Genomic DNA, 107,746 nt, shown 5'->3' with positions numbered 1-107,746 from the left:
CTGCCAGGACTTCATCCGGAATCGCCACAACAGCCCAACTACATGGCGCCACCGAGGTGTCGGCCGAAACCGGCACTAGTTGAATTACGGGTCCTGAACCGCTGCCAGTTCGTTGACGATCACCAGCGCCGGTTCGGCGTCACGCGGTTGTGCTCGGTGCTGGGGATCGCCCGCTCGAGCTTCTACTACTGGCGCCGTACTTCGGTCGCGCGGACAGCCCGGCAGGCAGCCGAGGCCGAACTCGCGGACCGGATACGCAAGGTCCACCAGGACTCCGACGGCACCTACGGTGCCCCGAGGATCACCGCGGAGCTCCGCGAGGACGGCGGCCTGGTGGTCAATCACAAGCGGGTCGCGAGGATCATGCGGACCATCGGCCTTGAAGGCGTCCGCCTGCGGCGCCGGCACCGCACCACCATCGCGGACCCGGCCGCTGCGAAAGCGCCGGATCTGATCGGACGCGACTTCACCGCGACCGCGGTGAACGCGAAGTACGTCGGCGACATCACGTACTTGCCGGTCAACGGCGCGAAGCCGCTCGGAGGCCCGCCCCAGCAGCTGCCGTGTGCCAGCGCTGTCTTTGTGCTCAACGGGCCCGTCTGCGCCGCCCCGCGCAGTGCATCTCGTGGAACCGGCCCGCGTCGGCGGCGGCGGGCGCCTGGTGCCACGTCTGGCTGGGGTTCGGTAGGAACAATGCGGGCGCCGGGCGTGGCGCGCTGGCTGCAGCCGCGGCGCCGTCAGCCTGGGCGGTCCCCAGTGCCATGTGAGCGTTCGTAGCAGCGCCAGCATTACACCAGCGGCAGCGAGAACAGCACACATCACCATCATGAGCAACTGCGTGCGTGGGCAAGGCATTCTTCGGCGAACGCCAGGGCCTTGAGGTGGTAGGCACGGGCAGCCCAGCCGAGGCTGATGTTATGGCCGGCCTGCGGCAGGCGGTCGATGACGATCCGCGGGGCAGCGGACAGCCGCGCGGTCAGGTCGGCGAGGTCGTCCTCGCCGTGGCTCCACCAGGCCTCGTGTTCGGCGAAGGTGAGCCGGACAGGGACGCGGATGCGCGGCAGGATGGCCGCCGACAGGCGTATCCAGCCGGCCATGGTGCTGACCTCACGTGCGGGCATGGGCGCCACGGCCTGATGGCTCGCCCAGAACGTCTGCGGCGGATACAGGCTCAGCGGCCCCCAGTTCAGCCGCCGCAGGCTTCCTCGACGGTCGCACCCGACGAGGCCGTTACTCACGGCCAGCCGGCGCCCGCACCCGGAGACGTCCATGCCCAGCAAATGCGGCGTGTCCCAGTCGGCGGCGGCCGCGATGGCCACCTTGGCCCCGAGCGAATGCGCCAGCAGGAACGTACCGGCACCGGGAGCATGGCGCGCCGTGAACGTCTGGACGGCGGAGCGCACGACGGCCGCTTGGACGGTCAGCCGTTGCCCTGCGGGCAGGCGCGCGGCCGAAGCCCCGTAACCGGGACGGTCCAGCGCCAGCACCGTGTACCCCAGGCGCGCACCAAGAGCCAGCAAGGACACGTCCGGATGCGCCTGTCCGTCGAAATACCCCGCGTTCATACCGCCACCATGCAAGGCGACGATCACCGCGCGCGGAGCCTCCTGGGTAGGCTCACTCAGCAGGCCGGACAGAGAGATGCCACCCGCGTCGACGGTGACCGGGCGGACGCCGGGTGAGCTCCGCCGGTGATACGGCTCCGGCGCAGCCGCCGATCTCACGGCAGCGGGCTGCACGGTGGTGACATCAACCATGAGGAACCGTCCTCCTCCACCACGGTCACGACGGGGAAGCCCCCAGCACTCCTCAGTCTGCACTCCAACAAAACGATAGTCCCGCGGGATCCGCCCAGGCGCGGACCGGACCACGTTTCCACCGCAGACCCAGTGCTCATCCTGCGTGCCGCGGCGGCTGTCAGCCACCCGAGCCGTCTGTCAACGGCCACTCAGTTCTCCCCGTCAGCCGTCCACAAGGGCCAACTAGCGCCTTTCAAGATCAGGGAGCTAGTGGAGTGACGGGCCTGCTGCCACCTCTTGCCGCTCTCGCGCCGCTGGGCACCGCCTGAGTAGGTCATTGGCAGCGAGTCGGCCGCGGGCAGGCCATGCGAGGGGCTCCCGCCGGACGGCCGGTGCCGCAGTCGAGAGACGCGGTTGCGATCTTTCCCGGGCCGTCTTTGGGCGGAGCGTACAGGCAGCTCCTGACGACGCCACGATCCGCCCCTGGCTCCCGCCGTTCAAGCCCAGATAAGCGCTCGCAACGGCAATGCCGGGGCTTGCAGCAGCGCCGAAGAGTCACCCGTTGCGATCTTGCCGTCGTTGATCTTCGCTTGAAGTATGCACCCGTTCTGAAACGAGCTGTCCTCACCGCGTTGTGGCCACGGCCTGTGGTTACGAGGCCAGCTCTCACGGTGCCTCACCTGGGAGGACTTATGGAGGAGGTGCGTCACAGCAAAGGGGCCGTTCGCAAGGACGCCTGGTGGTGGTTTCTGGCTGCCGGGGGGTTGGTGGTCGGCGCCTACCTCCTCGTCTCCGCCCCCGTGCGCCATCTGTTTTCCCCCGTGCTGGCGTCCTGGGCCACGGTTGCGATTCTCGTGGGTATCCGCTGGCATCGACCGTGCCCGGCCAGGCCCTGGTATCTGTTCACTGCCGGGATGGGGTTGTTCGCCGCGGCAGATTTTGTCTTCGGCTCTTTCCAGGTTGCCGGGACGCTGGTGCCCTTTCCCTCCGCTGCCGATGTGCTCTACCTGAGCGCGTATCCATGCTTTGCCGCAGGCCTGATCGGTCTGACATCGGCATCACGTGGCAGCAGGTACTGGGTGCCCCTTCTGGATGCGGGCGTGATCACGTTGGGGGCATCCACATTGGCGTGGGCATTCATCGTCGCTCCCTATCTGCGCAGCCACCTGTCCTCGCTGCCGTTGGCGGTCTCGCTGGCCTATCCGCTGGCCGATCTGGTGCTGCTGTGCATGGCCGCGACACTGGTGCTCACCACGGGAGTGCGCTCGTACTCCCTGGCGCTGTTCACACTCTGGGTCGGGGCCACTCTTGCCGCCGACGCTCTGTTCTACTCCACGCTGGCTGCCTCGGGTGAACCGATCGCCGCGGACGTGTCCTACGTCCTGTGGTCGGTCTCGTACCTGTTCTTGGGCGCAGCGGCGCTGCACCCGTCCATGGCCGGGACGACCCGGTTGGTAGCGCGGAACGAGGAGAGGCTGTCTCGCGCCCTCAAGGTGGTTCTCATCCTGCTGGCCCTGGCGGGGCCGGTGCTGGTGATGGCAGACGTCGGTGGTGTGCGTGACGCGCCCGAGCATGCCACCGTCATCGCCTGCATTGTCGCCGGCCTGACCCTCCTGCTGATGCTGCGCATCATGCTCCTTGCCGACCAGGCCTACGCGCGTGCCCAGCTGGCGGAAGAAGCCCTGCACGAGCGGACATCGCTGCAGCGACAGCTCACACACCAGGCTTTCCACGACCCCCTGACCGGCCTGGCCAACCGGGCGCAGTTCTCGAAGCGGCTGGAACACACCCTCGGCCGGACCTCGGCCACCGAAAACGCCGCAGTATTGGTGATCGATCTGGACTATTTCAAGGACATCAACGACAGTCTCGGTCATCCCGTCGGTGACGAGCTTCTCATCACTGTCGGGCATCGGCTTCTGGGAGCGGCGCGCCGGAACGACGCCGTCGCCCGCATCGGCGGGGACGAGTTCGCCATCCTCGCCGAAGACTTGCAAGGCATCCCGGCCGAGCGTTTCGCCCAGCGGTTCCTGGAGCGGTTCAAAGATCCCTTCGCGATCTCCGGCGATCGCAGTGTCTTCGTCGCCGCCAGTATCGGCATGGTCGCCATCAACGAACCGATCACGTTCAACGATGCGCTGCGCAACGCAGATATTGCCCTCTATGTGGCCAAGGAGCGTGGCCGCAACCGTGCGGTGCTGTTCGAGCCTTCCATGAGCCTGGCGCAGCAGAACCACGCACGTATCGCCCAGGACCTGCGCCGTGCCCTCACCCGCAACGAATTGGAGGTCTACTATCAGCCGGTCGTTGATCTCTCCAACGGGGAGGTCACCGGCGTCGAGGCCCTGCTGCGCTGGCGGCAGCCCGGCCGCGCTGCGACCCCGCCCGAACTGTTCATCCCCATCGCCGAGGAGACCGGCCTCATCATTCCCATCGGCGCCTGGGTACTGCGCGAGGCATGCAGCCAAGGACGGCGCTGGCACGACACCGTCCCTGGGCGCCCCGCCCTGAGCCTCGCCGTCAACGTCTCCGGCCGCCAGCTCAAGGACCACCGCTTCCCCGACACCGTCCGACAGGTCCTGTCCGAGACCGGATTTCCCCCGACCTCCCTCGTCCTGGAGATCACCGAGAGCACCCTCATCTCCGATGCCGAGACCGCTTCCACACGCATCCGCACCCTGCGCGACCTCGGGGTACGCATCTCCATCGACGACTTCGGCACCGGCTACTCCTCCCTGTCCTCTCTGCGCGACCTCCCGGTCGACATCGTCAAGATCGACCAGAGCTTCGTCCTCAGAGGCGCCGCCGACGTCAACAACAGGCTCATCCAGGCCATCCTCCACCTCGGGTACGCCCTCGGCCTGGACACCGTCGCGGAAGGCATCGAAACACCGGACCAGGCCGAACGCCTCCACGCTCTTGGCTGCCCACACGGCCAGGGCTTCTACTACGCCCGCCCCATGACCTCCAACGCCCTGGAGGCCTACCTCGCCACCCGGGCAACGCTCACACTCTCCGACTCAGACAAATGATCCATGAGACAGCATCAGGCTGAACCGCCGGAAACGGATCCCTGCCCGTTCCCGGGGCACGCACTGGCGGCGGTGAGGCGTGGACAACCGGCGCAACACCCTGCTGTCGCGGCCGCCGGCACGGGCACCGGTGGAGCGGGGCGTGGCCCGTCTGAAATCCTGGCGCATCTTCCGCAGAGCGCGGTGCAGCCCGAATTGAATGTCGTCAATCGCCGCGGCCATCCTCACCCTGGAGCGGCAACGCTGAAAGAGCTCACTGTCTGTAGTCCTCTGCTGGCATCCGGCCCTGGGGAACAGCGGAACAGTCATCGGCGCCCAGGGAATGATCACGAGGGGCTGAGGGCCCTCAGCTGGTCTCGAAGGCCGCCCGCCGTCGCACGCGTACGGTGGATGTAAGACCCGGACGGGTACGCCGGTGCAGGCACTGCTGGCAGTCGCTCCGGCGACCGTCCGCCGCGATGCGGTGTTCCGCTCCCACACAGGAGGGAAATGCAATGCCCGAGCACAGGGTCGGCACACAGAAGGAATTCGAGGCAGCCCGAGAGGAGCTGCTCGCGGAGGAGAAGGAGCTCACCCGACGCAGCGACGAGCTGGCGCGGAAGCGGAGGGAACTTCCCTGGGCGCTGGTCGAGAGGGATTACGGCTTCGAGACCGCGGACGGGACCAAGTCACTCGCGGACCTCTTCGACGAGCGCTCGCAGCTGCTCATCTACCACTTCATGTTCGGCCCGCCGTACGAGGCCGGATGCCCGGTCTGCTCCTCGATCGCGGACACCCTTGACCCCAACGCGGTCCACCTCAAGGCCCGTGACGTGACGCTGATCTGCTCCTCGCGGGCGCCGCTCGACAAGCTCCTTGCCTACAGGGAGCGGATGGGCTGGAGCTTCGACTGGGTCTCCACCGTCGGCAGCGACTTCCACCGCGACCTCGGCTTCCTGCACACCGAGGAGGAGCTGAGGCCGTTCCTCGAGGGCGGGATTCCGCCTACCGTGAGTCAGATGGCGGAGGCGTCCGGCACGGACGTGCTCGGGTACGTCACCGAGGGACCCGGGCTCAGTTCGTACATGCTCTCGGACGGCGCCGTCTACCGGACGTACGTCACCACTGCGCGAGGCCTTGAGCCTGCTATGGCCTACTACGGCCTCCTCGACCGGACGCCGATGGGCCGCCACGAGGAGGGCGAGCAGACCCACTGGCTGCGCCGCCACGACGAGTACGGGAAGACCTGAGAGGTCATTTTCTCGCGGTGTTTCATCCCGCACATAGTCGCGGCGGTGACCGGATCTCGGGGAAATCGCTGTGGAAGCGTCTGCGAATCGGAGCAGCCGGGCGCAGGATGCTGGTGGACGTGGTGCGGTCCGGCGACAGCAACCGGCTGACCGTTGGTTCTGGATGCGGGCAGACCTGGCAGTCGGTTCCTTTCTTTTCCTTGTCCGGTCCGGTCCAGTCGAAGGTGATGTGCTTGCTGGACTGCCCCCCGGCTCCACTGGAATCCGTAGGCGTCTGTTCTGTCGGCCGTCGACCGGCCCCGGTGGCGAGGGCCGGGACCGGTTTCTGCACCCGGCAGGTTGGTCGTCTGGACGGGTGCGCCTTCAGGCGTCGTGGGCCCGCTGAGCGCTTCGGCGCTCGCCTCGACCCGGCCGGGTACCCTCGCCCGCCAGGACCTGAGGTCGTCGTCGACCTCCACCTCAATGGGCGCGAACTCCATGCCTCGCATCTCCGGGCCGAACATCTCGGCGGGCCAGCTGCCCGCCTGACCCCCGAAGATCATCTGCAGGGCCTGCCGCTGCGCGTCATCGGCACGCTCGTCGACGAACACGGCCCCGTACGTCGGAGCGCTCGGCCCACACCTGCAGCGGCTACTCCTGTGCGCCGCCCGGCAAAGAGACCACTCCGAGCTGCTGAAGGAAGCCGAGGACGTCCTTGTCCGACCATTTCTCCACGAGCTTGCCGTCCGCGATGCGATGGATCACGGTCGCCGTCATCACGATCTCTTTCCCGGTGGCGGGCACGCCCGGCAGGTCTCCTGAATGAACGCCGCGGGCGGTCAGCCTGGTCACCACCTTGTCGCCTTCCGCCACCTGGTCCTCGATCCCATGCGTACCGGGCGTCGCTTCCCAGAAGAGCCGGAATGCCTCCTTCAGCCCCTCACGGCCGGGCGCGAGCCCGGGGAACGGCGGCGGCGAGTGGCCGACGTAGCCCTCGGCCACCAGTTCGTCCATGGCATCCAGATTGCCCTCGTCGATCTCCTGGTAGAAGCGGCGGACCAGCTTCTTGTTCTCCTCGGTGGACATGGCGGCCTCCTGGTTCGTGCTGCTTCGCGCGAGATTCCACGGGAGGCGTCGACGGCCGGATCCTCAGGTCGCTCCCGGCGCGCCAGAGCCGCCGGGCAGCTTCACCCGTACGCGTCCCTGGGCCGCACTCAACTGCGTACGGCCGATCCGGCTACTGCCAGGAGGCGGTGGCCGGGCGCATCGGAGCCGGCGCGCCCGCCCAAATCCCCGGGCAGCAGCAGGTGCCGTCAGTGCACGTGCGGGCAGCCGGTCAGAGGACTCACTCCACGCGCCGATCGCAGGTGGCGTCGACATGTTCCTCAGCGATACGGCCCACCGCGCACATCGGGGTGATAAGCCGTTTACATGCCTGCTTGACAGGATTAGCGTGGACGTACAGATGACGCTGACCGCCATCACCATCCGAGAAGCGGGAGCAGCTATGTCGTGGACCATTTCCGGCAATTACGTAGCCGGTTGTTCATGCGCGGTGATGTGCAGCTGCGCGTTCGACGGCAAGCCCAGGGACGCCGAAGGCGGTACCGAATGTCTGGGCACCGCCGTGTTCCACGTGGCGGACGGGAGTCTGGACGACCTGGACCTGTCCGGCGTGGACTTCGCGTTCTACAACCAGTTCCCCTCCAATCTGACCTCCGGCAACTGGAAGGTCGGCCTGGTGGTGGACAGCAATGCCAGCGGCGCTCAGGCAGACGCCCTCAAGCGCATCCTGGCCGGCCAGGAGGGCGGACCGTTCGAGCAACTCTCCCAGTTCTACGGCGAGTTCCTCGGTATGGAGCGGGCCGCCGTGTCCCTCGCGGACCCGGCAAAGCCCGGCCTCAAGGTCGAGGGACGGACGGAGCTGGCGTACGAGCCCCTGAGCGGGCCCGACGGGAGTCCGACCACGATCAAGAACGCCCTGTTCGGGTTCTCGCCCGAGTTCCAGGTCGGCACGACCACCGGGCATTCCAGCGCCTTCGGGCTGAATTATGAGGGGTCGTACGGCGAGGCGGCCGAGTACGCCTTCAGCAGTGAGGAGGCGCCGGGAGCGGCTCGGGGCCGCGTATGAAGCATCGTTCGGACGAGGCTGTGCCCACCGGTGGAGCACCGCGACGGTGCGGTGTTGAGGTGTACGCGATCACCGTATGCGTGGGCCTGCTCTCAAGCAGCCTGACGAACCGGTGGCAGGTGAGTCACATCCCGCCCATTGACGGCATCGAGCTGCTGAGGCCCGGGAGCAGCCAGTCCTGGAACGGCGCGAGCACCGCCAGGACGAGGAAGGTGACGCCCACCGCCTGGCCGAGCAGCGGGCCCCGGGGCCACAGTTTCTCCACGAAGATCACCACAGCCAGCCCGGCCATCGCGGCCACGTTCATCACGCCGAGCGGGATCAGGACGACCATCAGCCCGGCGCAGCAGCCGACGCAGTACGCGCCATGGTGGACGCCCACCCGCAGGTCGCGGGCCGGCGGGCGGAAGCCCGCGTAGCGCATCAACTGGCCCATGGGACTGCGGCAGTGCCGCAGGCAGACACTCTTGAGCGGACCGAGCTGATAGAGGCCCGCGAGGAGGAAAGCGGAGAAGCCGATCCAGCGCCCCGCGGTGGGATGGTCGTCCACCAGACCGCCGGTGAAGGCGAGGGCCGCGTAGGCGAGCAGCCCGAAGGCCGTCCACACGAGCAGATAACCGCCCACGAATCCCGTGGTGCGCGCCGCCCGGGTCCACCCGGAGGACTGTCGGCCGATCCCCCGCGCCCAGGTGATGGCCACCGGCGCCATGGACGGCAGCATCATGGCCGCCATCATCGTCACCCACAGCACCAGGAACAACGGCAGCGCCATCCCCATCGTGCCGGGCTCCACACCCATGTCCCGGGCCTGCCCGATCGTGAGCACCCACGCCAGAGCCGCGATCACCACCACCAGGGACCAGGCAACCGCCAGATCCCGCCTCGGCAACAACGCCCCGGCCGCTCCGGTCGACGGGACCGACCGGGAAGGCGCAAGGCCAGAGATCCGGGTGTGCCGCATCAGCATTCTCCTGGGGACACTTCCCATGGGACCACTCCAACGCCCTTGACGCGACCCCGGTAGTCGCCGGACCGACTCAGGTTCACACCCGCCGACTGCGACGGCAGGTCCCGGTGACCGAGAGCCACCGACAGATGTCCGCGATGCGTTTCCGGGAGCTGGTGTTTCGTGTGAGTCAGGTTCGCCGCGCACGGTGTGCCGTCTGTGTGAGCGCCGCAGCGCCTCGCCAGTCGGCCTGGCCCGCGGACGGTGACGGGTGCACGATGGAGAGGGAGAAGAGTGCGACCGAGCGCTTCCCGGCGATATCCGCAGGCTTTGCCACCGCACGAACGGCTTGCCACCCACCGCACGAGACCCGCCCGGCGCGGGGCTCGCGAGGAGGTTCGACGATGACCGGGACAACCGAGACATCAAAGACCATTCCGAGGTGGCACGTCGCCGGGGACTGGTTCGACACCTGCAAGTGCAACATCCCCTGCCCGTGCTCCTTCGCGCAGCCGCCCACCTACGGGGACTGCGACGGTGTCCTGGCCTGGCACATCCGTGAGGGCGGCTACGGCGACGTACCGCTGGACGGTCTCAATGTGCTGATGCTGGCCTCCTTCACCGGCAACGTCTGGGCTGAGCACTCCGAGGCGTATGGCGCCGTCTTCGTCGACGAGCGCGCCGACGACGCGCAGCGCGAAGCCCTGCAGATGATCTTCGGCGGTCAGGCGGGCAGCTGGCCCGCCGAGATGGTCTCGATGTTCGACCCCGAGATGCGGGGCATGGATTTCACCCCCATCGAGATCAAGGTCGACCAGGACCTCGCCTCCTGGAGTGCCACCATCCCCGGCCGCGTCGAGGCGCGCGCCGAGGCCCTGACCGGCCCTACGACGCCGGACGGCGCGCGCGTCCAGTCAACCAACCTGCCAGGCTCCGAGACGGGCCCGGGTCAGCTCGCGACCTGGGGCCGGGCGACTGCCGACCGGGCCGACGCGTTCGGATTTCAGTGGAGCCGGGAGGGGCAGTCCAGCAAACACATCACCTTCGACTGGGCCGGACCTGAATAGGGCCTGCCCGGCCTGTACCACCTCGCACAACGGTGGTGACCCCTAACGCAGTCCGCACACCAGAAGAAGCAGCTGGAGACGATCGAGGCCGCCCTGCAGGTCGACGATCCCGTGCGGACCGAGCAATTCGTCACCGGTCGTCACAGGCACCCGCGCACCCTGTGCGTGGCCCTGTGGGGTCCGGTCTGGGCGGTGTGGCCCGCGCTGCTGGTCACAGGCATCGCACTCGGCGTCGTACCGCTGGTCATCGTCACTGCGACGGTGCTCGCACTGGGCCCCCCGCGGCGGTGCTGCTGTGCCGGCGCCGGCTCCGCGCACGGCCCCATCGGAGACATAGCGGGTCACGCCCTCGGCCCTCGGGGTCTTAGGTCCTGGACGGATGAGCCATGGTCACTTCGTACGCATCGGCGATCCGTGGCCCCTGCAGCGGTCCGCGCCAGCCCGGCTGCCGCTGGAGCTGTCCCGGGGATCACCGTTGCTGTTCGTCAGCTCCTTGAAGTGCTCCAGGTCATCGCACACGAGTCGTTCAACGGCAATCGCCTGGGCGACCCTTCGGCCCGCCGACTGCCCGAGCCGGCCCTACGGGATCATCACCGCGCACGACATCGGCCGCCTCACCCAGCGGCGCACCATGGCGGAACATTGACGCTCACCCCGGGGCCACGGCAGCGGGGCGCGACGGCTTCACGCCCGTGAGGCCACACGCGGGGGAGTGGCGGCCTCACGGGCTGGATGCATCGTATGACCGTGGCGCAGTCTCCACGCCCCATCGGCCGAGGTGATCGTCATCCTGCCGGGCATCGACGCCCCCTCTTGCAGCAGGCGCGCCTGCGCGCAATCCCCACCCCACATGCCGGTTCTCCGTCCCCTTCAACAAGCAGCGGTCGATGGCGCTCACTGTATCTAGGCTGGGCCCGACGCCTGGTTATGGGCGGCGCGGCGGAGTACGGGAGTTGACCATGGGCGCTGATTTCCGTACATGGCCGATGCTCGGAGGCGGCAGCGATGCGCGAAGCCGGACTTCCGCGCCACGAGGAGCGGCGGAGATCGAAACCGTGTTGAGGAAGGACGAGGTGCTGACCGCACCCTGCGCCTGAGCACCCGGCATCGGGTCTGGGAGGAGATCCGCAGGCCACGCGACCGGGCTCGTGGCCGCATTGACCATAATGCCGATCTGCCTGCTCATCGCCGGGTGGGCGGCGTCGGCGGCCATCGTTGATCGCCAGAGAATGCCAGGATACCGGCAGCCACCCTGTCTGCGGCTCTCGCGGCAGGGAGGGTCGGCCATCGACCCGCAGCTATGTCCTGGCCAGAGCCCGCTTTGAGAGTCTTTCGAGCCGACCAGGAATCGGTGGCCCATCCGCGTGCCGCGCAGAGCGCCTTGCAATCCAGGACTGTTATTGCGCCGAGCGACGTGACCGGCACGGGCGACGTCCGCTGCATCGGCGGTCAGGACACGGACCAGCCGGCCAAGGCCACGCCCGCGCCCAGCAGGCCCCTACCAGTGCGCTGACCACGCCCCGGCGGGCGGCCACGCCCTTGGGCCGCCTGCGGGACTGGCTTTCGGGCCTGTTCGCCCAAGCGGCACAAGGCAGGCGACCCAACTGTTCGCCACCGACATGGTGTTGATCGGCGGGACCCGCGCGGTCGTCGACTGCCACATCGCCGACCTCATCGCCCAGCTCACCCGCATCGTCCAGGACGGCGTCACCCGGGGCACCTTCACCGCCCCCGACCCCCGACCACGGCCCGCGCCGTCTTCGACGCCACCAACCGCTTCCTCGACCCCTGCTACGCCCGCGACTGGCAACAGCCGGGCATCGACCAAGAGTTCGAGGCGGTTGTGGATCTGGTGGTACGGGGGTTGCGGGCCTGGCGGCCCTGGGTTTCATCGGACAATCCGGCGGAAGCGGCTCAGCCGGAATTCGGAGGCTGTCGCTGCGACAGTCGCCGATCTGGCGACCTTCCGCGTGGGACCGGCCGCAGTCTCGGTGGTAGGACTGCGGGGATGACACGGTCCTCGGGTCGGGCAGCAACGGGGGGCAGCAGGGCCTGGAGATGGTCCATCTGTTCTTCGGTGGCGCTCGCCGTGGCATCGACGCCGATCAGGTTGTCCAGGAGTTCCCGGTCCCACCGGTGCGGCTGATACCAACGGCGCCGGTCTCTGAGGACCTGACGCATCCGGCGAGGATCTTGCCCGGCCGCCAGTGCCCGAGCTTGACCGATCTCCGTGCAGATCTCCCCGCTGCTGACCAGATCGAGGAGCTGCTCGGCGAGCCACACAGCTCTGGTCAGTGGACCTCGTGACTCCACACGCAGCCGTGAGGGGGCGCGGTGGAGGTTGTCGCGAACTTTCCGTAGGGCCGTGTTCGGATCGCTGACGGATGCAAGGGTCAGGCTCTGCGAGGCATCGAAGCCACGGGACTGATAGGCGTCGACCTCGTCGATGATCACGAGGTGCGCGCGGCGCAACAGCAGCTCCCGAACGCTGACCTGTCGGCGCAGTTCGCCGTCGATCAGAAGCGGGAGCTTGACCATTCCGCGCTGAAAACAGGCATGCGTGGTTACGACGATCTGAGCGGAACACGCGGCGCGGACATGAGAAAACTTGTCACACCGGTTCACATAGGGGCACAGCGAGGCACCCTTCGGGCCGTCGGGATCCGTATGGTGCAGGGTTCTTGCCCGTCACCGAAGCCGTCCGGTCCGTCCATCTGCGCTGTGACCGCGCACCCGTAGCCGGACTCGGACAGCCGCTTCACGAGGTCCTCCGGCATCTGCGACAGGGCGGTCTCGTCGTCGACCGCCTTGTGCGCGGTCTGCAGGGTGAACTCATGCCGGCTCCCCGGCGCGATCAGGGGCGTAACCGCCACATCGAGCTTCAACGCCTTCAGCTCGCGGCGCAGCGTCTCCACCTCGCCGAAGACGTCGTTGTTGTCGCTGACGAGAAGAGCAACGGTCTTGCCCTCTCGTGCCAGTTGCTTTGCCTGGGCGCGGGCGAAGACGTTCTTGCCCACGCCGGTCGGCGCACTCAGATGTCTCATGGGGCCCGGATCCATCAGCACGGCGGAAGTGGGCAGCTGCGTTCCCGACCCCATCGTGCCGCTCAGTAGAAGGCCGACCTGGTGCTCGCGGAAGGCAGGTCCCTCCATGGCCTCGTCCGTCGTGCGTGTGAGCCAGCCCAAAAGGTTCGTGTCGACGGAAATGGGTCCCGTGACGTCCACCGTCGTCACCACGGGTGGTGCATATCCCACCTTGCGTTTGTCGAAGGCGAGCTGGACGGGCCCCCGGCGGCTCGCCGCGACCCAGCCGCCTCCGGTGGCCACTTCGACCCGCACCAGGCGTTCCTCCAGCTCCAAGAGCCGGTCCGCCGAGTCCAGAGGGTGCTGTCCGTGCCGCGGGTAGACCTCTACCATCCGCCAGCCGTCGCGGGCACCCGGTGCATAGCGGTGAACGACGGGGTCTTCCCACTGCTGGTCAAATCCCTTGCGGACACGTCGTTGCAGGGAGGACAGATCTGCCTCAGCGCGTGACCGTTGTGCCACGACGCGGCCGATACGTTGCTGCTCCTCGTACGGAAGGTGATCCCATTGCGGCCATACCTGCGCCACCTGCCCCGACAGCAAAACATGCGCGTCTTCGATCCGGACCACCGCCCGCCCTTCGGCGTCCTTTGCAGGGAAGTACTGCTCGGCCAGAGCCAGCGCAGCAGCCAGAACACGGCTCATGCCGCAATCACCTCGTTGATCAGCGCCACATCGGTGATCACCCGAGCGCCGAGCGGCCCCAGGACGCGGGCGAGTACTCCGGTGTATCCGCTGAGGTGCTCGGGGATGACCAGGATCAGCCCCGAGCAACCCTCTGGATCGGCACGCATCTGCTCAGCGATGCCCTGCGGATCCGCCCACGTCTTCACATCGACGCGCCAGGTGACACCGTTTTTGGTGATGTGCAGGTCGTAACTGTCGCCGTAAGGCCACAGCAGAACCTCCGCGCCAGCCGCTTCGGTGAGGTCTTTCAGCTCGATCTACAGCAGACCAGGGACGACGATCCACTGCCACAAGCCGTAGGACAGGGCGACGTGCCCTTCAACCGGCAGCAGCTCCGGGACATCGCGAATCTCCCCGCCGCATGGCTCGAGCCGCCACCGACCGTCCCGCGATGTCATCCTGAACCGGGCGCCACGCTCAACATGGCGCACGTCCTCACAGAGCAGCTCGGCTGTATGGCGGCCCTTGGGGATGGCACGCATAGTCCAACGACAGAGCGGACATGAAGCCCACCAACCCGCAAACTGACGCATCGGCGAGATGGCCGTGTACACCCCGAGATCCACCAGATGCGCATGCCGGGCCAGGGCCCGCCGCGCCATTGCGGGGCTGAGAATCAAGGTTTCGCGCCCCTGCGTGTAGGCGGCGAATCCGGCATCCAGCAGGGCGCGGAACACCGCGTGCTGCACCGCCTCAGCGGTGATGCGCGACAACCTGGTGCCCACCGGCAGTTTGCCCAACGCGCGTAGCACGCTGTGTACGTGCCGTAGGTCAGCACCCATCCCGGGTACGTCCTGGGCCTTCTCCGAGGCTTCCATCACCAGCCGGATCAAGACTGCGGTGGCCGTGCCGTCGTCCTCCAACAGACGCTCGTCGTAGATCTGTGACCACGAGCCCGGACCGGGCAGCAATTCTCCGACCGGGGCACGGCGTAGTCGATCCAGGAAGTTGGGGAACGACGCGGCCTCGCCGAAAATCCCACATGCACGCATATACCGGCCGTGGCACTCCATCAGTAGTCGAACGCGTGCACGCACGTCGCCTTCGGGGGTGCACCACGTCATGGCTGCGATGACACAGGCATCCAGGGCTTCACGTTGCTCCTGATCAAGTTCGTCGATCTCGCCAGAAACCACATCGGCGGCAGCAAACACAGGGGAAGTCCTCGTCATCCATGGGTCCGTCAAATCACTGTCAACGCACCTGAGTATCACGAGGAAGATCGCCCCGAATTGTGGTCGCGCGAGCGGCGCACTGAGTGGTCATGTCACGCTGAGCGCCTCGAACTCTTTTAGGCAGTTGGGTACTTACTGGGCATCGCTCTAACGCAGCCCGCGCGGCGCGACTGCGATAATCCACCCGCAGGGCCGAGGCTGCCAGCGCATTCCTTGTTGACGCGGTCCTATGGCATCCGAAGAGCGCACTGGTGCACCTGTGGCTTGGTACGTTCTGGCGTATGACGCTGCGTGCAGTGGATTTGCGCAAGGAGCCTGTAGAGGCGTACTGGATCGCGCCGAGCGAATGCTGGGGGTGCGACTCGATCGCGAGACTGTGGCGCGTAAGCGGCGGTCTGTGGGGGCTCGTACGGACCGCGGTACGTGGGTGCGCATCGAGCGGCGTGGGCTCGACCGGATCAGGGTTCAGGGCGGGGATGGCACCGCGTCCGCGGACGGCCTGCGCGGGATCGCCAAGCCGGCTTGGTTCGCCGGTGTCGCGTGGCGGCACGAGGTGGATCCGGTGATGTGGCGGACGGATGAGACCGGACTCCTGCCGGATACACCGGTGGGCAGCGCCGCCGTGGCGAAGGGCCCTCAGCTGTCCGAAGAGTGGTGGGCTTCGCTGAATGCTTCGTTGGATGCCCTCGCTGCGCAGCACACGAATCGGATCGCGACACCGGATGCCGAGACCGTGGGCGTTCCTCAGCCACGGACTCCTCAAGCCAGCCTGATCCTGAAAAACCCGCGGCGGGATCACACCCGCTGGCCGAACTTCTGAACCAGCGCACCATACCGACGCGCCCGTAGGATCTCACCCGGCGGCCGACCGTGTCCTTCCGCTACTGGGCACCGACCGGCCGCGGACCTATGCCTCGTAGCCGTCTTCGGCACGGTGGACATGCTCAGGTCCAGGGTGCGCTACGCCGGGAACCATGGGGCGGTTGTAGTCGAGGGGGATGGTGCTAAAGGTGTCGCTAGGGATGGGAGCGGTGTCGTTGTCAGCGATGATCAGCTGTACCCGGTCGCCGTAGGCGTCTGCGAGTGCCTTGAAGTGGTCGTAGATGCGGTTCCCGCGTTCCTGGTCATCTGGGTTGTTGCCCAGTGCCTTGCGCGGGGAGTCGATGATCAGCAGGGAGGGGACGAGGACGTCAGGGTGGGTGAGCCCGAATTCCAGTAGGGCGAGGCTGTAGGCGATGCTCACGCATGTCGTGATGCCGCCTCCGGAAGCCTGCAGGCTTTCGAAGGGGTTGCCGTCGATCACCGGTAGATAGGTCTTCGTGTCGATGACCGCCGTTCGTACCCAAGGCAGGTGCAGCTCGGCGAGCAGTGTGAAGAACTCCTGGCTCAGGTCGTCTACGAGTTGGCCGCGGGCTGCGAGGGCCAGGGTGCGACTCTTGACGTCGGCCTGGACGCGCGTGCGGGTCGCCTTGAGGTCCTTGACCTCTTGGTTGATGGACCGCGCGCGAGCCCAGGCATCACGCAGCTGGGTGACGGCGTCGATGCTCGCTCCGAGCGAGGCTACCCGGGCGCTGGAACCGGCGATCGCGTCGAACCGGGGCGCGACGATGTCCCGGGTCTGCACGTCCAGCTCCCTTCGCAGGGTGGTGGTGAGGAAGTCGGCTTGCTGGACGCGGTCGCGCGCAGCTGCAAGAACCTGCGCATCAGCTTCGCGAACAGCTTGTGCGTCCTGGAGCTGCCTCTCAAGGGCCTCCCGGGTCTGCTGGATGGCCGCAGGATCGACGGACTCGTCCGGGGGATCGTGTTGCAGGCAGACAATGCAGTGGTCCTCTTGGACCGGCCGTCCTTCCAGCCGCTGCATGCAGCGAGGGCAGACGACGAAGTCGAAGGGAGACAGCTTCTCGATCGCGGACGCGGAGCGCTCCAGGCGCAGGAGATCGAGTTCGACCTGAGCGACGACTGATTCACGGGCTTCGAGCAGCTCGCGTGCGGCTTCGACCTCTTGGCTGGCGTCCCTCGCGCCGGCGACGGCCCGACGAAGCTCCTGTCGGAGAACAGCATCGGCCGCGCTGCTCTCCTCCAGCTCCGAGCGCAGAGCGCCGAGGGCACGTTCGGCGAGGGACAGCATCTCGCGTAGCTGAACGAGTTCCGCACGGAGCGCGTCATCACTTCGCGAGTCCGACTCTCGGAGGAAGTTGCTGACGTTGTCGTGCTCATCGCCCTGACCCCGACTTGTCGAAGTGCTTCTTCAAAAGCGCCGTACGTTGCGAGACGAGCACCCAGTCACGCGTCCCGGACAGAGCCGCCGCGGCCTCAGCGCCACTGGCCGTGACGCGGAACTCAGTCCGGTCGCCACCCCCGTACGTGATGAGGTCACGGGCCGCCAGCGAGCCGAGGATGCTGTAGTAGCGCTGATCCCACGGCCCGTACTTGTAGCGGGTCATACGACTCTCGACGGCCCGTCGCTCGGCGGCAGTGGGCTCGGAGCCGCGGGGCCAGCTGTCGCCGTTCTCGTCGAGCAGCCGCTCCAGCATCGCCGGATAGCGAAGTAGGAAGTCGAGCTTGGCCAGTTTGGTGAGTCCCGAAAGGCCCGTGCGTGCCGTGGTGAAGCGTCCGATCAGCAGCAGGACTCTCGCCTCGTGGTAGTGAGCCTCACGGCGCTCCTCGCTACGAGCCTGTACCTTGATGCGCGTCTCGGAAGCCAGACGCTCGGAGGCGTTGCTCACGATGCCTGCTCGTCGGAGATCGTGAAGACGTCGGAGAAGTAGTAGTCGCAGTCGTCGCACAGCTGATACGCCAGGCCACGAAGATGCTTGCCATTGATCTTGAACGGCAGGGTCGCCGACATCGCCTCAGGCATCAGCCGCTGCCTCAAGAGCCGGTTCATCCGCGCCCCGTACGGCTTGCCCTCCGCCGTCTCGCTCTGCGCGTCCGCACGGCAGTCGAAGGCGGTGTCCAAGACCTCCAAGCGCATATTGGCGAGGTCGGAACTGTCTCCTGGCAATCCCGACTGGTGCTGTTTCCAGGCGACGTACCAGGCCGAGCGCAGGCTCTCCGCGTGCACGACCTCATCACCGGGAACCTGCCCCTGCACCAGCTTCTTGCGGAGATTCACTCCTCCGGGAGCGACCATGGGGAGTCGACCAGGAGCGAAGGTCGCAACGGTGAGTTCGCGGTAGACGAACTGCTCGCGCACGGTGCGGGCGTACAGCGTCCGGCGGGCGATGCGCTGCTGCATCTGCACGTTCTGGAGGACCCTGCTCGGCGTCGCGATGTACTCGGCCAACTGACCACGCTCGCCCTCGCCGCGGTTGGCCTGCTCGATGCGCTCGACGATCTGGCGGTAGGTGGCTTCGTCGTCCACGTGGTCCAGCTCCAAAGCCAGGATGGCCGGCCGGAGGAGCTGCTGCAGGTTGTGGTCGGTGATGAACCTGGACGAGGGCACGCTCTTGTAGTCGATGTGCAGCACGGCCAGGAACTGCTTGATCGTGGCGACGAAGCCGTCGGGTATGGCGATGTCCGCCATCGCCTTGGTCTCCGGCACTTCGGGGTGTGCGGGTACGGCTGCTTCCAGCGAATCTTCAGAAAGTGCCGCGCGATGGTCGTTGCCATCGCGTCGACATCCGCAGTGACCTCTGGGTCTGGGCCACACATTCTCGCGAGCACAGCGGCATTGCCCTTGCCGGTGTTCAAGGCGCCGTTCGTGGTGAGGCGCAACCGAACGTTGTCTGCGCAACCACACGCGCGCCAGCTGTTGAACAGGTGCGCCAGGCCCCCGTCCTTGCACAGATCGCCGACATTACACAGGGTCCGGTGGTACTGGCGGTGCTTCACCGACACCAGCTCGACGGCGCCGTCCTTGAAGGCGATGGCGAAGTCCTCGTGCCACTCGCAGACGACGTACTCGATCTCGTCCCGTGTAAGCATGGCCAGGCACGCCTGAGCCGCCACTTCGGCTTGGTACCGATACAGCCGTGAGGTATCGGTTCCGCCGTCCTCGCCGGGCGCCCGCTGAAAGATCGGATGCACAAAGTCGTCGGCGGCATCCACCGCGTCCACTGCCACGTCGACCACAGCCACCCCCCAAGCCGTACGCGCACCGCGAGCCCTGAAGGGGGTCGGTGAGCCGAAGATCCTTAGGCGTATCACAGTCCGCATGCGCGACGTAACCGAGTGATCGCATCATTCTGGAACGATCAGACAACTGCGTCCTCACCGAGTACTACCGGCTCAGGACAGGCCACGCGCGCGCGTTGATATCGGAATGCGTTGCTTCCCTTGGAGAGTTGCCGCAGCAGCTCGTAGCCATCGTGCTGGCTGCCGGCAGCGAAGATCAGCGACTCCTCGTACATGTTTTCCATGCCGCCGACGCCGGTGTCGACAGGGGCGGGCGGGCAAAAGCGCGGGTGCCCCCCGCGTGCAAGAAGTCCGGCACTGCAGGGTCCCTGCGAACCACCGCCTCCGGCGTCGTCCGCCGCGCCGTGCGCGAGGACGGGAAATCGGGCACCCAGACGACCACCCTCCGGGCACCGGCCAGCCCGGTCACCCCACGACGCGAAGGCCGGCTCGCCGCCCCTCCAGCACGGCCGCCTCCGCCTGCCTCTCCACCACGCTCACGAGACCGTCCGGGCCCGGCCCCGCAGCCCGCAGTCGCCACGCCGGGGCGGGCGCAGAGCATGTCCCGCATCCGCGCACGTTCGAGCCGAGGTCGGGTGACGTGTAGCGCACGGACGTCGTGCCCGAGGAGCGCGAACGTGGCCTGGGCGGCGAGCTGATCGAGGCGGTCACGGCGTGGTCGAGGGGCTTTGGTTTTGAGCGGTGACCGGTCACTCCAGCGACCGGGCATTTTTCGGCACCACCGTCATGGGTTCGAAGCCTCTCAGGCCTGCTCCGTGTCGAGGTTGGGCAGGGTCGCGCGGGGGTGAGTCTGGATCAGGACGACACAGGTTCTGCTCTTGGCCGCCTTCACTCCGAGGGTCGTCGCCCCGGACGGCACTGTGGGCAGCAGTACCCTCGCCTTGTTCGCCTACCCGGACAGCCCGGAGCGGCTCACACACGCCCGACCTGCTGCTATTTACACGTCAAAGACGTGTCGTAACTATGCCTTGATCATGGTCTTGGAGTTCTCGACGTACGAGGTGTCCTTCAGCGTCGGCATGCGGCCCGGGCCGAAGATGCCGGGCTGCACCGCGTCCGGGTCCGAGCCGAGCGCGCACTCGCTCCGCGAGCCGTCCAGCACCGCGAGCCCCGACGAGGGGTAGGTGGCCCTGCCCAGTGCGGTGGAGCAGCGCTGCGCCAGGTCGTCGGTGATGCGCGGCAGCACCTGCGACTGTGAGAAGAACGAGTGCCCCGAGGAGTCGGCGGCGACCGTGTTCACCCAGGGCAGGCCCTGCGTACGGCGCAACGCGGACTCGATACCGGCGGTGCTGCGCGCCCTGCTGAAGCCGAGCGCCGTGTTGGAGGCGCGCAAGTTCGTCGCGTTGGGGTCGTTCAGCGCGTACGCGGACGTCGCCGTCCACGGCAGCGGAAGCCCGGGCCCCAGCGCGGTGACGACCGGGCCGTACCGGGTCCACCACTGGGTGCGGGTCACCGGGGCGCCGTCCTTCACGGGCGCCGTGACCGTGCGCTTCGTCATCCGCTCCGGCTTGCCGTCCACGAGGTAGACGGTCGGGTCCGCCGGATCGAGGGTCAGCTGATGCAGATTGAGTGTCGCGCCCGTCGCGACGGTGTGGCTCCACGCGATGTTCGCGTTGTGCCCGATGGACATGGTCGCCGAGCCCAGCAACGAGGCGCCCGCCACGTTCAGTTCACCGGGGATCGTCTGCTGGGACTGCCAGAACCTGCGCCCGCCCTGCCACGGGTAGTGCGGATTGCCCAGCAGCAGCCCGCGTCCGTTCGCCGTCGTCGCGCCGTTGAACGCGACGGCGTTGGAGCCCATGTCCGCGTTCTGCGTGGACAGCAGGCGCTGCGCCGCCTCGGCGGCCTCATCCGGCGACACGCCAGGAGCGGCCGGGGCGGCGGCAGGCGGTCCGGCCGCCGTTGTCCCGTCGATGCCACGCCTCTGGCCGCCGAGCACCGAAAGCGCGAAACCGCGTACGGCGACGTCGAGTTGGGTGACGGGACGCACCCATGAAGCCCCCCGGCAGGCCGGATCGGTGATCCGGTTCTGCGCGATCCACGCGTTGTACCCGGCCGCCCAGCCGCGCATCATCTCCTTCGCGTCGCGGCTCGGCCCCTGCGGAGCGGGCAGCTTCAGCAGCTTCTCCACGGTGCCGCTGTCCCGCACCCCGCGGAAGTACAGATCGCTGGAGAGGTTCTTCGTCGCGGAGGACAGCGAGCCGTCGGGCGCCGCGTCCGCGCCGAACTGATCCGACCGCTCGCCGCGCACCGTGAGGAACCCGTCGGCCAGGACGCACACCTGGTCCGCCGCCTGCGCCCAGCCGGTACCGAAGCCCAGACTCGCGTAGTCCTTCGCCACGATGTGCGGGATGCCGTACTCGGTGTAGCGGATGACGGCGGACAGCCCGCCACCCGAAGGGTTGCGGCTCTGCGAGGTGCCGGCCGCGGCCGGCGGCAGCGACGCCGAGACGGTCAACAGGGCGAGACCGGAGACCGCGAGAAGTCTCAGACGATTACGGAGGGGCAAAGGGTCCTCCCAACTGTGCGGGTGAGAAAGGCGGTTGCCCGGGCATCCGGGCAGCCATGCGCCACTCAGTCAGCACACCCGTGTACCTGTCAACCGTCTGGTCGGTATCCCGGGCACTTGACCACCGGCGCGGGGCCGCTCAGGATCACGCCATGACAGGTGTACGCAGCAGCACAGTCGACGGCGTCGTGACGCGCAGCGCACGGCGCACCCCCGAGCGAACGGCCGTGCGGTACGCGGACCGGGCCTGGACCTACGCGGCGCTGGACGCGGCGATCAGCACCGCCGCCGCCGTTCTGACCGGCGAGCACGGCCTGCGCCCCGGCGACCGGGTCGCCGCGTACGCGCACAACTCCGACGTCTATCTGATCGGCTACCTCGCCTGCGCACGGGCCGGGCTCGTGCACGTCCCCGTCAATCAGAACCTCACCGGTGACGACCTGACGTACATCCTCGACCAGTCCGGCAGCTCGCTGGTGCTGACCGACCAGGGCCTCGCCGAGCGGCTCCCGGCCGCCCGTCCCGTACGCGCGCTGCGCGACGCACCGGACTCGCTCCTGGACCGGCTGGGCACGCCCCGCCCGTTCACCCCGGAGCGAGAGCCCGCCGCCGACGACCTCGTCCAGCTTCTGTACACCTCCGGCACCACCGCCCTGCCCAAGGGCGCGATGATGACGCACGGCGCGCTGGTCCACGAGTACGTCAGCGCCATCACCGCCCTCGGGCTCGCCGCCACGGACCGGCCGGTGCACTCACTGCCGCTCTACCACTCGGCCCAGATGCATGTGTTCCTGCTGCCTTACCTCGCGGTCGGTGCCGAGAACACCATCCTCGACGCCCCGGACGCGGGCCGGATCTTCGACCTGGTCGAAGCCGGGCAGGCGGACAGCCTCTTCGCCCCGCCCACCGTCTGGATCGGCCTCGCCAACCGCCCGGACTTCGCCACCCGCGACCTCGGCGCACTCCGCAAGGCGTACTACGGGGCCTCGATCATGCCGGTACCCGTCCTGGAGCGCCTCAGGGAACGGCTGCCGGACCTCGCCTTCTACAACTGCTTCGGCCAGAGCGAGATCGGTCCGCTCGCCACCGTCCTCGGCCCCGACGAGCACGAGGGGCGGATGGACTCCTGCGGTCGGCCGGTGCTCTTCGTCGAGGCGCGCGTGGTCGACGAGGACGGCAAGGAGGTCCCCGACGGGACGGCGGGCGAGGTCGTCTACCGCTCCCCGCAGCTGTGCCAGGGCTACTGGGACAAGCCGGAGGAGACCGCGGAGGCGTTCCGTGACGGCTGGTTCCACTCCGGCGACCTGGCGGTGCGTGACACGGAGGGCTTCTACACCGTCGTCGACCGGGTGAAGGACGTCATCAACTCCGGGGGCGTGCTGGTCGCCTCCCGGCAGGTCGAGGACGCGCTCTACACCCATCCCGCGGTCGCCGAGGCAGCGGTGGTCGGGCTGCCCGACGACCGCTGGATCGAGGCCGTCACCGCCGTCGTCGTCCTGCGCGGCGAAGTGACCGAGAGCGAACTGATCGCGCACGCCCGCGAGAAGCTCGCCCACTTCAAGGCTCCGAAGAACGTCCTGTTCGTGGACGAACTCCCGCGCAACGCCAGCGGGAAGATCCTCAAGCGCGAGCTGCGGGACCGGTTGGCCTAGGGCCTGTCCGGGGATCAGGGTCGGATAGGGCGCGGCGTCCGGTGCGGTGCATCGCAAGGCGCCGAAGCGTCCTGAGGTGGGGTCTCCCCTGCTCGAACGAAGTTGAGAGCTCGGGGAAGTGCCAGACGCCGTGACCCCGGCCCTGATCCGCCGGGCAGGCCCTGGCCCTGTCGCGCGTCGGACCGGACGCCACGTACCGGTGAGGGGTCGGACCGTTCTTCGGGACCGTCATCAACCGCGCTGCTAGCCCGTTCGCCGTCCATCCCGTGATTCTTCCCCTGTGAGGGGCTCCGCCCTGGTGACCTGCGTAAACAAAGAGCTACTGCGCCTGACGGAGTGAGATATATGGCGTCATGACATGTTGCGGGTGTGACGGACTGTCGGTTGCCTCAGAAGCGGATACAGCAGAGGCGCCGCGCAGACAGGCCGGACCCTGCACCCGTTGGAGGAACCTCATGCGCAACACACGAGTTGGTGCAGCTATTGGTCTGGTCATCGGTGTACTCGGTCTGTCGGCCCCGGCCGCCGTCGCCGTCGGTAGCCCCGCCAGTGACTCAGGCATCCATATCCGCTCGGGGAATGCTTCCCCGGGGGCCACGGTCACCGTCGTTACCAGGGCCTGCGGCTCCGAGACCTACGGCAAGGGCACGTCGGAGGCGGCAGGGGCATTCCACCTCTTCGCGGGTGACCGCAAGGGAGAGCTCGTCGGCACGTTCGAGATCCCGGAAGGGACCGAGCCGGGCAGCGACACCGTCACCGTCAAGTGCCCACCGCGGATCAAGATCACGGATACGTACAAGGTCACCGCCGACCGGACCCCGAGCGGTGCGGTCGCTGCCGGTTTCGGGGGCGCCACGGACAAGGGCACCCAGCTCGCCGTGGGCGGTGTACTGATCACCGGAGCCGCCGCCGGGGGTGTGATCAGGGTGCGCCGTCGCCTGAGCGGCATCCGAACCTGACCGGCGCCGACTCCCTCCGCACCGGCCCTCGGACGCCGTAGCGGTCCGGGGGCCGACAGACCCTTGGTCCCCACCACCCCACCCGCTGCGAAGCAGAGGCTCACACGCGATGGAAGACGGGCGCACGACCAGCGCATCCCCACATTCGTTCACCCCTTCGGCCAAGCATCTGGCCGTGGCACTGCTGGTGGGTATCGCGCTGGTGATCAGCGGGACACGCGACGAGAAGCCACCGCAGCCTTCGACGGCCCAGGCCTTCACCGCTCCTGTGCGTCCCGCTCCGAGCCGGACCGGGTTGGTCACACCCCCTGCCGTCCAGCCGGCGCGGTCTTCGATTGCCCAGTTGTTCACCGCTCCTGTGCGTCCCGCTCCGCGCCGCACCGGCCTGGCCGCGCCCCCCACTGTCCAGCCGCTGCCCCCGTCGGATCCGGTACGGCTCCGGATCCCCGCCATCCGCGTGGACGCCCTCATGACAGAGCTGGAGCTCGACGCGGCAGGGGCGCTGCAGCCCCCACCGGCCGACAACCCCGTCCTTGCCGGCTGGTACGGCGCGGGCACGGCTCCCGGATCGGTGGGGACAGCCCTCATCGCAGGGCATGTGGACACGCGCGTCGGCCCAGGCGTCTTCCACGCCCTCGGGTCCCTTACCAAGGGCTCCACCATCGACCTCGTCCGAGCAGACCTGCGCACCGCCGTGTTCACGGTCTACGCCGTGGAGGTCTACAGCAAGAAGGATTTCCCGGACAAGAAGGTCTACGCTCCCTCCCGTCGGCCGGAACTGCGGGTGATCACCTGCGGCGGCGGTTACACCAAGAAGACCGGTTACCAGGACAACGTCGTGGTCTACGCGACGCTGACCGCGGTGAAGCGACCGACGTCCTAGGAGGGTGCCGGCCGGGGCACTTCTCCCGGATCACCGTGCGGGCCCCGTGCGGTGCGCTGGGCCTGAAGCCCGGATCCACGGGATGGTTCAGGTGGCGTCCCTCAGGTCGACAATCCGTTTGATCTTGCCGACCGACCTCTCCAGCGATTCGGGATCCAGGATCTCGACCCCGACCGATACCCCGACCCCGTCCTTCACGGCCGCCGCGATCGACTGAGCGGCGCCAGCCCGCTCCTCCGTCGTGGCATCGGCCCGGGCCTCCGCGCGCACCGTCAGCGCGTCCAGCCGCCCCTGACGCGTCAGCCGCAGCTGGAAGTGGGGGGCCACCCCCGGCGTACGCAGCACGATTTCCTCGATCTGGGTCGGGAAGAGGTTCACCCCGCGGAGGATCACCATGTCGTCGCTGCGCCCGGTGACCTTCTCCATCCTGCGGAAGACCCGGGCCGTACCGGGCAGCAGTCGCGTCAGATCCCGGGTCCGGTATCGGATCACCGGCATGGCCTCCTTGGTGAGAGAGGTGAAGACGAGCTCGCCCTCTTCCCCGTCGGGCAGGACCTCGCCGGTGAACGGATCAACCACCTCCGGGTAGAAGTGGTCCTCCCAGATGTGCAGGCCGTCCTTGGTCTCCACGCACTCCTGCGCGACACCCGGGCCCATCACCTCGGACAGCCCGTATATGTCGACCGCGTCGATCGCGAACCGCTCCTCGATCTCGCGGCGCATCGACTCGGTCCACGGCTCGGCGCCGAGAATGCCGACCTTCAGCGAAGTCGAACGCGGATCGACACCCTGGCGCTCGAACTCGTCGAGGAGCGTCAGCATGTACGACGGCGTGATCATGATGATCTCGGGCCGGAAGTCCTGGATCAGCTGCACCTGGCGTGCCGTCATGCCGCCGGATGCGGGGATGACCGTACAGCCGAGCCGCTCCGCCCCGTAGTGCGCCCCGAGACCGCCGGTGAACAGCCCGTACCCGTACGCCACATGAACCTTCTGCCCGGGACGGCCTCCGGCGGCCCGGATCGACCGGGCGACCACATCGGCCCAGGTGTCCAGATCCCGGTCGGTGTACCCGACCACGGTGGGCCGGCCCGTGGTCCCGCTGGACGCATGGATCCGCCGCACCTGGTCCTCGGGCACAGCGAACATCCCGAAGGGGTAGTTGTCGCGCAGATCGGCCTTGGCCGTGAACGGGAAACGGGCGAGATCGGCGAGCGTACGGCAGTCCTCGGGCCGCAGACCGGCCTTGTCGAAGGCAGCCCGGTAGAAGGCGACGTTCTCGTACGCATGGCGGAGTGTGGCCCGCAGCCGCTCCAGCTGCAGCGTCTGCAGCTCGTCGCGGCCGAGTTGTTCCGCTGCGTCCAGCAGAGGCGTCATGCGGATATTCCTCTCCCTGAACAGACGACCGATCATTCGGTCGATCTTTCTGGGAGCAGTAATTCAGGATGCCGGGGGCGTGGCAAGGGGGGAGACGGGGTTCGGGGCCGGGGAAGCGGCCTTCCGACTCCTCGCCATCGGTGCGCCCATCTGATTCGCTACGGGCGGACGTGCCTGTACAGCCGTGCCGAAACCGCGGATTTCGTCCGCAGAGGCCCACCGGACAGCCGCAACCGGTCGCCCGCCCTGTTTGGATGGTACCCATGCCGATCTTCCACGCGTACGACGGGACCGAACTCGCCTACCACCTTGTGGGGGAGGGCGAGCCGCTGATCTGCCTGCCGGGCGGTCCGATGCGGGCCGGCAGCTGTCTCGGAGACCTCGGGGGGCTGTCCGCAGCGCGCCGGCTGGTGCTGCTCGATCTGCGCGGCACCGGCGACTCCGCGGTCCCGGACGACCCGGCGACGTACCGCTGCGACCGGCTCGTCGACGACGTCGAGGCGCTGCGCGAACACCTCGGCCTGGAACGGATCGATCTGCTGGGCCACTCCGCGTCCGGGGATCTGGCGGCGCTCTACGCCGCCCGGTACCCGCATCGCCTGCTCACGCTCACCCTCGTCACACCCGGCACCCGCGCCGTCGGCATCGCAGTCACTGACGAGGACTGGCTCGATGCCTCCGGGCTGCGCAGCCATGAGCCCTGGTACGCCGAAGCGCGTGCTGCCCTGGAGGAGATTGAGGCAGGCCGCCCGACGGATGAGGCGTGGACGGCCATCCAGCCGTTCATGTACGGGAGATGGGATGGGGCGGCCCAGGCGCACGATGCGTCGGCCGTGGAGCAGACCAACGCCGAGGCTCGGTCGATCCATCACCAGGAAGGCGCCTTCGGTCCCGCCGCCACCATCGCCGCTCTGCGTCAGCTGGAAGCCCCGGTGCTGGTCCTCGCAGGGGAGTACGACGGGGGACCGACTCCGGACCGCGCCGCGGAGCTCGCGGCCCTCTTCCCGCACGGTGAGTTCGTCGTGCAGCGGGGCGCAGGGCACTTCCCGTGGCTCGACGACCCTGGTGCCTTCGCCCGTACTGTCCGCGCCTTCCTCGACCCCGAGGTCAGCAGCGTGCAGGCCGGCGGGATACGGATCGCGTACCGCGCCTGGGGCGAGCCGACGGCACCGCCTGTCGTGCTGGCCCACGGGCGCTGCGGCAGCAGCCGGGACTGGACGGTGATCGCCGAGCAGCTCGCCGCCGACCACCGGGTGTACGCACTCGACTTCCGCGGTCACGGCCTCAGCGAATGGACCGGCCGCTACTCCTTCGAGCTGTTCCGCGACGACCTGCACGCGTTCCTGGAGGCCCGCAATCTGTCCGGTGCCACTGTCGTCGGACATTCGATGGGCGGTGTCGCCGCATATCTGCTCGCGGAGCAGGAACCGGGACTGATCGGCAGACTCGTCGTCGAGGAAGCACCGCCGCTCCTTCCGCTGGACCCGCCCCGCCCGCCCGTCGAACGGCCCGACGGGGAAATCGACTTCGACTGGCCGGTCGTGCCGTCCATCGATGCCCAGCTGAACGACCCCGATCCGGTGGGGCGCGAACGCCTCGGGGAGATCACCGCCCCGACGCTCATCATCGGTGGTGGTGGCCGCAGTCACATCGCCCAGGACCAACTTGCCCGGATGGCGGAGCAGATACCCGACGGCCGGTTCGTCACCATCGATGCGGGGCATCTCGTCCACACCGGCCTACCGGACGAATTCCTTGTGGCGCTGAGGTCGTTCGGCATGGCGTGAGACATCATCAGGGCAGGCCCGGCTCAGCACGGAAGTCATGACCTCGTGCAGAGTCGCCTCCGGGTCCGTCACGGAGCCCGTCGTCCGCCAGGCCACGAAGCCGTCGGGACGTACCAGTACGGCTCCCTCTGCTGTCGTGCCGTGCGCCCCGGCCCAGTCGGCCCCGTTCTCGGGCTCCAGGTCGAAGCCCGGTCCGGTACCGACGCCGAAGGCGTCGAGGCGCACCGACAGCCGGTCGGCGACGCGCGCCGCCGCCGGGCGCCACGCCGCATCCCCGGCATCGCAGAGCAGGACGAAGGACTGTTCGTAGAGATCCAGGGTGGACTTCCGCTCGCCGGACTGCCGGACCCACAGGTGCGGTGCCCGGGTGCCCGGTTCGCCCGTCAGCTGCATTGCCTCGGGTACGACAGGCAGGCCGGGATCAACGCCCACCACGGCGCCGTGGACGTAGCGGTATCCCAGCGCCACCGTGAGCATTCCGCCCTTCCGCCCGCCGCCTGCGCCCGGTGCGGCCGCATATCCCGGGTGGCTGTGCTCTCCCGAGCGGGCCGAGGCACGTGCGCTCGTCGCCCTCGCTACCGGCAGGCGCTCCGCCTCGTACGTTTCGAGCAGCCCGGGGCCCGCCGCACCACTGAGCACGGCGGCGAGCTTCCAGGCCAGGTTGTGTGCGTCCTGAATGCCGGTGTTGGAGCCGAACGCGCCGGTCGGGGACATCTCGTGGGCCGAGTCCCCGGCGAGGAAGACCCTGCCTGACGCGTATCGGTCCGCGACTCGTTCCGCGGCGTGCCACGGGGCCTTGCCGGTGATCTCGACGTCGAGACCGGGTGCGCCGGTCGCCTTGCGGATGTGCTCGGCGCACCGCTCGTCGGTGAAGTCCTCCAGCGTCTCGCCCCGGTCGGGCTGCCAGGGTGCGTGAAACACCCACTGCTCCTCGTTGTCCACCGGCAGCAGCGCACCCTCCGCCTCGGGGTTGGTCAGGTAGCACACGATGAAGCGCCGGTCGCCCACCACCGCGGCGAGCTGCCGGGACCGGAAGGTGATGCTCACGTTGTGGAAGAGGTCGCCGGGCCCCGACTGGCCGATACGCAGCTGTTCCCGGACCGGGCTGCGAGGCCCGTCGGCCGCGATGAGGTAGTCCGCGCGCACGGTGCTGTGCTCCCCGGACTCCCGGTCCTTCACCACCGCGGTGACTCCTGTCCCGTCCGCGTCGAAGGAGAGCAGTTGGGTGGAGAACCTCAGGTCGCCCCCCTGCTCGCGGGCGCGGGACACCAGCACCGGTTCCAGGTCGTTCTGGCTGCACAGGCACCAGCCGGCAGGGCTGAAGCGCGCGAGTGCGCCACCGGGGTCGATTTCCTTGAACAGCCACTCCTGGTCGTCGCCGGTGAGCGACCCCGCCTGCAGGATGCCGTGGTTGGCCGCGAGGACCGAAGCGGCGTCCCGGATCTGACGCTCCGCACCGGCGGTACGGAACAGCTCCATGGTGCGCACGTTGTTGCCCCGCCCCCGCGGGTGGGTCGAGGTGGCCGAGTGCTTCTCGACGAGCAGATGCTCGATGCCGAGCCGGCCCAGGAAGAGTGAGGCGGACAGGCCCACCAGGGAGCCGCCCACGATGAGGACCGGTACGCGGAGTTCGACGTTCTCGTTCTCGTTCATCAGTTGCTCCATTTCGGAGACTCTACGGATGCAGTGTCCATGCCCTTGTACGAGCGTTTCGGACGTCGACTCACCTGAACGGTTCACATTTCTGGCGCCACCCGTACCAGCGCTCCAGGATCACATAACGGGAACGATGTCCGTGATGTGCGGGGCGGTCAGTACGCATCGGCCGGAAGAGTCCCCGCTCCGGTTCCACTGGGAAACGACGGTTGACGAAGAGCCACCGGACGTGGCCGCAGCACCGTCTCGAAGGAGAGCGAAAAAATGACCACAACACTCTCGGAACGGATCTCGCAGTCCGCCTTCGACGGCTCCAGGCTCCGGGTCGTTCTGCTGCTGGATCTCTACGACGGCGCGCAGAAGCAATTTCTGGAGGCGTACGAGCACCTGCGCAGTCAGGTGGCGTCCGTCCCCGGACACATCAGCGACCAGCTGTGCCAGTCCATCGAGAACCCCTCGCAGTGGCTCATCACCAGCGAATGGGAGAGCGCACCGCCCTTCCTCGCCTGGGTGAACAGCGAGGAGCACGTCGCGACCGTCCAGCCGCTGCACGGGTGCGTACGGGACACACGGTCCCTTCGCTTCAGCGTCCTGCGGGAGACCGGCAACAGCATCGAGGATGCCCCAGGGCCGGTCAAGGGCCGCCTCCAGTCCGCCCCCCGCCTGGGTGACGGCGTGGTGCGCCATGCCCTCACCTTCACCGTCAAGCCGGGCAGCGAGGAGGCCGTCGCGAAGATCCTCGCCGACTACGACCCCCCGAAGGCGCGGGTCGACGAGAACACTCGACTGCGCCGCACCTCTCTCTTCATGCACGGAAACCGTGTCGTGCGGGCGGTGGAGGTCGAGGGCGACCTCCTGGCAGCACTGCGACATGTCTCCCGGCAGCCTGAGGTCAGGGCCGTCGAAGAAGCCATCAACCCGTACCTGGAACAGGACCGGGACCTCTCCGACCCCGACTCCGCACGGATGTTCTTCACCCGGGCAGCGCTCCCGACCGTGCACCACGTGACGGCCGGCCGTCACGAGCCCAACGACGTCAAGCGGCACGCGCTGTTCTACCAGGCCAAGGACGGGTGCGGCATGGCTCTCGCCCGGCTGCTCGCCAGCCAGGACGAGGATGCCGCCGACGACCCGACCAGCCCCATCGACAGCAGCACCATCTTCCAGCGCGACGACATCGTCGTCCGTCTGCTCGAGGTGAGCGGCCCGATCGCTGCGCAGCCCGCTCAGGTGCTCGGCGTCGACGGCCCCCGCAAGGCAGCCGTGCTGGGACGTCTCCTCGACGACGGCGCGAACGACAGCATGCCGACGTCCGAGAAGGAGGCCGCGCGATTCCTCGCGCATTCCGAGATGCGCCTGATCACCGATCGCCGGGCCACGGAGTCCTGAGCCACGCACCGGTATCACAGGGGAGCTCATTCAACGCCGTCGTCACCGCCCGCAATGGGCCGAAGGAGAGCAGTCATGACCACGTACCGACCTCGCATCGTGGACCTCAGCGAGACTGAGCCCAACCGCAGGCGCGGAGGGGATCTGCGCGCCATGCTCACGCCAACAGCGGTGGGTGCCACCAGCGGCTTCATGGGGCTGGCCATCGTCAAGCCGGGTGAACGCATCGGCGAGCACTACCACCCGTACTCCGAGGAATTCGTGTACGTGGTGAACGGCCTCCTCGAGGTGGATCTGGACGGTGTGGCGCACCCGATGCGTCCCGACCAGGGCCTGTTGATCCCCCCGCATGTGCGCCACCGTTTCCGCAATGTGGGCGACGTGGAAGCGCGCATGGTCTTCCACCTCGGCCCGCTCGCCCCGCGCCCGGAGCTCGGTCACGTCGACACCGAGCACACCGACACCGCCGCGCTGGGCGTGCTTCCAGAACGAACCGAGACCGCTTCATGACCAGGCGCGTGGCGGTCACCGGAGTCGGCGTCGTCGCCCCCGGAGGGATCGGCGTGCCGGCTTTCTGGGATCTCCTCGCGAACGGCCGCACCGCGACGCGAGGCATCACTCTCTTCGACCCCGCAGGGTTCCGCTCGCGAATCGCCGCCGAGTGCGACTTCGACCCTGCGGCGCACGGGCTCGACGAGGAACAGGTCGCACGCTCGGACCGGTACGTCCAGTTCGCGCTGGTGGCTGCCCGGGAAGCCCTGAGCGACGCCGGACTCGACCCGGAGAAGGAGGACCCCTGGCGTATCGGGGTGTCCCTGGGCACCGCGGTCGGGGGCACCACACGCCTCGAGCACGACTACGTCGCCGTCAGCGACAGCGGCGCGCGCTGGGACGTCGACCACCGCCCGGCCGGCCGCCACCTGGAACGGGCCTTCTCGCCCAGTACCCTCGCCTCGTCGGTGGCCGAACAGGTCGGCGCCCACGGCCCGGTGCAGACCGTCTCGACGGGCTGCACCTCCGGCCTCGATGCGATCGGGTACGCCTTCCACTCCATCGAGGACGGCCGGGTCGACGTGTGCATCACCGGGGCGTCGGACTCACCGATCACCCCCATCACGGTGGCGTGCTTCGATGCCATCAAGGCGACCTCGGCGAACAACGACGACCCGGAGCACGCCTCCCGGCCGTTCGACGCCGGCCGGGACGGCTTCGTCATGGGTGAAGGCGGAGCCGTGCTCGTCCTGGAGGAGCTGGAACACGCCCGCGCCCGTGGTGCGACCGTGTACTGCGAGATCGTGGGCTACGCAACCTTCGGCAACGCCTACCACATGACCGGGCTGACCCCCGAAGGGCTGGAGATGGCCGAGGCGATCAATTCGGTCCTCGGCCACGCTCGCATGGACGGCTCCCGGATCGACTACGTCAACGCGCACGGCTCGGGCACCAAGCAGAACGACCGGCACGAGACCGCCGCGGTGAAACGGGCACTGGGCACGCATGCCTACAAGGTGCCGATGAGCTCGATCAAGTCCATGGTCGGTCACTCGCTCGGCGCCATCGGGGCGATCGAGATCGCGGCGTGTGTGCTGGCCCTGGTCCATCAGACGGTGCCGCCGACGGCGAACTACGAGACCCCGGACCCCGAGTGCGACCTCGACTACGTGCCACGTGTCGCGCGTCCCCTGAAGCTGCGCAGCGTTCTCTCGGTGGGCAGCGGATTCGGCGGTTTCCAGTCCGCGGTGGCCCTGACCCGTTCCTCTGGGAGGACCCATTGAGTACCGGACAAAACCGGCGATCGGTCATCACCGGTATCGGTGTCGTGGCTCCCAACGGGACAGGCGCCGGTGCTTTCTGGAAGGGGACGCAGGAAGGCCTGAGCGTCCTGGACCGGGTCTCCCGCGAGGGATGCGAGCACCTGCCGTTGCGTGTCGCGGGCGAGGTCAGGGACTTCGACGCCGTCGCGCTGATCGAAGAGCGCTACCTCGTGCAGACCGACCGGTTCACGCATTTCGCGATGGCCGCTGCGGACCTCGCCCTGGCTGACGCCCGGCTCGGCCGCGCCGACTACGAGGGCTCGCCCTTCAGCGTGGGCGTGGTGACCGCCGCCGGGTCCGGTGGCGGGGAATTCGGACAGCGCGAACTGCAACGGCTGTGGGGAGAGGGGTCCCGCTACGTCGGCCCCTACCAGTCCATCGCCTGGTTCTACGCCGCGAGTACCGGCCAGATCTCGATCCGCGGCGGCTTCAAGGGGCCCTGCGCGGTCGTGGCCAGCGACGAGGCCGGCGGCCTGGACGCACTCATGCACGCCGCCAGGTCCATCCACCGTGGTACGGGCGCTGTTGTCGTCGGCGCGGCCGAGGCGCCTCTGGCCCCGTACTCGGTCGTCTGCCAGCTCGGGTACGAGGACCTCAGCACGTGTGAGGACCCGACTCGCGCCTACCGCCCGTTCACTTCGGACGCCTGTGGCTTTGTGCCGGCCGAAGGAGGCGCCATGCTGGTGGTCGAGGAGGAGGCGGCGGCCCGCGGGCGCGGGGCCGTGATCCGGGCCGAACTGGCCGGCCACGCCGCGACTTTCACCGGATCATCCCGGTGGGAGCAGTCCCGGGAGGGTCTTGCCCGGGCGATCACCGGCGCGTTGAAGGAAGCGCGCTGTGCGCCGGAGGAGATCGACGTCGTCTTCGCGGACGCGCTCGGCGTACCGGCGGCCGACCGTGCCGAAGCAATGGCCATCGCCGACGCCCTGGGCCCGCACGGACGGCGCGTACCGGTGACGGCGCCCAAGACCGGCACCGGCCGTGCCTACTGCGGAGCGCCCGTGCTGGACACCGCCGCCGCCGTGCTGGCCATGGAGCACGGTCTGATTCCGCCCACTCCCAACGTCTTCGATGTCTGCCACGACCTCGAGGTGGTCACCGGCCGCGCGCGCCCCGCGGAACTGCGTACGGCGCTTGTGCTGAGCCGGGGACTCATGGGTTCGAACTCGGCGTTGGTTCTGCGACACCCCGTCGACATCCCGTCGTGAGAAGGAGAAGCCCCTCATGAACGCTCAACTGACCTACGAAGAACTGGCCGCGCTGATGAAGAGCGGTGCCGGGGTCACCGTCGATCCACTGCAGATGGAGAGCCGGCCCGCATCCGCCTTCGAGGAGTACGGCCTCGACTCCCTGGGACTCCTCGGCATCGTGGCCGTCCTGGAAAACCGGTACGGGCGGCCCCTGCCGGCCGAAGCCGACCGGTGCAAGTCGCCCCGGGAGTTCCTCGACCTCGTCAACAACACCCTCGTGACAGGAGCCTGACGTGTCCGGACACACCGAGAACGACATCACCATCGTCGCACCCCTGGACCTCGTCTGGGACGTGACGAACGATCTCGAGGAATGGCCGCGGCTGTTCAGCGAGTACTCGGCGGTCGAGGTGATCGCACGCGAGGGTGAGAAGACGACCTTCCGGCTGACCATGCATCCCGACGAGAACGGCAAGGTCTGGAGCTGGGTCTCGGAGCGGACCACCGACCGTGGTGGGCGTACCGTCCGCGCCCGCCGCGTCGAGCCAGGCCCGTTCCAGCACATGGACATCCACTGGGAGTACTCGGAGGTTCCCGGCGGCACGAAGATGCACTGGACCCAGGACTTCGCGATGAGGCCCGACGCCCCGGTCGACGACGCGTGGATGACCGAGAACATCAACCGCAACTCCCGCGTCCAGATGGAACTCATCCGGGACAAGATCGAGCAGCGGGACCGGGAGCGCCGAACCGCCTCGGTCACGGCCAACTGAAAGGTATCCCCGATGCATCACGCTCTGATCGTCGCCCGTATGGCGCCGGAATCGGCACCGGACATCGCCGAGCTGTTCTCGGCCTCCGACAGCACCGAACTGCCGCACCTCGTCGGGGTCACCCAGCGCACCCTGTTCCAGTTCGGCGACGTGTATCTGCATCTGATCGAATCCGAACGGCCTCCGGGTCCGGCGATCGCCAAGGTGACGGAGCATCCGGCGTTCAAGGACATCAGCGACAAGCTCACCGCCTTCGTGAGCCCCTACGACCCACAGACATGGCGCGGTCCCAAGGACGCGATGGCCCACCAGTTCTACCGGTGGCAGCGCGACGGCACCACCTGACACGGACGATCGCCCCTGGCCCGGCGCAAGCGCTGGACCAGGGGCGATTCTGTGTGCCGAAGGGGGATCTCAGTCGGGGACGACGCATTCGAACGCGTGCAGATACGCGTTGACCGGACGGACCTCGCCGACGAGCAGCCCGGCGTCCGACATCCGGCCGACCAGACTGTCCCTGGAGTGCTTCGCTCCGCCGACGTTGAGAAGCAGCAGCAGGTCCATGGCGGTGGTGAACCTCATCGAGGGGGAGTCGTCGACGAGATTCTCGATAATCACGACTCTGGCTCCCGGACGGGCCGCGGTGACGACGTTGCGCAGGGTCCTGCGGGTGCTGTCGTCGTCCCATTCGAGGATGTTCTTGATGATGTAGAGATCGGCCTCGACCGGGATGCTCTCGCGGCAGTCCCCGGCGACGATGTGTACCCGTCCGGCGAGCGGACCGCCGTCCCGGAGCCGGGCATCCGCCTTGGCCACCACGCCCGGCAGATCCAGCAGGGTTCCGCGGACCTCCGGGTGCTTCTCCAGCAGACTCGCGAGCACATGCCCCTGGCCGCCGCCGATGTCGGCGACCACGGACACCCCGGTGAGGTCGAGGAGCTCGGCGACATCCAGCGCGGACTGCATGCTGGACGTGGTCATGGCCTGGTTGAAGACATGGGCCGACTCGGCCGCATCCTGGTGGAGGTAGTCGAAGAACTCCTTGCCGAATGTCTCGGGGAAGACAGCCGTGCCGGAACGCACGGCGTCGTCGAGTCGCGGCCAGACCTCCCAGGTCCAGGGCTCCGTGCACCACAGGGAGATGTACCGCAGGCTGTTGGGATTGTCTTCGCGCAGCAGCCGGGACATCTCCGTGTGGTCGAACTTTCCGTCCGCGGTCTCGGTGAAGACTCCGTAGCAGCACAGGGCGCGGAGCAGCCGTTGCAGTGGTACGGGCTCGGTGTTCACCAGCTTCGCGAGCTCCGCCGCGGTGGCAGGCGATTCCCCGAGTGCGTCGGCGACCCGCAGCCGGGCAGCCGCGCGCACGGCTGCGGCGCAGGCCGCCCCGAAGGCGAGCTCCCTCAGCCGCATGGCCGGTGGCGGGGTGGGGACGGGTGGCGGGGTGGGGACGGGGGGCGGGGTGTGGGTGGTGGTTGTGGGACTCACGGTGGTCATACCGCCTCGATTCTCCTCGTGCAAGGGATCACGCGTCAGCACATCCCTGCTGGTTCGGATGTCCCGCACTGATTGCGGACGAATGTGTTGCCCGTTCCGGTGTCCCGGTTGGCCAGGTCCGCCGGCTGGTTGCCCACCACCATGTTGTCGCTGATGGAGTTGCCAGTGTTGGGGGCGCCCACGAAGCTCTTGACCAGCACGATCCCGCCCGAGAGCGGGGTGGAGCCCACGTTGTTCCGGATCAGGTTCGAGTGCACGGTCGTGTCCTCGCTGCCGGTGAGGACGATGCCGGTTCCTTGAATGGCCGACAGCCGGGGGTTCGCGGGGCAGAACTTGTTGTTAGCGATGATCCGATTGCCCTGGATGGTCATCGCGCCGGCCCGAGGCTTCGACTCGTCGCCCACGACGAACACGCCGCTGCAGTTGCCGGTCATGAGGTTGCCCTGGACCGAGAGGTTCCTGACCCGTCGGGCAGTGACGCCGACCCGGTTCCCGGTCAGGCTGTTGTCCCGGATCTCCGCCCCGAGGGTGTCGGTTGCCCCGGCCTCCTCGTCGACCGTGTTCGCGAGGAAGATTCCGGCGTCGCCGTTCTCACTGGCGGTGTTGTTCCGGAATTCACCCCGGGTGGACCGCTCCTGGCCGATGCCCCATGTGCCGTTGCTCCGGGAGGTCACCTCGCGGACGGTCAGCCGGTCGGTCCAGGAGGCCCAGATGCCGTTCTTCTTGAAGCCCGAGACGGTCAGCGAGCGGATGCTCACGTCGTCGACGGTCTTGCCCGACGCGCCCAGGACACAGATTCCGTTTCCGCCCTTCGCGCAGGCGTTGCCGGTCTCCGTGGCCGCCGCTCCCGGCCTGATGACGGTCCTGTCCCCGGTGCCGAGCAGGGTCAGGTCCGACTTCGTGACCAGGACGCTTTCCCTGTAGGTGCCGGGCAGAACGACAATGGTGTCGCCCGGCTGTGCGGCGTCCACGGCCTTCTGGATCGACTCACCCGGATGGACTACATGCCCGCCATCGACGGCTGCGGAGGAGGACGGGACGGCAATGCTCAGTCCCGTGGCCGTGGCGAGCGCGATGGCGGCCAGGCATTTGATGTGTTGTTTCCTCATGAGCCGAAGCTATGGGTGATCCCTCCCTGCGGCCACACAGGGTGATCGGGTGAGTGCGTGGCGTGCCCGAATGGCCTACGCCCGGCCTGCCGCTGCGCTCGCCCGGTAACGGCCCCGGAGTCCTGGTCGGACGTTGTCCGGCTTCGCGAACCCCGACATGATCACTTGTCGGACAGAACCTGGTAGCGGTGCCCGCACGTGCGCATCAGTCTGCGTGGGGGCGCGAGCGACGAGCTCGCCGAGCAGGTCAGGCACTCCGCCCAAGCCTTCTCAGCCGCTGTTCTCGTCCGTGACGTCGCCTGGAGCTGACCACCGCAGGCCCGCGTCGGGTACGCCATCTGGAGCCGCTTCAGCCGCACGTCGGCGGCGACCCCGCCTTCCTCGCCGGGGCCGTAACGCGTGGCACCCCTTTTGGGGGGCCGGACGTCGTCCGGGAGGTCTGCTCCTGCCCGGTCCAGTCGAACAGGGGTACGTGAGCGGCGTCCTGGCGGGGATGGGTGCCCCGCCGGGAACACAGGCGTGTGGGGTGGTTCAGTCCTGCCGGGCGTCGGCGGCCGCTACCGCTTTCGCCCACCGGTAGTCCGCCTTGCCGCTCGGCGAGCGCTGGATGAGATCGGCAAGCACGACCGTGCGGGGTATCTTGTACCCCGCCAGCCGCGTGCGGCAGTGTGCCTGCACAGTCTCCAGGTCCAACGGGCCTGCCCCCTCCCGGAGTTGGAGCACGGCCGCGACGCGATTGCCCCACCGCCCGTCCGGGACGCCGGCGACCAGTGCGTCGTACACGTCCGGATGGGCCTTGAGCGCCTGCTCGACCTCCTCCGGATATACCTTCTCGCCACCGGTGTTGATGCACTGCGATCCGCGCCCGAGGACGGTGACGATGCCGTCTTCGTCGACGGTCGCCATGTCGCCCAGCAGCACCCAGCGCTCCTCACCCTTCTGGAAGAAGGTCTCGGCCGTCTTGACGGGATCGTTGTAGTAACCGAGCGGCACGTGACCGCGCTGGGCGATTCGCCCCGGTTCACCGGGCACCACCGGCTCGTACGTCGCGGGATCGACCACGGCCGTACGGGAGTTGACCTGGACCCGGAAACCCCGGTCCGGTCCCGAGTCGGCCGTCGCGGTGCCGTTGAAGCCGGACTCCGACGAGCCGAAGTTGTTGAGCAGCATCACCGTCGGCACGAGTGCCTGGAACTCCACGCGCACCGAGTCCGACATGATCGCGCCCGAACTGGAGACGGAGAACATCGACGAACAGTCGACGCCCTTCAGGGGCCCCTTGAGTGCGTCGATCAGCGGGCGCAGCATCGCGTCGCCGACCAGGGACACGCTCGTGACCTTCTCCTTCTCGATGGTTCGCAGCACCTCCTCCGGGGCGAACTTGCGGTGCACCACGACGCGCTGGCCGAAGTTGAAGCCGATGAACGCGGTGAGGGTGGAGGTGCCGTGCATCAGCGGGGGAGTGGGGAAGAAGGTGATGCCGTCACCGCCGGCGGCCACCCGCTCGGCCAGCTCCTGCGGGGTCTTCACCGGCTCGCCCGTCGGAGCACCGCCCCCGAGCCCGGAGAAGAACAGATCCTCCTGGCGCCACATCACCCCCTTCGGCATGCCGGTGGTGCCGCCGGTGTAGATGATGAACAGGTCGTCGGGCGAGCGTGGCGCGAAGCCGCGGGCGGGGGAGCCGGCTGCCTCGGCCTCGGCGAACGGCACGGCGCCGAGGGGGCCCGGTGTACCCGACGCGGGTGCTCCGACGCGTACGAGGTGGCGCAGCTTCGTCGCCTGCGGGGCGGCGGCCGTCACCCGCTCGTCGAACTCGGCTTCGAAGACCAGCGCCGCCAGATCGGCGTCACGGTAGAGGTAGACCAGCTCCTCCTCCACATACCGGTAGTTGACGTTCACCGGCACGATGCGGGCCTTGAGGCAGGCCAGCACGGTCTGGAGGTACTCGATGCCGTTGTAGAGATGCAGGCCCAGGTGCTCGCCGGGGCGGATGCCCGCGTCGAGCAGATGGTGGGCGATCCGGTTGGCGGCCGTGTCCAACTGGGCGTAACTCAGACGGCGTTCGGCGCCCGTGCCGGGATGGTCGAGGTAGACGAGCGCCTCCCGCTCCGGGACGGCGTCGACGACCGACTCGAACAGGTCGGCAAGGTTGTACTCCACCGTTCCTCCTGACCCCGGGGTGACTGACGACTCGGCCGTCATTAGAGCGCCGACCGGCGCAACTGGGAAGAGGGGGCACAAGAGAATCTGACTGACTGTCAGAAAACTATTGAACTGCGGCCCCTCCTACTGCAACCTGTTCTAGGTCTTGAGACTGGAGGCAGGCAATGGGCGGTACGGAACACCTGAGCGTGCAGCGCGAAGGCGCCACGCTGGTGCTCACTCTGAACAGGCCGGAGGCGAAGAACGCACTCTCGCTGCCGATGCTCGTCGGGCTGTACGACGGCTGGCTCGCCGCGGACGAGGACGACACGGTCCGCTCCGTCGTCCTCACCGGGGCGGGCGGCTCCTTCTGCGCCGGCATGGACCTCAAAGCCCTCGCGGGCAAAGGGATGGAGGGCGAGCAGTACCGGGACCGGATGAAGGCCGACCCCGATCTGCACTGGAAGGCGATGCTGCGCCACCACCGCCCCCGCAAACCCGTCGTCGCCGCCGTCGAGGGCCACTGCGTCGCGGGCGGCACCGAAATCCTCCAGGGCACCGACATCCGCATCGCCGGGGCGGGCGCCACCTTCGGCCTCTTCGAGGTCAGACGAGGACTCTTCCCCATCGGCGGCTCCACCGTGCGCCTGCCCCGCCAGATCGCCCGCACCCACGCCCTCGAAATGCTCCTCACCGGCCGCCCGTACAGCGCCGCGGAAGCCGCCGGCATCGGCCTGATCGGCAGGGTTGTCCCCGACGGCACCGCCCTGGAGCAGGCACTCGCCGTCGCCGAGCAGATCAACGCCTGCGGGCCGCTCGCGGTCGAGGCGGTCAAGGCATCGGTGTACGAGACCGCGGAGATGACCGAGAGCGAGGGGCTGGCCGCCGAGCTGACGCGGGGCTGGCCGGTCTTCGCCACCGACGACGCCAAGGAAGGCGCCCGCGCCTTCGCCGAGAAGCGCCCGCCCGTCTACCGGCGCTCCTGAGCCAAGGAGGCAACCGTGCCCGACGTCCTCAGCGCACCGCTGGTCGTCGAATTCCCCTTCACCCGCTCGCTGGGCCCCGTCCAGAGCGCCTTCCTCACCGGACTGCGCGAACGCACCGTCCTCGGTGTGCGCACCGGCCGGGGAACGGTCCTGGTCCCACCCGTCGAGTACGACCCCGTCACCGCCGAGGAGATCAGCGACCTCGTCGAGGTCGCGGCCACCGGCACCGTCACCACCTGGGCCTGGAACCCGTCCCCGCGCCGCGACCAGCCGCTCGGCACCCCCTTCGCCTGGGTCCTCGTCCGGCTCGACGGCGCCGACACGGCGCTGCTCCACGTCCTCGACGCACCCGGCCCAGAAGCGGTCCGCACCGGCATGCGCGTCCGTATCCGCTGGGCACAGGACCGCACCGGAGCCATCACGGACATCGCCTGCTTCGAACCGTTCGAAAGCGAGAGCGTCAGCGCGCAACCCGCCCCGCACAGCGGTGAGTTCGCCGACCCGGTCACCGGCATCGTCACGCCCGCCCGGCTCGACTACACGTACCACCCCGGCCGCGCGCAGAGCGCCTACCTCGAAGCGCTGGCCGGGCAGCACGTCGTCGGTGAACGCTGCCCCGCGTGCCGGAAGGTGTACGTTCCCCCGCGCGGCGCCTGCCCCACCTGCGGAGTCGCCACCGACGAACGGGTCGAGGTGGGGCCGCGCGGCACCGTCACGACGTTCTGCATCGTCAACATCAAGGCGAAGAACGCCGCCATCGACGTCCCCTACGTCTACGCCCATATCGCGCTCGACGGCGCCGATCTCGCCCTGCACGCACGGATCGGAGGCATCCCCTACGACCAGGTGCGCATGGGGCTGCGCGTCGAACCCGTCTGGACTCCGGGCAGCCGTCACCCCGACCACTACCGGCCCAGCGGCGAACCCGACGCCGACTACGACACGTACAAGGAGCTGCTGTAGATGCGAGACGTGGCGATCGTCGCCTTCGCGCAGACCGACCACCGGCGGCGCACCGACGAACTCTCCGAGGTCGAGATGCTGATGCCCGTCCTGCATCAGGTCCTCGACGCGACGGGCCTGAAGGCGAGCAGTATCGGCTTCACCTGCTCCGGTTCCACGGACTATCTCGCGGGCCGCGCGTTCTCCTTCACCATGGCGCTCGACGGGGTCGGCGCGCACCCGCCGATCTCCGAATCGCACGTCGAGATGGACGGCGCCTGGGCCCTCTACGAGGCATGGGTGAAGATCCGGACCGGTGAGGCGGACACCGCACTCGTCTACGCCTACGGCAAGTCCTCGTCCGGCGAGGTCCGCGATGTCCTCACCCGCCAGCTCGACCCGTACTACGTCGCCCCGCTCTGGCCCGACTCCGTCGCGCTCGCCGCACTCCAGGCCCAGGCGCTCATCGACACGGGAGCCACCGACGAACCCGCGCTCGCCGGTATCGCCGCCCGCAGCCGCACCGCCGCGACGGCCAACCCGCACGCCCAGCTCAGCGGCAGCGTCCCGGCAGGCGACTATCTCGTACAACCGCTGCGCACCGGCGACTGCCCGCCCATCGGCGACGGCGCGGCGGCCGTGATCCTTGCCGCGGGGGACACCGCGCGCGCCCTGTGCGCCCGCCCCGCCTGGATACGCGGCATCGACCACCGCATCGAGGCCCACGCCCTCGGCGTCCGCGATCTGACCGACTCACCCTCCACCCGGCTCGCGGCCGAACGCGCCGGAGCCTTCGAACGCCCCGTGGACACCGCGGAGTTGCACGCCCCCTTCACCTCCCAGGAGGTGATCCTGCGCAAGGCGCTCGGCCTGGGCGACGAAGTCGACGTGAACCCGTCGGGCGGCGCGCTCGCCGCCAACCCCGTCATGGCCACCGGTCTCATCCGCCTCGGCGAAGCCGCCGCACGCATCCACCGCGGCGAGTCCGACCGGGCGCTCGCCCACGCCACCTCGGGGCCTTGCCTGCAACAGAACCTCGTCGCCGTACTGGAAGGGGAGCGCGCCCATGTCTAAGGAACCCGTAGCCGTCGTCGGTATCGGCCAGACCAAGCACGTCTCCGCACGGCACGACGTCTCCATCGCCGGACTGGTCCGCGAGGCCGCAGTCCGCGCACTGGAGGACGCGGGGCTGGGCTGGGCGGACATCGACGCCGTCGTCATCGGCAAGGCACCCGACTTCTTCGAGGGCCTGATGATGCCGGAGCTCTACCTCGCCGACGCCCTCGGCGCCGTCGGCAAACCCATGCTCCGCGTCCACACCGCGGGATCGGTCGGCGGCTCCACGGCACTTGTCGCCGCCAACCTCGTCGCCGCCCGCGTCCACCGCACCGTCCTCACCCTCGCCTTCGAGAAGCAGTCCGAGTCGAACGCCATGTGGGGCCTCTCGCTGCCCGTCCCCTTCCAGCAGCCGCTGCTGGCCGGCGCGGGCGGCTTCTTCGCACCACACGTCCGCGCGTACATGCGCCGCACCGGAGCGCCCGACACGGTCGGTTCCCTCGTCGCGTACAAGGACCGGCGCAACGCCCTGCTGAACCCGTACGCGCACATCCGTGACCCCGACATCACCCTGGCGAAGATCCAGGCCGCTCCCATGCTCTGGGACCCGATCCGCTACTCCGAGACCTGCCCCTCGTCCGACGGCGCCTGCGCCATGATCCTCACCGACCGGGGCGGGGCGGCCCGTTCGCCGGAGCCGCCCGCCTGGGTGCACGGGGGAGCCATGCGCAGCGAACCGACACTTTTCGCAGGCAAGGACTTCGTCTCGCCGCAGGCCGGCAAGGACTGCGCGGCCGATGTCTACCGGCAGGCGGGCATCACCGACCCGCGCCGGGAGATCGACGCCGTCGAGATGTACGTCCCGTTCTCCTGGTACGAGCCGATGTGGCTGGAGAACCTCGGGTTCGCGGTCGAGGGGGAGGGCTGGAAGCTCACCGAGTCCGGCGCCACCGAACTCGACGGTGATCTGCCGGTGAACCCCTCGGGCGGGGTCCTGTCCACCAACCCCATCGGGGCCTCCGGCATGATCCGCTTCGCTGAGGCCGCCCTTCAGGTACGCGGACAGGCGGGCGAGCACCAGGTGGAGGGCGCCCGCAAGGCCCTCGGTCATGCCTACGGCGGAGGGGCGCAGTTCTTCTCGATGTGGCTGGTCGGCTCGCAGCCCCCTTCGAGCTGAGCGGGACCCCGCCCGCCCGGGAGCCGTCGGCCGGCCGTCGGGTTAATGGTTGGGGTCATCGCTATCGTTACGCGTATGCCCGACACCCGGCCCGACACCCGGCTCACTCTCGATCTCGCCCTCACCATCCGCCACGACGGACAGGGTGGCGTCGCCGACGACCTCGACGCCACCGAGGGACTCACCCGATGGGTACGGGTGCACCCCGACACCCTCGGCGGGGTGCCGGACGGTCACTGGCAGGCCGACGCGGTCACCCTCGCGGCCGTCCGGTCATTGCGCGCCGCAGTCCGCGCGCTCTTCGCGCACGCCGTACGCCCCGGTGAGCCGAGCCCCGCCGACGCCCGGCGGCTGCTTTCGGTCACCGAGGCACTGGAACGGCTCAACGCCGCCGCTGCCGCCGTCCCCACCGTGGCGGTCCTGGCGTGGCCGGAGGGCGGTGAACCGATGGCCGCCGACCGTCCGGCCACCGCCGCCGGGCCCGAAGCCGTGGCCGCCACGCTCGCCCGCGCCGCGATCGGCTTCCTCGCCGGACCGGACCGGAGTTCCCTGCGGGCCTGCCACGCGCCGAGGTGCGTGCGCTACTTCCTCAAGGAGCACCCCCGGCAGGAGTGGTGCAAACCGTCCTGCGGCAATCGTGCCCGGGTGGCCCGCCACCACGAGCGGCACCGCGTGCCGCAGCCGTAGCCTGGCGCCCATGACTGGCGAGCGCGATCTGCGAACCCTGCTGAAGAGCATGCGACCCGAGCTCAACCCCGGCCGCCACGTATTCACCACGGTGCCGGACGGGGCGGTGCCCGAGGGCGTCTCTCCCGTCGTCACGGTCACGGAGCGCGAGGGGCTGACCCTGGTCCTGCCGGAAGCGGAGGCGGACGCGGCAGGTCTGGCCTACGGCTACGTGGCCGGCTGGATCACGCTCCGGGTCCATTCGGCGCTGGACGCCGTCGGGCTGACCGCTGCCGTGGCCCTCGCCCTGACGGACGCGGGCCTGAGCTGCAATGTGGTCGCCGGCTACCACCACGATCACGTGTTCGTCCCCTACGAGCGGGCGGCCGAGGCCGTGGGCGTGCTGGAGCGGCTGGCCGCCGAGTCGGCCTGACCGTGCCCGGTTCCGGCCCGTCCCGCCCCCGGTCACCCGAAAGCGCCGGTCACAGCCGCCCGACGCCCGGGCCCGGCTCCGCAACGTGAGCCGGGACACGTAACATGTCCGCATGTCCTTCCTCCGCCGCCGTAGCGCCGCCACACCCGCGGGCCCGGACTTCGACGTCCTGGCCATGGACCCGGGGGACTGGCCCGGTAACCTCGGCGCCGGTTTGCTTCCTGCTCCCGACGGCACCTGTCAGGGCGTGTTTCTGCGGTACGACCTGTTCGGCGGGCGCGGCCCGGCGATGATCATCGGCAATCTGCCCGAGGGTTCGCCCGCCCGCGAGACCGAAGAGGGCCAGGTGCCCTTCGAGGTCGCCCAGCTGCTCCTCGCGCTGGAGAACGATGAGCCGGTCGAGGTGACCGGCACCGAGGACTCCCCGGTCATGCAGGGCGACAACCTGCTGATCGTCCGGCGCGTCAAGCTCTCCGAGAGCCGCATCTCCTGCGTTCAGTTCGACCGGAGCGACGGCGTCCTGGTCACCATCGCCAGCTGGGACCGGCCGATCACCGACGATCTGTACGCACTGCTGAAGCCGCTCCCCGCGGAGCTCTTCCAGCAGGGCTGAAACGTCCCTGCCGGCGCCTGTTCCGTTTCGCTTCCGTCCAAGCCCAAGCCGCCTCCGTCCAAGAGGCGGCTTTGTCATGCATCTTGTCAGAACAGTCATCGGACCTTTAGCCTCGGTCGCATGACAGCCGGGATCACGCGACGCACGACAGTGAAGTCCGCAATTGGTGCAACGGGCGCTCTGGCCTTGGGAATTCCGGCACTTGCCGGAACCGCCACAGCAGCCGGTACCTCCGATGAATCTGCAGGAACGGCCGAGGTGGCTGCGATATCGGCACTCCTGCTGCAGTACCGCGCCCCCGCCGCCGACTGGGAACGCGGCTCGCTGCCCATCGGCAGCGGAGCGCTCGGCGCGAGCGTGTTCGGCACTCTGGCGTCCGAGCGGCTCACGCTCAACGAGAAGACCCTGTGGACCGGCGGACCGGGTTCCGTCCAGGGGTACGACTTCGGCAACTGGACCGCCCCCAGACCCGGCGCCCTCTCCGGCGTCCAGCAGCGACTCGACGACGAAGGCGCCCTCGGCCCGGACACCGTGGCCGACGCCCTCGGCCAGGCCCGCCGCGGCTACGGCGCCTACCAGGTCCTCGGTGACCTCCGCATCGACCTGGCGAACGCCCCGGCCGCCCCCGACGACTCCTACCGCCGCACCCTCGACCTGCGGACAGCCCTGGCCACTGTCACGTACACACATCAAGAGGTCCGGCACAGCAGGGAGTTCTTCGCCTCCCACCCCGACGGGGTGATCGTCGGCCGGTTCGCCACGGACCGGCCGGGGCAGGTCTCCTTCACCCTGCGGCACACCTCGCCGCGCAGCGACTTCACCGCATCGGCCACCGGCGACCGGCTCACCGTCAGGGGCGCGCTCAAGGACAACGGGCTGCGTTTCGAGGCCCAGATCCGGGTGCGTACCAAGGGCGGCAGCGTCACGGCGGGAACCGACGGGACCCTCACGGTGAGGGACGCCGACAGTGCCTTCTTCGTACTCGCCGCAGGAACCGACTACGCCGACACCTACCCCGCCTATCGCGGTGAGGACCCGCACGCGGCCGTCACCCGCACCGTCGACGCCGCCGCAGGGCAGACGCACGCGAAGCTCCGCGACACGCATGTACGCGACCACGGCGCCCTCTTCGGCCGCGTCGGCCTCGACATCGGCCAGCAACTGCCCGACCTTCCCACCGACCAGCTGCTGACCCAGTACACGGATGGTGCGAGCGCGGCCGACCGGGCCTTGGAAGCGCTCTTCTTCCAGTACGGCCGCTACCTGCTGATCGCCTCGTCCAGGTCCGGTTCGCTGCCCGCCAACCTTCAGGGCGTCTGGAACAACTCCACCACCCCGCCCTGGTCCGCGGACTACCACACCAACATCAACCTCCAGATGAACTACTGGCTCGCCGAGGTCACCAACCTCGCCGAGACCACCGCCCCGTACGACCGCTTCGTCGAAGCGCTGCGCGCACCCGGCCGGAAGACGGCCCAGGAGATGTTCGGCACCGCCGGCTGGGTCGTCCACAACGAGACCAACCCGTACGGCTTCACCGGCGTCCACGACTGGTCCACCGCCTTCTGGTTCCCGGAGGCCGCCGCCTGGCTCACCCAGCAGATGTATGAGCACTACCGGTTCAGCGGCTCCACCGCCTATCTGCGCTCGACCGCCTACCCGGCGATGAAGGAAGCGGCCGAATTCTGGCTGGCCAACCTCCGCACCGACCCCCGTGACGGGCTGCTCGTCGTCACCCCCAGCTACTCGCCCGAGCACGGCGACTTCACCGCCGGCGCCGCCATGTCCCAGCAGATCGTCCACGATCTGCTGACCAGCACCCTGGAGGCCGCCCGCGTCCTCGGCGACGCCCCCGACTTCCGCAACCGGCTGGAAGCCGCCCTCGACCGGCTCGACCCCGGCCTGCGCATCGGGTCGTGGGGGCAGCTCCAGGAGTGGAAGACCGACCGGGACGACCCGGCCGACACCCACCGCCATGTCTCCCATCTCTTCGCCCTGCACCCCGGAAGGCAGATCGAGCCCGGCAGCGAGTGGGCGGAGGCCGCCAAGGTCTCGCTCGGAGCGCGCGGCGACGGCGGCACCGGCTGGTCCAAGGCATGGAAGATCAACTTCTGGGCGCGGCTGCGCGACGGCGACCACTCCCACAAGATGCTCACCGAACAACTGAGGAGCTCCACCCTGCCCAACCTCTGGGACACCCACCCCCCGTTCCAGATCGACGGCAACTTCGGCGCCACGTCCGGCATGGCGGAGATGCTGCTACAGAGCCAGTACGGAGCGGTGGAGATCCTGCCCGCGCTGCCCACGGCCTGGCCGGACGGCTCGGTCCGGGGCCTGCGGGCGCGCGGCGGCGCCACCGTCGACATCACCTGGGCGGGCGGTGCACCCACCCGGATCGTCGTCACCGCGAGCCGCACCGGTGAACTGACCCTGCGAAGCGGCCTGTTCACCGGTGGAGAGAAGCGATTCAAGGCCCGGGCCGGCGAACGCTACGTATTCACGGGCTGAGGCGTCACGAGGGAGACCACCCGCGCCGCCGAAGTGCCGATCCCCGTGGGACCGTTGAGGTGCCACGGGGCTCCGCCCGTACCCAGGTCCGCCTCGTAATAGCGGATGCAGTAGCGGTGCCAGTTCAGAATCCCGGCCATCCAGTTCTGCAGATCGATCACATAGGTGTCGAGGATCTCGCGGGCCTCCGCGTCCAGCGCGAAGTCCTCGTAGAGGAGGGGCAGTTCGTGCTCGATGACGTGCTGGAACTGCCGCAGTCGGCCCTGCATCAACTCGTGCACCATGGACACGCCCGTCGGGTAGTCCACGCCGAAGAAGTTCTGCACGACCAGGACGGCGTTGTGCACCTCGCCCTCGTACTCGATCTCCTTCTGGTACGAGAAGAGGTCGTTCAGCAGCGTCGCGTAGTCGACGGCGGCGTTCTCCAGTGAGCGAATCGGCCCGCTGCGGTAGACATCGGCGGGCACCCGGTCACCGTGCGACAGCCGGCTCAGCCGCATCGTCATGTCCGCGCCGAAGGTGAACCGCCGCATCTCGATGTAGTCGACCGGGTCCGGAATGCGGTTCTGCGCCTGGTTGGCGAGCTCCCAGAGCCAGCTGTCCAGCATGTCCTCCACCGACGTGCGGAACGTACCCTGCGAAGCCTCGTCCATCGGCCCCGCCGTTCGCGCCCACAGATCGGCGAGCCCGCGCTCCATCGCATCCGTGGGCTCGGGAACAGGCGCCCCGTCCAGGGGCATGAACAGCCGCAGCCGCTCATTGGCCGCGAGCGCTCCGGCCAGATCGCGGGCGCGCCCGTAGATCACCGGATAGAGGTCGTCGCCGTACGTCCCCCAGGTCAGCCAGTTCGACGACAGATCCAGCTCCTCCGGCGTCGCGTCCGGATCGATGCCCGCCGAGCAGAGCGGGAGATCGATGTTGCGCGCCCGGCGCTCGTCCCAGACGTGCGATCCGGGCCGGCCCGGCACCGGGTCCAGCATGCCCATCCGCCGCGCCCACCCGATGTTCCGGTCCCGGGCGCCCGCCAGATGCGGACTCAGCGCGAGGGGGTACGGGAGGCCGAACTCGGGAAGCAGGGACGGGCCGACATGCTGGAACGGCACATGGGCATGGCTGCGCCAACGGGCCGCCTCCGCCCGTGGGGTGAAGCGGACCGACGCGGCGGCCATGCCCCAGGCGGAATCGGCGGGCCCCGCCGGCACCCCGCCGCCGTTCATATAGCGACTGGACCGCATGTGCCACTCGTGCCCACCGGACTGCCAGTCCTGGAGTCCCTTCGTGTACGCGAAGACGGCAGCCGTCTCGGCGGCGTTGAGCCCCTTCTCCGCGCAGAGCGGACCCACTTCCGTGAGCGCGGTGTTCTCGAACTGCTGGAGCCGTGACGTCAGCAGATCGTTGACGGCGTCGGCGGCCTCCTGCGTCGGACACCCGAGGAAGTGCTCAAGGACCAGCACACCATTGCTGTTCTCCTTCTCGTCCTCCACCTCGCGCTGGTACGAGAAGAGGTCGTTGCGCAGATGCACCGCGTCCGAGAAGGCGTCCCGCAGCACCCCGAGCGGCCGTGATCCGGCCACCGATGCCGGGACCTCCGCGTCCGCCGCGAACTCCACCAGTCCCGCCGACCAGGGCGCCCCGCCGACCTTCCGGCGCATCTCGATGTACTCGACGGGGTTGGCGATCCGTCCCTCGTCCATGTTGGAGAGCTCCCACAGGGACTCGTTCAGCAGATGCTCGGTGTTCTCGGCGAACCGGGCCCGCCAGGCGTCCGACATCGACGGCACCGTGCGCGCCCACAGGTCGGCGAGCCCCGCCTCGACCGGGTTCTCGGGCTCCGGCATACCGTCGGCGAGATCCATCGGCATGAAGGCGGGCAGCCGGTCCAGATACCGTTTCCCGCCCTCCCGGTCCAGTGACCTCTTGAAGGTCTCCAGGAAGTGGTCGTCGAAGAAGAAGACCCACACATACCAGTCGGTGACCAGCGAGAGGACATCGGCGGAGCAGTCGGGATGGGTGTACGCGCAGAGCAGCGCGTAGTCATGGGCATCGAGGTCGCTCTCCTCCCAGATGCCGGATCCCGCCAGCATGTTCATCCGGCGCGCCCACTCCTTGGTATGGCGCCGGGCCTCCTCCACCTGAGGGTTGAGCCGTGCCGGATACGGAACATAGAAGTCCGGCAGTGAGAAGGGCTGTGCCATGTGCCTGCGGCCTTTCCGAGTGCATCCACGCATCCGCGCACTGCTCGCGCGGACCGGTCCTGTCCGCGCCAGCACTACCCCTCGGCCATCCGGGGCACGCACGGCGCGAATTAGTCACACAAGTGCGGCGGTCCGGGGATGTCTCGTAAAACTCGGGTAACGGGACCCGGCAGCACTCCGGGCGGATCTTTCCCGTCGCAGGTCAGACCCCCTGCCAGTGGTCTGGTCCAGTGGCTCCTTCCGCCACTGCCGCAGCACACTTGACGCGCCATCACCACCCGCCACAGAGTGTGTGCGCCCATCACCGGTTCTCAGAAGGGTTGTCATGACGTCCAAGCAACGGACCAGACTCGCTCTCGCGCTGACCACGGTGGGGGCGCTCGGCGTCGCACTGCTCGCCCCCGTGGCCCACGCCGGGGCGGAAGAGGTACGGCCGGAGTGCCCGCGCGATCTCGGTTGCGACTGGGTACCCGCGGCCTACAAGCAGACGGGCGATCCGGCCGACAAGGAGACGTACGGCAATTACGACACGGCGGACCGGTCGAAGACCAACAAGATCAAGTTCATCGTGCTGCACGACACCGAGGTCGATTTCGACACGACGCTGAGGATCTTCCAGAACCCTCTGAACCAGACCTCGGCCCATTACGTCGTCCGTTCCCACGACGGCCATGTCACGCAGATGGTGAAGAACAAGGACGTCGCCTGGCAGGCGGGCAACTGGTACCTCAATACCCACTCCATCGGCATCGAGCAGGAGGGCGTCGCCGCCGAGGGTGCCAAGTGGTACACCCCCGAGATGTACCGGTCGACAGCGAAGCTCGTGCGCCACCTCGCCGCCGAGTACGACATCCCGCTCGACCGCGAACACATCATCGGCCACGACTCGGTGCCGCCCACCAGTACCTCCGGAACGAAGAACATGCACTGGGACCCGGGCCCGTACTGGGACTGGAACCGCTTCATGGTGCTGCTGGGCAGGCCGACCGTGCCGACCGCCTCGGCCAAGAGTGAACTCGTCACCGTCAGCGCTGACTTCAAGAGCAACAAGCAGGCGTTCCGCGACTGCGAGAAGGGTGTCGACCTGCCGCTCCAGGGCACCAGCGCCGTCCCGCTGCACACGGAGCCGGACGCCGGTTCACCCCTGTTCTCCGACCCGGGTCTGCACCCCGACGGCTCTCCCGGCACCAACTGCGCGGCCGACTGGGGCAGCAAGATCACCGCGACCCAGCGAGCCGTGGTGGCCGGCCGTGCCGAGGGCTGGACGGCGATCTGGTGGTACGGCCAGAAGGCGTGGTTCCGGACCCCGGACGGGGCCGGGGTCACCACCCCGACCTCCGGCTACGTCGTGAAGCCGAAGGCCGGCAAGACCGAGGTTCCGGTGTACGGGGTGGCCTACCCGGACAAGGCCGACTACACGGCCGACTTCACCGGTCAGCGGGTCGGTACGGCGCTCCCGTACACGATCAAGCCGGGGCAGGCATTCCCGGGCGGCGGCGAGGCACCCACCGGGTACTACTACGCGCCGACGATCGATTCCTCGATGCCGTACGACCACACGTACTTCAGCGGCAAGGAGAAGTATGTGACGGTCCAGATCGGCCACCGCATCGGCTTTGTGAAGACCTCGGACGTGGACGTGGTCCGCGCCCGCTGACAACTGTCGCAGGCAGGGGGCGGGGCAGGGCTCCCCGGCGCCGCCCCGCCCTCCGCCCCACCCAGCCCCTCCGGCGTTTGAGGAGCGGGGTCCGGGGCGGAGCCCGGTTTCGGGAAGGGGCGGGTAGGGGAGCAGGCCCGCCGCAGGCGCACCACCCCCGCCCCCTACCCCCGCACCCCCGCAACCTCCCGGTCCACCTGCCCGGGCGACAACGCGTGCTCGATCGCCAGAATCCCCGCTCCCACCGCCGCCGCGTTCTCACCCGTCCGGCTCGGTTCGATCCGCAGGACATGCGTGGCCAGCGGATGCGACCGCCGGTACACCGCTTCCCGTACCCCCGCGAGCAGCTGGTCGTGGACGGCGGCCAGCGCACCCCCAACCACCACCGTGTCGGGGTTGAAGAAGTTCACCAGCCCCGCCAGGACCTCACCGACCGCCCGTCCGGCCTCGCGCACCATCCGCACCGCGTCCCGGTTGCCGGACTTCACCAGCCGCACCACATCGCTGCCCGAGGTCGCCTCGAGCCCCAGCCCCGACAGCTTCGCCGCCAGTGAGGCGCCGCCCGCAACGGCTTCCAGACAGCCCGAGTTGCCGCACCGGCAGGGGTCGTCCAGCTCGGCGACCCGGATATGGCCGATATCGCCCGCGCAGCCCTGCGCCCCCCGGTGCAGCCGGCCGTCGGAGACGATCCCGCAGCCGATGCCCGTCCCGACCTTGATGTACAGCAGATAGCGGCAGTCGGGGAAGGCCCGGCGCTGTTCGGCCAGCGCCATCACATTCACGTCGTTGTCGACGAGCGCACGCACTCCGAAACGGGCGGCGAAGAACTCCGGGATCGGGTACTGGTGCCAGCCCGGCATGATCGGCGGATCGACCGGACGGCCCGTGGAGAACTCCACCGGCCCCGGCACCCCGACGCCGATCGACCGCAGCGTGCCCGGCGCCCTCCCCGATGTCTCCAGCAGCCTGTGCAGCGTCCGCTCCACATGACGCAGTACGGATTCGGGGCCGTCGCCGATCGACAACGGGTCCTCCTGCGCGGCGAGCATCGTGCCGCCGATGTCCATCAGGGCCACCCGGCAGTGCGAGGCCCCCAGGTCGACGCCCGCGACCGCGTGTTCCGCGGTCCTCAGGGCCAGCCGCCGCGGTGGCCGTCCCCCCGTCGAGCCACCGTCCGCGTCCTCGTCCACGAAGCCGTGAGCGATCAGCGCGTCGACGCGCTGGGACACGGTCGAACGTGCCAGACCGGTGATCCTGGCGATGTCCGAACGGGTCGCCGCCGACCCCGAACTGATCAGCGCGAGCACCTCGCCCGGCGAGTGGGAAACGGCGGAGGAGAGGCGATCAGGCGAGGAAGGCATGGCAGTCACCATAGGGACGACTTCCGCTGCTCACAAGGCATGCGGTGTTCGATCGTCGGCATAAGTCCCTTCCAACTCGCCATGAACGAAAGATGCTTGACACCTTGACAGGTCAAAGGTCTGTCACGACTCTGCTCTGCAGACCGCTGACCGAGGAGCCAGTCGATGCTGACGATGCAAGGCGTGTCCAAGAGCTTTCTCGGGGTGCGTGTGCTCCACGATGTGGGGCTCGACCTCGAAGCCGGAGAAGTGCATGCCCTGGTGGGCGAGAACGGTGCGGGCAAGTCGACCCTGATGAAGATCCTCGCCGGCGAGCACACGCCGGACTCCGGCACCATCACGATCGACGGCGTGGCGCACTCCTTCAGCCACCCCTCGCAGGCCCAGGCCGCGGGCATCGGCATCATCCATCAGGAGTTCGCACTCCTCCCGCACCGCACGGTTGCCGAGAACGTCTTCCTCGGCCGCGAACCCACCCGCCACGGATTCGTCGACCGGCGCACCATGGAGCGCCGGACCGCCGAACTCCTGGCCCGGATCGACGAGACCGGCATCACCCCGCGTACCCCCGTCGACGAACTGTCCGTGGCCCGCCGGCAGACCGTGGAAATCGTCAAGGCCCTCGCCTCCGACGTCCGCGTCCTCGTCATGGACGAGCCCACCGCCCCGCTAGCCGGCCACGAGGTCGCCCAACTTGCCGCGCTGGTACGCCGACTGGCCGCAAGCGGCCTCGGCATCCTCTACATCTCGCACCGATTGCCCGAGGTCTTCGACCTCTCGCAGCGCATCACCGTCCTCAAGGACGGCCGTCGCGTCACCACCCTCACCACCCGGGACACCGACGCCGACGAGGTCGTACGGGCCATGGTCGGCCGGGACCTCGGCGCGTACTACCCGCCGCGCGCCCGCCCCGGCGACATCGGCGCGGCGAAACTCACCGTCACGGGCGGCGCCAACGCCCGTATCTGCGGAATCGATCTGACGCTCCGGGCCGGTGAAGTCGTCGGCGTCGCCGGACTCCAGGGCTCGGGCCGCACCTCCCTCGCCCGGGCCCTGTTCGGCGCCGACCCCTTCACCACCGGGGCCATGACCGTCGGTGGAAGACCCCGGCGGCCCACCCGGCCCCGCGAGGCCATCCGGGCCGGGATCGCCCTGGTCACCGAGGACCGCAAAACGGAAGGGCTCGCCCTTCGTCAGTCCGTGCGCGACAACACACTCCTCGTCACCCGGGCCGTCCCCGCCCGCGGCGGACCACCCGCCGGCCGGGAGGTGACCGCACTGCTGGAGCGCGTACGCCTGCACGCCAGTGGCGAGGACCAGCAGACGCAGTACCTCTCCGGCGGCAATCAGCAGAAGGTCGTCATCGCCAAGTGGCTCGCCGCCCGCCCCGAAGTGCTGCTGTTCGACGAACCGACCCGCGGAGTCGACGTCGGGGCCAAGGCCGCCATCCACACGCTTGTACGAGAACTGGCGGGCGAGGGCCTGGCCGTACTGATCATCTCCTCCGAACTGCCGGAACTGATCGGGATGAGCGACCGCATCCTCGTCATGTCCGGGGGCCGCCTCGCGGGCGAACTTCCCGCCGGGGCGGGCGAAGAGGCCATCATGCGCGTCGCGACCGGCGGCGACCGTGCACAGGAGGGCGCCGCATGACGGCGGTCCGGACCGGCCAGAAAACCCCCGCGTCCCGCGCCCCGGCGAAGGCGCCCGCCGGACTGCGCCTCACCGGCCCGGTCACCGGCGTCTGGCTGGCCGCACTCGCCGTCACCGTCCTCGGCTGGATCGTGGTCGCCGCACGCGGCGGCGACTTCCTCACCGTCACCAACGTCGTCGCCATCCTCCAGAACTGCGTGGCCCTCGGCCTCGTCGCCGTCGGCCAGTCCGTGGTGATCCTCAGCGGTTCGCTCGACCTCTCCGTCGCCTACCTCATCAGCCTGGGCACACTCGTCGCCGCCGAGACCATGGAGAGCGGCAGCGTCCTCGTCGCGATCCTCGCCGTGCTCGCCCTCTCCGCCGCCGTCGGACTCGCCAACGGCCTCGTCGTCACCGGCCTCAAGGTCAACGCCTTCATCGCCACCCTCGGCACCGCCTTCATCCTGCGCGGCTGGATCGAGGACAACTACACAGGGCCCGCAGGCAAAGTCCCCGCCTCCTTCCAGCACCTCGGCTACGACCGGATGGGACCTGTCCCGGTCTCCCTCTTCCTGCTCCTCGCGGTCGCCGCCGTCATCTGGCTGATCACCCGCCGCACGCGGCTCGGCCACCACATGTACGCGACCGGCGGCGACGAACACGCCGCCCGGCTCTCCGGCGTCCGTACCCGCCGCACCGTCGTCGCCGCACACGTCCTGTGCTCCCTCTGCGTCGGCGCCGCCGCCCTCTTCCTCGCCGCCCGGCTCGGCGCCGGAGCCCCCTGGGCCGGCACCGAGGCCCGCTACGACCTGGAGTCCATCGCCGCCGTCGTGCTCGGCGGCACCGCGCTCGCCGGCGGACGCGGGGGAGTGGCCGGCACCCTCGGCGGCGTCCTCGTCCTCGCCGTCCTCGACAGCGTCTTCAACCAGCTGGCCGTCGACCCGTTCTTCAAGAACGTCGTCCGGGGCGTTGTCATCATCGCCGCCGTCGCCCTGTACGCCCGGCGCCGCCGCACCCCGCAGGGGAGGACCGCATGACCACCGCAGCCAAGGCACTGCCCGCCGGCCGCCGCGCCGTGCGAGCACTGGGCACCGCCGCACCCGTCTACGCCCTGCTCGCCGTGCTCCTCGCCGCCCTCGCGCTCACCGACCCCGGCTTCTACGAGCCGGACCGCTTCCTCGCCTTCGTCAAGCGCGCCGCCCCTCTCGTGATCCTTGCCGCGGGCCAGTACCTGGTCATCGTCTGCGGCGAGTTCGACCTCTCCGTCGGAGCCGTCGTCACCGCGGGTGTCGTCGTCGCCGCCGAACTGTACGGCTCCTTCCCCGGCGCCCCCTGGCTGTTCGTCACCGCGATCCTGCTGCTCGCCGGAGCCCTGGCCGGACTCGTCAGCGGCCTGATCACCACCCTGCTGCGCGTACCGTCCTTCATCACCACGCTCGGCATGATGCTGATCCTCGAAGGCGCCGTCTTCTTCTGGACCGGTGGCTCCCCGCACGGCGCGCTGCCCACCGCGTTCCGCCAGCTCGGGCGCGGCAGCGCGTTCGGCTGGCTGCCCTGGGCCGTTCTCGTCTGCCTCGCCACCGGGCTGCTCGCCGTACGGCTCATGCGCTCAGACTTCGGCCGCACGCTCCTCGCGACCGGCGACAGCGAACGCGCCGCCGCGCTCTCCGGAGTACGGGTCGCCCGGACCCGCACCATCGCCTTCGTTCTCTCCGGCGCCGCCGCCGCGCTCGCCGCCGTACTCGTCGGCGGCTTCTCCGGAGTCTCCGCGCAGGCGGGGCGCGGCTACGAGTTCGAGGCCATCACCGCGGTCGTCCTGGGCGGCGTCGTGCTCGGCGGAGGCCGCGGGTCCGTCGTCGGCGCGATGGCCGGAGCCTTCTCCCTCCATGCCCTGTTCACCCTGCTCAACCTCCAGGGCGTCTCGGGCGCCCTGGAATCCACCGTGCAAGGCGTCATCGTCATCGCCGCCGTCGGACTCGGCGCGGCCGACTGGTCCCGGTTGCGCCGCCGCCGCATTGAACCTTCGGGAGGGAAACCCACATGAGTACCCGACTGACCCGACACACCCTGCTCCCCCTCACCGCCCTGCTCGGCGCCGCGCTCCTCGCCGGCTGTACGAGTGACGCGCCACCGGACACCCCCGCCGCCTCCGGGAGCGGCGGCGGGACCGGAGCGGGCACCGGGGCGCAGTCGAAGTTCTTCGACCAGGCCGAGTACGACCGGCAGATCGCTCTCGGCAAGGAGACGGCAGAGGGCCCCGCCGACAAGCCGTGGGAGCAGATGCTTCAGCCGGAGCTCGTCGACACGGCCTCGTACAAGAAGAGGGACTCCGGCTCCCTCCACCTCTGCTTCTCCAACGCGGGAGTCTTCAATCCCTGGCGTCAGGTGGGACTGAAGAACATGCGGGCCGAGGTCGCCCTCCACAAGGAGATCACCGACTTCACCGTCCTGGACGCGCAGGGCAAGGACGACAAGCAGATTTCCGACATCCAGGAGCTCACAGGCAAGGGCTGCGACGCCCTGATCGTCTCCCCGAACACCACGGCGACACTCACCCCAGCGGTCAAGCAGGCATGCGCGAAGCTGCCCGTCATCGTCTTCGACCGGGGTGTGGAGAGCGACTGCGCGGTCACCTTCATCAATCCGGTCGGCGGGTACGGATACGGGGCGGTCGCCGCCGACTTCCTCGTCGAGAAGGTCAAGCCGAAGGGAAAGATCCTCGCCCTGCGGATCTCACCCGGCGTCGACGTCCTGGAGACCCGCTGGTCGGCGGCGAAGGTCGCCTTCGACAAGAGCGGACTCGACGTCGCCGACGTGAAGTTCACCGACGGCGACCCGGCCAAGACCAAGTCGATCGTCACCGACGCCCTGACCCGGCACGGCGATATCGACGGTGTGTGGATGGACTCCGGCGCGACCGCCGTCGCCGCCGTCGAGGCGTTCGAGGACGCCGGCAAGGACGTACCTCCCATCACCGGTGAGGACCAGCAGGACTTCCTCCAGGCATGGAAGGAGAAGAAGCTCACCGCCATCGCACCGTCCTACCCCACCTTCCAGTGGCGCACGCCCGTCATCGCGGCGCTGAAGATCCTGAACGGACAGCAGGTCCCCAAGGAGTGGAAGCTGCCGCAGCCCACCGTCACCCAGGACACCCTCGACCAGTACCTCAAGCCCGGCATGCCGCCCCTGCACTACGCGATGTGCGGCTGCGAGAACCTTCCCGGCTTCCCGGAGAAGTGGGGAGGCAAGAAGTGAGCGCCGCATTACTGCCGCTCGGGGCCAACCCCTGGATCTGGCACTCCCCGGTGACGTACGAAGCACTCGGTGACGTCCTGCCGCGACTCTCGGGATGGGGCTTCGACTGTGTCGAGATCCCGCTCGAGAACGTGCGGGACTGGGAGCCCGCAGCCGTGACGAAACTCCTCGACGCCTCCGGGCTCGCGCCCGCCGCCGTGATCGCCGTGATGCCGCCCGAGCGCAACCTCGTCCACACCGATCCGCTGACCGTCCAGGTCACCCAGGACTACCTGCGGCACTGCGTCGACGCCGCCCACGCTCTGAACGCTCCGACCGTCGCCGGTCCCGTGTACACGGCGGTCGGCCGCACCTGGCGGATGAGCCGGGCCGAACGCACCGCGGCGTACGAGGAGTTACGGGAGAACCTCGCCCCCGTCGTCGACCACGCACGAGCCGCGGGCGTACGCATCGCGGTCGAGCCCCTCAACCGGTACGAGACGAGCCTCCTCAACACCGTCGGCCAGACCCTCGACGCACTGACCGGACTGCCCGAAGACGGCATCGGTATCGCGCTCGACACCTACCACCAGAACATCGAGGAACGTTCCCTGCCCGATGCCGTACGCCGCGCGGCGGGCCGCGTCTTCCATGTCCAGGTCTGCGCCAACGACCGCGGCACCCCGGGCGCCGACAGCCTCGATTGGCCCGGCTTCCTCTCCGCGCTCCTCGGCGAGGGCTACCGAGGCCCGCTCTGTATCGAGTCCTTCACCGCACACAACGACGCCATCGCGGTCGCCGCCTCCGTCTGGCGCCCGCTCGCCGCAAGCCAGGACTCCATCGCGACCGACGGTCTGGCCTTTCTGCGCCGGGCCCTGGACACCACTCCCTGATCCCCGCTCGTCCCGCCCCGCAGAGAGGATCCGCTCGTGAGCCGTCATTCCATGGGCCATCATGCTCGTGACATGCGACGGGTGGTCATCGCGTTAGCGAGTGCACTGCTCCTCGCGCTGACCGCACTGCCGGCCACCGCCGCCACCGCAGGCAAAGCCCCCGCCTTCCGCGTCCTGCTCTTCACCCGCGCCGTCGGCTATGTGCACGCCTCAATCCCCGCCGGCATCCAGATGTTCAAGGAGGAGGCGGCCGAGAACGACTTCGAACTCGTCGAAACCGCCGACCCCACCGTCTTCGACGACGCGAAGCTCGCCGACTTCGACGCCATCGTCATGCTCCAGAACTCCGGCATGGTCTGGGACACCGACGCCCAGCGCGAGGCGATGCAGACCTATGTACGCGGCGGAGGCGGCATCGTCGCCCTCCACAACACCCTCGACATGGGCGTGGAGGAGCAGTTCCCCTGGTGGGACGAGGTCATCAACGGCGGCGCCCATATGCCCGCCCACTCACCCGGCGTCCTCAAGGGCACCGCCAAGGTCGCCGACCGCGTGCACCCCTCCACCACCGGCCTCCCCGAACGCTGGGAGCGCCCCGAGGAGTGGTACAACTTCGACGCCAACCCCCGCGGCGACGTCCACGTCCTCGTCACCGCCGACGAGACCACGTACAACCCCGGTGGCTCGGCCATGGGCGCCGACCATCCCATCTCCTGGTGCCGCAACACCGAGGGCGGCAAGGTCTGGGCCACCGCGATGGGCCACGACATCCCCTCGTACACCGAAGCAGCCTTCCGTGACCATGTCATCGGCGGCCTCAAGTGGGCCGCGGGCAACAAGCCCGGTGACTGCGGCGGCACCGTCTGGAACGGCTACGAGAAGGTCGCCCTCGACGACAACACCGCCGACCCGATGGAGCTCGACGTCGCCAAGGACGGCCGCGTCTTCTACATCCAGCGCAGCGGCGAGGTGAACATCTTCGACCCCGCCACCCACGCCACCACCACCGCGGGCAAGCTCGACGTCTACTCCGGCGGCGAGGACGGCCTCGTCGGCATGGAACTCGACCCGGCGTTCAAGGACAACCACTGGATCTACCTCTACTACGCCCCGGCCGGCGCAGCCGAGGACGTCAACCGGCTCTCCCGCTTCACGGTCAAGGGCAACACCCTCGACCCCGCCAGCGAGAAGAAGCTCCTCGACGTCCCCGCCTACCGCGACCGCACCTTCCCCGAACCCGGACACACCGGCGGCGCCGTGGAGTTCGGCCCGGACCGCACCCTGTACCTCGGCGTGGGTGACGACACTCCGCCCAACCTCGACCCGAACTGGCAGGGCTACGCCCCGCTCGACTGGCGCGAGGGCAAGGAGATGCTCGACGCCGCACGCACCGCGGGCAACACCGACGACCTGCGCGGCAAGATCCTGCGCATCAAGCCCAAGGACTCCGGCGGCTACACCGTCCCCAAGGGCAACCTCTTCGCCCAGGGCACCGCGAAGACCCGCCCCGAGATCTACGCGATGGGCTTCCGCAATCCCTTCCGCTTCACCGTCGACCAGAAGACCGGCTACGTCCACGCCTCCGACTACGGCCCCGACCGCGGACTGCCCACCACCGACCGCGGCCCCGAGGGACTCGTCGAGTACAACGTCATCAAGAAGGCCGGGAACTACGGCTGGCCCTTCTGCCACGGCAACAACCAGGCGTACGCCCCCTACGACCCGGACACCCAGGTGGTCGGCGCGAAGTTCGACTGCGCCAAGCCGGTCAACCCCTCGCCCAACAACACCGGCCTGACCGAACTCCCGCCGGTCCAGCAACCGGAGATCTGGTACGGCTACGGCACGTCCACGGAGTTCCCCGAGGTCGGCAGCGGCGGATCGGCCCCGATGAGCGGCCCGGTCTACCACTACGACCCGAAGAATCCCTCCACCACGAAGTTCCCCGCCTACTTCGAGGGCGCGAGCTTCTTCTACGAGTGGTCGCGCAACTACGTCAAGGAAGTCCGCTTCGACCAGGACGAGAAGCTGCTCAAGATCAACGACTTCCTGTCCTCGCAGAAGTTCAACAAGCCCATGGACATGACCTTCGGCCCCGACGGCTCGCTGTACGTCCTGGAGTGGGGCTCCTCCTTCGGCGGCGGCAACAACGACTCCGGCCTCTACCGCATCGACTACGCCCAGGGGCAGCGCATTCCCGTCGTCAAGGCCACAGCCTCCGCCACCGACGGCCCCGTCCCGCTGAACGTCGACTTCTCCAGCCGGGGCAGCAGCGATCCCGACGGCGACTCGCTCAGCTACGCCTGGGACTTCGACGGCGACGGGACCTACGACTCCACCGAGGCCGAGCCCAGCCACACCTACACCGCCAAGGGGGACTTCACCGCCCAGCTGAAGGTCACCGACTCCACCGGAAAATCCGGCTACGCCAACATCCCCGTCACCGCCGGCAACACCGCACCGAAGGTCACCATCGACTTCCCGGTCAGCGGCAAGCTCATCGAATTCGGCGACAAGATCCCGTACAAGGTCACGGTCACCGACCCCGAGGACGGCCCGGTCGACTGCACCAAGGTGACGGTGAACCCGGCCCTCGGCCACGACGACCACGAACACCCCACCACCGACATCCCCGGCTGCGAAGGAACCGTGGACACCGGTGACCTGGGCGGCCACCCCGAGGGCGCCGACCTCACCTACGTACTCAACGCCAAATACACCGACAAGGGCGGCGACGGCGTCTCGGCCCTCACCGGCTACGGGCGCTCGGTGCTTCAGCCGAAGCACAAGCAGGCCGAATACCACGACGCCCAGTCCGGCACCCGGATCGTCGGCCAGGCCGGCGCCGAGAACGGCAAACGGATCGGGGACGTCTCCAACGGAGACTGGGTCGCCTTCGATCCGATGAGCCTGGAAGGCATCGCGACCGTCGGCTACACGCTCTCCTCACCGTACGGCGTGGGCGCGATCGAACTGCGCGCGGACGCCCCGGACGGTGAGCTGCTCGCCACCACACCCGTCCCCAACACCGGGGGCTGGGACACCTACCAGGCGACAACGGCCGTCCCCGTCAAGGAACTGGCGGGCACCCACAAGCTCTGTCTGGTCTTCACATCCCCGCAGAACAACTCGTTCGACGTGGACGCCGTCGACTTCAGGAGCCCCTGACCGCCGCCCTCTGACCGGCTGACTCCCCGGGCCTGATCCCGGACAGCAAGCAGCGTGCTGCGGAACCGGTGTGTCGGCACCGGTCCCGCAGCACGCTCATCTCCGTCGGTGCGGTCAGCGGGTTCCCACCGCGGCACGCACGGCCCGGCGTGCCATCGCGCAGTCGTCGTGCAGCCTGCGCAGCAGCAGCCGCTGCTCCTCGCCCGACGAGAGAGCACCCGGCCGGTCCTGGCGGCCGCCCGCAGGCGGTGCCTCCCGCATGGTCCGCTGCACAGCGGTCTCGTACGTACGGATCTCCCGCGTCAGTACGAGCATGAGGTTCACCAGGAACGCGTCACGCGCCGCCGGGCCGTTGACCTGGGCCAGTTGACTGATCTGGCGCCGCGCCACCGGGGCGTCACCGAGCACCGCCCACAGCGTCGCCAGGTCGTACCCCGGCAGATACCAGCCCGCGTGCTCCCAGTCGACCAGCACAGGACCGGTGGGCGACAGCAGAATGTTCGACAGGAGCGCGTCACCGTGACAGAACTGTCCCATACCCTGCTTGTTGCCCGTGTGGGCGAGACCGTGCAGCAGCTTCTGCAGATCACCCAGGTCACGGTCGGTGAAGAGCCCCAACTCGTGATAGCGGGCGATCCGTGACGGGTAGTCCAGCGGAGCCTCGAACAGCCCCGCAGGCGGCCGCCAGCTGTTGACCCGGTTGATCGCTCCGAGAGCCGCCCGCACATCCGCCCTCGGCGGGGCCTCCACCGGATGCCTCGTCAGAGCCGCGACCCGTCCGGGCATACGCTCGATCACCAGCGTGCAGTTCTCCGGGTCCGCGGCGATGAGCCGAGGTGCCCGCACCGGTGGGCGATGGCGGACGAAGGCGCGGTATGCAGCTATTTCGTGCCGGAACCGCTCCATCCACGCGGGTGAGTGGTCAAGTAAACACTTGGCCACGGCGGTGGTGCGCCCGGTCGTGCCGACGATGAGGACCGACCGGCCGCTGCGCCGCAGCACCTGCACCGGGTTGAACTCGGGGCAGATGCGGTGCACCGAGGCGATGGCCATCCTCAGCTGCGCGCCCTGGGGGCCGGACAAGTCGATTCTCCCGCTGAGCGGTTGCGTACCCAGCCCCGCCGGTCGCCTGATCCGACCCAGGCCGGGCGCCGGTGCGGCGTGGGGTTCGAGATACGGTCCGCCACCCGCCCCCATGGGACGGTACGGGCGGGGCGGGGCGGACACGGAGGACGATGCTGTGTACATGAGCGAGACAGATCCCTTCGTGGCCGACAAGTTGCGTGCGCCGCCCCGGCCGGCGGCCGTCCGGCACCCTGGGGAGTACCTAGGGCTGCCGGGCGGGGTGGCGCTTTCCTACCTGACACCGGCCCGCGGGTGGCAGACCATGTGGCGCACCATGGCGAACCCTGGCGAATAGTCGACCCGCATCTGCCAGGGGGTTAGTGTCAAGTCAGCCGAGAACCTGGGGGCTTGAAGTGAGCGGAGAACCCAACACCCGCCTGAATGACCTGTTCGGCCTGGCCGGATGGTCCAAGGGCGAGCTCGCGAGAATGGTGAACCGACAGGCGGCGGCCATGGGCCATCTCCAACTGGCGACCGATACCTCGCGGGTCAGGCGTTGGATCGATATGGGGGAGTCCCCACGCGATCCCGTGCCCGAAGTGCTGGCTGCCCTGTTCACCGAGCGACTCGGCCGTGTCGTGACCATCGAGGACCTCGGGTTCGGCCGGCGCGGGCGTGTGGGAAAACGGCGGGACGCAGGGACGGAGAAGAATCCCGACGGCCTCCCGTGGGCGCCCGAACGGACGGCAGCGGTCCTCACCGAATTCACGGGAATGGACCTCATGCTCAACCGACGCGGCTTGGTGGGTGCGAGCGCGGCGCTCGTCGCCGGCCCAGCACTTACTGGCGCCATGTACGACTGGCTGCACACCGACCCCGCTCCGGCGGCCGACACTCCACGCCTCAACGACGCGATGTACGCCGACAGCGCCGGCTTCGACCGGTACGAGGCGGCTCCCATCGGCTCCGAGGAGATCGAGGCGCTCGAGCGCTCGGTCGAGGTGTTCCGCGCCTGGGACGCCTCCCGCGGCGGCGGACTCCAGCGCAAGGCGGTCGTGGGCCAGCTCAACGAAGTGGGCGGCATGCTCTCCTACCGCCACCCCGATCATCTCCAGCGCCGCCTGTGGGGCGTCGCTGCCAACCTCGCCGTTCTCGCGGGCTGGATGTCCCACGACGTGGGCCTCGAACCCACCGCCCAGAAGTACTTCGTCATCGCCGCCCATGCGGCGCGTGAGGGCGGCGACCGTCCACGCGCGGGCGAGGCACTGTCCAGGGCGGCACGCCAGATGGTGCACCTGGGCCGTCCCGACGACGCCCTGGACCTGATGAAGCTCGCCAAGTCCGGTTCCGGCGACGAGACACTGCCGCGTACCAGGGCCATGCTGCACACCATCGAGGCATGGGCACAGGCATCCATGGGCCGCGGCCAGGCCATGCGGCGCACCCTCGGCGAGGCCGAGGAGCTCTTCGTCTCGGACAAGGGCGACGTCCCGCCGCCGAGCTGGATGCAGATGTTCGACGAGGCGGACATGCACGGCATGCAGGCACTCGCGTTCCGTACGCTCGCCGAGCACGATCCGTCGGCAGCGGCCACCGCGCAGCGCCATGCCAAGCAGGCGCTGGACCTGCGCATCAACGGCCGTCAGCGGTCCAAGATCTTCGACTACATCTCGCTCGCCTCGGCCTGCTTCATCGCCGACGACCCCGAGCAGGCCGACCGGTACGCACGGCTCGCCCTGGTGTCGATGGGGGAGACCTCCTCGCACCGCACCTGGGACCGGCTCCGCGAGATGTACCGGCTCACCGGCCAGTTCGCGGGATACGCGAAGATCGAGGATCTGCGCGAGGAGATCGAACTGGCCCTGCCCCACAGCGCATTGAAGAATTCCCGGGGCAGTCAGATCTGAAGCCGGACGGCGCCGGCACCCGACGCCGTATCACTGTCACCCGGCACAACCATCACCCGTCACAGCTGCTATCGGTCACAGCGCGGAATCCGGCACACCCTCATGGCGTGCCGAGCCGATTCTCGCTGCCCCGTTCCCGTCCCGCCTCATGCTCCGATGCGGGCGACCAGCACACACGCGTCGTCCAGGCGCTCGGCCCCGCCGAACTCCTCGACGACGGCTCGTACACAGTCCTGCGCCGTGCGGGCCTGTGCGAAGCGCGGCGCAAGCGCGAGCAGTGACTCCGGGCCCGCACCCCGGTCCCTGCGACGTGTCAGGCCGTCCGTGTGCAGAAGCAGCACGTCTCCGGGCAGCAGGGGCACCTGGTCCTGCTCATAAGCGACCCCGGAGGCCGCGCCGAGCAGTACGCCGTCGGGCCGGGGCAAGGGACGCCCCGCTCCGCCGCGGAACAGCATGGGCGCGGGGTGACCTGCCTGCGCCCATGCGAGGCTGCCGGTCGTCGGGTCGAAGCGGCAGTACACGGCGCTGCCCAGAGCCGGCTGCACCGTCGATTCGAGCAGCTGATTCAGGTGGCCCATCAGGGCTCCGGGCTCGATCCCGGCCATGGCCATGCCGCGCAGCGCGCCGAGGAGCATCGCCATGGCCGAGGTGGCCGGGATGCCGTGGCCGGTGAGATCGCCGACCGTGAGCATGGTCCTGCCGTCCGGCAGTTCCAGTGCGTCGTACCAGTCGCCACCGATCAGGTCGCTCGACTCCGACGGCAGATAGTGGCCCGCGATGTCGAGAGCGCCCGCTCCCTGCTGCGGGAGCCGGAGCGAACCACGCCACGGAGGCAGTACGGCCTCCTGCAACTCGACGGCCATCCGGTGTTCGGTCCGCGCCATGTGCTGTTCCCGGCTCACCGAATCGCGGGTCCGTCCGACTGCACGCTGGCTGCGCCGCAGCTCGCTGACGTCACGCAGGACCGCCCACATGGAGGCGGTGCAGCCGTCCGCGTCGAGTACGGGTTCCCCCATCATGTGCAGCGTGCGCATATGGCCGCCGTTCCGCAGGATGCGGAACTCGCCGTCTATCGGTTTGCCGTCGACCAGGCAGGCCGTCACCATCGACGTCAGCAGCGGCTGGTCCTCGGGGAGGAGGACGGACGGCAGCTCGTCGAGCGACAGGGGCCCTGATGCGGGGGTCCTGTCGAAGATCTCGTACAGCTCCTCGGACCAGCTGACCTCGTCGGTGAGCAGATTCCATTCGGCGCTGCCGACCCTGCTGAGCAGCGAGCCGGGCTGCGCGTCGGTGACGGTCTCCCGGGCGGTTGCCGGTTCCGGCTCGCCGGTGGCCTGTACCGGCAGTCCTTCCCTGAGCTGTCCAAGGTGTCCGTCGAGATCATCGAGATGGTGGACCGCGAGGTCGCAGAGCGCGCGCTGCCAGCGCAGCTGGGGGTCGTCCTCGTCGATCACCACGGTGTCCCGCCGCACGGCGTCCACATCTCCACGCAGTCGACGGGTCCTGTGGATCAACGCGTCGACGGCATCTCGCTCGGGAGGCTGTGGGGCGGGGCGGTCCGCGAACAGATGGGACGGCATCTCGTACTCCGATACAGGCGCGGCGGCCAGTTCTCAAGGGTGGACCGAGACGACTGTTGCACAGGCAGGGAGAGCCCGTAAGGGATTTGGCAACACTCGATGCGTTGTTGCATGTGGCATATGCCATGGGCCCCGCGATGCGGCGGAGTTCCGAACACCCTTTCCTTCAAAGGGGTGTTGGGGACTCCCTGTCCGAGACATCGGGCCCCCGGCGCGCGCCCGCGCGAGATTGTGGAACGTCGCGCGCCCCCGGCTGGATGTGCGGGGGGAATGGGGCTGCCCCGTCCGGCGTTACCCCACCGGAACGAAAACGACACCCATTCCCATCGCGGGATGGGGTCGGCGCACGCATCTGGAGGTGCCCATGGCACGCAGTGAAACCAGGCCCGTAGTCACACTCCGGTCGACCGCCGGAACGGGGCAGACCTATGTGACCCGCAAGAGCCGCCGCAATAACCCCGACCGGCTGGAGCTGCGCAAGTACGACCCGGCCGCGGGGCAGCACGTCCTCTTCCGGGAGGCTCGCTGACCCGGTGACCGGGTGGGGTGACGGGCCCGGTCGGTGCTCTCGGTCACATCCGGGGGTGCCGATTCCTGGGAACGCGCCTGGATGGTTTATCGTTCATCTATACGTGGGTGAACGGAGCCCCCCGCCGAAGGCGGCCGCCCTCCGCGCCCACTCGTGAGCCGCCCCGGCCGGATTCCCCCGATTCGGCCGGGGCTTCCCATTGCCCTGGTCAGTGCTCGCGAGCGCGCAGGGCTGCGGCCGGGTCACATGCTCTCGTCGAGGTCCTTCGCGTAGTGCTCGATGGCCGGCCGGTAGCGCGCCACGTAAGGGTCGGTGCTCGTCGTGGCCACCACGCGCAGCAGAATCTTCATCGCCTCGTGGTGCTCGCCGATGTTGTACAGCGCCATGGCGAGGAAGCTCCGCAGCGCCCCGTCGTCCGGGAATTCCGACACGCCCCGGCGGAGCGTCTCGACGGCCTGCCCGTATCGGCCCAGCACGCGGTACGTGCTGCCGAGACCGAGAAGCGCGCCCCGGCGTTCCTCCTCGGTGAGGCCGGGCAGCTGGAGACCCCGCTCGTAGTACGGAACCGCCTCGGTCTCCAGGCCCAGCACGTCGTGGACCCAGGCTGTCTGGTAGGCCACATCGGCCGCGTCGGGGAACTGCGCGGTGAGCGCGAGCAGACGCTCCCTGGCCTGCTCGGGGTGGCCTTCCACCCGCAGCCGTACGGCCTCGGCCAGCAACTCGTCCTTGTCCTGTGCACTCATGCCCCCATCGTCGCAGGCCGAACGGGCCGGGTCGGGGCGGGGGAGCGCCCCGACCCGGCCGTCGTCGGTGCTAGAGCGCCGGGTGGGCGTTCTTCATGAGCTCCTGGAACTGGGCGGAGAACCAGTGGCCGGAGACCGGGGCGTCCGCAAGGGCGCCCGACATGCTGTTGCCGTTACGGGGGTTACCCGTGTACGTCGGGTCGCACATCCGGTCGAAGCCCTTGCCCTCGTCGTTCGGGATCGCCTTGCTGGAGCCGTCCGACTCGCCCGGGGGCTTCACCCAGACGTAGGCGTCGATGCCGGGCTCCGGTGCCGCCTGCGGTCGTTCACCGAGGCCGGCTCCGGACTGGTTGCACCAGTTGCCCATGTGGATGCGCCGGTCGTAGCGCCCGCCGTTGACGTATGTGTCGACGCTGGTGGACGCGCCCGGGCCGGCGGGCCGTGCGGTGCCGCCCCAGCCATTGCGCGAGGTGTCGATCAGCATGCCGATGCCGGAGTTGAAGCCGATCGAGACCAGCTTGGTGCGGAATGCCTGGGCGAAGGACAGCTCGTCCGTGTAGCGGTTCCAGTCCACCCACTTCGACTGCCGTACCGACGTTCCGTTGATGGAGTCGTCGATGGAGAAGTTCTCCTCCTTCAGTGCGCTGTAGTTGGCGGTGTTGGTGATGAATCCGTGCACGTCGTTCACCGTGGCGCCCTCGGCGGTGGCCGCCGCCTTGAACGTGTCGGCCGAGGGGGCGAAGTTGTCGTCCCAGCCGATCCAGCCGTGGTGTCCGGCGTCGATGTAGTTGTAGACGTTGGGTGCGTCGCCGAGCTTGTTGAGCGCGTAGCCGACGCCCTTCACGTAGTTGCCGTTGGCCTTCATGACGTCGCAGGCCGGGGTGGCGGTGGGCCGGCTGCCGGTGTTGGTGACCAGGTTCGGCAGCGAGTCGATCTCGACCGTGTTGACGATGCGGAGTCCGGCGTACTTCGTGTCGGCGAGGATCGCCGCTATCGGGTCGATGTACTCGGTCTTGTACCGGCCGATGTCCTCGGGGCCGAGCTCGCCGTTGGAGGCGAGCGCCGAGCAGTCGCGTCCCGGCAGGTTGTAGATGACGAGCTGGACGACGAGCTCGCCGTCGCCCTTCTGGGCGAGGGCCGCGTCCAGGTGGTCGCGCAGGCCCATGCCGCCGTTGACGCCCTCGATGGCGGCGATGCGGTCGAGCCAGACAGCGGTGGGCTCGTTGGCGACCCGGGAGCCCCCGGGCTCGGCCGCGGCCTTCGCCGACCACTCCGGGTTCACATAGACATCGGCGCCCGCGTACGGGTTGTCGACGCGGTCACCCGCCGGCGGATCGGTCGGGTCCGTGGGGTCCGTCGGGTCGCCGTTGCAGGTGACGCCGTTCAGTTTGAACGTGGCTGGGACGGTGCTGTTTCCGCTTCCGGTGGCGTTGAAGCCGAAGGAGGCGGAGGCGCCCGTGGTCAGCGAACCGTTGTACGAGACGTTCTTCGCGGTGACGGCGGTGCCGCTCTGCGAAACGGTGGCGTTCCAGCCCTGGGATACCTGCTCGCCCGCGGCGAACGACCACTCCAGCTGCCAGGCGTTGACCGCGTCGCCGGTGTTGGTGACGGTCACGGCGCTGGTGAAGCCGCCGTTCCACTGGTTCTGGATCGTGTAGTCGACGGTGCATCCGGCGGCTGCCGCCGCGGACGGTACGGCTGCGGCGGCGGTGCCCGCTGCGGCGGCGACCAGCGCTCCCGCCGCGATGAGGGCTGTGCGTGATCTGCGGAGGGGGGTGCGGCTCGTGCGGCTCATGAGAGTTTCCGTTTCCTCAGCTGTCGAGGGCGCGCAGGTGATCACGCAGCCCGATTCCGTACGGGGTGGGGGTGCCGTCGTAGTTGCTGATCAAGGCCGGACCGGAGGAACAGTCCCAGGTGTTCCAGGTCCATCCGAGATAGGAGAGTCCGCGGTCGTCGAACCACCGCATGACCCGGTCGGCGAAGCCGTGGGAGCAGGTGTTCTCGCCGATCTCGCCCGCCACGAGGGGGACTTCGGCGGCGACCGGTGCGAGCGTGGAGTTCCAGCAGTCCTCGTTCGCACAGACGTTGAAGTTGTAGACGTGCCAGGCCGCGGCGAGATTGCCCGCCGGGTCGTTCGGCTTGTGCTGGAGCCACTGACCGAGGTCGTTGGAGTACGCGAGCCCGCCGGCCAGGATCAGGTTCCCGGCGCCGGTCGCCCGTACCGCGTCGACCAGGTCCTGCATGCCCGCGACCTCGTAACCGATGCCCGGGCAGGTCCCGCCGTCCCGCCAGCAGGTCCAGGCCTGTGCGAGGGTGGGCGTGGCACGGTCCGGATACGGCTCGTTGAACAGGTCGAACACCACGGTCGGCTCGTCCTTGAACGTCGAGGCGACCGAGGACCAGAAGGCCGGTGTGTACTGCGCGTCGGGCATGGGCTTCTGGCAGCTGGCGTGCACGTCGGAGCAGCCCGCCGAGTTGCCGGTGTACTGCCCCCAGGTCCAGTGCAGTTCGACCATGGGCGTCATGCCGTGGTCCTTGACCCGTTGGACCAGGTCCTTCACGGCGCTGATGTAGTTGTCGCCCGCGTAGCGCGGATCGATGTTGTCCAGGCCCAGCCAGCACTCCTCGTTCAGGGGGATACGGACGGTGTTGGCGTTCCAGTCGGCGATTGCCTGGACAGAGGCGTCGTCGACCGGACCGTCGAAGATCCCATGTCCCTGTACGCACATGAACTCTCCGCCGGAGCGGTTGACGCCGAGCATGCGCCGGGTGGCGCCGGTCTCGTCGACGAGCTTGTTGCCCGACACCTTCAGCGCGGGCGGCCCGGCGGACGGGTCGGGTGGATCGGTCGGGTCCGGTGGGTCGGTCGGACCGGGACCGGGGTCGCCGCCGCACGGCGTCCCGTTGAGCATGAATGCGCCGGGCGCCGATCCCGTACCGGCTCCCGAGGCCAGGAAGCCGGCACTGACGCTCGCACCGTTCGCGAGCGTGCCGTTCCAGGTCTCGTTCGCGGCAATGACGGTCCTGCCCGACTGCGACCACCGTGCGTTCCAGCCCTGCGTGACCTCACGGTCGCCGGGCAGATCGAATCCCAGGCTCCAACTGCTCACGGAGGAGCCAAGGTTGGTGAGTGTGAGGGACCCCTGGAATCCGCCGTCCCACTGACTGGTGGTCGTGTATTCCACCGTGCAGACGGGCGCGGAGCCGGAGGCGGTGACCACGGGGGCGACGGTGATGCCGACCGTGGCGAGAACAGCTGCCAGGACTAAGCGGAACACGTGCCGTAGTTGTGGCGAATGCGGGGGGTGTCGCATGAAGCGACTCCTTACAGACCGGACGTGCCCCCTACGGCACGTCGACTGATGGAACCGCTCCCACTGGTGTGGCATGACGTTAGAGCGTCAACTCGTGTCGGTCAACAGGCCTGTTCTGATGTCTCACTATCGAATTTATTCGACTCTTCAAGTGTCTTGACTCCCTTTTTCCCCGTCCCCATGCTGGGAGCGCTCCCACTGGTTCAAGGCTTGTGCTCAACCCCGCACACCCCCCATGTCGCCGAGCCGCGAGGAGGACTGCGCATGCCATCGGGAAGCGCACGCAGAACATGGGTACCAAGGAGATCCGGCAGAACCGGAACGACATCGCGCAGGTTATGGACGGCGCTCGTCGCCGCCTTCGCCCTCCCCCTGGGGATGACGGCAGCAGCGGGCACCCCGGCCCAGGCCGCCGCCGTGCAGTGCAGCGTCGACTACAAGGCCAATGACTGGGGTTCGGGCTTCAGCGCCGAACTCAGCGTCACCAACCGGGACTCCGCCCCGATCGACGGCTGGACCCTCACCTACAGCTACGCGGGCAACCAGACGCTCGGCAACGGCTGGAGCGGCACATGGTCCCAGTCCGGGAAAAACGTCACCGTCAAGAACGCCGCCTGGAACGGGACCATCGCCCCGGGAGCCGCGGTATCGACGGGCGCGCAGTTCACCTACAGCGGTACGAACGCCGCCCCCACCGGCTTCGCCGTCAACGGCACCACCTGCGCCGGCGCCCACCAGCCGCCGATCGCCGTCCTCACCAGCCCGGCGGCGGGCTCCGTCTTCACCGTGGGCGACCCGGTACCGCTCGCCGCGACGGCAGCGGCCGCGGACGGGGCGACCATCAGCAAGGTCGAGTTCTACGACGACACGACCCTCCTCGGTACAGACACGACCTCGCCGTACTCCTATGACGCCGCGGGGCTTTCGGCGGGCGGACACTCCGTCTACGTACGGGCCCACGACAGCCTGGGCGGCTCGGCCGAGTCACCTCCCGCGGGCATCACGGTCGTCGCCGGCCCCGCCGTCGTCGCCACTCCCGCCCAACTGGGCGTCCGGCAAAGCACATCGGGGACCTTCGGCGTATCGCTGTCCACCGCGCCGGCCGCACCCGTCACCGTCGGTGTGGCCCGGACCGCGGGCAACGCCGGACTGACGGTCAGCGGTGGCGCGAGCCTCTCCTTCACCCCGTCGAACTGGTCCACGGCCCAGAAGGTGACCGTGAGCGCCGACAGCTCGGGCACGGGCGCCGCGACCTTCACCGCGACGGCTCCCGGTCACGCCAAGGCCGAGGTCACCGTCACACAGCTGGCCGCGACCAAGACGTACGACGCGCGCTTCCTCGATCTGTACGGGAAGATCACCGACCCGGCGAACGGCTACTTCTCGCCGGAGGGCATTCCGTACCACTCTGTCGAGACGCTGATCGTGGAGGCCCCCGACCACGGGCACGAGACGACGTCGGAGGCGTACAGCTACCTGATCTGGCTGCAGGCGATGTACGGGAAGATCACCGGGGACTGGACGAAGTTCAACGGTGCGTGGGACACCATGGAGACGTACATGATCCCCACCCACGCCGACCAGCCCACGAACGCCTTCTACAACCCGTCGAAGCCCGCCACGTATGCACCGGAGCACGACACACCGGCCCAGTACCCCGCCGTTCTCGATCCGTCGGTGGCCTCCGGCTCCGACCCGATCGCGGGTGAGCTGAAGAGCGCGTACGGAACCGACGACATCTACGGCATGCACTGGATCCAGGACGTCGACAACGTCTACGGCTTCGGCAACACGCCCGGCACGTGCTCGGCCGGACCTTCCGAGACCGGGCCCTCGTACATCAACACCTTCCAGCGCGGACCGCAGGAGTCGGTCTGGGAGACCGTCACCCACCCGACCTGCGACAAGTTCGCCTACGGCGGCAAGAACGGCTACCTGGACCTGTTCACCGGGGACGCCTCCTACGCCAAGCAGTGGAAGTTCACCAATGCCCCCGACGCCGACGCACGCGCGGTGCAGGCCGCCTACTGGGCCGATGTGTGGGCCAAGGAGCAGGGCAAGGCGAGCGAGGTCTCCGCGACGGTCGGCAAGGCCGCCAAGATGGGCGACTATCTGCGCTACGCCATGTTCGACAAGTACTTCAAGAAGGTCGGCGACTGTGTCGGCCCGAGTACCTGCCCGGCGGGCACCGGCAAGGACAGCTCGCACTATCTGATGTCCTGGTACTACGCCTGGGGCGGCGCGACCGACACCGCGGCCGGCTGGTCCTGGCGCATCGGAAGCAGCCACGCGCACGGCGGATACCAGAACCCGATGGCCGCGTACGCACTGAGTTCGGTACCCGATCTCAAGCCCAAGTCGGCGACGGGGCAGCAGGACTGGGCGAAGAGCCTGGACCGCCAGCTGGAGTTCTACCGTTGGCTCCAGTCCGACGAAGGCGCCATCGCGGGCGGTGCGACCAACAGCTGGAAGGGCAGCTACGCGCAGCCGCCGGCCGGTACGCCGACCTTCCACGGGATGTACTACGACGAGAAGCCGGTCTACCACGACCCGCCGTCCAACCAGTGGTTCGGCTTCCAGGCGTGGTCCATGGAGCGCGTCGCGGAGTACTACCACGAGTCGGGTGACGCGGAAGCGAAGGCGGTGCTCGACAAGTGGGTCGACTGGGCCCTGTCGGAGACGACGATCAACCCGGACGGTACGTACCGGGTCCCGTCCACCCTCAAGTGGACCGGTGCGCCCGACACCTGGAACGCGTCGAGTCCCGGCGCGAACAGCGGGCTCCATGTCACCGTCGCCGACTACACCAACGACGTCGGCGTGGCCGGCGCCTACGCCAGGACGCTCACCTACTACGCGGCCAAGTCCGGCGACGCGGCGGCGAAGACCGCGGCGAAGGCGCTTCTCGACGGCATGTGGGACCACTACCAGGACGACGCGGGAGTGGCCGTCCCCGAGACCCGCGCCGACTACAACCGGTTCGACGACCCGGTGTACGTGCCGGGCGGCTGGACGGGCGCCATGCCCAACGGCGACACCGTCGACGCCGAATCGACGTTCGCCTCGATCCGGTCGTTCTACAAGGACGACCCGAACTGGCCGAAGGTCCAGAGCTACCTCGACGGCGGAGCAGCTCCGGTCTTCACCTATCACCGGTTCTGGGCACAGGCCGACATCGCCCTGGCTCTCGGAGCGTACGGAGACCTCCTGGAGTGAGTGAGCCAGTGAGCCAGTGAGTGAGTGAGTGACAGCACGGAGGTGCGGGCCCGGGACCCGCACCTCCGTGTTCCCGCCTGTGACGTCGAGGCAGACACCCGTTCGGCCCGTCGCCGTTTGCGCGCCGCCCCACGCGCACCCAGCGTGGAGTGACGCCGTACGTGCTGAAGCCGTGCGGCTCACCTGTTGAGGAGGAGCACCATGGCGGACGGTCAGTGGAGTCCGGGCCGAGTCGCGGAGGACCCGAACGAATTCCTGCCCGTCCTCGACGTCATCGAGCCCACCCGTCAGCGCCGGCTCACCGTCCTGGTGCGTCTGCTCCTGCTGATCCCGCACTTCCTCGTGCTGTTCGTCCTCTATGTCGCCGCCGTGTTCACGGTGATCTTCGGCTGGTTCGCCGCACTCGTTCTGGGCCGGCTGCCCGGCCCCGTCTTCGCCTACCTCGAGAAATATCTCGGCTACCACATGCGGGTCACGGCGAGCGAGATGCTGCTCATCGACCGTTATCCGCCGTTCGCCCTCACTCCGCCGCCGGACTACCCCGTCCAGATCGAGGTGCGCCCGACGGACCTCAACAGGCTCGCCGTCTTCTTCCGTATCTTCCTCATGATTCCGGCGGCGATCGTGCAGGGTCTCGCCACGGGCGGATGGTTCGCGCTGTCGTTCCTCTGGTGGGTCATCACGCTGATCCTGGGCCGGATGCCCCGGCCGCTCTTCGAGGCGACCGCGGCGACGCTGCGCTACCAGATGCGCTTCTCCGCCTACGCCTTGATGCTCACACCGGCCTATCCCCGAGGTCTCTTCGGTGACGACGATCTCTCCGTCACACGTCAGCAGACACGCTCCGCGACCAGGCCACTGATCATGAGCGGGGCCGCCAAGGCGCTGGTCGTTCTCTTTCTGGTCTGCGGCCTCCTGAGCAGTCTGGGGTCCTCGACGTTCAACTGGTCCTCCGACGACTCCGACGATTACAGCGCCTTGGGCGAATAGGGTCGCGCAACCGCGCGGTCAACGGGCATGATCGCGCGATGACATGGACAGCACCTGAAGCCACCCGGACGCCAGGATCTCTTGTCGCGGACGAGCGCGAGACACTGGAGGGCTTCCTTGCCTATTACCGCAACACCCTTCTCCAGAAGTGCGCGGGACTCACCGGGGAACAACTCGCCGAACAGGCCGTCCACCCCTCCAACCTCACGCTGCTCGGTCTGCTGCGGCACATGGCCAAGGTCGAACGCGCCTGGTTCCGCGACCGGTTCGCCGGTCTGCCCCTGGCACCGATGTACGCGCCGGAGCTGGGCAAGGACGCGGACTTCGAGGATCTGGCCGCGGAGCGCGCCGAGGAGGACTACGCGCGCCTGGTCGAGGAGATCCGTCTGGCGGACGAGGTGGTCGCCGACGCCTCGCTCGACGACACCTTCACCCACAACGGCACGGTCTACTCGTTGCGCCTCGTCCACGTCCACATGATCGCGGAGTACGCACGGCACATCGGCCACGCGGATCTGCTGCGCGAACGCCTGGACGGCGCCACCGGGTACTGAGAGCGATCAGGCGGCGCCGAACGCCCCGTCCGTCAGCACCGGGACGACCGTGCTGCCATCCAGCTCCGTCGCCACGGCGACATCCTCACCGTAACCGCCGTCGATGAGCTCCCGCCCCGAGGCGCTGTGCTTGACCGCGACCGCGATGTCCTCGGTCCCCGCGAACGCGGCCGTGGCCGTCGCCGCCTCGGGCGAGAGCCGGTCCCTCCCGTGCGCGCGCAGCGCGGCGATCACGGCCCCGGCGCCCAGCAGATCCTCCAGGGCGGGCCGGAGGCTGCCATCGGGCCAGCGCTCACCCGAGGCGATCACCCCGACCGGGCGCTCGGGTGTTCCGTAACCCCGGTCCGCGAGCCACCGGCCCACGGCGCCGGAGTTCCGCAGGGACCCGGCGAGCACGGTGGACTCACCCGCGGCGGCGGCGATGGTGGACCCGTTGGGCGAGGGCAGTACGAGTCGTGGGGTGAAGGGCGCGCGGCGCAGGGCGGCGGGGGACAGCGACCACGGTGACGCCGCCGTGGCCGCGCGGCGCCCTACGGCCAGATCGGCGTCCATCCCGTCGGCGAACGCCCGAGCGCTCTCGTCACGCCAGGGATAGGGGAAGACCCGGGCGCCCGACTCGACGGCGACCGTGACCGACGTGGTGAACGAGAGCACATCGACCACGACCAGGCAGTCCACGCCCTCCGCGAGGCGAGCCGCACCGACAGGTCCCCAGTCGAACCGCACCCCATGACCCGCCTGCACCCACCAGTTCTCCATGAACGAGATCATGCCAAAGCAATCCGACGGTCAGGAAGGCGAGTTACGGGGCTCGCATCGCTTCCGCAGGACGTCGGCGGTCCGCAGGCACCAGTCCCGGTTGTCCCGCTCGAAGGCGAGCCCGCGCAGACACGTCAGATACGGTCCGATCCGTTCACCGCTGCGCAGGAACTCCTCCTCGTCGACCGGGCCGCGCAGCCGGAGCAGCAGCTTGCCGAAGAGTTCGGTCTTGGCGTCCGCGACCGCCGCGCGTTCCTCCAGCTGCTCGATCACGGGCCCCGCGTCGACCCGGTCGACGGCCTGGACCTTGACGAGGAGGTCGTCCCGGATGAACGTGGCTTTCGCAGTGGCGGACGCGAACCGTTCCAGCTCCGCCAAGCCCGCATCGGTGACCTGGAACAGTCGCTTGTTGGGCCGCGTCTCCTGGACCACCTGCCGCCCGGCGACCAGCCCGTCCTGCTCCAGCTTCGACAGTTCCGCGTACAGCTGCTGGGGGAGTGCGTGCCAGAAGTTCGCGACGCCGACGTCGAACGCCTTGGCCAGCTGATAGCCGCTGTACTCACCGTCCAGCAGCGCCGCGAGTACGGCGTGACGCAAGGCCATGGGCCACCCCCTTCCGTTCTATGGGTTCCGCCTGCATCATAGTCTGGAAATTGAGTAGTCAGATTGTTGAGTATGCCGAGTGGGAGGAGAGACAGCCATGACGACTGCCGACACCGCGGAACGCTTTCGTACCGCCGTCGAGAAGCGTGATCTGGCCGCCCTGGAACCGCTGTTCACCGAGGACATCCGCTTCTGGAGCCCGGTGAAATTCACCCCGTTCGAGGGCAGGCCCATGGTGCTGGGCCTCTTCGGCGTTCTGCTGCGGACATTCGAGGACTTCCGCTACGTCGGGCGGCTCGACGGCGCGGTGGAAACCGCCGTGGACGGCACTCAGGCATCGTCGGAGATCCTGGTCTTCAGGGCCACGGTGAACGGCAAGGAGATCCACGGCATCGACCTGCTCCAGTTCGACGAGGCGGGCCGCGTCAAGGAGTTCACCGTGATGGTCCGTCCCATGTCCGCACTCCGGGCGCTCAGTGACGCCGTCTTCGCGGGCCTGGTCGCCGACGGCCTCGTACCGGACCCCGCCGACGGCTGAGGGGCACTCGCCGGACTCTGTGACAGTGACGCCCGGGCCGGACATGCCGGCTCGGGCGCCACACGCACGTTCGGGGCGAATTACGGCATGGTGCGGATACCCGGTGCTATCGAGGCGTTACCCTGCGTCAGCTGTCGATTGATCATCAATTTTTCGAGGTGTCCTGCCAATGAACCGTATGAGCACCGTACTTGCCGCGCTCGGTGTCACCGCCGGGCTGCTGAGCGCGCCCGCCGCGAGCGCTGCGACGCCCCACGAGAACAACAAGCCGGCCGCTGCGCCCCGGCACGAACCCTGCACCGGAGAGTTCCAGGGCGATGCGCGACTCGGGCCCAAGTGGCTGCCCAAGAAGAAGCAGGCCCCTGTCGGTCCGCTGCTGAACGGTTACGAGAGGACGGGAGACCTCTCGCCCGCCGACTTCCTCAAGAAGTACTGGGAAGGCCCGGCGGACTCCGGGAGCTGGAAGTACCCGCCCAACGACGGTTTCGGCGAGGTCAACGGCGAGCTCGACAAGGAGCCCGCCAAACTCCGCCCGGGCCAGCGGCTGGACCGCTTCGGCTCGGAGTACGGCAGCTATCTCGCCCCGGCAGGCGACGCGTACGCCGAGCGTGCGCTGCCTCCGCAGAGCCTCAACACCCGTGACGCGGCCGTCGCCTGCGACTACCGCGTCTACAAGGTCGCCAAGCCGTTCTGGGTCTGGCAGGGCAGCATCGCGCCGTGGTTCGAGCAGCCCGGCGGCGGCCAGCAGATCAAGCTCGACGCCGTCTTCCTGAACCCGGGCGAGGGCCAGCGGCTGAATGTGAAGTGGCTGCTGGAGCACGAGTACCTCAAGCCCGTCGGAGCCTAGGTCCATGGACCGCCTGCACCTGCGGGCTGCGCTGCGGGCGGCAGGCGTGCCCGACGGCTACTACCGCATCGAAGGCGTTCACGAACCGGTCCCCACGCCCACCGACTTCCTGTTCCTGCGGAAGGCAACCGACGCGGTGTGGGAGACCGGGGCGTTCGAGCGCGGCACGAACGAAGTCATCGCCCGCCACCCGGACGAGCGGACGGCCTGCGCGCATCTGCTGGGGCTGCTCACCTGACGGGCCGGCCGCGTGTCGGACGCCGGGTGCCGGGAAGCACCGGCCATGGTGGGCGTATGAACACAGCAGGCATCTTGGCCGACGCGTTCGAGCGCGTCAGGGAAGCGGTGCACACGGCGGTCGACGGCCTCGCGCCCGAAGACCTCAATGCCCGGCTCGACGAGGGGGCGAATTCGATCTCCTGGCTCGTCTGGCACCTCACACGCATCCAGGACGACCACGTCGCCGATGCGGCGGGAACCGAGCAGGTGTGGCTGTCCCAGGGCTGGGCCTCCCGGTTCGGCCTGCCCTTCGCCGAAGACGCGACCGGCTACGGACAGAGCAGCAAGGAGGTCGCCGCGGTGCGGGTCGACTCGGCCGAGCTGCTTCTCGGCTACTACGACGCCGTCCACGAGCAGAGCGTCGGATTCATCAGGAGCCTGGACGGCAGGGCACTGGAACGCATCGTGGACGAGAACTGGTCACCACCGGTCACTCTCGGCGTCCGGCTGGTCAGCGTCCTTGCCGACGATCTCCAGCACGCCGGCCAGGCGGCCTTCGTCAGGGGAGCGCTGGAGCGCCGGTGACGCACCCCGCGCGCCGAACCGACGACACGTCGCGTGCCCCCGGACCTCAAGGTCCGGGGGCACGCCCGTGCACGCTCCGAACTGCGGTGTCATACTCGGAGAAGTCCGCTTGACAGGCTTGTTCACTGTCCGAAAGGGCGTCGCGTCATGAGCTGGGCATCGTGGACGACCAGCGGTGTCTTCGCGGGATCCGGCGGAGTCCGCACCAAAGAAGCAGGCATCGTGGGCGGCGATCTCACCGTCCATACGACATGGGCCGACGGCGAGGCCGAAGTGGCCGTGCAGTTCAGTGGGGCCTCGGACTGGTTCACCCTGGTCGGCAGCCCCATACGCTGCCCGACCGAAGAGGCCAGCAGAGCGTTCCATCAGTCGGTCGTCGAGGCGGTACGCGCCGGAGACGGCGCCACGGTTCCCGCACCGCACATCACAGAGCAACCCGCACCCCCGCCCGCCGCACCCTAGCGCTCCGGGAAAATACGCCACTGACGTTCCCCCTGAAAGCTTGGTCAGCCACCTCGTCCGCGCCTTCGTCACAGTGATCGCGCCTAGAGTGAGCCGATGCTGCCCACGCAGGGGCAGTGGCTGAACACGGGGCGAGGAGCGGGTAGATGGTGCTGACGGGTGCACGGCGGACGAGGACGCGAACGAAGAAGCAGCGCCCCCTGTGGAAGGAACTCCCGATCCTCATCGGTGTCGCCCTGCTGCTGGCGCTGCTCATCAAGACCTTCCTGCTTCAGGCCTTCTCGATTCCGTCGGAATCCATGCAGAACACGCTCCAGAAGGGCGACCGGGTCCTGGTCGACAAATTGACCCCGTGGTTCGGCTCCGAGCCCGAGCGCGGAGAAGTGATCGTCTTCCACGATCCGTCCGACTGGCTGGAGGGTGTGCCGACCGAGCCCCCCAACGCGTTCCAGAAGGTGCTCGGCTTCGTCGGAGTGATGCCGTCCGCCGAGGAGAAGGACCTCATCAAGCGGGTGATCGGCGTCGCGGGGGACACCGTGGAGTGCAAGGGCGACGGACCGGTGAAGGTCAACGGGAAGCCGCTCGACGAGCCGTACGTCTACCCCGGCAACACGGCCTGCAGTACCGATGACGCGGGCCAGTTCAAGGTCACGGTGCCCGACGGCCGGGTCTGGGTGATGGGCGATCACCGTCAGGCGTCCGGGGATTCCCGCTACCACCAGGACGATCCCTACCGCGGCATGGTGCCGGTCGACGAGGTGGTGGGACGTGCGGTGGTGGTCGCGTGGCCGGTGACCCGCTGGGACACACTGCCGGTGCCCGACACCTTCGGCCGCTGACACACGCCGCTGCCTCCCGGCCGTGGACGGCCGGGAGGCAGCGGAATCATCAGACGTGGCGCATCAGACCGGGGCGTCCAGGTCCTTCGCGAGCAGCGCGGCGAGCTCGTCGACCGCCGCCCCGGCCCCGTCACCCGTGGCCGTCAGCACCACGGAGTCTCCGTGCTGCGCCGCCAGAGCGAGCACGGAGAGCATGCTGCGGGCGTCGACCGGCTCCTGCCCCTCCCGCCCGATGGTCACCTTGACCGGCTGACGGGCTGCCGCCTGGACGAACAATGAGGCCGGGCGGGCGTGCAGTCCGCTGCGGGAGCCTACGGCGACGGTGCACTGGTACATGCGATCACTCCTGTGGGGTGGATACGGAACTGTGGATGCCGGAAGGGTCGGACGGTGTGGCGCTCGTCGCGCTCAGGCGGCCACGGGAACCTTCGAGGTGTCGGCCGCGGGCACAAGGTCCTGCGAGGTCGGGCGCATGCCCTTGAGGACGACGACCAGCGCCGTCGCCACCCCCGTACCTGCCGCGATCGCCAGCAGGTAGAGGAACGGCTGGCCGATCAACGGGACGACGAAGATGCCGCCGTGCGGTGCCCGCAGGGTGCAGTCGAAGGCCATCGACAGGGCGCCGGTGACCGCGCCGCCGGCCATCACCGACGGGATCACCCGCAGCGGGTCGGCCGCCGCGAACGGGATGGCGCCCTCGCTGATGAACGACGCACCCAGCACCCAGGCGGCACGGCCGTTCTCCCGCTCGGTCTTCGTGAACAGCCTGCCGCGCACGGTGGTGGCCAGGGCCATCGCCAGCGGCGGCACCATACCGGCCGCCATGACCGCCGCCATCACCTTGAGGCTGCCGGGCGTCGGGTCGGCGAGCCCGCCGACCGCGAAGGCGTAGGCGACCTTGTTGAGCGGGCCGCCCATGTCGAAGCACATCATCAGGCCGAGCACCATGCCGAGGATGATCGCGTTGGAACCGGAGAGCCCGTTGAGCCCGTCGGTGAGCGCCTTCTGGAGCGAGGCGATCGGCTTGCCGACGACGACGAACATGAGGAAGCCGACCACCACCGAAGCGATCAGTGGGATCACCAGCACCGGCATGATGCCGCGCAGAGTGGGATGAACCTTCACCCGCTGGATCGCCATCACCACCGCACCGGCCAGCAGACCGGCGACGAGACCACCCAGGAACCCGGCGTTGATGGTCAGTGCGATGGCACCACCGACGAACCCGGGGACGAGAGCGGGACGGTCCGCCATGCCGAACGCGATATAGCCCGCCAGGACCGGGACCAGGAAGCCGAAGGCAGCGCCGCCGATCTGGTTGAGGAGAGCGGCCCAGCTGTCGGCCTCGCCCCACACGAAGTGATCGGCGACGGACTTGGCGCTCGCGATCTCGTAGCCACCGATGGCGAACGACAGGGCGATCAGGAGTCCGCCCGCCGCGACGAACGGCACCATGTAACTGACGCCGGACATCAGGTATGTACGCAGCCGGACACCGAAGTGCGTGCTGCCGCCGCCGGACCCGGCCGCGCCCGGCTCCGTACCACTGGCGTCGGAGACACCGCTGATCTCGCCCCGCTCGGCCTTGCGCCGGGCCTCGGCGATCAGTGCGGCCGGCCGGTTGATCCCGGCTTTCACTCCGACGTCGACGATCGGCTTGCCGCCGAACCGGGCTTTCTCGCGTACGTCGACGTCGTGCGCCCAGATCACCGCGTCGGCGGCGGCGATGACGGACGGGTCGAGCCGCTCGAATCCGGCCGAACCCTGCGTCTCGACGCTGAGGGTGATCCCCTCGGCGCGCGCGGCCGCCTCCAGGGACTCGGCGGCCATGTACGTGTGGGCGATGCCCGTGGGACAGGAGGTGACGGCGACGATCCGGAACGGCTCGGGCGCCGCGGTCTCCGTCTCCGGAGCGGGCTCCTTCGGCGCGGCGGGCGGCTCGTCGCCGCGGATCAGGGCCGCCGCCGCGGCGGGGTCGGCCTCCGCGCGCAGTGCGGAGGTGAAAGCGGGATCCATCAGCCGTCGTGCCAGGCCCGACAGGATGGTGAGGTGATCGTCGTCGGCACCGGCGGGCGCCGCTATGAGGAAGATCAGGTCCGCAGGCCCGTCCGGCGCACCGAAGTCGATGCCCTGTCCGCTGCGCCCGAAAGCCAGCGTCGGCGCATTGACGTGCTCGCTGCGGCAGTGTGGGATGCCGATGCCTCCGTCCAGGCCGGTCGGCATCTGCGCCTCACGGGCGGCCACGTCGGCGAGGAAGCCGTCGAGGTCGGTGACGCGCCCGGCGGCGACCATGCGCTCGGCGAGCGACCTCGCTGCGGCGTTCTTCGTGTCGGCGGACAGATCGAGGTCGACCAGGTCCGCGGTGATCAGTTCACTCATCGCGGGGCTCCTTGCTCGTGGACCGCCGTGGCGGCGGGCGGGGGGACGTGGGGCTTCGGGCTGGTTCTCAGGGGTACGGACGTCATGGGGCGGGCTCCGTCAGCACGCGGTCCAGGGGGATGTCCGTGGTCGTGACGACCGTCGACATGTCGATGTCGGCCGGTGTGGGCATCACGCTGCCGGGGAGCTGGACCGCCGCCGCGCCATGTGCGACCGCGGCCGCCAGCGCGGACCGGCCCGCGCCCCCGGCGGTCAGGAAGCCGGCGAGCGAGGCGTCCCCGGCACCGACATTGCTGCGGACGGTGTCCACCCGGGCGCTGCCGAAGTACGTCCCCGAGCTGTCCACCAGCAGTTGTCCGTCGGCTCCGAGGCTGGCCAGTACGGCCTGCGCCCCGCGCCCGCGCAGTTCCTCCGCGGCCTTGACCGCGTCACCGACCGTCGCGAGAGGCCGCCCGACCGCTTCGGAGAGCTCCTCGGCGTTCGGCTTGATCACATCGGGCCGTTCGCGCAGTGCGGCGAGCAGGGCGGCGCCCGAACTGTCGAGGGCGATCCGCGCACCGGCCCGGTGGCTGCGTGCCACCAGTTCGGCGTACCACTCGGGGGGCAGCCCCCGTGGCAGGCTGCCGCAGCAGGCGATCCAGTCCGTGTCCGACGACCGGGTCCGTACCGTCTCCAGCAGGGTCTCGGCCTCGGACTCCGTGATCTCGGGCCCGGTCGCGTTGACCTTGGTGAGCGTGCCGTCCGGTTCGACGAGCGTGATGTTGACGCGGGTACTGCCCGCGATCGGCACACCGGCGGCTTCGATCCCGTGCTCCCCGAGCAGCCGGGCGAGCAGTGCGCCCTCCGGTCCGCCGAGGGGAGCGACCGCGACCGTACGGTGGCCCGCCGCCGCTACCGCGCGGGAGACATTGATGCCCTTGCCGCCGGGGTCGACCCGGTCCGTGGTGGCGCGCAGGACCGCGCCGCGGGTGAGATCCCGCAGCTCGTAGGTGCGGTCGAGGCTCGGATTGGGGGTGACGGTGAGGATCATGCGCGTACCACTTCCGTGCCCAAGCTCTCGATGGCGAGGGCGTCCTCGGGGCTGAGCCCCGTGTCGGTGATGAGCAGGTCGACGTGGGAGAGATCGCCGAACCGGGCGAAGTGCTCCTGGCCGAACTTGCCCGAGTCGGCGAGGAGCACGACCCGGCGGGCGGCCGCGATCATGGCGCGCTTCACGGCGGCCTCGGCGAGGTCGGGGGTGGTCAGTCCGCCGTCGGCCGAGAACCCGTTGGTGGCGAGAAGGAGGACGTCGGCGTTGATCTCGGCGTAGGCACTGAGCGCCCAGGCGTCGACGGCCGCACGGGTACGGTGCCGGACCCGGCCGCCCACGAGGTGCAGCGCGATCCCTGGATGGTCGGCGAGGCGGGCGGCCACGGGCAGTGCGTGGGTCACCACGGTGAGGGAGGACTCGAGCGGGAGGGCGGCGGCCAGCCGGGCCGTCGTGGTGCCCGCGTCGATGATCACGTTGCCGTCCATGGGCAGCTCGCCCAGAGCGGCGGCGGCGATGCGGTCCTTCTCGTCCGCGGCCACCGCGTCGCGCTCGGCGAGGTCGGGCTCGAAGCCGAGCCGCCCGGCCGGAATCGCACCGCCATGCACCCGCCGCAGGAGCCCGGCCCGGTCGAGGGCCTTGAGGTCACGCCGCACGGTCTCGGCGGTCACCTGGAATTCCTCTGCGAGGGAGAGGACGTCGACGCGTCCGCTCTCCTGGGCGAGGCGGAGGATTTCCTGCTGCCGCTCCGGTGCATACATGTGGTTTCGTTTCCGTTTCATGCCCGGGTCTGTGGTTTCGCGGCTCAGGTTACGTCTGGGGTGCCGGAATGTAAACAGATTCGGGCGACGATCGGGCATGAACGGACTTCGGTACGTCAGGCGCGAAGCGCACAGCACGCAGCGCACCGCGACGCGTAGCGCGTCCCGGTGCGTGTCCTCGGCTGCTCAGCGGGCGCGGGGCGCCCCTTCGCTCAGGGGCCGCACGAGCAAGGGGATCCCCGGTACCTGATGGCCGCCGCTGGCCAGCATGCGTACCTCCCCGCGGTCGCTGATCTCCGCGCGCACGATTCCGGTCTCGTCCTCGTACACCGGGTATCCACCCGCCCCCGACCGGTCGGTCATCCGGACGACGACCACGTCGTCCGCCGCGCCGTAGGTCTGGAATATCAGCTCGTAACGCTCCGGGTAATCCATCAGGGCCTCCCGACCGGACGCCGGCGAAAGCCGGAGTCCGTGGCTGTGCCCTCCATTGTTTCGCACCCACGACCGCGGCGCGCCCGGGCGGGATGACCGCCAACGGGCGGAGCCGCGCGGTCGATCGGGTGACCCGTCCCGTAGGACAACATGACCGGCCGGTGCGGGGGCTAGTCATGCGTGTATGAGCCTTGAATTCCGACGAAAAACCACTGTCTCCCCGCGCGCCCGCCGTCTCCGTATCGCAGCCGGTGCGCTGTGCGCCGTCGTCGCCTCCGCGCTGGTCGCGGGATGCGGGCAGGACGGTGGCGACCAGACAGGGGCGGCTACATCGGAGGCCGCCAAGGTCATCCCGAAGCAGACGACCTCCCCGTACGCGAGTCCTTCCGGCAGCCCGTCCGGCCGGGCGCAGCTGACCGAGGACCAGGCCGAACGCAAGAAGCTGATCGAAGCCACCAAGGTCACTTTCGACAAGGCGGCCACGACCGCGGTCGGGGCCGTACCGGGCAGCAAGCTGGCCGAGCTCGATCTGGAGGGCCTGGACGACGACACCGACCGGCGCACCGACGCGAGCGCGAGCACCTCGCCGAACGGAAGCGCGAGCCCCGGCGGCACGGCCAGCCCGAGCGGCAGTCCCACCGGCAGCGCCTCTCCGAGCGGCAGCCCCAGCCCGAGCGGCAGCGGCGCCGGTCCGCAGTGGGTCGCAGAGGTCGTCGAGAAGGACGGAACCGCGCACACCGTCCGTATCGACGGGGTCTCAGGCAAGGTGATCGAGACGTCCGAGGACGCCGATCAGGACGCGGCCGACAAGAGCAAGATGGCCGACTGGATCACCAAGGCGACGCAGACGCCCGAGCAGGCGGCCAAGGTCGCCACGGACAAGACGAAGGGGACGGTCACCTCGATCGGCCTGGACACCAACGACGACGACACCCTTGTCTGGGCCGTCGACGTCGTCGCCGCGGACTGGAACAAGACCGAGTTCGAGGTGGACGCGGCCAGCGGCAAGATCCTCCGCGAGGAGACCGACAGCGACTGACGCCCGGCGGGGCTGTCCCTGCGCGGCGGTGGCGGGCCGGACGTCGGCTCGCCACCGCCCCCGCCCAAATCCCGCTCTGTTCCCTATGACCCGTGGGTCAGGGGAGCAGCGCGTCCGCGTCCAGCGACCGTTCGTAGGAGAGCCCCGGGTGGCCGTCGAGCACGGTCTCGCCGGTGCGTACGAATCCCGTGCGGGCCAGTACGGCCTGGGAGCCGGCGTTGTCCAGCGTGGTCGAGGCCCGCAGGGCGGTCAGACCGTATTCCGTGGCGGCCAGGACGCATATCCGGCGGACGGCGGTCGTGGCCAGGCCCTGGCCGGCGGCCTTCTCGGCGATGCGGTATCCGAGGTCGGCGGAACCGTCCGCCACATCCACCAGATTCACCCGGCCCAGCACCTCGTCCCCATCGCCCACCAGCACATGGAAATAGCACAGCCCGTCGGCCTGTTCGGCCAGGAGGCTGCTGTGCCGTGCGTCGAATCGTGCGAAGTACTCGTCGCCGCGGTCCGGAACCGAGGCGCCGAAGTAGGCCCGGTTCTCCTGCTCGAAGGCGAGCAGGGCAGCGGCGTGGTCGTGGCGCAGGAGCTGGAGTTCGGGCATGGGCGCGAGTCTTCCACGGCCCGCGCATACGCGGAACTGCCGGGTGGTGAGGGCCCGTCGGACCCTCACCACCCGGCAGTTCTGAACCGCGGCCGATGCCAGGGGATCAGTAGGCGCCGAATACGTTGTCGATGGAGCCGTACTTGTCGGCGGCGTAGTTGCACGCGGCGGTGATGTTGGCGACCGGGTCGAAGATATCCGTCGACGTACCGGGCACGTGGTACGCCTGGAACGTCGGGTCGATGACCTGGAGAAGGCCCTTGGACGGAGTGCCCGCGGTGGCGTTCGAGTCCCAGTTGTTGACGATCTGCGGGTTGCCCGAGGACTCGCGCATGATGTTGCGGTGGATGCCCTCGTAGGTGCCGGGGATGCCGTTCTTGGCCATGACGGCCAGCGATTCCTTGATCCAGCCGTCGAGGTCGTTCGTGTACGTCGCGGCCTTCGCGGTCTTCGCGGCGGCGGGGGCGGCGGTCTTCGCGGCCGGCGTGCTCGACCGCTCGGAGCGGTCGGCGCGGTCGCTGCCCGCAGCGGCGCGGTCGGAGGACGAACCGGAAGCCCTGGCTGTGGCCTTGGCGCCCACGGTCAGCTTCAGACCCGGGCGAATCAGAGCCGGATTGTCACCGATGGCCTTCTTGTTGTCCTTGTACAGCCTCTGCCAGCCGCCATCCAGGGAATGCGCATCGGCGATCTTGTGCAGGGAATCACCCTTGACGACGGAATAGCTGGTGATCCCGGCCTTCTGCGCGGTGATTTCCTTGGCAGGGGCGGCCGCCGGGCCCAATGCCTTTTCGGCGGCGACCGATTGTGCCGGCGCGGCGGAAGCGGTGGTGGCGCCGATCACCGGAAGAGCGAGGATGGCTCCGCCTGCGGTCACGGCGACGAGACCGCGGGTCAGGGGGCTGGACTTGGTACGGCGGTGCTTACCCATCGTGGGCATGGTGAATTCCTCTCCGGCGCCTACGAGGTGAGCTGTCGGGTTCAGGCTGGAGATGCCTGGCCGCAGGTGCATGCGACTTAACCCCGAGCCGTTCCGCATAACGGATCGGCGACTTACCTGGGTCCCCCGCTCCTGCCGGGCGTGAGTGGTCTGGGTTTCCGGACGGCGGCAGGATTCGGCGTTCCATCCGGATTGAGGGTGACCGTAAGCGAGAAAAGCCGAAGGGGACAAGCCCCGAATTCCGGATCACAATTCATTTGCAAGATCGACGAACGGGATCGCCGGTGAATTCACCCGAACCGCGAAGTCAACTCTCTTCCCGCAGAAGGGATGCGGGGCACAGGTCAGGAACCTGTCAATCCCGGACGTGACGCTGGCCACTGAGTCCGAAAAGGGCGATTTGCGTGAAGAGAGTGAACGCAATTCGGGCGAAAAGAATGCTATGAGCTATAGGGGGTTATTGCTGAGAAAAGTCCGTATTGGGTTCATTTATTTACCTTGTGTATGGATTGGTCCTGCGGGGTCGGCTGGAACGCCGCCGTACATCGGCAGAGGGATCCGGTGGCCGTAGCGTGCGAGCTGGTCCCACGGCCGGTTGAGTCCGGCGGAACCGTACGTACGGACCCGCGTGACGGTGTCGAGATCGAGGACGTCCACCAGGACCTCCTCGCCCGCCCCGGCCTGCTGGCGCACGATTCCCTCGGGATCGACGATCGTGCTGGCGCCGACGCCGGCCGGGTCGGCCGCGTTGAGATTGACGACGTAGAGCTGATTGGTCCAGGCGTTGGCGCGCGCAGACCAGTTCCATCTCCCGGTCCCGCGTCGTGGTGAGGGTGGGCTGGAGGATGACTTCGGCGCCGAGCCGGGCCAGCTGCCTTGCGGTCTCCGGGAATGATCCGTCGTAACAGATGGCGAGACCGGCGCGGCCGATTCCTGGCAGGTCGAAGACGACGAACTCGCTTCCCGGGCTTGCCTGTTCGTAGGAGGCCGCCACGGCGGCAGACCACCAGCATTCGACAAGCAGCTCTACAAACACCGCAACGTCGTCGAGCGATGCTTCAACCGGCTGAAGCAGTACCGTGCGATCGCCACCCGGTACGACAAAACCCACGAATCCTACGAGGCCGCGATCACCATCGCCTCACTCCTACTCTGGATCCAACCCCTTTGAAGACACGACCCAGGGCCTGTCGTTGTCGACGGCTGCGGCTAGCCGGGTACTTCCGTGCGCTCCCACCATTCGTAGACGGGCAACTGACCCTCGGAAGTCTTCTCCTGACGGTCCGTCGCCTTGAAGTGTTCGTACCCGCCCCGGAACGGGATCTTGACGTCGGGCCCGGGTTCCGTGACGGAAACGATCCGCTCAGGGAGATCGTCGGGGCCGCCTTCGAGGACTGCTTTCGTTTCGTTGGCCATGGAAGGAAAGTCTGCCCGGAGAGCTGCCCGGCTCCTCCATGACGCGCCGACGGTGCGGCATCGTACGGGGAGGGCGCCGGGCAGTCCGGGCAGTCCGGTATCCGCTCAGGTCCGTGCGTGGGTGGTGATGTCGGCGGTGAACTCGGTGATGACGGCCGGGGTGACGGTCGGCCGGCACTGGCTGAGGGCGGCGAGATAGTCGTCGGTGTCCGCGCCGGCCTCGGCGACGTCGCGTTCGAAGGCGGCCTGGGCGGCGGTCCGGGCCGCGTGCTCGATGTCGGCCGGGGTGAACAACTCGCTCGCCACGACCAGCGCGTCCACGTCGACGTCGTCCCGCCGGGCCGAATGGCGCGACCAGATCGCCGCCCGGGCCGCCGCGTCCGGGGTGCCGATCGGGACCAGGTAGTCGAAACGTCCAGGACGGAGGAACGCCGGGTCCAGCGAGCGGATGGAGTTGGTGGCGCACACCAGCAGCCGCTCGTCCCGCTCACGGAAGCCCGGTATGAGTTTGAGGAGTTCGTTGGTGACGCCGTGCATGCCGGGCTCCGGACGCTCTCCTCGTACGGGAGCTATCTCCTCGACCTCGTCGATGAAGACCAGCACCCGTTCCAGCTCCGCGATCCGGGCGAAGGCCGTGCGCAGTGCGGCGGCGAGATTTCCCTCGTCGGCCAGGCGGGACGGCAGCAGTTCGACGAAGGGCCAGCCGAGGCGGGAGGCGATGGCCCGGGCGAAGGTGGTCTTGCCGGTCCCCGGTGGACCGAACAGGGTGATGGCGCGGGGCGGGACGACGCCGTGGCGGGCCGCACGCTCGGGTTCGGCCAGTGGCATGACGACACGGCGCTCGATGAGGCTCTTCTCCGCCTCCATGCCGGCCACCTTGTCCCACAGATCACCGGACAGCACCCGGCCGCCCAGCTCCTCCAGGAGGTCGGCAGGGGTGCCCGTGGCCGGTTCGGCCTTCTCGAAGTAGGCGACGGCGGGCCGCCGCGTGTAGCCGGCCTTCCGCAGCCCCTCGCCGAGCAGCTCCTCCTCCGCCAGCACATAGGCGATGCGGCGCACCCGCGCCTCGATCAGCCGGCGTTCGAGCTCCACCAGCAGCGCACTGGCCAGGCCCCGGCCGCGCCAGGCCGGTTCGATGGCGATCCGCATCACCCAGGCCCGGCCACCCGACACATGGGCCAGTGCCGCGCCGATGGGCCGCCCGCGGTGGACGGCGACCACTGCGGGCTGGCGCGACGTCAGGGCGCTGATGCACTCGGCAAGGGAGAAGACGGACTCCTGGCCGAGATTCGCTGTCGAATCGATGAGATGGACGACCGCCGCCAGATCGTCCTCGCGGTAGTCATGGATGAGCCAGTTCACGTGCCGCTCCTCGCCTCGGGGTGGTCCCGGAGACGCTAGATCCCCAGCGGCCGGCCGTCGTGCGACGTCGAGGACAACACCACGGCCGTAGTCGTACGAAAGGGAAGCGGTACGAGCGGTGGCTTTCCGGGTACGGGGTGGCGGCTGCGGGAGCCTCACGCCAGGTCGCGCGCCTCCTTGAACCGGGCGAGCCCCTCCGCCAGTCCCACGACAGGCTCCGGGTACGCGCACCGCGCCCGCGCCGGGCCGGGCAGCTTCCACGGCTCGTGCACCGCGCCGCCCTCGATGCCCCTCAGCTCGGGCACCCAACGGCGCACGTACACGCCTTGGGGGTCGTACCTCTTGCCCTGGAGTACGGGGTTGAGTACGCGATTGGGCCGGCTGTCCGTGCCCGTACCCGCCACCCACTGCCAGTTGAGCTGGTTGTTGGCGACATCGCCGTCCACCAGCAGCTCGAGGAAGTGCCGGGCGCCGATCCGCCAGTCGACGTACAGGGTCTTGGCGAGGAAACTCGCGGTGAGCAGGCGTCCGCGGTTGTGCATCCATCCCTCGTGGCGCAGTTGGCGCATGGCGGCGTCCACGACCGGATATCCGGTCCGGCCCTCCTGCCACGCGGCGATGTCGTCGGCCGCGGACCGTTCGGTGCGCCACCGGTCCCGCCGTGTCCGGTAGTCGGCGTGCGCGGCCGCCGGACGGGCGGCCAGGACCTGATGGTGGAAGTCCCGCCAGCACAGCTGGCGTACGAAGGCGTCGGCGCCCGGTCCGCCCGTCGCACGGGCCCGGTGGATCAGCTCCGCGGGGGAGAGGGTTCCCAGGTGCAGATCGGGGGAGAGCCGCGAGGTGGCGTCGCCCGCCAGATCGTCGTGGCGGTCCTCGTACGCCGCGATCCCGTCGCGGCACCACGCGGCGAACCGCTTACGCGCCTCGGTCTCGCCGCCCCGGGCCAGCCCTTCGGCGACACCCGTCACGGCCGCACGCGAGGGGACGGCCTCCGAGCCGGGACCGTGCGGCACGCGTACCGCACGGGGGGCCGCGAACACCTCCCGTACGGGCTGCCCGGACCACCGCCGGAAGTACGGCGTGAACACCGCGAAGTGGTCGGAACCCGAGCCCGACGGGGTCACCGCGCCCGGGGCGACGGCGGTGATCACGGCGTCATGGACGTGCAGACGGCATCCCTGCGATTCCAGGGCGGTACGGAGCCCCTCCTCGCGCAGGTGCGCGTACGCGGTCACTCCCGCGGCCATGTACACGTCCCGGGACTCCGCCTCGGCGGCGATGCGGCACACCTCCTCGGCCGGCCGGCCCGAGCGGATCACCAGACGTCCGCCGCGGTCACGGAGGCCGGCGTCGAGGTCGGCGAGACAGTCGGCGAGGAAGGCGCGACGGTTGGGCACGCCGAAACCCACGTCCGAGATGTCGTCGTCGAGGACGAACAGCGGCACCACCTCGTCCGCCGCCGCGAGTGCCGCGTGCAGGGGCGGATTGTCGTGCAGCCGCAGATTGGAGGTGAACAGGACGACTGCGACGGTCATGGGGGTACCTCTGACAGGAGTCGAAGCGGAACGCTGACACCTTCTGTCGCGCCGCACTCTTTGGTTGCGGCGTTCAGCCAAGTGCCGTTGATTTCACCCGCGCGCGGGTGTCGTGTCCTCGGCGGCCGCGAGCGCGACATTGCGGGCCATGCCGCCGAAGACGACGGCGTGGAAGGGGGACACGCTCCACCAATAGGCGTGGCCCAGCAGACCGCGCGGGTGGAACACGGCCCGCTGGCGGTAGTGGGACCGTCCGTCGGAGCTTTTCTCGCAGTACATCTCCAGCCAGGCCAGCCCCGGCAGGCGCATCTCCGCGCGCAGCCGCAGCAGCCGCCCCGGCCGGATCTCCTCGACCCGCCAGAAATCCAGCGAGTCCCCCACCCTGAGCCGTTCGGCGTCCCGCCTGCCCCGGCGCAGCCCCACCCCGCCGATCAGCCGGTCGAGCCAGCCCCGTACGGCCCAGGCCAGCGGGAACGAGTACCAGCCGTTGTCGCCGCCGATGCCCTCGATCACGCGCCAGAGCGCCTCGGGAGGGGCGTCCACCTCGCGTTCCCGCACATCGCTGTAGAGGCTTCCGCCTGCCCAGTCGGGGTCCGTGGGCAGCGGATCACTGGGAATGCCCGGGGTCGAGGCCGAGGACCAGCGGGTCGTCACGTTGGCCTCGCGGACCCGCTGCAGGGCGAGAGCGAGCGCGGTGGAGAACGGAAAGGGCTGCCCCGGCCCGTCGGGGACGTACTGGGCGATGTCGTGTTCGTGGCACACCACCTCGTGGCGCAGCGACTCCGCGAGCGGGCGGGCGATCGACCGGGGGACCGGGGTGACCAGCCCGATCCAGTGGCTGGAGAGTCCCGGAGTCAGCATGGGCACCGGCAGGATCAGCCGGTGCGGCAACCCCGCCACCTGCGCGTACTGCTGCATCATGCCGCGGTACGTGATGACGTCGGGGCCGCCGATGTCGAAGGAGCGGTTCACCTCGTCCGGCATCCGTGCACTGCCCACGAGATAGCGCAGTACGTCGCGGACGGCGATCGGCTGAATCCTCGTCGACACCCAGCTGGGTGTGACCATGACCGGCAGCCGCTCGGTGAGATAGCGCAGCATCTCGAAGGACGCGGACCCCGAGCCGATGATGACGGCGGCACGCAGCGCGGTGGTCGGCACGCCCGAGGCGAGGAGGATTCTGCCCACCTCGGCCCTGGAGCGGAGATGCGGCGACAGTTCCGCCTCGGGGACGTCCGACGGAGTGAGACCGCCCAGGTAGACGATGCGCCGGACACTCGCGGCCCGTGCCTCCCGGCCGAAGGTGCGAGCGGCCTCGCGATCCGTCTCCTCGAAGCCGGGGCCCGTGCCCAGCGCGTGCACCAGGTAGTAGGCGACATCGATGTCCCGCAAGGCCGTGCGGAGAGATTCCGCGTCGGTCACGTCGCCCTTGACGGCCTCCGCCCGGCCGGCCCACGGGTGGTCCCGCAGCTTCTCAGGAGTGCGCGCCAGACAGCGCACGCCGTGCCCCGCGTCCAGCAGCTCGGGGACGAGGCGGCCGCCGATGTACCCCGTCGCCCCCGTCACCAGGCAGCGCAGCCCGGTCCCGGTGCCCTTGCTCTCCATAGCGCCTCCGCTTCGGGTCATGTCCTTCGCCCACTGTGTCCGCACGGCGGCGGTCCGGCTTCCCGGGCGTACCCGGCGCGCGGTCCGTACTGCGATTTCAGTACAGGCAGTGTCCGCAGCTGCACGACGACGGGACGGCGCTGCCCGGAGAGCCTGGTGACGTACCCGAAAAGATGTGGAGATCTTCGTCCCGTGGCTACTTTTCTCTGTCGAATCGGCCGCCTGGCCTTCCGGCGCCGTTGGCCCGTTGCCCTGTTGTGGCTGGCCGTACTGGCGGCCGTCGGCTTCGGCGCCGCCCAGGCCCCCGAGACCCCCGACGAGGGGTCATCCATGCCGGGTATCGAGTCCCAGAAGGCGTTCGACCTGATGGAGCAGCGCTTTCCCGGCGCCAAGGCCGACGGGGCGAGCGCGAGGCTCGTGTTCGTTGCTCCCGAGGGGCAGAAGGTCACCGCGACCGAGAACCGGGCGGCGATCGAGACGGCCGTGTCCGAGGCGGCCGAGGGTCCCCAGGTCGCCGGTGCGGTCGACCCCTTCCAGGCACAGGCGGTGAGCGAGGACGGCTCCACGGCGTACGCGACCGTCACCTACAAGGTGGCCGCCGCGGACCTCACCGACGCCGGCAGGGCAATGCTGGAGGACACCGTCGAGCAGGCGCGGGAGGCCGGGCTGACGGTCGAGGTCGGGGGCAGCGCGCTGGCGACGCAGCCGGCGGCGGGCGGTTCGGCCGAGGCGATCGGTATCGCCATCGCCGCCGTCGTCCTGCTGATGACCTTCGGCTCGCTGGCCGCGGCCGGCCTTCCGTTGCTGACCGCGGTCATCGGCGTCGGCGTGAGCATGGCCTCGATCCTGGCCCTGGGCAGCGCCCTCGGCCTGTCGGCGACGACCGGCACCCTGGCCACGATGCTCGGCCTGGCCTGCGGTATCGACTACGCCGTGTTCATCGTCTCCCGCTACCGCGAGGAGCGGGCGAAGGGCCATGCGCCCGAGGAGGCGGCCGGGCTGGCCGCGGGCACCGCAGGTTCCTCGGTGGTCTTCGCCGGTCTCACCGTGGTGATCGCGCTGGCCGGTCTTTCGGTGGTCGGCATTCCGATGCTGACGAAGATGGGCCTGGCCGCCGCAGGGGCGGTCGCCATATCCGTCGCCATCGCGCTGACGCTGGTCCCCGCCCTCCTCGGCTTCTGGCCGCGCGCGGTGCTGTCGCGCTCGGCCCGCAGGAGCGGCAGGAGCAAGGAAGGCGGCGAGAAGAACGGGGGCAGCCGCTGGGCGCGATTCGTCCTGCGCCGCCCGGTCCCCGTACTGCTGGCCTCGGTCGCGGGCCTCGGCGTGCTCGCCCTTCCGGTGGCCGACCTGCAACTCGGGATGCCCGGAGACGAGGCCAAGCCCACCTCGACGACCGAGCGCCGTGCGTACGACGCGCTCGCCGAGGGCTTCGGCCCCGGCTTCAACGGGCCCCTGACCATCGTGGTGGACGGCAGGGGAGCCGAGGACGCGAAGGCGGCGGTGACCGCGATCGAGCAGAGGATCGACGCCACCGACGGGGTCGTGTCCGTCTCGGCCGCCCGGTTCAACCCGGCCGGGGACACGGCGGTGTTCTCCGCCGTCCCGGCCTCCGGGCCGAGCGAGGAGCGCACCAAGGAGCTCGTCCACACCATCCGTTCGGAGCGCGGCGCGACGGAGTCCGCGACAGGGGTGAGCTTCGAGGTCACCGGCACCACCGCGATGAACATCGACGTCGCCCAGAAGGTGCAGGACGCCCTGCTCCCGTATCTCGCGGTCGTGGTGACCCTGGCCGTGCTGCTGCTGATGCTGGTATTCCGTTCCGTACTCGTACCGTTGAAGGCGGCCCTCGGCTTCCTCCTGTCGGTGCTCGCGGCGCTCGGCTCCGTCATCGCGGTCTTCCAGTGGGGCTGGGGCGCGAGCCTCATCGGAGTGGAACAGACCGGCCCGATCATGTCGCTGATGCCGATCTTCCTGGTGGGTATCGTGTTCGGTCTCGCCATGGATTACGAGGTGTTCCTCGTCGCCCGTATGCGGGAGGCGTACGTCCACGGGGACCGGCCGGGCCAGGCGGTCGTCACCGGCTTCCGGTACAGCGCCCGGGTCGTCGTGGCGGCGGCGCTGATCATGATGGCGGTGTTCTCCGGGTTCATCGGCGCCGGAGCATCGATGATCAAGATGATCGGGTTCGGACTGGCGGTGGCCGTGCTGTTCGACGCGTTCGTCGTCCGTATGGCGCTGGTCCCCGCCGTCCTCGCACTCCTCGGCAAGGCGGCGTGGTGGATGCCGCGTTGGCTCGACAGGCTACTGCCCCGCATCGACGTGGAAGGTGAGGCTCTGCGCACCTGCCAGCCGGCCGCACCGGACAGGACGGAAGCGGCCGACCGGGACGCCGTTTGCGTCTGACACCCCGAGTCGCGAGTCAGCCCGTGCACGACACGGGCGGACTCGCGCGCCAGCAACGGCCGCCCGTGCGGGAACGGGCGGCCCGCCCTGCGTCCGAACCGTCGCCGCGTCGCGGACCATGACTGCAGCACCCCGATCGGAGAACTCGATGAACACCGCATGGCAGCGCTGCGTGGCGGCCCACCCGCGGGCTGCAGACGCGGCAGTGGCGCTGGTGCTGTTCGCCGTCACGATCCCTGGCAGCCAGCTCAGCACCACCGATCCGGGCAGCCGGATCTCATGGTGGACAGCCGCCCCGATCGCGGCCGTCGGCTGCGCCGCCCTGATGTGGCGCCGCAGTCGGCCCAAGACCGTCGTCGCGGTCACCACGGCCTGCTCCATGGCCGCGAGCGCGCTGGGCGTCCTGCTCACCCCGCTCCTGCTGGGACCGGTGATGGCGGCGCTCTACTGGCTGTCCCTGACCGCCGACCGCAGGACCATCCGCATCTGCACACTCGCCACCGCCGCACTGCTCGCCGCCACGGCGCTGATCGCCGACCCCGTCAACCATCCCTTCGCCCTGAAGACGCTCAACCCCGTCGCCTGGGTACTGCTGCCGCCCGTCTACGGCACCGCCATCCGGATGCGGCGCGCCTACCTCAAAGCCGTCGAGGCCCGCGCCGAATTCGCCGAGCGCACCCGAGAGGAGGAGGCACGGCACCGGGTCGCCGAGGAGCGCATGCGCATCGCCCGCGACCTGCACGACGTCGTAGCCCACCACCTCGCCCTCGCCAACGCGCAGGCCGGCACCGCCGCTCACCTGGCGCGCACCGACCCCGTCCAGACGCAGAAGATCCTCGACGACCTCGCGGGCACCACCTCATCGGCGCTGCGGGAGCTGAAAGCCACCGTCGGGCTGCTGCGCCAGGCGAACGACACCGACACCCCGCTGGAACCGTCCCCCGGACTCGCACGCCTCGACGACCTCACCGCCTCGTTCGCCTCCGCCGGCCTCACGGTCACCGTCACCACGGAGGGCGAGCCGCAGGAGCTCTCACCCGGAGTCGATCTGACAGCATTCCGGATCGTGCAGGAAGCACTCACCAACGTGGCCAAACACGCCGGCACGAAAGCGGCGCACATCGAACTCGCCCACACCTCCGCCGGACTGACCGTCACGGTCACCGACGAAGGACCCGCCGAAGGAAGCACAGTGGCGCCGGCAGGCGAGGCCGCGGGCCGCGGCTTCGGCCTCATCGGTATGCGCGAACGCGCCCACTCGGTCGGCGGCCACCTGCACACCGGCCGCCGCCCCGAAGGCGGCTTCGAAGTCACCGCCCACCTGCCGCTGCACTCCCGGAACCCGGAAGAAGACCGCACCCCATGACCATCCGCGTCCTGCTCGCCGACGACCAAGCCCTGCTGCGGGCCACCTTCCGCATCCTGATCGACTCCTGCGACGACATGGTCGTGGTCGCCGAGGCCGCCGACGGAAGGGAAGCGGTCGACCTCACCCGTACCACCCGGCCCGACATCGTCCTCATGGACATCCGCATGCCGGGTACGGACGGCCTGGCGGCCACGACCACGCTCTGCGCTGACCAAGACCTGGCCGCCACCCGGGTCCTCATCCTCACGACGTTCGAGACGGACGAGTACGTTGCCCGGGCGCTCCGCGCAGGTGCCAGCGGCTTCCTCGGCAAGGACGTCGGCGCCGACGTCCTCCTCACCGGCATCCGCACCGTGGCCTCCGGCGACTCCCTGCTCTCCCCGCAGGCCACCCGCGCCCTCATCACCCGCTTCCTCGCGACACCCGAACCGGACAACCACCTGGCAGCGCCCGAACTCCTCGCCGCGCTCACGGCCCGCGAGCGGGAAGTGATGACGCTGGCCGCCGAGGGACAGTCCAACGCCGAGATCGCGGGCGTCCTCGTCCTCAGCCCGCTGACCGTGCGCACCCACATCCAGCGCGCCATGAACAAACTCCACGCACGCGACCGCGCCCAACTGGTCGTCATCGCCTACCAGTCGGGCCTGGTCAGGCCCACGCCACCGCCGCCCCGGCACTGACGGGCGCGCGCGGCGGCCGACGGTCAGACCTTGTCGAGGTCGCGCTCCTTGGTCTCGGGGAGGGCGAGGACGCAGCCCAGCGAGAGCAGGGCCATGGCGCAGCGGTGCCGCCGCGCCGCCCATTACGCCACCGAGGTTGTAGGAGAACCCGGCACCGGAGTAGCGCATGCGGGTGCCGAACGGTTCGGGCGGGTACGCGCCCGCAGGGCCGTAGATGATGCTCATGCAGAGCAGGGCGCCGCTCAGTGCGACGCGATCAGCGCGTAGTTCCTGGTGTCCAGGAGCGGGAAGAGCGCGGCACTCCACACCTCACCGAAGGCAGCGCCCGCGATGATCAGCTTGCGGCGGCCGACGCGGTCGGACCAGCGTGCGACGAAGAACGCGCTGCTACGCCAGATGCCAGATGTCAGTCGGCGGAGACCGGTCGTTCGAAGAACGTCTCCAGCGCGACCGTCGCATGCGTGCCGCTCACGCCCTCGATGGCGTACAGCCGCCGCAGGACCTGCTGCAACTGCTCGGTGGTGGCCGTGCGCACCTTCACCAGAACCGACGCTGCGCCCGCGATGACGTGCGCTTCCTGGATCTCCGGGATAGCGGCGAAGGCTTCCGCCGAGTCACCCATCCAGGCCGACGAGTCGACCATGACGAAGGCGAGTACGTCACGGCCGAGGGCTGCCGGTTCGACCTCCACCGTCGTACGGCGGATGACACCGCGCTCGCGGAGCTTGCGTACGCGCTCGTGCGCCGCTCCCGCCGAGAGGCCGACCGCCTTGCCGAGCGCCGAGTACGCCTGCGTGGCGTCGCGCTGGAGCTCCACGATCAGCGCGCGGTCGATGTCGTCCACGATCCCGTTCACCATCCCCATGGCCACACCATATCTGGTTCTGACATATTAAGATCATCCTGAATGAGATTCGGGAACAGTCGCGAGGGGTGGATTGTGTCCGGCGAGATGGTCAACAACCTGTACGAGGTCCTGGACGAGCGTTTCCGTACCGGCAGGTGCGCAAACGGAGACGTGCGGCTCGAACGGCTCCACGCCGACTGCCGCTGGGCCGAGGGGCCGCTCTATCTGCCCGCCTGGCGGCAGTTGATCTGGAGCGACATCCCCAATGACCGCCTCCTGCGCTGGGACGAGGCAACGGGCGCGATCGGTGTCTTCCGTTCCCCCGCGGGTCACATCAACGGCAACACACTGGACCGCGAGGGCCGGTTGGTGAGCTGCGAGCAGGGAAACCGCCGCGTCACCCGCACCGAGCACGACGGCCGCATCACCGTGCTCGCCGACCGCTTCGAGGGGAAGCGGCTCAACAGCCCGAACGACGCGGTCGTACGCTCCGACGGCTCGGTCTGGTTCACGGACCCGGACTTCGGGATCACCAGCGACTACGAGGGATATCGCGCCGAGAGCGAGCTCGGCACCTGTGACGTCTACCGGATCGATCCGGTGACCGGTGAGGTCCGCCGGGTCGCTGACGGCTTCGACGGGCCGAACGGCCTGGTCTTCTCCTCGGACGAACGGCAGTTGTACGTCGCCGACACGCGAGCCCGCCAGATCCGCGTCTTCGATGTGCACGAGGACCGCAGCCTCTCCGACGGCAGAGTCTTCGCCGCGCGCACCGACGGCGGCTTCGACAACATCCGCATGGACGACGGCGGGCGACTGTGGGCCGCCGCGTTCGGCGACGGCGTGCACTGTTACGACCCGGACGGCACCCTCATCGGCAGACTGCATGTGCCCGAGCCGGTCTCCAACATCGCCTTCGGCGGACCGAAGAACAACCGGCTCTTCATCACGGCGACGACCTCGCTGTACTCGCTGGAGATGGCCGTGACGGGGCTGCCACGGGTCCGGTGATCCCAGGTCGCGGCATGTCCGGAGGCGCGTCCGGTCACAACGGGTGCGGCACGACCACGACTTGGACGTCGTCCTCGTAGACCACGCGCCCCGGTGCGGTCGACCTCAGCGTCTCGCATGCGATGCCGTGGGCTCGGAGTACCGTCAGATATCCGTCGACACGTTCGAGGAGATGCGTCGCCGTCGGTTTGAACCAGGCGGCGGCGCAGGGGTTGACGGCTGGGTCGTAGACCGTCGGGTCCACCGTCGAGGGATCGAGGTAGGAGGCGTCGTACCAGGCGTTGTTGAGGAGACGGAAGTGCTCTTCGGCGGCGCTGAGCCGACCGCTGCGACCGAGATTGTTGACCAGGCCGAACACTCCGGTGAAGTGGCCCCGCTCATTCGGGACGACGGCCTGGAAGCGTACGTACTCCGTCCGGTGGTGGCTCTTCCCGTCAGTCATCGGGCGAGCCTGCCACACCGTCGTCAGTGAGGGCCTGTCGGGGGGAGGATGTCGGAGGCGCCATCGGCCTTCGCCGCGTCGGCGAGGGCCTCGGCAGCGGCCTCGGCGGCCTGTGCGGTGTCGTCGGCGGCGGCGTATGCGGCCTTGTCGTCGGGTGCCTTTTCCTGTGTGGCCGGCGACTGGGGCAGCGCCTCGCCGAAGGCCCGGGAGATGCCCTGGAGCGCGGAGGTGACCTCGCTCGGGATCACCCAGAAGGTGCTGCCCTGGCCCTGCGCGAGCTGGGGCAGTGTCTGGAGGTACTGGTAGGCGAGCAGTTTGGGGTCGGGATCGTTGCGGTGCACGGCCTGGAACACCTCGTCGATGGCCCTGGACTGGCCCTCGGCCTTGAGGATCGCGGCGGTACGGTTTCCCTCGGCACGCAGCACGGCGGACTGCTTGTCGCCCTCGGCCGTAAGGATCTGTGCCTGGCGTTGTCCCTCGGCGCCGAGAATCGCGGCCCGCTTGTCCCGCTCGGCACGCATCTGCTTCTCCATCGCGTCCTTGATCGACTGCGGGGGGTCGATGGCCTTGATCTCCACCCGGTTGACCCTCAGCCCCCATTTGCCGGTCGCTTCGTCCAGTACCCCACGGAGCTGGCTGTTGATGGTGTCGCGGGAGGTGAGGGTCTTCTCCAGGTCCATCGATCCGACGACGTTGCGCAACGTGGTGACGGTCAGCTGCTCGACCGCCTGGAGGAAGTTCGCGATCTCGTAGGCGGCGGCCCGTGGGTCGGTGACCTGGCAGTAGATGACGGTGTCGATCTCGACGACGAGGTTGTCCTCCGTGATGACCGGTTGCGGCTTGAAGGAGACGACCTGTTCCCGCAGGTCGATCGGTGGATGGACACGGTCGATATACGGAACGACGACGTTGAGGCCGGGTTGCAGGGTGCGGTGGTAGCGGCCGAGTCGCTCGACGTTGCGCGCGCGTGCCTGGGGCACGATGCGTACCGCTCGCAACACGGTGAAGACTGCGATGACTGCGACGATCAGGCCGGCGATGAGGAAAGCCGAGACTTCCACGGTCACTCCCGGGGGTAGACGAGCGCGGTCGCGCCGCTGATCTCTATGACGTCGACGGTCGTTCCCGGAGGAATCACCAGCGTCTCGTCATAGGCGCGGGCCGTCCATTCCTCGCCGCCGATGCGGACCCTGCCGCCCGCGCCCGTCACCTCGGAGACGACATGGGCGGAGCTGCCGACCAGTGCGTCGATGCCGAATCGCTCCGCCTGGGGCTTGAGAATGTGGCGCAATGCGAGGGGGCGCAGGAACAGCAGGCCGGCCGTCGCGGCGATGGTGAACACCACGAATTGGAGGGGTAGCGGAAGTCCGACCGCGGCGAATCCCGCCGTGACCAGCGCGGCCCCTCCCAGCATTCCGAGCGCGGCGGTGAGGGTGACGATTTCCACCACAGCCAACACCGCTGCGACGATCAGCCAGATCAGCCACAGATCCATGAGCAGCCCTCCTCACCGGTGCGGCGGGTGCGCGAATGGATGGACCGGCGGGCCCATTAGGATGATTTTACCCATTCTGCGGGTCTGGGGCCTGGGGCGGCGGGTTCAGAGCTGCTGGTCGTCGCCGTGGTGCCCGAGGGCGCGACCGAAGCGTTCCGAGATGGCCGGCATCAGGCTCTCGCCGTCGGCGGGACGGTCCAGCCCGAACACATAGCCCGGGAAGTCCAGGTCCTTCTGTACCGCCCAGATCCCGGCATGGTCGTCCGGCGGGAGGATGTGTGCCGGGTCGCCGACGGCGACCCAGCCGATCGGGACGATCGAATCGGTGGGCAGGACGGTGCGGAGGTGCACGATGCCGTTGATCCGTACTTCGGAACGGGTCCCGATCCGTGCGCCGTTGAAGACGCGGCTGCCGGTGGCGAGGAAGACGTCGTTCTCGACCCGGCAGCCGGTCAGGTAGGACATGGGGCCGACCAGGACCTGCCGTCCCAGAATCAGCGGATCGCGCCGGGTGCCGCGCAGGACCGCGTTCTCCATCACGATGCTGCCCTCGCCCACCTCCACCGGCCCGCCTTCGGCGGTGAGAACCGCCCCGAACAGCACGCGGCACCCTGCCCCGACGCGTACGTCGCCGCACAGGGTGGCGGTCGGAGCGACATAGGCCGTGGGGTGGACTGTAGGAGAGCAGCCTTCATGAGTGATCAGCATGCCCCGATCATGCCGCGCCGCAGGGCCGGGCGTGGCATGACTTCACCGAGGACGATCCGCACCGGGCGCGATCCGCAACAGGCACGATCCGCACGGGGCTCGGCCGGGCCGGTTTCCGCTCAGCGTTCCGACAGCTCCGACGGGGCTTCCTGGACGACCCAGCCGTTGCCGTCGGGGTCCTCGAAGGACATGAACGAGTTCCAGGTCTCACCCTTGCCGTCCTCCCAGCCCGTGGCGCCGACGTGGCGAACGGGGGAGACGTCCACACCGCGGCCCACCAGCTCCGCGCGGGCCGCCTCGATGTCGGTGACACAGAGCTGGAGACCCTGCAGTGTGCCGGGGACCATCTCCTTCATGCCGGGGGCCGCAGGCATTCCCTCGAGCATCGCGATGGAACACCGTGAGCCGGGCGGGGTCATCTGGATGATGCGCATGCCTGGGGCCACCTCGTCGTCGAGGTCCACCTTGAAGCCGGCCTTGTCCGCGTAGAACTCCTTCGCGCGGTCCATGTCGGTGACGGGGACCGGGATGACCTCAAGAGTCCAGTTCATGGAAAGCCTCCTCAGAAATGCCAGAGCGCCTGGCAGAACGGATCGCCCCGACGAAGCCGAAGGCCGCACGGAGCGCGACCGCCGGCACGAGGCCGGGTCCACCGTCTCCCACAACGGAGTGGTCCCGCACGCCGAACCACCGGATCGCCGCCGATTCATCAGGGCGCCGGGTCCGAGCGCATGGTCGTGCGTGGTTCAACCGTTGCCCGGCATCCGCGTCAGGCGGGTTCGCAGTTCGGCTGCGGAACTGTCGCACGGTTCGGGTAGTGCGGGGAGCAGAGTCAGGGCCGCGACAAGGAGTTCCCTGGTTGCCTTCGGGTCGTCTCGGACCGCTTGGAAGGCTGTCGTGGCGGTCATCGGGGCCAGCCGGTACCGCCAGGCCGGGTGAGCGTGCGTCGCGGCGTAGTGCGCCGTCAAGGTCTCAAGGGGAGTCAGTTGCCCTCCTGCACGCCGGAGGAGCGGTGCGAGACCCACCTGAGCAACCGTGCGACAGATGTCGTCCGGGTCGGCCCAATTACGGCGGTGGTCGTCGCGTACCTGGTAGACCACCGCGTACACCAGCCGGCGCTCGCGTTCCGTGCACGGGCTCGGGAGCGGCACCTCCCGCCAGAACTCCTCGACTGCGCGTGGAGTGATCTCGGTGCGGCGCCGGGCATCGGCAGGAGTGGTGGCGACGGCCAGCCGGACGGCGCCGAGGGCGACGGCATCCTCCGAGAACCGGCGTATATACCGAAGCCCCTCGGCGGCATCCGGATCCGCCTCGCGAGCGGCGCTCCGTACCTGCTCGATCGTCGGTCCGTCGGTCCATACGAACGTCCACACGCCCGTGGAGCCGGAGTGCTCGGCTTCGATCGTCCCGTCGACCGCGGCGGCCAGTCGGCGAAGCCGCGTAGCGCGGCCGCAATCGGGGCAGCAATCGGTGGGACCGGAATCCGTGGGGTCCGAGGTCATCTGCCGCGTCCTTCGCCCTGCGGATAGCCGATGCCGGCGATGCTGTCCGCGAGCCGGTCCAGGGACACCTCGGGGTTCAGGTCCGAGACGATCTCGGGCGTGAGTGGCCGCAGCGCGTATACGTGACGTACGGCTGCCAGGTCGACCGGGATTCCGTAGTACCCCGCAGCCCAGTCCGCGTACTCCTCGGGAGAACCGTCGGTGAGGAAGCCGAACAGCCAGTCCGCGCCGTCCGGAACGGTGGAGCTGCCGTCGAAGTCGACGTCTCCCGTCCGCCATTGACTGTCCTCCGCCTCCCGCCACAGGCAGGCGGTCATCGCCATCGCGCGGCAACGGTTCCGCAGCGCAGAAATGTCGGGCAACTGTCGAGCCGCATCACGAACGGTCATGCGGACATCTCAACAGACACCACTGTCATTGGGCCGGGGCCGGGGAGCCGCCGACCAGTCTCCGCACCTCGGGCGGAAGTTCCGAGCCCGCATACGCGGCGAACAGCATGGCTTCCTCCGGTGAGTCCCCGATGGCGACGGCCACCCAGGGAGAGATCCCGTCAACCGCGTAGGCGGTCCCCGTCGTGGCCGGCTCCGCGTTCGTGTCCTGGCGGCCTGTGTCGTCGCAAGGTGTCTGTATGGCGGCGCCGAGCTTCTCCCCGACGGTGAATTCCGCGTTCGCCACGTCGCGGTACGTTCGGGTTTGGTAGGTGAACTCGTGGACGCAGGACGGCGATTCCTGCCCACCACTGATGCTGTCAGCCGTGCACGCGGCTGCTGACATCACCACGGTCGCCGCCAGAAGTACGCGCACGCATTGCCCGGCCCAGCTCATGCGGTCCCCCTCGGTGGAGTCGACGTTCGTGCCACGTTGACGTCCGCACCCCGGATCGGGTTCCCCTGACATGACCGCACGGGGTGTACCAGTCACCCCCGAGCCGCGGGGGATACCTCCACGGCGCATGGGCCCGGTTCCCGGATGGATCAGTGGATCTTGAAGGCGCAGGCTGAAGACGTTCGGATTTCCGAGGGAAAGGACACCTTCGTGTTCAGCTTGAAACGTGTGCACCGTCGTACGGCGTGTACCACCGCGGTCGCCGCTCTGACCGGTGCGGCGTGCGCCACCATGATGACCGGCAACGCGGGAGCGATCGTCAACGGATCGGATTCCACGGAGCGTTACCCGTTCATGGCGACGATTCCGCTGTCCGCCCCCAACGTGCTGGACGACGGCGTGTGCGGGGCGTCGCTGATCGACCCGCAGTGGGTGCTGACCGCGGCCCACTGCGTCGATCCGACGCTGGTGAAGCCGGACGGCATCGTCCGCATCGGCAGCGAGCAGCGGAAATCCGGCGGCACGGTCCGCTCCATCGACAAGATGGTCACCCACCCGGGCTACAGCCTGGGCGAGCCCAACCGGAACGACGTCGCGCTGGTCCGGCTGGACCGCCCGGTGGCCGAATCGCTCATCCGTATCGCCGCGCGTCCCGGGCGTCCCGGGACTCCGACGCGGCTCCTGGGGTTCGGCACGGTCGTCGACACGACGGATCTCAGCAAGGTGGTGTTCCCCGACCGGCTCCAGCAACTCGAAACCCGCAGGGGGACGTACGCGGAGTGCGCCCCGGGCTACGCCGCGAAGACCCGGCTGTGCACGGTGAGCCGGGTGCCCCAGGCCATGGCGTGCTTCGGGGACTCCGGAGGACCGCAGATCCAACGGGGCAAGGGTGGGCGCTGGGAGCTCATCGGGACCACGTCTGGCCCGGGCGCCCCTGATGTGCCGTGCGCGGACGGGCCGGGACTTTACAGCAGCGTGCCCGCATACACCGGCTGGATCCGGAAGACGATCGGCCGGAACGGCTGACCGGGAGCTGATGGGCCGGGTCAGGCGGCGTAGGCGGACACGGTCATCGTTTCGGCGAGGACGCGCCAGAGGCCCCAGGCGCCCACACGGCTCGCGATGTTGCACAGCCTCTTCTCGGTGCATCGGGTGGGTTTGTTCTGCCAGGCGCTGACGATCAGATAGTGGAAGCCCAGGCTCCGAGTGAACGTGAAGCGGATGTGCAGACCGGCGCCGAGATCGTGCCCGGGCAGCGTGACGATCTGTAGGTAGTCGTCGGTGATGGACTCCACCCGCACCGGATTCCCGCCCAGCAGATCGCACTCGTCCTGCGCACGGATACGGGCCGGGCAGGCACCGCTCACCGGGAACATCCAGAAGTTGCCGGTGAGCTGTGCACGTATGTCGTGGGGGCTGGTGAAGGGGTGGAGCCCCAGGGAGTAGCTGTACCGGTAGAGGCCGTTCGCCGTGCCGCGTTCCGAGGCCGGTGCGGCGGTGCGTGTTCCGGCGTACGAGGCTGGTGCCGGCGCGGTGAGCACGAGCGTCGTACCGAGTACGGCGACCAGAACGGCACGGGCCGCCGAGCGGGTGAACACCTGCACGAGCCGGGTAAGCAGCACACCTGGAAGCTATGCGCCGGAGAATGTTCCGGCATCTCGGCCCGGGCCGTCCCAGTGATGCGGCAGTGGGTTCCGTCCGCCTACAGCGCGCGGAACCACGTGTCGGCTTGTCGGGGCGAGTCGAAGCGGATGACGTGGAGCGGGGCGAAGCGGGGATCGCGCGTGCGCCGTTCGATCTCGGACCGGCGCGTCGCGTGTTGGGACCATGCCGACCACGCCGGGTGGTCGCTGCGGAACCAGTCGGCCGGACGCTCCTTGTTGCCACCGAAGACGCGTTCCCTCAGCAGAGTCCTGCACAGGGACCTGCGCAGGATGCGGGGCATGACGGCGGCCTTCGGATAGTCGAGCCAGACCACCGTATCGGCGTGCTCCCACAGCAGATCGCGGACTTCTGGGTAGCCGAAGGAGTCGAACGCGGAAGGCTAGCCGCCGACACACCGGGCGACCGGTCCCCGGCGCGGAGTCTGTGGATGAACTCCGCGCCCCGCGTTCACCCGGCTGAGGGATTTGATCTCTTTGTCGCCGATGGCATGGTGAA

At 69.0% G+C, this 107,746-nt stretch carries 96 protein-coding genes, 9 pseudogenes and 1 riboswitch; of the genes and pseudogenes, 54 read left to right on the top strand and 51 right to left on the bottom strand.

All coding sequences use genetic code 11. From position 1 onward, the window contains the following. Positions 1-90: 90 nt before the first annotated feature. Positions 91-522, top strand: a pseudogene (locus ACFT7S_RS20810) (IS3 family transposase); the annotation flags it as partial. A gap of 302 nt (positions 523-824) precedes the next feature. Here the strand turns inward: ACFT7S_RS20810 and ACFT7S_RS20805 are convergent. Beyond that, positions 825-1,757, bottom strand: a complete 933-nt coding sequence (locus ACFT7S_RS20805) for an alpha/beta hydrolase (RefSeq protein WP_382733914.1) — start codon at positions 1,755-1,757, stop codon at positions 825-827. Positions 1,758-2,431: 674 nt separating this feature from the next. On the opposite strand from ACFT7S_RS20805, the gene ACFT7S_RS20800 reads away from it, so the two are divergent. The 3 genes and pseudogenes from ACFT7S_RS20800 to ACFT7S_RS20790 all read left to right on the top strand — a co-directional run bounded on the left by ACFT7S_RS20800 (position 2,432) and on the right by ACFT7S_RS20790 (position 6,000). Further along, on the top strand, positions 2,432-4,771 hold the full coding sequence (locus ACFT7S_RS20800) for a putative bifunctional diguanylate cyclase/phosphodiesterase (RefSeq protein ID WP_382733911.1): 2,340 nt from the start codon (positions 2,432-2,434) through the stop codon (positions 4,769-4,771). A gap of 118 nt (positions 4,772-4,889) precedes the next feature. Continuing rightward, a pseudogene (locus ACFT7S_RS20795) lies at positions 4,890-4,970 on the top strand (IS5/IS1182 family transposase); the annotation flags it as partial. A 295-nt stretch (positions 4,971-5,265) separates the two neighbouring features. Continuing rightward, complete coding sequence (locus ACFT7S_RS20790) at positions 5,266-6,000, top strand: DUF899 domain-containing protein (RefSeq protein ID WP_382733909.1); 735 nt, start codon at positions 5,266-5,268, stop codon at positions 5,998-6,000. A gap of 202 nt (positions 6,001-6,202) precedes the next feature. Here the strand turns inward: ACFT7S_RS20790 and ACFT7S_RS20785 are convergent. Together ACFT7S_RS20785 and ACFT7S_RS20780 are read right to left on the bottom strand one after the other, a co-directional pair. Then, positions 6,203-6,599: pseudogene (locus ACFT7S_RS20785) on the bottom strand (DUF1326 domain-containing protein); the annotation flags it as partial. 31 nt (positions 6,600-6,630) lie between these two features. Further along, the gene (locus ACFT7S_RS20780; RefSeq protein ID WP_382733906.1) at positions 6,631-7,065 is read right to left on the bottom strand and encodes an ester cyclase; all 435 of its coding nucleotides are present in this window, start codon (positions 7,063-7,065) and stop codon (positions 6,631-6,633) included. A gap of 367 nt (positions 7,066-7,432) precedes the next feature. Between ACFT7S_RS20780 and ACFT7S_RS20775 the strand changes: the two genes are divergently transcribed. Next, positions 7,433-8,110: a DUF1326 domain-containing protein gene (locus ACFT7S_RS20775; protein ID WP_382733903.1), complete on the top strand. Its 678-nt coding sequence runs from the start codon at positions 7,433-7,435 to the stop codon at positions 8,108-8,110. Positions 8,111-8,234: 124 nt separating this feature from the next. Here the strand turns inward: ACFT7S_RS20775 and ACFT7S_RS20770 are convergent, their stop codons facing one another. Further along, positions 8,235-9,071 (bottom strand): DUF2182 domain-containing protein, encoded by an 837-nt coding sequence (locus tag ACFT7S_RS20770; protein ID WP_382733900.1) that lies wholly within the window; start codon positions 9,069-9,071, stop codon positions 8,235-8,237. 389 nt (positions 9,072-9,460) lie between these two features. Here ACFT7S_RS20770 and ACFT7S_RS20765 point away from each other — a divergent pair, with 389 nt between their 5' ends. The 3 genes and pseudogenes from ACFT7S_RS20765 to ACFT7S_RS20755 form a co-directional block, all read left to right on the top strand. Beyond that, a complete protein-coding gene (locus tag ACFT7S_RS20765; protein WP_382733897.1) occupies positions 9,461-10,123 on the top strand; it encodes a DUF1326 domain-containing protein in 663 nt (220 codons plus the stop codon). Between the two features lie 111 nt (positions 10,124-10,234). Beyond that, positions 10,235-10,819 (top strand): hypothetical protein, encoded by a 585-nt coding sequence (locus tag ACFT7S_RS20760; protein WP_382733895.1) that lies wholly within the window; start codon positions 10,235-10,237, stop codon positions 10,817-10,819. A gap of 923 nt (positions 10,820-11,742) precedes the next feature. Continuing rightward, positions 11,743-11,909, top strand: a pseudogene (locus ACFT7S_RS20755) (TetR/AcrR family transcriptional regulator); the annotation flags it as partial. Between the two features lie 128 nt (positions 11,910-12,037). On the opposite strand, the gene ACFT7S_RS20750 reads toward ACFT7S_RS20755, so the two are convergent. From ACFT7S_RS20750 to ACFT7S_RS20735, 4 genes are all read right to left on the bottom strand, one after another. After that, positions 12,038-12,661, bottom strand: a complete 624-nt coding sequence (locus tag ACFT7S_RS20750; protein ID WP_382733941.1) for a hypothetical protein — start codon at positions 12,659-12,661, stop codon at positions 12,038-12,040. A gap of 83 nt (positions 12,662-12,744) precedes the next feature. Further along, the gene (locus tag ACFT7S_RS20745; RefSeq protein ID WP_382733893.1) at positions 12,745-13,851 is read right to left on the bottom strand and encodes a hypothetical protein; all 1,107 of its coding nucleotides are present in this window, start codon (positions 13,849-13,851) and stop codon (positions 12,745-12,747) included. Then, positions 13,848-14,144: a hypothetical protein gene (locus ACFT7S_RS20740; RefSeq protein WP_382733932.1), complete on the bottom strand. Its 297-nt coding sequence runs from the start codon at positions 14,142-14,144 to the stop codon at positions 13,848-13,850. The genes ACFT7S_RS20745 and ACFT7S_RS20740 overlap by 4 nt, the downstream gene beginning before the upstream one ends. Before the next feature lie 6 nt (positions 14,145-14,150). After that, positions 14,151-15,047: a hypothetical protein gene (locus ACFT7S_RS20735; RefSeq protein WP_382733891.1), complete on the bottom strand. Its 897-nt coding sequence runs from the start codon at positions 15,045-15,047 to the stop codon at positions 14,151-14,153. A 302-nt stretch (positions 15,048-15,349) separates the two neighbouring features. On the opposite strand from ACFT7S_RS20735, the pseudogene ACFT7S_RS20730 reads away from it, so the two are divergent. Beyond that, positions 15,350-15,804, top strand: a pseudogene (locus tag ACFT7S_RS20730) (hypothetical protein); the annotation flags it as partial. Between the two features lie 171 nt (positions 15,805-15,975). On the opposite strand, the gene ACFT7S_RS20725 reads toward ACFT7S_RS20730, so the two are convergent. The 6 genes and pseudogenes from ACFT7S_RS20725 to ACFT7S_RS20700 form a co-directional block, all read right to left on the bottom strand. After that, positions 15,976-17,196: a hypothetical protein gene (locus ACFT7S_RS20725; RefSeq protein ID WP_382733889.1), complete on the bottom strand. Its 1,221-nt coding sequence runs from the start codon at positions 17,194-17,196 to the stop codon at positions 15,976-15,978. 85 nt (positions 17,197-17,281) lie between these two features. After that, positions 17,282-17,794: a hypothetical protein gene (locus ACFT7S_RS20720; protein WP_382733887.1), complete on the bottom strand. Its 513-nt coding sequence runs from the start codon at positions 17,792-17,794 to the stop codon at positions 17,282-17,284. Then, positions 17,791-18,612, bottom strand: coding sequence for a hypothetical protein (locus ACFT7S_RS20715; RefSeq protein WP_382733939.1), 822 nt, complete (start codon positions 18,610-18,612; stop codon positions 17,791-17,793). The genes ACFT7S_RS20720 and ACFT7S_RS20715 overlap by 4 nt, the downstream gene beginning before the upstream one ends. A 293-nt stretch (positions 18,613-18,905) precedes the next feature. Beyond that, positions 18,906-19,226 (bottom strand): annotated as a pseudogene (locus ACFT7S_RS20710) (dsDNA nuclease domain-containing protein); the annotation flags it as partial. Positions 19,227-19,264: 38 nt separating this feature from the next. Next, entirely contained in the window at positions 19,265-19,429 is a 165-nt protein-coding gene (locus ACFT7S_RS20705) for a hypothetical protein (protein WP_382733885.1), read from the bottom strand. Between the two features lie 758 nt (positions 19,430-20,187). Beyond that, a pseudogene (locus ACFT7S_RS20700) lies at positions 20,188-21,714 on the bottom strand (penicillin acylase family protein); the annotation flags it as partial. 152 nt (positions 21,715-21,866) lie between these two features. On the opposite strand from ACFT7S_RS20700, the gene ACFT7S_RS20695 reads away from it, so the two are divergent. The 3 genes from ACFT7S_RS20695 to ACFT7S_RS20685 all read left to right on the top strand — a co-directional run bounded on the left by ACFT7S_RS20695 (position 21,867) and on the right by ACFT7S_RS20685 (position 25,208). After that, a complete protein-coding gene (locus ACFT7S_RS20695) occupies positions 21,867-23,366 on the top strand; it encodes an acyl-CoA synthetase (protein ID WP_382733884.1) in 1,500 nt (499 codons plus the stop codon). Positions 23,367-23,821: 455 nt separating this feature from the next. Beyond that, positions 23,822-24,325 (top strand): sortase, encoded by a 504-nt coding sequence (locus ACFT7S_RS20690; RefSeq protein WP_382733882.1) that lies wholly within the window; start codon positions 23,822-23,824, stop codon positions 24,323-24,325. A gap of 109 nt (positions 24,326-24,434) precedes the next feature. Then, positions 24,435-25,208, top strand: a complete 774-nt coding sequence (locus ACFT7S_RS20685; protein ID WP_382733879.1) for a class F sortase — start codon at positions 24,435-24,437, stop codon at positions 25,206-25,208. 87 nt (positions 25,209-25,295) lie between these two features. Here the strand turns inward: ACFT7S_RS20685 and paaK are convergent, their stop codons facing one another. Further along, on the bottom strand, positions 25,296-26,585 hold the full coding sequence (paaK, locus tag ACFT7S_RS20680) for a phenylacetate--CoA ligase PaaK (protein WP_382733877.1): 1,290 nt from the start codon (positions 26,583-26,585) through the stop codon (positions 25,296-25,298). Between the two features lie 263 nt (positions 26,586-26,848). On the opposite strand from paaK, the gene ACFT7S_RS20675 reads away from it, so the two are divergent. Beyond that, the gene (locus ACFT7S_RS20675; protein ID WP_382733874.1) at positions 26,849-28,372 is read left to right on the top strand and encodes an alpha/beta fold hydrolase; all 1,524 of its coding nucleotides are present in this window, start codon (positions 26,849-26,851) and stop codon (positions 28,370-28,372) included. Here the strand turns inward: ACFT7S_RS20675 and ACFT7S_RS20670 are convergent. Continuing rightward, complete coding sequence (locus ACFT7S_RS20670) at positions 28,325-30,037, bottom strand: FAD-dependent oxidoreductase (RefSeq protein WP_382733871.1); 1,713 nt, start codon at positions 30,035-30,037, stop codon at positions 28,325-28,327. The two genes, ACFT7S_RS20675 and ACFT7S_RS20670, sit on opposite strands and share 48 nt — an antisense overlap. Before the next feature lie 255 nt (positions 30,038-30,292). Here ACFT7S_RS20670 and ACFT7S_RS20665 point away from each other — a divergent pair, with 255 nt between their 5' ends. The 7 genes from ACFT7S_RS20665 to ACFT7S_RS20635 all read left to right on the top strand — a co-directional run bounded on the left by ACFT7S_RS20665 (position 30,293) and on the right by ACFT7S_RS20635 (position 35,539). Next, positions 30,293-31,417, top strand: coding sequence for a TcmI family type II polyketide cyclase (locus ACFT7S_RS20665; protein ID WP_382733868.1), 1,125 nt, complete (start codon positions 30,293-30,295; stop codon positions 31,415-31,417). A gap of 75 nt (positions 31,418-31,492) precedes the next feature. Beyond that, on the top strand, positions 31,493-31,927 hold the full coding sequence (locus ACFT7S_RS20660) for a cupin domain-containing protein (protein WP_382733866.1): 435 nt from the start codon (positions 31,493-31,495) through the stop codon (positions 31,925-31,927). Further along, positions 31,924-33,192: a beta-ketoacyl-[acyl-carrier-protein] synthase family protein gene (locus ACFT7S_RS20655; protein ID WP_382733863.1), complete on the top strand. Its 1,269-nt coding sequence runs from the start codon at positions 31,924-31,926 to the stop codon at positions 33,190-33,192. The genes ACFT7S_RS20660 and ACFT7S_RS20655 overlap by 4 nt, the downstream gene beginning before the upstream one ends. Next, entirely contained in the window at positions 33,189-34,439 is a 1,251-nt protein-coding gene (locus ACFT7S_RS20650; RefSeq protein WP_382733860.1) for a ketosynthase chain-length factor, read from the top strand. Before ACFT7S_RS20655 ends, ACFT7S_RS20650 begins: the two co-directional genes overlap by 4 nt. A 16-nt stretch (positions 34,440-34,455) precedes the next feature. After that, positions 34,456-34,713 carry an acyl carrier protein gene (locus ACFT7S_RS20645; RefSeq protein WP_382733857.1) on the top strand — a complete coding sequence of 86 codons (258 nt, stop codon included), beginning with the start codon at positions 34,456-34,458 and terminating at the stop codon, positions 34,711-34,713. Between the two features lies 1 nt (position 34,714). Continuing rightward, a complete protein-coding gene (locus ACFT7S_RS20640; protein ID WP_382733855.1) occupies positions 34,715-35,194 on the top strand; it encodes an SRPBCC family protein in 480 nt (159 codons plus the stop codon). 12 nt (positions 35,195-35,206) lie between these two features. Then, complete coding sequence (locus tag ACFT7S_RS20635) at positions 35,207-35,539, top strand: TcmI family type II polyketide cyclase (RefSeq protein ID WP_382733852.1); 333 nt, start codon at positions 35,207-35,209, stop codon at positions 35,537-35,539. A 69-nt stretch (positions 35,540-35,608) separates the two neighbouring features. On the opposite strand, the gene ACFT7S_RS20630 is transcribed toward ACFT7S_RS20635, so the two are convergent. The 3 genes from ACFT7S_RS20630 to ACFT7S_RS20620 all read right to left on the bottom strand — a co-directional run bounded on the left by ACFT7S_RS20630 (position 35,609) and on the right by ACFT7S_RS20620 (position 39,957). After that, positions 35,609-36,688, bottom strand: a complete 1,080-nt coding sequence (locus ACFT7S_RS20630) for a methyltransferase (RefSeq protein WP_382733849.1) — start codon at positions 36,686-36,688, stop codon at positions 35,609-35,611. Positions 36,689-36,723: 35 nt separating this feature from the next. Beyond that, the gene (locus ACFT7S_RS20625; protein ID WP_382733847.1) at positions 36,724-37,797 is read right to left on the bottom strand and encodes a nitrous oxide reductase family maturation protein NosD; all 1,074 of its coding nucleotides are present in this window, start codon (positions 37,795-37,797) and stop codon (positions 36,724-36,726) included. Between the two features lie 531 nt (positions 37,798-38,328). Beyond that, a complete protein-coding gene (locus tag ACFT7S_RS20620; protein WP_382733844.1) occupies positions 38,329-39,957 on the bottom strand; it encodes an acyl-CoA synthetase in 1,629 nt (542 codons plus the stop codon). Between the two features lie 167 nt (positions 39,958-40,124). Here ACFT7S_RS20620 and ACFT7S_RS20615 point away from each other — a divergent pair, with 167 nt between their 5' ends. The 8 genes from ACFT7S_RS20615 (at position 40,125) to ACFT7S_RS20580 (ending at position 48,320) form a co-directional block, all read left to right on the top strand. Continuing rightward, positions 40,125-40,925 carry a crotonase/enoyl-CoA hydratase family protein gene (locus tag ACFT7S_RS20615; RefSeq protein ID WP_382733841.1) on the top strand — a complete coding sequence of 267 codons (801 nt, stop codon included), beginning with the start codon at positions 40,125-40,127 and terminating at the stop codon, positions 40,923-40,925. A 15-nt stretch (positions 40,926-40,940) separates the two neighbouring features. Further along, positions 40,941-41,888, top strand: a complete 948-nt coding sequence (locus ACFT7S_RS20610; protein WP_382733839.1) for a Zn-ribbon domain-containing OB-fold protein — start codon at positions 40,941-40,943, stop codon at positions 41,886-41,888. Further along, positions 41,889-42,941, top strand: coding sequence for a thiolase domain-containing protein (locus ACFT7S_RS20605; RefSeq protein ID WP_382733837.1), 1,053 nt, complete (start codon positions 41,889-41,891; stop codon positions 42,939-42,941). Then, positions 42,934-44,100 (top strand): thiolase domain-containing protein, encoded by a 1,167-nt coding sequence (locus ACFT7S_RS20600; protein WP_382733836.1) that lies wholly within the window; start codon positions 42,934-42,936, stop codon positions 44,098-44,100. Before ACFT7S_RS20605 ends, ACFT7S_RS20600 begins: the two co-directional genes overlap by 8 nt. A gap of 75 nt (positions 44,101-44,175) precedes the next feature. Then, entirely contained in the window at positions 44,176-44,787 is a 612-nt protein-coding gene (locus ACFT7S_RS20595) for a CGNR zinc finger domain-containing protein (protein ID WP_382733834.1), read from the top strand. Between the two features lie 10 nt (positions 44,788-44,797). Further along, a complete protein-coding gene (locus tag ACFT7S_RS20590) occupies positions 44,798-45,199 on the top strand; it encodes an ACT domain-containing protein (protein WP_382733831.1) in 402 nt (133 codons plus the stop codon). 112 nt (positions 45,200-45,311) lie between these two features. Further along, entirely contained in the window at positions 45,312-45,812 is a 501-nt protein-coding gene (locus tag ACFT7S_RS20585; protein ID WP_173310419.1) for a hypothetical protein, read from the top strand. A 279-nt stretch (positions 45,813-46,091) separates the two neighbouring features. Continuing rightward, complete coding sequence (locus tag ACFT7S_RS20580) at positions 46,092-48,320, top strand: glycoside hydrolase N-terminal domain-containing protein (RefSeq protein ID WP_382733929.1); 2,229 nt, start codon at positions 46,092-46,094, stop codon at positions 48,318-48,320. Here the strand turns inward: ACFT7S_RS20580 and ACFT7S_RS20575 are convergent. Then, on the bottom strand, positions 48,302-50,515 hold the full coding sequence (locus tag ACFT7S_RS20575; RefSeq protein ID WP_382733828.1) for a germacradienol/geosmin synthase: 2,214 nt from the start codon (positions 50,513-50,515) through the stop codon (positions 48,302-48,304). The two genes, ACFT7S_RS20580 and ACFT7S_RS20575, sit on opposite strands and share 19 nt — an antisense overlap. A gap of 325 nt (positions 50,516-50,840) precedes the next feature. Between ACFT7S_RS20575 and ACFT7S_RS20570 the strand changes: the two genes are divergently transcribed. Next, the gene (locus ACFT7S_RS20570) at positions 50,841-52,172 is read left to right on the top strand and encodes an N-acetylmuramoyl-L-alanine amidase (RefSeq protein ID WP_382733825.1); all 1,332 of its coding nucleotides are present in this window, start codon (positions 50,841-50,843) and stop codon (positions 52,170-52,172) included. 164 nt (positions 52,173-52,336) lie between these two features. Here the strand turns inward: ACFT7S_RS20570 and ACFT7S_RS20565 are convergent, their stop codons facing one another. Then, complete coding sequence (locus ACFT7S_RS20565; RefSeq protein ID WP_382733822.1) at positions 52,337-53,533, bottom strand: ROK family protein; 1,197 nt, start codon at positions 53,531-53,533, stop codon at positions 52,337-52,339. 165 nt (positions 53,534-53,698) lie between these two features. Here ACFT7S_RS20565 and ACFT7S_RS20560 point away from each other — a divergent pair, with 165 nt between their 5' ends. From ACFT7S_RS20560 to ACFT7S_RS20535, 6 genes are read left to right on the top strand one after another with little or no spacing between them, the layout of a single operon-like run. Continuing rightward, on the top strand, positions 53,699-55,186 hold the full coding sequence (locus tag ACFT7S_RS20560) for a sugar ABC transporter ATP-binding protein (RefSeq protein WP_382733820.1): 1,488 nt from the start codon (positions 53,699-53,701) through the stop codon (positions 55,184-55,186). Beyond that, on the top strand, positions 55,183-56,202 hold the full coding sequence (locus ACFT7S_RS20555) for an ABC transporter permease (protein ID WP_382733817.1): 1,020 nt from the start codon (positions 55,183-55,185) through the stop codon (positions 56,200-56,202). Before ACFT7S_RS20560 ends, ACFT7S_RS20555 begins: the two co-directional genes overlap by 4 nt. Continuing rightward, positions 56,199-57,209 carry an ABC transporter permease gene (locus ACFT7S_RS20550; protein ID WP_382733814.1) on the top strand — a complete coding sequence of 337 codons (1,011 nt, stop codon included), beginning with the start codon at positions 56,199-56,201 and terminating at the stop codon, positions 57,207-57,209. Before ACFT7S_RS20555 ends, ACFT7S_RS20550 begins: the two co-directional genes overlap by 4 nt. Then, positions 57,206-58,420 (top strand): ABC transporter substrate-binding protein, encoded by a 1,215-nt coding sequence (locus ACFT7S_RS20545; protein ID WP_382733811.1) that lies wholly within the window; start codon positions 57,206-57,208, stop codon positions 58,418-58,420. Before ACFT7S_RS20550 ends, ACFT7S_RS20545 begins: the two co-directional genes overlap by 4 nt. Beyond that, a complete protein-coding gene (locus ACFT7S_RS20540; protein ID WP_382733809.1) occupies positions 58,417-59,292 on the top strand; it encodes a sugar phosphate isomerase/epimerase family protein in 876 nt (291 codons plus the stop codon). Before ACFT7S_RS20545 ends, ACFT7S_RS20540 begins: the two co-directional genes overlap by 4 nt. A 51-nt stretch (positions 59,293-59,343) precedes the next feature. Beyond that, a complete protein-coding gene (locus tag ACFT7S_RS20535) occupies positions 59,344-62,460 on the top strand; it encodes a ThuA domain-containing protein (RefSeq protein ID WP_382733927.1) in 3,117 nt (1,038 codons plus the stop codon). Between the two features lie 114 nt (positions 62,461-62,574). Here ACFT7S_RS20535 and ACFT7S_RS20530 read toward each other — a convergent pair whose 3' ends face one another. Beyond that, the gene (locus tag ACFT7S_RS20530; protein WP_382733807.1) at positions 62,575-63,708 is read right to left on the bottom strand and encodes an aminoglycoside phosphotransferase family protein; all 1,134 of its coding nucleotides are present in this window, start codon (positions 63,706-63,708) and stop codon (positions 62,575-62,577) included. Between ACFT7S_RS20530 and ACFT7S_RS20525 the strand changes: the two genes are divergently transcribed. Both ACFT7S_RS20525 and ACFT7S_RS20520 read left to right on the top strand, forming a co-directional pair. Beyond that, the gene (locus ACFT7S_RS20525) at positions 63,707-63,880 is read left to right on the top strand and encodes a hypothetical protein (RefSeq protein WP_382733805.1); all 174 of its coding nucleotides are present in this window, start codon (positions 63,707-63,709) and stop codon (positions 63,878-63,880) included. The two genes, ACFT7S_RS20530 and ACFT7S_RS20525, sit on opposite strands and share 2 nt — an antisense overlap. A gap of 58 nt (positions 63,881-63,938) precedes the next feature. Next, complete coding sequence (locus tag ACFT7S_RS20520; protein ID WP_382733802.1) at positions 63,939-65,432, top strand: hypothetical protein; 1,494 nt, start codon at positions 63,939-63,941, stop codon at positions 65,430-65,432. Positions 65,433-65,578: 146 nt separating this feature from the next. Here the strand turns inward: ACFT7S_RS20520 and ACFT7S_RS20515 are convergent, their stop codons facing one another. Continuing rightward, positions 65,579-67,012 (bottom strand): PP2C family protein-serine/threonine phosphatase, encoded by a 1,434-nt coding sequence (locus ACFT7S_RS20515; protein WP_382733799.1) that lies wholly within the window; start codon positions 67,010-67,012, stop codon positions 65,579-65,581. A gap of 364 nt (positions 67,013-67,376) precedes the next feature. On the opposite strand from ACFT7S_RS20515, the gene rpmG reads away from it, so the two are divergent. Beyond that, positions 67,377-67,541, top strand: a complete 165-nt coding sequence (gene rpmG / locus ACFT7S_RS20510) for a 50S ribosomal protein L33 (protein ID WP_362847823.1) — start codon at positions 67,377-67,379, stop codon at positions 67,539-67,541. 242 nt (positions 67,542-67,783) lie between these two features. On the opposite strand, the gene ACFT7S_RS20505 is transcribed toward rpmG, so the two are convergent. From ACFT7S_RS20505 to ACFT7S_RS20495, 3 genes are all read right to left on the bottom strand, one after another. After that, the gene (locus ACFT7S_RS20505; RefSeq protein WP_382733796.1) at positions 67,784-68,284 is read right to left on the bottom strand and encodes a tetratricopeptide repeat protein; all 501 of its coding nucleotides are present in this window, start codon (positions 68,282-68,284) and stop codon (positions 67,784-67,786) included. Positions 68,285-68,354: 70 nt separating this feature from the next. Continuing rightward, positions 68,355-70,079 (bottom strand): glycoside hydrolase family 6 protein, encoded by a 1,725-nt coding sequence (locus ACFT7S_RS20500; protein ID WP_382733793.1) that lies wholly within the window; start codon positions 70,077-70,079, stop codon positions 68,355-68,357. A gap of 16 nt (positions 70,080-70,095) precedes the next feature. Beyond that, on the bottom strand, positions 70,096-71,598 hold the full coding sequence (locus tag ACFT7S_RS20495; RefSeq protein ID WP_382733792.1) for a cellulase family glycosylhydrolase: 1,503 nt from the start codon (positions 71,596-71,598) through the stop codon (positions 70,096-70,098). A gap of 378 nt (positions 71,599-71,976) precedes the next feature. Here ACFT7S_RS20495 and ACFT7S_RS20490 point away from each other — a divergent pair, with 378 nt between their 5' ends. The 3 genes from ACFT7S_RS20490 to ACFT7S_RS20480 all read left to right on the top strand — a co-directional run bounded on the left by ACFT7S_RS20490 (position 71,977) and on the right by ACFT7S_RS20480 (position 76,358). Then, positions 71,977-74,814, top strand: coding sequence for a glycoside hydrolase family 48 protein (locus ACFT7S_RS20490; protein ID WP_382733789.1), 2,838 nt, complete (start codon positions 71,977-71,979; stop codon positions 74,812-74,814). 201 nt (positions 74,815-75,015) lie between these two features. Further along, positions 75,016-75,804, top strand: coding sequence for a DUF4389 domain-containing protein (locus ACFT7S_RS20485; protein WP_382733786.1), 789 nt, complete (start codon positions 75,016-75,018; stop codon positions 75,802-75,804). Between the two features lie 38 nt (positions 75,805-75,842). Next, positions 75,843-76,358, top strand: coding sequence for a DinB family protein (locus tag ACFT7S_RS20480; protein WP_382733783.1), 516 nt, complete (start codon positions 75,843-75,845; stop codon positions 76,356-76,358). A gap of 6 nt (positions 76,359-76,364) precedes the next feature. Here ACFT7S_RS20480 and ACFT7S_RS20475 read toward each other — a convergent pair whose 3' ends face one another. Next, a complete protein-coding gene (locus tag ACFT7S_RS20475; RefSeq protein ID WP_382733781.1) occupies positions 76,365-77,117 on the bottom strand; it encodes a 2-phosphosulfolactate phosphatase in 753 nt (250 codons plus the stop codon). A gap of 30 nt (positions 77,118-77,147) precedes the next feature. After that, positions 77,148-77,720: a PadR family transcriptional regulator gene (locus ACFT7S_RS20470; RefSeq protein WP_382733778.1), complete on the bottom strand. Its 573-nt coding sequence runs from the start codon at positions 77,718-77,720 to the stop codon at positions 77,148-77,150. A 97-nt stretch (positions 77,721-77,817) separates the two neighbouring features. Between ACFT7S_RS20470 and ACFT7S_RS20465 the strand changes: the two genes are divergently transcribed. The 6 genes from ACFT7S_RS20465 to lepB all read left to right on the top strand — a co-directional run bounded on the left by ACFT7S_RS20465 (position 77,818) and on the right by lepB (position 81,210). Then, positions 77,818-78,258: a nuclear transport factor 2 family protein gene (locus ACFT7S_RS20465; RefSeq protein WP_382733775.1), complete on the top strand. Its 441-nt coding sequence runs from the start codon at positions 77,818-77,820 to the stop codon at positions 78,256-78,258. 169 nt (positions 78,259-78,427) lie between these two features. Then, complete coding sequence (locus ACFT7S_RS20460; protein ID WP_382733773.1) at positions 78,428-79,105, top strand: TNT domain-containing protein; 678 nt, start codon at positions 78,428-78,430, stop codon at positions 79,103-79,105. Between the two features lie 4 nt (positions 79,106-79,109). Beyond that, positions 79,110-79,343, top strand: coding sequence for a hypothetical protein (locus tag ACFT7S_RS20455; protein ID WP_382733770.1), 234 nt, complete (start codon positions 79,110-79,112; stop codon positions 79,341-79,343). Positions 79,344-79,399: 56 nt separating this feature from the next. Further along, a complete protein-coding gene (locus ACFT7S_RS20450) occupies positions 79,400-79,909 on the top strand; it encodes a DUF664 domain-containing protein (protein WP_382733767.1) in 510 nt (169 codons plus the stop codon). A 147-nt stretch (positions 79,910-80,056) separates the two neighbouring features. Beyond that, a complete protein-coding gene (locus ACFT7S_RS20445) occupies positions 80,057-80,371 on the top strand; it encodes a hypothetical protein (protein ID WP_382733766.1) in 315 nt (104 codons plus the stop codon). A gap of 146 nt (positions 80,372-80,517) precedes the next feature. Continuing rightward, on the top strand, positions 80,518-81,210 hold the full coding sequence (gene lepB, locus ACFT7S_RS20440) for a signal peptidase I (protein ID WP_382733764.1): 693 nt from the start codon (positions 80,518-80,520) through the stop codon (positions 81,208-81,210). A 63-nt stretch (positions 81,211-81,273) separates the two neighbouring features. Here lepB and ACFT7S_RS20435 read toward each other — a convergent pair whose 3' ends face one another. The 5 genes from ACFT7S_RS20435 to ACFT7S_RS20415 all read right to left on the bottom strand — a co-directional run bounded on the left by ACFT7S_RS20435 (position 81,274) and on the right by ACFT7S_RS20415 (position 85,812). Further along, entirely contained in the window at positions 81,274-81,546 is a 273-nt protein-coding gene (locus ACFT7S_RS20435; RefSeq protein WP_382733762.1) for an HPr family phosphocarrier protein, read from the bottom strand. Between the two features lie 72 nt (positions 81,547-81,618). Continuing rightward, positions 81,619-83,589, bottom strand: coding sequence for a fructose-specific PTS transporter subunit EIIC (locus ACFT7S_RS20430; protein ID WP_382733759.1), 1,971 nt, complete (start codon positions 83,587-83,589; stop codon positions 81,619-81,621). Positions 83,590-83,671: 82 nt separating this feature from the next. Then, entirely contained in the window at positions 83,672-84,619 is a 948-nt protein-coding gene (pfkB, locus tag ACFT7S_RS20425) for a 1-phosphofructokinase (protein WP_382733756.1), read from the bottom strand. After that, positions 84,616-85,377, bottom strand: coding sequence for a DeoR/GlpR family DNA-binding transcription regulator (locus ACFT7S_RS20420; protein ID WP_382733925.1), 762 nt, complete (start codon positions 85,375-85,377; stop codon positions 84,616-84,618). Before ACFT7S_RS20420 ends, pfkB begins: the two co-directional genes overlap by 4 nt. A gap of 186 nt (positions 85,378-85,563) precedes the next feature. Beyond that, positions 85,564-85,812 carry a DUF6296 family protein gene (locus ACFT7S_RS20415; protein WP_382733753.1) on the bottom strand — a complete coding sequence of 83 codons (249 nt, stop codon included), beginning with the start codon at positions 85,810-85,812 and terminating at the stop codon, positions 85,564-85,566. A 184-nt stretch (positions 85,813-85,996) separates the two neighbouring features. Here ACFT7S_RS20415 and ACFT7S_RS20410 point away from each other — a divergent pair, with 184 nt between their 5' ends. Next, positions 85,997-86,851, top strand: a complete 855-nt coding sequence (locus ACFT7S_RS20410; protein ID WP_382733750.1) for a PepSY domain-containing protein — start codon at positions 85,997-85,999, stop codon at positions 86,849-86,851. A gap of 97 nt (positions 86,852-86,948) precedes the next feature. On the opposite strand, the gene ACFT7S_RS20405 is transcribed toward ACFT7S_RS20410, so the two are convergent. The 3 genes and pseudogenes from ACFT7S_RS20405 to ACFT7S_RS20395 form a co-directional block, all read right to left on the bottom strand. Then, positions 86,949-87,449, bottom strand: coding sequence for a GNAT family N-acetyltransferase (locus ACFT7S_RS20405; RefSeq protein WP_382733748.1), 501 nt, complete (start codon positions 87,447-87,449; stop codon positions 86,949-86,951). Positions 87,450-87,555: 106 nt separating this feature from the next. Beyond that, positions 87,556-88,386 carry a transglycosylase SLT domain-containing protein gene (locus ACFT7S_RS20400; protein ID WP_382733746.1) on the bottom strand — a complete coding sequence of 277 codons (831 nt, stop codon included), beginning with the start codon at positions 88,384-88,386 and terminating at the stop codon, positions 87,556-87,558. A 4-nt stretch (positions 88,387-88,390) separates the two neighbouring features. Further along, a riboswitch (cyclic di-AMP (ydaO/yuaA leader) is annotated at positions 88,391-88,577 on the bottom strand. 298 nt (positions 88,578-88,875) lie between these two features. Beyond that, positions 88,876-89,380: pseudogene (locus tag ACFT7S_RS20395) on the bottom strand (carbon-nitrogen hydrolase family protein). Between ACFT7S_RS20395 and ACFT7S_RS20390 the strand changes: the two are divergent. Then, positions 89,372-89,557 (top strand): annotated as a pseudogene (locus ACFT7S_RS20390) (transposase); the annotation flags it as partial. The pseudogenes ACFT7S_RS20395 and ACFT7S_RS20390 sit on opposite strands and share 9 nt — an antisense overlap. Before the next feature lie 38 nt (positions 89,558-89,595). Here ACFT7S_RS20390 and ACFT7S_RS20385 read toward each other — a convergent pair. The 4 genes from ACFT7S_RS20385 to ACFT7S_RS20370 form a co-directional block, all read right to left on the bottom strand. Then, the gene (locus ACFT7S_RS20385; RefSeq protein WP_382733743.1) at positions 89,596-89,802 is read right to left on the bottom strand and encodes a DUF5988 family protein; all 207 of its coding nucleotides are present in this window, start codon (positions 89,800-89,802) and stop codon (positions 89,596-89,598) included. 105 nt (positions 89,803-89,907) lie between these two features. Next, positions 89,908-91,164, bottom strand: a complete 1,257-nt coding sequence (locus ACFT7S_RS20380) for an ATP-binding protein (protein WP_382733740.1) — start codon at positions 91,162-91,164, stop codon at positions 89,908-89,910. 155 nt (positions 91,165-91,319) lie between these two features. Then, complete coding sequence (locus ACFT7S_RS20375) at positions 91,320-92,699, bottom strand: cryptochrome/photolyase family protein (protein ID WP_382733738.1); 1,380 nt, start codon at positions 92,697-92,699, stop codon at positions 91,320-91,322. 93 nt (positions 92,700-92,792) lie between these two features. Beyond that, entirely contained in the window at positions 92,793-94,304 is a 1,512-nt protein-coding gene (locus ACFT7S_RS20370; protein ID WP_382733735.1) for an SDR family oxidoreductase, read from the bottom strand. 192 nt (positions 94,305-94,496) lie between these two features. On the opposite strand from ACFT7S_RS20370, the gene ACFT7S_RS20365 reads away from it, so the two are divergent. The 3 genes from ACFT7S_RS20365 (at position 94,497) to ACFT7S_RS20355 (ending at position 98,756) form a co-directional block, all read left to right on the top strand. After that, entirely contained in the window at positions 94,497-96,707 is a 2,211-nt protein-coding gene (locus ACFT7S_RS20365; protein ID WP_382733732.1) for an MMPL family transporter, read from the top strand. Between the two features lie 148 nt (positions 96,708-96,855). After that, positions 96,856-98,073, top strand: a complete 1,218-nt coding sequence (locus ACFT7S_RS20360; protein ID WP_382733729.1) for a sensor histidine kinase — start codon at positions 96,856-96,858, stop codon at positions 98,071-98,073. Next, positions 98,070-98,756 (top strand): response regulator, encoded by a 687-nt coding sequence (locus ACFT7S_RS20355; protein WP_382733727.1) that lies wholly within the window; start codon positions 98,070-98,072, stop codon positions 98,754-98,756. Before ACFT7S_RS20360 ends, ACFT7S_RS20355 begins: the two co-directional genes overlap by 4 nt. A gap of 406 nt (positions 98,757-99,162) precedes the next feature. On the opposite strand, the gene ACFT7S_RS20350 is transcribed toward ACFT7S_RS20355, so the two are convergent. Then, on the bottom strand, positions 99,163-99,600 hold the full coding sequence (locus tag ACFT7S_RS20350; protein WP_382733922.1) for an Lrp/AsnC family transcriptional regulator: 438 nt from the start codon (positions 99,598-99,600) through the stop codon (positions 99,163-99,165). Between the two features lie 108 nt (positions 99,601-99,708). Here ACFT7S_RS20350 and ACFT7S_RS20345 point away from each other — a divergent pair, with 108 nt between their 5' ends. Then, entirely contained in the window at positions 99,709-100,614 is a 906-nt protein-coding gene (locus ACFT7S_RS20345; protein ID WP_382733919.1) for an SMP-30/gluconolactonase/LRE family protein, read from the top strand. Positions 100,615-100,648: 34 nt separating this feature from the next. Here ACFT7S_RS20345 and ACFT7S_RS20340 read toward each other — a convergent pair whose 3' ends face one another. The 8 genes from ACFT7S_RS20340 to ACFT7S_RS20305 all read right to left on the bottom strand — a co-directional run bounded on the left by ACFT7S_RS20340 (position 100,649) and on the right by ACFT7S_RS20305 (position 105,586). Next, positions 100,649-101,056 (bottom strand): hypothetical protein, encoded by a 408-nt coding sequence (locus tag ACFT7S_RS20340; protein ID WP_382733724.1) that lies wholly within the window; start codon positions 101,054-101,056, stop codon positions 100,649-100,651. A 23-nt stretch (positions 101,057-101,079) separates the two neighbouring features. Continuing rightward, on the bottom strand, positions 101,080-102,117 hold the full coding sequence (locus ACFT7S_RS20335; protein ID WP_382733722.1) for an SPFH domain-containing protein: 1,038 nt from the start codon (positions 102,115-102,117) through the stop codon (positions 101,080-101,082). A gap of 2 nt (positions 102,118-102,119) precedes the next feature. Further along, on the bottom strand, positions 102,120-102,551 hold the full coding sequence (locus tag ACFT7S_RS20330) for an NfeD family protein (RefSeq protein ID WP_382733719.1): 432 nt from the start codon (positions 102,549-102,551) through the stop codon (positions 102,120-102,122). Positions 102,552-102,656: 105 nt separating this feature from the next. Next, entirely contained in the window at positions 102,657-103,259 is a 603-nt protein-coding gene (locus ACFT7S_RS20325; protein ID WP_382733716.1) for a gamma carbonic anhydrase family protein, read from the bottom strand. Positions 103,260-103,378: 119 nt separating this feature from the next. Then, positions 103,379-103,810, bottom strand: a complete 432-nt coding sequence (locus ACFT7S_RS20320; protein WP_382733714.1) for a VOC family protein — start codon at positions 103,808-103,810, stop codon at positions 103,379-103,381. A gap of 195 nt (positions 103,811-104,005) precedes the next feature. Continuing rightward, positions 104,006-104,761, bottom strand: a complete 756-nt coding sequence (locus ACFT7S_RS20315; RefSeq protein ID WP_382733711.1) for a hypothetical protein — start codon at positions 104,759-104,761, stop codon at positions 104,006-104,008. Then, a complete protein-coding gene (locus ACFT7S_RS20310) occupies positions 104,758-105,150 on the bottom strand; it encodes a hypothetical protein (protein ID WP_382733709.1) in 393 nt (130 codons plus the stop codon). The genes ACFT7S_RS20315 and ACFT7S_RS20310 overlap by 4 nt, the downstream gene beginning before the upstream one ends. Positions 105,151-105,175: 25 nt before the next feature. Continuing rightward, entirely contained in the window at positions 105,176-105,586 is a 411-nt protein-coding gene (locus ACFT7S_RS20305; protein ID WP_382733707.1) for a DUF6281 family protein, read from the bottom strand. A 210-nt stretch (positions 105,587-105,796) separates the two neighbouring features. Here ACFT7S_RS20305 and ACFT7S_RS20300 point away from each other — a divergent pair, with 210 nt between their 5' ends. Then, on the top strand, positions 105,797-106,612 hold the full coding sequence (locus ACFT7S_RS20300) for a S1 family peptidase (RefSeq protein WP_382733705.1): 816 nt from the start codon (positions 105,797-105,799) through the stop codon (positions 106,610-106,612). 20 nt (positions 106,613-106,632) lie between these two features. Here the strand turns inward: ACFT7S_RS20300 and ACFT7S_RS20295 are convergent, their stop codons facing one another. Together ACFT7S_RS20295 and ACFT7S_RS20290 are read right to left on the bottom strand one after the other, a co-directional pair. Then, complete coding sequence (locus ACFT7S_RS20295) at positions 106,633-107,208, bottom strand: hypothetical protein (RefSeq protein WP_382733702.1); 576 nt, start codon at positions 107,206-107,208, stop codon at positions 106,633-106,635. Between the two features lie 80 nt (positions 107,209-107,288). Next, complete coding sequence (locus tag ACFT7S_RS20290; RefSeq protein ID WP_382733700.1) at positions 107,289-107,564, bottom strand: hypothetical protein; 276 nt, start codon at positions 107,562-107,564, stop codon at positions 107,289-107,291. Positions 107,565-107,746: the final 182 nt, after the last annotated feature.

The organism is Streptomyces sp. NPDC057136 (assembly GCF_042670885.1).
GTDB lineage: Bacteria > Actinomycetota > Actinomycetes > Streptomycetales > Streptomycetaceae > Streptomyces.
The sequence above is the reverse complement of the archived record's forward strand: the minus strand, read 5'-3'. Positions and strand labels throughout refer to the sequence as shown.

Bases quoted from the DNA above. Each gene is read 5' to 3' on its own strand.
- ACFT7S_RS20805 (WP_382733914.1), bottom strand. From the start codon at position 1,757: ATGGTTGATGTCACCACCGTGCAGCCCGCTGCCGTGAGATCGGCGGCT.
- ACFT7S_RS20800 (WP_382733911.1), top strand. From the start codon at position 2,432: ATGGAGGAGGTGCGTCACAGCAAAGGGGCCGTTCGCAAGGACGCCTGG.
- ACFT7S_RS20790 (WP_382733909.1), top strand. From the start codon at position 5,266: ATGCCCGAGCACAGGGTCGGCACACAGAAGGAATTCGAGGCAGCCCGA.
- ACFT7S_RS20780 (WP_382733906.1), bottom strand. From the start codon at position 7,065: ATGTCCACCGAGGAGAACAAGAAGCTGGTCCGCCGCTTCTACCAGGAG.
- ACFT7S_RS20770 (WP_382733900.1), bottom strand. From the start codon at position 9,071: ATGCGGCACACCCGGATCTCTGGCCTTGCGCCTTCCCGGTCGGTCCCG.
- ACFT7S_RS20765 (WP_382733897.1), top strand. From the start codon at position 9,461: ATGACCGGGACAACCGAGACATCAAAGACCATTCCGAGGTGGCACGTC.
- ACFT7S_RS20750 (WP_382733941.1), bottom strand. From the start codon at position 12,661: ATGGTCAAGCTCCCGCTTCTGATCGACGGCGAACTGCGCCGACAGGTC.
- ACFT7S_RS20745 (WP_382733893.1), bottom strand. From the start codon at position 13,851: ATGAGCCGTGTTCTGGCTGCTGCGCTGGCTCTGGCCGAGCAGTACTTC.
- ACFT7S_RS20725 (WP_382733889.1), bottom strand. From the start codon at position 17,196: ATGCTGTCCCTCGCCGAACGTGCCCTCGGCGCTCTGCGCTCGGAGCTG.
- ACFT7S_RS20705 (WP_382733885.1), bottom strand. From the start codon at position 19,429: ATGGAAAACATGTACGAGGAGTCGCTGATCTTCGCTGCCGGCAGCCAG.
- ACFT7S_RS20695 (WP_382733884.1), top strand. From the start codon at position 21,867: ATGACAGGTGTACGCAGCAGCACAGTCGACGGCGTCGTGACGCGCAGC.
- ACFT7S_RS20690 (WP_382733882.1), top strand. From the start codon at position 23,822: ATGCGCAACACACGAGTTGGTGCAGCTATTGGTCTGGTCATCGGTGTA.
- ACFT7S_RS20685 (WP_382733879.1), top strand. From the start codon at position 24,435: ATGGAAGACGGGCGCACGACCAGCGCATCCCCACATTCGTTCACCCCT.
- paaK (WP_382733877.1), bottom strand. From the start codon at position 26,585: ATGACGCCTCTGCTGGACGCAGCGGAACAACTCGGCCGCGACGAGCTG.
- ACFT7S_RS20675 (WP_382733874.1), top strand. From the start codon at position 26,849: ATGCCGATCTTCCACGCGTACGACGGGACCGAACTCGCCTACCACCTT.
- ACFT7S_RS20670 (WP_382733871.1), bottom strand. From the start codon at position 30,037: ATGGAGCAACTGATGAACGAGAACGAGAACGTCGAACTCCGCGTACCG.
- ACFT7S_RS20665 (WP_382733868.1), top strand. From the start codon at position 30,293: ATGACCACAACACTCTCGGAACGGATCTCGCAGTCCGCCTTCGACGGC.
- ACFT7S_RS20660 (WP_382733866.1), top strand. From the start codon at position 31,493: ATGACCACGTACCGACCTCGCATCGTGGACCTCAGCGAGACTGAGCCC.
- ACFT7S_RS20655 (WP_382733863.1), top strand. From the start codon at position 31,924: ATGACCAGGCGCGTGGCGGTCACCGGAGTCGGCGTCGTCGCCCCCGGA.
- ACFT7S_RS20645 (WP_382733857.1), top strand. From the start codon at position 34,456: ATGAACGCTCAACTGACCTACGAAGAACTGGCCGCGCTGATGAAGAGC.
- ACFT7S_RS20635 (WP_382733852.1), top strand. From the start codon at position 35,207: ATGCATCACGCTCTGATCGTCGCCCGTATGGCGCCGGAATCGGCACCG.
- ACFT7S_RS20630 (WP_382733849.1), bottom strand. From the start codon at position 36,688: ATGACCACCGTGAGTCCCACAACCACCACCCACACCCCGCCCCCCGTC.
- ACFT7S_RS20625 (WP_382733847.1), bottom strand. From the start codon at position 37,797: ATGAGGAAACAACACATCAAATGCCTGGCCGCCATCGCGCTCGCCACG.
- ACFT7S_RS20615 (WP_382733841.1), top strand. From the start codon at position 40,125: ATGGGCGGTACGGAACACCTGAGCGTGCAGCGCGAAGGCGCCACGCTG.
- ACFT7S_RS20605 (WP_382733837.1), top strand. From the start codon at position 41,889: ATGCGAGACGTGGCGATCGTCGCCTTCGCGCAGACCGACCACCGGCGG.
- ACFT7S_RS20600 (WP_382733836.1), top strand. From the start codon at position 42,934: ATGTCTAAGGAACCCGTAGCCGTCGTCGGTATCGGCCAGACCAAGCAC.
- ACFT7S_RS20595 (WP_382733834.1), top strand. From the start codon at position 44,176: ATGCCCGACACCCGGCCCGACACCCGGCTCACTCTCGATCTCGCCCTC.
- ACFT7S_RS20590 (WP_382733831.1), top strand. From the start codon at position 44,798: ATGACTGGCGAGCGCGATCTGCGAACCCTGCTGAAGAGCATGCGACCC.
- ACFT7S_RS20585 (WP_173310419.1), top strand. From the start codon at position 45,312: ATGTCCTTCCTCCGCCGCCGTAGCGCCGCCACACCCGCGGGCCCGGAC.
- ACFT7S_RS20575 (WP_382733828.1), bottom strand. From the start codon at position 50,515: ATGGCACAGCCCTTCTCACTGCCGGACTTCTATGTTCCGTATCCGGCA.
- ACFT7S_RS20570 (WP_382733825.1), top strand. From the start codon at position 50,841: ATGACGTCCAAGCAACGGACCAGACTCGCTCTCGCGCTGACCACGGTG.
- ACFT7S_RS20565 (WP_382733822.1), bottom strand. From the start codon at position 53,533: ATGCCTTCCTCGCCTGATCGCCTCTCCTCCGCCGTTTCCCACTCGCCG.
- ACFT7S_RS20560 (WP_382733820.1), top strand. From the start codon at position 53,699: ATGCTGACGATGCAAGGCGTGTCCAAGAGCTTTCTCGGGGTGCGTGTG.
- ACFT7S_RS20555 (WP_382733817.1), top strand. From the start codon at position 55,183: ATGACGGCGGTCCGGACCGGCCAGAAAACCCCCGCGTCCCGCGCCCCG.
- ACFT7S_RS20550 (WP_382733814.1), top strand. From the start codon at position 56,199: ATGACCACCGCAGCCAAGGCACTGCCCGCCGGCCGCCGCGCCGTGCGA.
- ACFT7S_RS20545 (WP_382733811.1), top strand. From the start codon at position 57,206: ATGAGTACCCGACTGACCCGACACACCCTGCTCCCCCTCACCGCCCTG.
- ACFT7S_RS20535 (WP_382733927.1), top strand. From the start codon at position 59,344: ATGGGCCATCATGCTCGTGACATGCGACGGGTGGTCATCGCGTTAGCG.
- ACFT7S_RS20525 (WP_382733805.1), top strand. From the start codon at position 63,707: ATGAGCGAGACAGATCCCTTCGTGGCCGACAAGTTGCGTGCGCCGCCC.
- ACFT7S_RS20530 (WP_382733807.1), bottom strand. From the start codon at position 63,708: ATGTACACAGCATCGTCCTCCGTGTCCGCCCCGCCCCGCCCGTACCGT.
- ACFT7S_RS20515 (WP_382733799.1), bottom strand. From the start codon at position 67,012: ATGCCGTCCCATCTGTTCGCGGACCGCCCCGCCCCACAGCCTCCCGAG.
- rpmG (WP_362847823.1), top strand. From the start codon at position 67,377: ATGGCACGCAGTGAAACCAGGCCCGTAGTCACACTCCGGTCGACCGCC.
- ACFT7S_RS20505 (WP_382733796.1), bottom strand. From the start codon at position 68,284: ATGAGTGCACAGGACAAGGACGAGTTGCTGGCCGAGGCCGTACGGCTG.
- ACFT7S_RS20500 (WP_382733793.1), bottom strand. From the start codon at position 70,079: ATGAGCCGCACGAGCCGCACCCCCCTCCGCAGATCACGCACAGCCCTC.
- ACFT7S_RS20495 (WP_382733792.1), bottom strand. From the start codon at position 71,598: ATGCGACACCCCCCGCATTCGCCACAACTACGGCACGTGTTCCGCTTA.
- ACFT7S_RS20490 (WP_382733789.1), top strand. From the start codon at position 71,977: ATGACGGCAGCAGCGGGCACCCCGGCCCAGGCCGCCGCCGTGCAGTGC.
- ACFT7S_RS20485 (WP_382733786.1), top strand. From the start codon at position 75,016: ATGGCGGACGGTCAGTGGAGTCCGGGCCGAGTCGCGGAGGACCCGAAC.
- ACFT7S_RS20480 (WP_382733783.1), top strand. From the start codon at position 75,843: ATGACATGGACAGCACCTGAAGCCACCCGGACGCCAGGATCTCTTGTC.
- ACFT7S_RS20475 (WP_382733781.1), bottom strand. From the start codon at position 77,117: ATGGAGAACTGGTGGGTGCAGGCGGGTCATGGGGTGCGGTTCGACTGG.
- ACFT7S_RS20470 (WP_382733778.1), bottom strand. From the start codon at position 77,720: ATGGCCTTGCGTCACGCCGTACTCGCGGCGCTGCTGGACGGTGAGTAC.
- ACFT7S_RS20465 (WP_382733775.1), top strand. From the start codon at position 77,818: ATGACGACTGCCGACACCGCGGAACGCTTTCGTACCGCCGTCGAGAAG.
- ACFT7S_RS20460 (WP_382733773.1), top strand. From the start codon at position 78,428: ATGAACCGTATGAGCACCGTACTTGCCGCGCTCGGTGTCACCGCCGGG.
- ACFT7S_RS20455 (WP_382733770.1), top strand. From the start codon at position 79,110: ATGGACCGCCTGCACCTGCGGGCTGCGCTGCGGGCGGCAGGCGTGCCC.
- ACFT7S_RS20450 (WP_382733767.1), top strand. From the start codon at position 79,400: ATGAACACAGCAGGCATCTTGGCCGACGCGTTCGAGCGCGTCAGGGAA.
- ACFT7S_RS20445 (WP_382733766.1), top strand. From the start codon at position 80,057: ATGAGCTGGGCATCGTGGACGACCAGCGGTGTCTTCGCGGGATCCGGC.
- lepB (WP_382733764.1), top strand. From the start codon at position 80,518: ATGGTGCTGACGGGTGCACGGCGGACGAGGACGCGAACGAAGAAGCAG.
- ACFT7S_RS20435 (WP_382733762.1), bottom strand. From the start codon at position 81,546: ATGTACCAGTGCACCGTCGCCGTAGGCTCCCGCAGCGGACTGCACGCC.
- ACFT7S_RS20430 (WP_382733759.1), bottom strand. From the start codon at position 83,589: ATGAGTGAACTGATCACCGCGGACCTGGTCGACCTCGATCTGTCCGCC.
- pfkB (WP_382733756.1), bottom strand. From the start codon at position 84,619: ATGATCCTCACCGTCACCCCCAATCCGAGCCTCGACCGCACCTACGAG.
- ACFT7S_RS20420 (WP_382733925.1), bottom strand. From the start codon at position 85,377: ATGTATGCACCGGAGCGGCAGCAGGAAATCCTCCGCCTCGCCCAGGAG.
- ACFT7S_RS20415 (WP_382733753.1), bottom strand. From the start codon at position 85,812: ATGGATTACCCGGAGCGTTACGAGCTGATATTCCAGACCTACGGCGCG.
- ACFT7S_RS20410 (WP_382733750.1), top strand. From the start codon at position 85,997: ATGAGCCTTGAATTCCGACGAAAAACCACTGTCTCCCCGCGCGCCCGC.
- ACFT7S_RS20405 (WP_382733748.1), bottom strand. From the start codon at position 87,449: ATGCCCGAACTCCAGCTCCTGCGCCACGACCACGCCGCTGCCCTGCTC.
- ACFT7S_RS20400 (WP_382733746.1), bottom strand. From the start codon at position 88,386: ATGCCCACGATGGGTAAGCACCGCCGTACCAAGTCCAGCCCCCTGACC.
- ACFT7S_RS20385 (WP_382733743.1), bottom strand. From the start codon at position 89,802: ATGGCCAACGAAACGAAAGCAGTCCTCGAAGGCGGCCCCGACGATCTC.
- ACFT7S_RS20375 (WP_382733738.1), bottom strand. From the start codon at position 92,699: ATGACCGTCGCAGTCGTCCTGTTCACCTCCAATCTGCGGCTGCACGAC.
- ACFT7S_RS20370 (WP_382733735.1), bottom strand. From the start codon at position 94,304: ATGGAGAGCAAGGGCACCGGGACCGGGCTGCGCTGCCTGGTGACGGGG.
- ACFT7S_RS20360 (WP_382733729.1), top strand. From the start codon at position 96,856: ATGAACACCGCATGGCAGCGCTGCGTGGCGGCCCACCCGCGGGCTGCA.
- ACFT7S_RS20355 (WP_382733727.1), top strand. From the start codon at position 98,070: ATGACCATCCGCGTCCTGCTCGCCGACGACCAAGCCCTGCTGCGGGCC.
- ACFT7S_RS20345 (WP_382733919.1), top strand. From the start codon at position 99,709: ATGGTCAACAACCTGTACGAGGTCCTGGACGAGCGTTTCCGTACCGGC.
- ACFT7S_RS20340 (WP_382733724.1), bottom strand. From the start codon at position 101,056: ATGACTGACGGGAAGAGCCACCACCGGACGGAGTACGTACGCTTCCAG.
- ACFT7S_RS20330 (WP_382733719.1), bottom strand. From the start codon at position 102,551: ATGGATCTGTGGCTGATCTGGCTGATCGTCGCAGCGGTGTTGGCTGTG.
- ACFT7S_RS20325 (WP_382733716.1), bottom strand. From the start codon at position 103,259: ATGCTGATCACTCATGAAGGCTGCTCTCCTACAGTCCACCCCACGGCC.
- ACFT7S_RS20320 (WP_382733714.1), bottom strand. From the start codon at position 103,810: ATGAACTGGACTCTTGAGGTCATCCCGGTCCCCGTCACCGACATGGAC.
- ACFT7S_RS20315 (WP_382733711.1), bottom strand. From the start codon at position 104,761: ATGACCTCGGACCCCACGGATTCCGGTCCCACCGATTGCTGCCCCGAT.
- ACFT7S_RS20310 (WP_382733709.1), bottom strand. From the start codon at position 105,150: ATGACCGTTCGTGATGCGGCTCGACAGTTGCCCGACATTTCTGCGCTG.
- ACFT7S_RS20305 (WP_382733707.1), bottom strand. From the start codon at position 105,586: ATGAGCTGGGCCGGGCAATGCGTGCGCGTACTTCTGGCGGCGACCGTG.